Genomic DNA, 112752 nt, shown 5'->3' on the forward strand with positions numbered 1-112752 from the left:
CGTTGCGGAACCGCGGGTTCGCCCCGGCGTCCCCGTGGTCCTGCAGCCGGATCGCGCCGGGGCCGGCGCCTTCCGGGGCGCCGCCGCCGGTCGGGCCGGTGATGGCGACGTCGTTGTGCACGGTCACGCCGTTCCAGACGACGGTCACCCGGGCGTTGTCGGTCTTGGTGCCGGCGCTGTCGAATCGCGCCGCCCGGAACGTGATGTCGTAGGTCTGCCACGTCAGCGGCGCGGTCGCGGCGTTGACGTCCGGCGCCTTCTGCGAGTAGATCGAGCCGGCCTCGTCGTTGGCCAACGTGGTGTCCCCGAAGGAATCGAGCACCTGCAGCTCGTACCGGTCCTGCAGGTAGACGCCGCTGTTGCCGCGCGCCTGGCCGGTCACCTCCGGCGGGTACTGCGGCTCGTACCACTCGACGTGCAGCTTGAAGTCGCCGAACTTCTGCCGGGTCCGGATGTCCCCGCCGAGCGCCTCCATCGACCCGCCCGCGATCGGCCACGGTGCCGCGCCACCCGAGCGGAGCTCCCACGCGTCCAAATCGGACCCGTCGAACAGCGGGACGCGGGTGGCCGCGGTGACGGTGATGTTGTCGAGGTTGACGTTGCCGGCGTCGCCGCTGTCGAACCGGTAGGAGATCGAGTTGGCGCCCGCGGTGAGCGCCAGCGCTTCCGGCTGCAGGGCCCAGCCGTCCCACGTCGTCGTGCTGGCGAGCCGGGTCTGCCGGACCTTCGCGCCGTTGACGTAGACGCTCACGGATTTCGTTCCGGCGCTGGGATTCGGGCCGTTCGAGTACCGCAGGCCGACATTGTAGGTCCCGGCCGCGGGCACGTTCACCGCGAACGTCGTGGCGGCACCGGGGTTCCAGTACCCGTCGACGAACCCGGTGGCCTGGTAGCCCGGGTGGTCGGTGTTGACCGCCGCGCCGCCGCTCAGCGCGGCCCGCTCCGCTTCGTAGGTCACCGCGGCCGGCGGGCCGCCCACGACGGAGTTGAGGGTGTACCAGGCTTCCGTGCTCCACAACGGCGTGCCGGATTCGGCCGCGAACGGGCGGGGCGACCGGACGTGCACGACGCGCCCGGCCTGCAGGCCGCCGATCCGCAGCGTGACCTTCTTGCGGTCGGCGGACACCGTCGTCCCGGTCACGCCGAGCGTCTGCTCGTCGACCTTGGGGCCGCCGTACGCGGCTGTCGGCGCGTAACGCCATTGCGAGACCTGGTACTTCGTCCCCAGGTCCGCCACGGTCGCGGCGGACAACGACTGGGTGTACTCGAGTTCGAACCCGCCCGCGACCGCGCGCATGGCGAGGATGTCGAAGGCGGTGGTGCCGTTGGGGGTGAGCTTCTGCAGCCCGTAGGCGAGCTTGCCCGGCTGGCCCCAGTTGCCGCCGCCGTCGATCCCGCCGGTGTAGATCGCGCCGTCCGGGCCGAGGCTGATCCGGCTGACCCCGGACTCGAGCCCTTGCGTCATGCGGAAAACGGCGCCCTGGTACTCGCCGTTGACCTTCTCGAGGTAGACGCGCTGCAGGCCGCCGTAGGTCACGTCGCCGTAGACGAGCTGGCCGGCGAAGGTGCCCTGGGTCAGCTGGACCGGGTTGCTGGGCGAGTTGGCGATTTCGTTGTGCGGCAACCACACCACCGGCGCGGTCACCGGCTGCGCGTCGAACGGGCCCGCCGGATTGGTGTAGTGGTTGAAGAAGCGGTTCTGCTTGATCCGCACGAGCTTGTTCGCGGGCAGCCAGCCGCCCTGGTTGTCGGTGACGAAGACGTCGCCTTCCGGACCCCAGCCGATGCCGTGCGGGGTGCGCAGGCCCCCGGCGATGGTCGAGACGGCGCCGGTGTTCTTGTCGACCTTGAGGGTGACGCCGCGGCCGGGCGCGGGCTGCGGATCGGTGGTCGCGCCGCCGAGGTCGATCGCCACGGACAGGTTGAGGTAGAAGAAGCCGTCCTTGTACAGCAACCCGAACGCGAATTCGTGGAAGTTGCCGCCGAACGGCCAGGTCGCGACCGTGCGGTAGACGTCGGTCACGCCGTCGCCGTCGGTGTCGTTCAGTTCGACGAGCCGGTTCTTCTCGGACACGTACAGCTTGCCGTCGACGTACTTGACGCCCATGGGTTCCTTGAGGCCACTGGCGATCCGCTGGGTCCGCACCCGGGACGGGTCCGTGGTGCCGGTGGCGCCGCTGATCAGGTGGACCTCGCCCGCGGTGTTGTTCGAACCACCCCAGGTCGCGATGGCGAGCCGGCCGTCGGGCAGCCAGTCCATGCCGGTCACCTGCGGCTGGAAACCGTTGGGGCGCAAGTCCGTCAGCGTGAAACCGGGGTGGACGCCGGTCAGCGGCAGGCCGTCGCCGGGCGAGTCGGCGGTGCCTTCGCACTCCTTCTTCCCCGGCGACGTCACCCGCACGACCCCGGCGTCGGTGCTGAGCACGGAGGTGGGGACCACCGCGAAGGCCGACGAGCCGGGCGGCTGCCATTCGAGGGTGAGCTGCTGCTCGCCGGCGTTGTCGAAGTGCTCGATCCGCAGCGCGTGGTAGCCGGTGCTCAGCGAGACCGAGCCGGTCACCGCGGCCGACCCGTGCAGCCCGTCGTTGGTGATCACGACCTGTCCGTCGACGCGCAGGCGGGAGCCGTCGTCGCTGGTCAGCCGGAACTGGTGGGTGCCTGCCGTCGCGATGGAGATGTTGGCGGTGACCTCGGAGACGAAGAAGTCGCCGACGCCGAAGTCGCCGGTGCCGGTCCAGTTGATCGACGGCATCAGCTTGTCGACGTTGGGGGTCAACCCGGGCTTGATGGTGCAGAGCTTGGTCAGTTCGGTCTGCATGTCGAACACCCGCAGCGTCACCCCCGGCTCCTGCGGCGGCACGACGGCGTGCGCGGGTGCGGCGAGGACCGCGGACAGGGCGGTGACCAGGACGGTCAGTACCAAGAGGGCCCGGCGGCAGCGTTCACGGACGGCCAGAAGCATCGTTGCTCCTCGGGGAGAGAGCCAGGGTCTCTACCTGACGCCCCGCGAGGGTAAAGAGGACTTTTGCACGAAGTCAACGAAAGTATGTCGCATTTGTGCGAAATTACGCCGTCCAGACGCAAAAGTTCAGTCCCGCGTTCAGTTCCGGCCGAGCTGCAGGATCCGGACGCACGGCTCGTGGTCCTGCCACGGCTGGAGCCGGACGTAGCCCGTGACGGTGCGCTGGTGGGTCGTTCCGGCGACGTCGACCTCGATCACCGGATCGTGGAACCGCACCTCGCCCTGGACTTCCAGCTGGGTCGGAGCCTCGACGTTGAGCAGGATCGTGCCGCCGAGCTTTGAGGCGCCGCACGAACTCCTCCGCCACGGTCCGGGCCGCTTCGAGCTGACTGTCGCTGTCACGGGAGAACGACGACGTGGCCGGCGGCGCCGGGCTCGGCGGCGGTACGGCCGACCGGCCAAGGAAGAACCCCGGAGCGACGAACCCGGTCACCGCCACCGCCGCGGCGACCACGACCAGCCCGAGCACGGCGACCGCGACCCACAACCCGGTGCGCCGCGGTGGCGGCGGTACCGGGCCACCGAACCGCCCGGGCCACGACGACGGGCCGTGTTGCCGATAGGACATCTCGCGCGAACCTCCCCTGATCGCTTGACCGGAGCGGCGCTTCAGGCGGTGGGGTCCGGACCCAGCGCGAGATCCAGCAGCTCACCCAGCTGATCGAGCTGTTCGCCCGACAGGTCCTGGAACGACGACGCCGCGACGCCGTCGACGAGCGCTTGTCCTTCCGCGCGCAGCCTCGCGCCTTCTTCGGTCAACCGGTGCCGCACCGCCCGGCCCGGTCCCGGGACGCGCTCGATCAGGCCGCGCTCCGCCATACGGGCCGCCAGCGAGCCGAAGGACTGGTCGGTCTGGAAGGTCAGCACCGCGAGGTCGTGCAGCGAGGCGTCCGGCTTGCGGTGCAGGTGGCGCAGCGTGTCCCACTGCACGAGCGAGAGCCCGAGCGGCGCCAGCGCGCGGCTCAACGCGCGGTGGTGGCGGTACTGCAGGCGCTTGACGGCCAGGGAGACGTCGCCGGGGCGGTATTTCATGCGCTCACCTTAAGGCCCGCGAAGCCAGGTTGCTTATCTAAGGATCCTTATATAAGGTTCCTTAGGTACCCACCGAGGAGGACGCATGACGACGCACCCCGAGGCCGGCTCGCTCCGGCCCGCCCGCACCGGAACCCACGCGCTCGACCTGGGCGGCGTGACCGTCCGGGACCTCGACCGCACACGCCCGTACCTGCTGCTGCACGGCGGTGGCGGCGTCGCGACGATGACCGGCTTCGCCGACCTGCTCGCCGAACGCACCCACTCCCGGGTGCTGCTGCCCTCCCACCCGGGCTTCGGCGGCACCCCGAAGGCCGACGGCCTCACCGACGTGATCGCGCTGGCGCGGCTGTACGTCGAGCTGCTCGACCGGCTCGACCTCACCGACGTGACGGTGGTCGGCAACTCCTTCGGCGGCTGGCTGGCCGCCGAAATCGCCCTGCTGAAGAGCCCGCGGGTCAGCGGCGCCGTGATCGTCGACGGGATCGGCATCGAGGTCGACGGCCACCCGCCGACCGACATCACCGGCCTCTCCCCCGCCGAAATCCGGGCGCACTCCTGGCACGACCCGGCCAAGGCGCCCGTCCCGCCCGGCGGCGGCACCGGGCCCAGCCCGGACATCCTCGCCCTCGTCGGCTACACCGGCCCCGCGATGACGGACCCGACGCTCGCCGGGCGGCTCGGGGACCTCGACGTTCCCGTACACGTCGTCTGGGGCGAAAGCGACGGCATCGTCGATCCCGAGTACGGGAAGGCCTACGCCGCGGCGATCCCGCTGGCGGAGTTCACGCTGCTCCCCCGCACCGGCCACCTGCCGCAGGTCGAGTCCCCCGAAGAGCTGCTCGGCGCACTGCTCGACCTCGGCGCATGAGCACCCGCCTGCGCGTCACCCGGATCGGGCACGCCTGTCAGCTGATCGAGTTCGGCGCGCTCCGCGTGCTGACCGACCCGTGGTTCACCCAGACCGCGACCTACTACCAGGGCGAGCCGGTCGCCTCGACCGTCGCGGCGCTGGGCCGCGTCGACGCGGTCGTCATCAGCCACGAGCACTACGACCACTGCGACCTCGACGCGCTGGTCACCGGCGGCTTCGACCTCGCGACGCCGGTGATCGGGCCGGGCACCGTCGCGACCCTCGCGCGGGACAAGGGTTTTCGCGACGTCCGGGCCATCGAGGCGTGGGAAGCCACGACGGTCGGCGACCTCACCGTGACGGCGGCACCGGGCAAGCACGGCGTCCACGAAGTCACCTTCGTGCTCCAGTCGGGCGAGCGCACGGTCTTCTTCGGCGGCGACTCGCTGCGCGTCCCGGAACTCGACACGATCCCGGACCGGTTCGGCCCCGTCGACCTGGCGATCCTGCCGACGAACGGCCTGTGCGTCCGGCCGCTGAACCACCAGCAGGTGGTCATGGACACCGAGGAGGCGGCCGGCCTGACGGCGGTGCTGCGGCCGGCCATGGCCATCCCGCACCACTACGCGTTCCACAGCGGCCGGCTGGGCGACCGCATGCTCACCCGGGGCGACCAGGACCCGCGCCACTACGCCGATGCTGTCGCGCGGCTCGCGCCGGGGGTGGCCGTCCGCTTGGTGCTGCCCGGGGTCCCGGTCGAAGTTCCCTGAGCCAAGCCGGTCCGCGGTGTCTTGAATGACTCATTCAAGACCTCCGAAGACCTGAATGACTCATTCAAGACGTCAGCGAAGCCGCCGCGCCCACCTTGCCGAGCCGCCCCGGACACCGGTCGAAGTTCCCTGAGCGAACCGTGTCGAGAACGGCCGATCGGCTCCGACTGAGGGGTACGCGGCGGCCACCCCAGGCCGCCCCCACGAAAGGCGGACCCACGATGACCAAGGTGACGGCCCAGATGTCGGTATCCCTCGACGGCTGCTACACCGGCCCCCGCGACCCCCAGGCCCCGACCGACATGAGCCGCTGGATGCAGGGGCCCGAAGCGCCCGGGTTCTTCCGGGTCACCCGGTGGGCCGTCGACGCCATGGCCTGGCGGGAGCGGCAGGGCTTCGCCGGCGGCGAGCAGTCCGCCGACTCCGACATCGTCGCGGAGACGTTCGCGGCCGCCGGGGCCTACGTGATGGGGCGGCGGATGTTCGACGCCGGCGAGGTTCCCTGGGGTGACGAGCCGCCGTTCCACGCGCCGGTGTTCGTCGTCACCCACCGGCCCCGGGCGGTGCTCGAACGCCGGGGCACGTCCTTCACCTTCGTCACCGAGGGGCCCGGGCGGGCCGTCGAGCTGGCCCGCGCAGCCGCCGGGGACAAGGACGTCGCGGTCGCCGGTGGCGGGGAGCTGCTGCGCCAGGTGCTGACCGCCGGGCTGCTCGACCAGCTCGAACTGCACATCGCCCCGGTGCTGCTCGGCGACGGCCAGCGCCTGTTCGACGGCCTCGGCCTCGGCGCGGACGACGGCGTCGAGCTGGTCCCCGCCCGGGTCGTCGAATCGCCGGGGGTGACCCACGTCCGCTATACCGTCACGGGGCGGTCGAAGCTGGTGCTGGACGACCGCGGCGCCAGTGGCGAGCTGGTCGGGCGGTGAGCGAGGAGCGAGCGATGAAGTACATGCTGCTGATCTACGGCAACGAAGAAGCCTTCACCTCGGTGGGCGCGGAGACCCTCGCCGAGATCATCCGCGAGACCGACGCCCTCAACCAGGAGCTGTTCGAGTCGGGCGAGCTGGTCGGCGCCTACGGCGTCGCCGACGAGGTGAACACCAAGATGGTCCGGGTCACCGACGGGACGCCGGTGGTGACCGACGGGCCGTACGCCGAGGCCAAGGAGTTCCTCGGCAGCTTCATGATCGTCGACTGCGACAGCCTGGACCGGGCCCTGGAAATCGCGGCGCGCGCCCCGTCCGCGCGCTACTGGGGCGTCGAGGTCCGGCCGCTGATGCACGAGGCGAACGTCGAGCCGTGACCGGCTGGCAGGCCGTCCGGCGGCTGGTGCCCGAGGTGCTCGGCGTGCTGGTCCGCCGGTACGGCCGCTTCGACGCCTGCGAAGACGCCGTCCAGGAAGCGCTGGTGGCCGCCAGCGTCCAGTGGCCGGTGGAGGGCTGGCCGGAGAACCCGCGCGCGTGGCTGGTGACGGTCGCGTCGCGGCGCCTCGCCGACCAGGTGCGCGGCGACGCCGCCCGCCGCCGCCGGGAGGAGGCCGACGCCCGCCGGACCCCTCCCGCCGGCGGCGAGGTGTACCCCGACGACACCCTCACCCTGCTGTTCCTGTGCTGCCACCCGGTGCTGACGCCGGCGTCGCAGATCGCGCTGACGCTGCGCGCCGTCGGCGGCCTGTCGACCGCCGAGATCGCCCGGGCCTTCCTCGTGCCCGAAGCGACCATGGCGCAGCGCATCAGCCGCGCGAAGCAGCGCATCAAGGCCGCCGGAGCCGGCTTCGCCCTGCCACCGCCCGCCGAGCAAGCGGCCCGGCTCGGCGTCGTGCTCCACGTGATCTACCTCGTCTTCAACGAGGGTTACACGGCCACGTCCGGGACGCGGCTGGTGCGGGCGGACCTGACGGCCGAGGCGATCCGGCTCGCCCGCGACCTCCACCGGCTGGTCCCCGCCGACGGCGAGGTGGCCGGGCTCCTGGCGCTCCTGCTGCTGACCGACGCCCGCCGCGAGGCCCGCACCGCCCCGGACGGGTCGCTGGTCCCGCTCGGCGAGCAGGACCGGACGCTTTGGGACGCCGAAGCCATCGCCGAGGGCGTCGCGCTGGTGACCGGGGCGCTGGCGAGCGGCCCGGTCGGCCCGTACCAGCTGCAGGCCGCCATCGCCGCCGTCCACGACGAGGCCGCCACCGCCGACGTCACCGACTGGCGGCAGATCCTGGCCCTCTACACCGTTCTCGAGCGCGTGGCGCCCAACCCGGCGGTGACGCTCAACCGGGCGGTCGCGGTGGCCGAGGTCCACGGGCCCGCGCCCGCGCTGGCCCTGCTCGACACCCTTTCGGCCGACGAACGCATCGCCGCCTCGCACCACCTCGTGTCCGTGCGCGCCCACCTGCTGGAACTGGCCGGCGACCACGACGCGGCGCGCGCGGGCTACCAGGAGGCGGCCCGCCGCACCACCAGCGAACCCGAGCGGCGGCACCTCCTGGGCCGCGCCGCCCGCTTGGCCTGACCGGTCAGTGCCGCGGCAAAGCCTTGCGGGGCCGGGGAATCGCCTTCCGCCCGAGCTTCGGTTCGCCTTCGCCGAGGGTGAACCGCAGTGCGAGGTCGAAGGCGTGCTCCAGCCTCGCCACGTGCACCCGCACGACGTCGTCGTCGGCGGCCGACCTCGCGTCCGCCAGGCTGCGGCTGACGTTCGCGATCCGACGACGGGAGGCCGCTTGGAGCGCAGCCTGTTCTTCCATGGTGAAAATCCTTTGATCAGCAGCGAAAAGCGGGTTTCCTTCGGCGGGCGACTCTAGCACTGCGCGTGACCGGCCAACGTGGACAGTCGCACTCGTCGATCACCTCCCCCGCACGGGGGAACGTGCCTCGCGAGCGCGTAAGGACCGCCGGCGGGCGAAGTCGCACCCACGCAGAGGAAAGCAGCACCCCGAGCTGAGAACCGGGCCCGCGTAGGGGGCGGGCCCGGTTCTCGTCGTGCGTGCGGCAGCCGCCCTTGTCCGGGTGCGGCCAATGGCCGAATTCGCTCATGCGCCACCGCGGAATCCCTTCCTAAGCTCTGCCCCGTCGAGCCGCCTTCCCGGGGCCGCGGCCGGCGAAATCCATTCGACGAGGGGTTTTCCCATGTTCAGATCCAGAGTGCGCGCCGCGGTGCTGGCGTTCCTCGTGCTGCTCGGCGGCTTGACCACGACCGCGCTGACCGCCGCGCCCGCCTCGGCCGCCGCGTCGTGCGCCGGCGGGGTTTCGGTCTACGGCGTGCTGCCCGACGGCCGGCTGAGCTACACCACGATCGACCCGGACAACGGCAACATCACGCACGTCGTCGTTTCCTCGAAGACGCTCGGGTTCACCGCGAAAGCACTGGCCACGCTCAACTTCAACACGCTGCTCGTGACCTCGACGTCCGGTGTGCTCTACCGCGTCGACGTCGTCACCAACAGCGGCAGCCTCACCTTCAACGACCCGATCGACGTCCAGCACGGCTGGACCCACAACCTGCTGTCCTACGACGGCCACGGCCACCTCTACGGCACGACCTCCGGTGGTTCCCTGCTGCAGTACCTCGTCTCGGCGGCCAAGCCGGGGACGAACCAGATCGGGCAGCGCCGTGAGATCGGCAGCGGTGGGTTCACGCTCAAGACCCTCGCGGCGGCCGGGGACGACCGGCTCATCGCGACCGCGTCCGACGGCCAGCTGATCAGCTACGCCGTTTCGCAGACCGGCACCACCTACACCCGCGCGCAGCTCGACGACGCCGGCTGGCAGAGCTTCGAAAACCTCGTCTCCCCCGGCGGCGGCCTGTACTACGGCAAGAACCCCGACGGCGCCATGTACTGGTACGAGGACGACGACCCCGCCGACGGGTCCGGCACGGACATCGCCTACCACCTGAACGACCCGGTCGCTTCGCGCGGCTGGACGCAGTACCTGCTCTCGGCGGACCCGGCCGGCTGCACCAGCACCACCCCGGTCAAGCCGCTGCGCTCGAAGATCGCCACCCTCGCCACCGGCGAAGTCGGCACCACCGAAGCGAGCTGCGACAAGTACAACGACGGCTGCAACTACGGCGCCAACGACTGGTGCGCGATGTTCGCCACCTGGACCTGGGCGGCGGCCGGCGTCGCGGACGTGCCGCGCAGCACCTGGGTCGCCCGCGGCCTCGGCAAGTGGGGTGTCGACCACGGCCTGTTCAAGTACCGCTCCAGCAGCACCCACGGCAGCCCGAAGATCGGTGACTGGGTCATCTACGGCCCGCCGGACGGCACCACGGGCGGCCACGTCGACGTGATCACCGCGGTGCACCCCGACGGCACGCTCACCGTCGTCGGCGGCAACGTCAGCAACAAGGTGACGCGGCGGGTGATCGACCCCGACACGGCCCGCTCCGGCGCGGACAACGTGCTGATCTCCGGCTACGTCTCCCCGCCCGGCGCCTGACCTTCCCTTCCTCGCGGTGCCGCGGCCACCACCGCGGCACCGCCCCAACCCACCTGGAGCTTTCCCATGCGCATCACCACGAGATCGATCGCGGCGGGCCTCGCCGCGCTGGCCGTCCTGACCGCCGGCGCCACCGCCGCGAGCGCCACCACCGAGACCGACGCCATGGCCGCCCGCGTCCAGCAGCTGGCCGCCTACGCGACGGCACCCTGCGTCACGGGCGGCCCGACGGCGGCGGACAGCGCGGCGGCCACCCGCCTCAACAGCGTCCTCACCGGCGCGTTGAAGGGCTACATGACGCCGTACCGCGTGTCCTGCGCCCGGGCTGTCATCAACGCCGTGCAGGCCCGCGGGCTCGACGAGCGCGCCGCGGTCATCGCGATCACCACCACCATCGTCGAATCCACCATCGAAAACATCAGCGAGCAGGTCGACCACACCAGCCTCGGCCTGTTCCAGCAGCTCGACTCCTGGGGCACCGCGACGCAGCGGCTCAACCCGGCCTGGGCCACCAACGCGTTCCTGGACGTGATGGAGGACTTCTACCCGAACGGCAGCTGGCGCACCGCCACGATCGGCGACGTCTGCCAGCGCGTGCAGCGGTCCGCCTTCCCCGAGCGCTACCAGCCGCAGGCCGCGGACGCGCAGCGCATCGTCGACGAGCTGAGCAGCCCCGCCGCGACCACCGTGTCGGTCTACGGCGCGCTCTCCGACGGGCGGCTGACCTACAGCACCATCAACTCGCAGACCGGCGACCGCACCAAGACCCTCGTCTCGAGCGACAACCTCGGGTTCACGCCCAAGGCGCTGGCCACGCTGAACTTCAACACCGTGCTCGCGACCTCGCCGGCCGGCGTGCTCTACCGCGTCGACGTCATCACGAACAACAACTCGCTGCAGTTCGGCACGCCGGTCGCGCTCGGCAGCGGCTGGACCCACGACATGCTGACCTACGACGGCCACGGCCACCTCTACGGCATCGCGGGCAGCACGCTGATGTCCTACGTGGTCTCCCGGCCCAAGCCCGCGAGCACCCAGATCGGCCAGCGCGCCGTGATCGGCACCGGCTTCACCATGCGCACCATCGCCGCCACCGGCGACGACTGGCTCATCGGCATCAGCACCACCGGCGTCCTGCGCTCGTACCACATCGCGCCCGACTACACGTGGAGCGGAACGACGCTGGCGGACCGCTGGAGCAGCTTCGACCAGATCGTCTCCCCCGGCTACGGCCTGTACTACGGCCAGACCCGCGACGGCGCGCTGTACCGCTACCACGACCACAACCCGTTCGACTTCGACGGCTCGGACATCCAGGGCTTCGGCACCGACCCGGTCGACACCAGCGGCTGGACGCAGACCCTGCTCTCGGCCCAGCCGTTCGGCGCCTAGCCCGGCCGTGGCGGACGAACCGGCCGCCCCCTGGTGGGGCGAGACGGGCGGCCCCCGTCCCGACCCGCCGGGGTGGTGGCCCGAACCGGACAACCTGCACTGGGTGGGGAACCCGGAGCCGGAAGAGGAGCCCCCGGCCCGGCCCCCGTGACCGGATCCGGACAGTGGCCGGACTTGCTCTCCCGGCGTAAGACGTCGCGGCCTAACTTGTCACACAGCAGAGATGATCGCTTTTCGCGGGGAGGACGACATGATCAAGCGGATGGTGGCCGGGGTGCTGGCGGCGGTGCTCGCGTTCGGGGCCGTGGCGGCGCCGGAAGCGTCGGCGGCGGACAAGCCGCGGACGGGGTGCGTGTGGATCTGGACCGCGGGCGTGCCCACGTGCCAGCTGCAATGACGGAGGGGTGATGGAGGCCTCCGGTCGTGGAGTGGAGCTGTCGGGGGACCGCTTCACCGGCCGGAGGCCTTCGTCGTGCGCCGGGTCTTCGGGCCGCCGCTCGCTGGGGACGCTCCGAAGTGGACCCGGCCGCGGACCGGCGGCAAGGTCGAGCGGCCCGGCCGCGTTGAGCCCGGGACACTCCGAAGTCGACCCGGCCACGCGCCCGACGCCACCGCAGTGCCGATCAAGGCGGCAACCCAAGCCGACGGCCGCGGACCAGCGACAAGGCCGAGGACCCCAGCCGCGGTCAAGCCGACAGCATTCCGAAGTGGACCCCAGCCGCGTCGGCAACCCCAGCCAAACAAGCCGGGTCGTCGCGTAGAGCCCGCAGCCCGCCGAAGTCGACCCGGCCACGCGCCCGACGCCACCGCAGTGCCGATCAAGGCGGCGACCCAAGCCGACGGCCGCGGACCAGCGACAAGGCCGAGGAGCCCAGCCGCGGTCAAGCCGACAGCCCTCCGAAGTGGACCCGAGCCGCTTCGGCTACCCCAGCCAGCCGAGCCGGGTCGCCGCGTGGACCGCCGCCACCCGGTTGTCCGCCTGCAGGGCGTCGAGCAGGCCCTGGACGTGGCGGCGCACCGTCCGCTCGCTCACGTCGAGGTGGCGGGCGATGGCGCCGTCGGTCATGCCGGTGGCCAGCAGGTCGAGCACCTTGGCCTGGGTCGGCGTCAAGCCGTGGCGCTGCTGCCCGCCGTCGCCGATCGGGACGGCCTGGCTCCACACCAGCTCGAACAGCATCCGCAGGCCGGCGACGATGGTCGGGCTGCGGACGAAGACCGCGCCTTCCATCCCGCTCGGGTCGAGCGGCAGCAGCGCCGAGTGCTGGTCGGCGATCACCATCTTCATCGGCAGCTCGGGCGCCACCCGCATGATCCAGCCGGCGGCGATGCTGGCCTCGACGACGCCCTTCGCCCCCTCGAACTCCAGCGCCGCGCGCTCGTAGACGTTGCGCAGCCGCACCCCGCGCTCGGTCACCGCTTCGGGCAGGGCCATCGCCGTGTTCGCGTCGGGTTTGCGCTTGAAGTGCCGCGTGGTGAAGGTGAGGAACTCCTCCTTCGCCGACAGGCACAGCTCGAGCGACAGCGCGCCGATCCGCTGCGGGTCGGACAGCACCTCGACGGCCGCGTCGCTGCCGCCGCCGTAGGTCGCCCGGTAGACGGTCTGCAACATGTCCAGCTGCTGACGCGCCGAGACAATCTGGCGCTGCTGCTCGACCAGCCGCTGCTGCGCGCCGAGGATCGCGTGGTCGACGGCCCGGACCGGCTCCATCGGCGCCAGCACGGGGTCATCGCGGTAGTCGCGCCGGACGAAGCCGCGGTCGATCAGCTCCCGCATCTCCGGGCTCGCGGCGCGCGGGTCGTCCAGCGGCACCGGCCCGGACCGCACCATCGCGTCGTACAGCGCACCCGCGTCCGCCGACAGCAGCCCTTCCAGCATCCCCACACCCTCCGGCGCTCACCACGGCCCATGGTAAGCCATTTCGATCTTCCCAGCGGCGCACGGCGACCACGCCCGCGAGCGGCAACCGGTTGAGGGAGCGGCCCCAGTGTCACCCGGTCGGCCGAGTGGGATCAGAGGCGGTCGTACTCGTCGAGCAGCGCGCAGCCGGGCGGCACGGCGGAACGGCAGCGGGCTACCGCGGGCTGCCGTCGCCGTAGTCCAGCCACGTCCCCACTGGAGGCCGCTGGCCGACGCCCGGACGCCGGTAGTCGCACACCCCGCCGGGGAACGCCGCGCGCAGCCGCTGCTGGTCCGCCGCGGTGAAAGTAACCGGGTAGTCGCGGAAGTCCAGCGGCTTCAGGCGGCACTTCAGCACGTCGAGCGCCAGCCCCTCCCCCGCGACCATGCGCGTGTTGGCCGCCACCGGGTACAGCGCGCCGCACTGACCGCTCGCCGGGTACGTCAGCGCTTCGGTGACCCGCGACGACGCGGACAGGTAGCACCCGTCGCCGAGGTCGCCCGGCCGGTTCGCCAGCACCTTCTGCGGCCGGCTCCGGTGCGAACGGTCGGCGTCGATCGCGGTCAGCCAGCGGTCCATCGCGTCGAGCTCGTACGCGCTCGCGGCCGCCGCTTCCGCCGCCGTGGCGTGGTTTTCGATGATGACCTGGTTCGCCGCGGTGCCGTTGGCGCGCAGAAGCCGTTGCCGCAGCACGTAAGACCACTCGGTGGTGTGGATGTCGTTGCCGGGGCCGGCGAAGTCGAGGTCGGTCCGCTGGTCGATGATCGGCGTCTCCCGCAAGCCCTGCGACGCCGAGTTCACGATGCCGTCGGCGTACGCGGCGTCCAGCGCCCTCGGGTCGGCCGCGGTCCGCTCAGCCACCGGCGTCCCCGTGTAGTCAAGACCGCCGATGCTCGCGTTGAGGTCGGCGAACTGCGCCGCGGTGATCGTCCCGGACTTCAGCGCGGCCAAGCCGTACTGCACGCCCGTGGTGTCCAGCGTGCTGCGCACGAACCCGGTCCGCGGGTCGCGCCCGAGCTGGTTGACCAGCTGCTCGTTCGAGTTGCACTTGACCCCGCCCGGGTTGGTGACCGGATCCCAGCGCGCCGCGACCGGGATGGCCGCGTTGCAGCTGCCGGTCGCGGTCGCGCGGCTGGCGAAGGTCAGGTCCCAGGAGACGCAGGAGTCGTAGCTGGCGAAGCCCGCGACGGCCTGCTTCTGCGCCGCGGTGAACGACGCGCCCGGCCCGGCGAAGTACCGGTCCAGCAGGCGGCAGTCCGACACCGGGCCGCCGACGCTCAGCGGGTCCGGGAACGAGACGCCGGGGATGATGCCGTCGACGATGCCCGGGTAGTTCTCGGCGATGTCGTACTGCTGGATCGCCCCGCCCGAGCCGCCCCAGCCGATGGTGTGGGCGATCGGGCCGTAGGTCTCGGCGAAGTGCTCCTTGACCATCATCGCCGCCTCGGCCGAGATGATCGGGCTGCAGTTGGTGTCGAGCACGTTCAGGCTCGACGACGCGACCGCGAAGCCCCGCGCCAGGAACAGGTCGTTGACGACGCCGCCGGTCGAGGCGCCCTGGTGGTAGCCCCCGTTGCAGCCGCCGCCGAAGGTGTAGACCAGCTTCCCGTTCCAGCCGGGGTCCGGCGCGGTCGGCGACGGCGTACCGGCGTAGAGCGCCGCCATTTCGTAGACGGCGCGGTCGATCGTGCCGCGCTCGACGCGGACGACGTAGGGCACCGCGTGCCCGTCGACGGTGGCCGTCGCGAGGTCCGCGGGCCGGCTCGCCGGGTCCGCCAGCGGCGCGAACGCCCCGGCGGTCGTCCGGTACTGGTAGCTCACCTGCGTCGGTGCGCTGCACAACGGCTGCTGCGCGGCGGGGAGGCCGAACGCCTGGGTCTCGCAGTAGAACGGGCGCTGCTGCGCGCCGGAGAAGACCGGCCCGCTGATCGGGTGGTCGGTGACGCGCAGGCCGGCCCGCTGGTCCGGGCCGGGCCCGCCGGTCCGGGCGACCAGGTCGTTGGTTCCCACGCGCAGGCCGGTCACCAGGCCGAGCAGGCTGCCGTCCGGCTGGGCGCGGAAGCTCGCGGTGACGTCGCGGCCGTTCGCCCGGACGGTGACCCGCCCCCGCTCCGGCGGGACGACCTTGACCAGGACCTGTTCCCCGCTGACGAGCGCGGGCCGCGGATTCGACACCGTCTCGATCGTCAGCCGCCGCCCCGGTGGCGTGCCGGGAGCCGCCACCGCGGCCGCGGTCCCCGTCAAGAGGAGGGGCGCGACCAGCGCCGCCACTGCGAAAGCACGGTTCGCCACCGGACACTCCGCTCGCTCGTGGCGTCGCGTCCGCGCGACACCGGGCCGCTGCCGGTATAGCACCCGCGCCCCGGCCGGAACAACGTTCTTACGGGCTCCGGAATCAGCCCTGCGCCCGCGCGGACAGGTCCTGCCACTGGGCCCAGGTGTCGAGCCGGTCGGCGTAGACCTGCTTGAGCATCGGGTAGAAGCCCTGTCCGAAGAGCACGCGCAGCGGCGGGCGGTCGGTGTCGACGAGGGTGAGCAGGGCCTGCGCGGCGGCGGCCGGGTCGCCGGCGGGCTGGTCGCGCATGGCTCCGGCGAGCCGGGTGCGCAGACCCGCGTAGGCGGGGATCGGGTCGGCGAGGTGGCCGTTGGCGAGCGGATCCGGGTTCTTGCCGTCGCGGGTGGCGAAGCCGGCGGGCTCGACGATGGTGACCTTGACGCCGAACTCGGCGACCTCCTGGGCGAGGGTCTCGTTGAGGGCTTCGAGCGCCCACTTGGAGGCCTGGTAGACGCCGCCGAGCGGCATCGCGATCAGCCCGGCGGCCGACGACAGCTGGATGATGTGCCCGGCGCGCTGCTCCCGCAAATAGGGCAATACGGCCTGAATGACCCAAATCGCGCCGAAGAAGTTCGTTTCCAGCTGGTCGCGCAGCTGCTGTTCGGTCAGTTCTTCGATCGCGCCGATCTGGGCATAACCGGCATTGTTCACGACGACGTCCAGCCGGCCGAAGTGCTCGGCGGCCCGCTTGACGGCCTCGGTGACGGCGGCCTTGTCGGTGACGTCCACGGCCAGCGGGAGCAGGTCGTCACCGTGGGCCTCGGCGAGCGCGTCGAAGCTCGCGATCGACCGCGCGGTCGCGGCGACCCGGTCGCCACGCGAGAGCGCGGCTTCCACGAACTGGCGGCCCAAGCCGCGGGACGAACCGGTGACGAACCAGACCTTGCTCACGGTGTCTCTCCACTTCCTGCGCTGCCGGATGGCTTGCGATCGACCACCAGACACCGGCAGGCGGAACGCCGTGACAGCGGCGGGACGTAACCCCGCTCACACGGCCGCAGCCAGGGCCGAGCAAGCTTGCGGCGGCTTCGCCGACGTCTTGAATGACTCATTCAGGTCTTCGGAGGTCCTGAATGAGTCATTCAAGACACCGCCGGACCGGCCGCGTCGATCCGACTGCGCCGGCCCACTGCGGCCACGGCGAGCAGGCGTGTTTCCCGCGGCTTCAGCGGCCGGCGACGAGGTGCAGCAGGTCGTGCGCCGCGGACAGGCTCTCCGGGAGCGGGTACCAGCGGACCTCCGGCCGGGCCGCGGTGACCAGCTGCGGATCACCGCGCAGCCGATCGCCGATCTCGCGTCGCAGGATGCGGACGCGGTGCTCCATCCCGGTGTCGCGCTCGGCGAGGACGGCCGCCGTCGACCGGCCGAGCGCCGCGGCCGTCTCGCCGCTGTCGAACACCCGCCGCAGGACGTCGGCGAGCAGGACCATCGCCATCGGGCTCGACCAGCTGTCCACCCGCGACAGGTCGAGCCCGATCACCAGCAGCACCGGCTCGCCCCCGGTCCGCGCGACGCGCCGGTACACCTCCCCCAGCCGCACCCGCAGGTACCCCTCGGTCGCCAACCCGCTGAACGACTCGGCCGCCGCACCGCCGGGCGCCTCGCCCGCGAGGTCGGCCCACCCCACCGCGGCGGCGCGCAGCATGCCGAACGGCGCGGCGCCGGGGTCGGCGGCGATCAGCCCGTCGGAGTTGTGCTCCAGGACCGCGTGCAACGCGGCGACGTCGTACAACGTCTCGTCCAGCCCGGCGCCGGTCCAGGCCCGGGACCGGCCGAGGCCGCCCAGCGCGCCGTCGACGTCGCCGCCGGACAGGACGGCGCGGCACACCGCGTCCACTTCGGGGACCGCCCAGTCGCTCGGGAACCGCCAGCCGCTGCTGATGCTCGCGATCCGCCACCGGCTCCGGAGATCCCGCACGGCTTTGCCGGCGCACTCTCGATCGGTCACCGCTCACCCCTTCGCGTGACGACCTACCCGGTCCTTCCCGTTGGTCTCGGGAATTCGACGGGCCCGGTCGCCGACCGTGACGCTGGGGCGGCGAGAGATCCACCGGATGAGCTAACCCTCAGGGGTGTCCGTTCGCGGGGCGGCCTCGGTGTCGTCCGCGCAGAACCACCCGTTCGTGTGCTGTTCCCCGCTCGCCGTGGGCGAAGCGTCCACCCAGGACAGTCCGGCCTCGGCGAGCAGCGTGTCGAAGATGGGCGTCGCCGCGCCGTCGTGCGGTGTGTCCACTGTGTTCATCGGCGTTCCTGTCACGGGGCCGGGGTCGTCGGCGTGCGGTGGCCGGCGCGGCGGGCGGTGGCACCGATGAACACCTTGAGGGCGAACAGGCCTTCCCGGGCCGCGCCGGGCACGGCCTGCCGGCACGACGTGCATTCGGCGAGGTGCGCCGCGACCGTCGAGGCGCAGGCGTCGTACCGCCCGCCGCGCAACCAGATTTCCAGCTGGCGCAACGCATCCCGGCAGGCCTGCGTCCGGGGCGCGGGGAGCTGCTGGGCCTGCAGGTAGGCCAGCCGCAGGCCCGCGCGGGCGCGGCCGGCCAGCGCCGCGACGCCGTTCGCGGAGATGCCCATGACCGGCGCCAGGTCGGCCGGGGTGCGGCCTTCGGCGACGATGTTCCAGAGCACGGTCCGCCAGCGCACCGGCAGGGTGTGGAAAGCGGATCTGACCAGCTCGTCGGTCGAGCGTCTGAGCACCAGCTCCTCGGTGCCTTCGGCGACCGCGGCGCCCGGGACCACCGCGTGCGGCTCGACCCGCTCCCGGTAACGGTTCCAGCGGGCGGCGAGGTTCCGCATCGTCACGACCAGGTACGGGCGCAGGTCGTCCTTCGGCCCGCCACCGGCGCGGACCACCGCGAGGACGCAGGCGAACGCCTCCGCCACCAGGTCGTCGCGTTCCGCCGGCTGCCTGGCCCAGCGCGCCGCGACCCGGCGCAGGGGCCCGGCGTGACGACGGAACAGCCGATCCCCCGCGGCGGGGTTCCCCGCCCGCAATTCGGCGAGCAACCGCCGATCCGGCAGGTGGTCGTCGTCAGTGGATTCGTCCATCGCTACTCCGATTCGGCGCCGCTTGCACTCTCGGTGATTTGATCGCGCACAAAGTAACAGTTACAGAAGTGTAGCCCTAAATGGCTACCCGGTACGCTTCGCGAAGTGATGGCTTCCAGAGCGGGCACCGGGCCCGGCGACGGCCGCGCGGCGCGCTGGGCGGGGCAACGCGAGCGCCGGCGCCGCGAATTCGTCGACGCGGCGCTGCGCGCGATCGCCGAACACGGCCCGCGCGTGTCGGCCACCCACATCGCCGACGCCGCCGGCGTGGCCCGCCCCCAGCTGTACCGGCAATTCGACGACGCGGCGGACCTGACGCGCGCCATCGCCGACCGGGCCACCGAGCAGATCATCGTGGCGATGCGGCCGGTGTGGGAGCCCCAGGGCAGCGCCATGCAAATGATCTCCGCGGCCGTCGACGCCCACACCGGCTGGCTCGCCGAAAACGGCAACCTCTACCGCTACCTGACCCTGCACTCCCAGATCGGCCGCCGCGAGGGCGAGGACGCGATCGCCGACGTCAAAACGGTCATCGCGCGCCAATTGACCCAGGTGTTCGAGTACTACCTGACGCTGTTCCAGCTCGACACCCGCGTCGCCACCGTCCTGTCGTTCGGCGCCGTCGGGCTCGTCGACTCCTGCGCCGCGCAGTGGCTCGAAGCCCCGCTCGGGATCACGAAGGCGCAGCTCGCCGAAATGCTCACGCGCTGGATCTGGCACATCCTCGACGACGCTCTCCGCACCGCCGGCATCGAAATCGACCCGGATCTCCCGTTACCGCCACCGCCGCCGCGGCAGCCACCGACGTCCTGATCCGAACACGTTCCCGCGGCCGTGGCAACCACACCCCGGGTTCCCGCCCGCGCTTTTCCGGCTCGCCGAAACGGGGCCGCGACGCTTTCACCAGGAACGCCACCCGGCCGCGCCGCCTCCGGCCGGTGCCGCCGAAGCACCGCAGATCCACCCGCGTGAGGGATCGCCGCCGGGCGCGAACCCCTTGCAGGCGCCGGAAAGCGCGGCAGAGTAACGCCGGCGGGACCGAGAACCTAACGCGAGCGGTGCTCTTCACCCTGGCGCCCGGATGGAGTTGCGGGCCCGTGCCGAACAGCTTTCATTGAACCCATCGGGTCAGCTCACGTGGACGTAGGAGAAGCACCCATGGGGATCGACTTCGACAACCTGAAGAAAATCGCGAGCAGCGAAAACGTCGACGCGGCCGCGGAGTTCGCGAAGTCCCATTGCGGCGACCACGCCGACGAGATCGACGCGGCCGCCGAACGGGCAAAGGTTTTCCTCAGCGGGGAATCGTGCGGTGACGAGCCGGGCGACGGCCCCGCGGCGTGAAGCGCCCCTACCGGTCGCGCTCGCGCGGCACCTTGAGGAACGCCAGCATGATCGCCGAGAGCACCAGGCAGCCGATCGGGAAGTACAGCCCGACCGTGACGTCGGTGTCGGTCGCCGCGAGCCCGATCGCGTACGGGCCGAAGAAGCCGCCCAGCGCCGCGATCGAGTTGATCGCCGCCAGGCCGACGGCGGTGTGCTCCTTCGACAGCACCTTCGCGGCCATCGCCCAGTACGGCGCCAGGTACCCGAGCACGCCGATCGCGGCCAGCGACAGGCTGATCAGCGACAGCGCGGGCACGGACTTGAACTGGATGGCGCCGAAGAAGCCCAGCGCCGCCACGAGCACGAGCGCGATCACGTGTCCCTTGCGCTCGCCGGTCCGGTCGGAGTTGCGGGCGAGCAGCAGCATGCCGACCGCGCCCACGACGTACGGGATCGCGCCGAGCAGGCCGATGTTCGTCGAAGAGTACTTCGGGTCGAGCTGCTTGACGATCAGCGGCAGGAAGAACGTCAGCCCGTACAGCCCGCAGGCGATGAACAGGTTCGAGAACGCCAGGTGCAGCACCTTGCCGTTGCGGACCGCCTTCAGCTGCCCGAGGAAGGTTTCCTTCTCCTCCGGCACGTACTCCTTGTCGATCTCGGCCTGCAGCCAGCCGCTCTCCTCCTTCGTGAGGAACTTCGCGTCGGCCGGTTTGTCGGGCAGCCAAAGGAAAGTGATCACGCCGATCAGCACGGCCGGCGCGCCCTGCAGCACGAACACCCACTGCCAGCTGCTCATCCCGAGCCAGTGCGCGTGGTCGAGGATCCAGCCGCCGGTGAGGCTGCCGAGGATCAGCGCGATCGGCTGCGCCAGCGCGAGCGTGGCGATGGCGCGGCCGCGTTCCTTCCCGCGGAACCACAACGTCAAGTACAGCAGCAGGCCGGGGAACAGCCCCGCTTCGGCGATGCCGAGCACGATCCGCGCGATGAACAGGTGCGTCGTGCTCGCGACGAACCCGGTCACGACGGTGACGATGCCCCAGCTGACCGCGATCCGGCTCAGCCACAGCCGCGCGCCGACCCGCTTCATGATCATGTTGCTCGGGACCTCGAACACGACGTAGGCGAGGAAGAAGATCGCCGACGCCGCCCCGAAGGTCGCCGCGGTGATCGCGAGTTCCTTGCCCATGCCGAGCTGGGCGTAGCCGATGTTGGCCCGGTCCATGTAGTTGAAGATGTAGAGCAGGCCGACGATCGGCATGATCCGCACCGCGACCTTGCGGACGGTGCGTCTCCCGACCGCGGCGCTCGCGGCTCCGGTGTGGACGGTCATGGGGTGCTCCTCGGCGTTGAGTGAGTGGCGGTGCGGCCGGCGACCCGGCCCATGGTGATGGCGTTGGCGACGGCGTTCCCGCCGCCGACGTACCGCGGCCCGAGCACGCCGGCCCCGGCCTCCCCCGCGGCGAACAGGCCGGGCACGCGCTCCCCGCGCGCGTCGAGAACCGCGGCGGTGCCGTCGATCTCGAGCCCGGCGTGGGTGCAGACGAGTTCGGCGGGCAGCGTGCGCGCCGCGTAGAACGGCGGTGTCCCCAGCGGTTCCGGTGGTTCGGTGCGCCCCTTGGCTTTCAGGGTCTCGTGGCGCAGGAAGTCCGGGTCCTCGCCGGTGGGCAGGTGCGCGTTCCAGCGGTCGATGCTCGCCCGCAGCGCGTCGGCGGGGACACCGAGCTTCCCGGCCAGTTCCTCGACGGTGCCGGCGCGGATCGTGCGTCCCGCCTCGGCTTCGGCCAGCACGTGGGCGGCGTCCCAGTGCGCGTACCCGGCGGGCAGGCTCAGCCGGGCCCGCTCGTCGAAGACCGTCCACACGGGACCGTCCTGGGCGTCGATGATCCCGCCGGACACGGCGTAGGAGGCGTCCTCGTCCATGAACCGGCGGCCGTGGGCGTTGACCATGATCCGCGAGACCGGCGGGAAACCGGACTGCCAGTGGTGCAGCCGCTGGAAGTAGGCGGTGGGCAGCAACAACCCCCAGCCGTCGCCTGCGACAGCGGCGTCCACTTGCGACCCGAACGCCAGGTGGTCCCCCCGGGACCCGTCCGCCGCGACGACGAACAGGTCTTCTCCAGCGGCATCGGCGGCCGGGTAGTACCGCGAGACGAGCGCCGGGTCCTGGGCGAACCCGCCGGTCGTGACGATCACCGCCTTCGCGGGCACCTCGACGCCGTCGGCGACCACGCCGGTGACGCGCCCGCCGTCGACGAGCAGTCGTTCCACGCGGGTGTTCAGCACGGCTTCGACGCCGGCCCGGCGTCTGGCCCGGTCGAGGACCTGGACGAGGCCGTAACCCTGGTCCTTCGGGACGTGCGCGCGCCAGACGTCCTCGACACCGGCCCGGGTCAGGCCCGGCGAATGCGCGTTGTGCGACACCTTCGCCGGGATCTCGGCACCCAGCCCGATCAGCCACTCCAGCGCCGGGCCCGCCTCCGCGCAGAACGCGCGGACCAGCCCCGGCTTGAGCTGCCACTGGTTGAGGTCCATGTAGTGCTGAAAGAACTTCTCCGGCGTGTCCTCGATGCCGAGTCCCTTTTGGACACTGGTCCCGGCGGCGGTGAACATCCCCGCCGACAGCTGCGTCGAGCCGCCGAGTTCCTTCTCGGCCTCGAACAGCAGGACGGACGCGCCGTGCTCGGCGGCGGACACGGCGGCCGCGAGGCCCGCTCCCCCGCCGCCCACGACGACGACGTCGTACCCCTCGTCGCTCATCCGAGGTCACCTCCCGACTCCGCGACGATGCGGTGGTAGAGCCCGTTGGAGACGAGGCCGCCGTCGACGGTGACCTCGCTGCCGGTCATGTAGGTGGACTTGGCCGAGAGCAGGAACAGCACGGCGTCGGTGATCTCTTCGGGACGGCCCACGCGCCCGGCCGGGACACTGTCCACAGCGGACCGCACGAACCCGTCGGCCCCGGCCAGCAAGTCCGTGCCGACGAGTCCCGGGTGGACGGAGTTGACCCGGATCCCCCACTTCGCGAAGTTCCCGGCGGCCGATTTGGACAGTCCGGTGAGGCCCCACTTGCTGGCCGAGTACGCGGGCGAGAAGTAGCCGATCTGCCCGGAGATCGACGAGATGTTGACGATCGACCCGCCGCCGGAGTCGCGCATCAGCGGGGCGGCCGCGTGCATCCCGTGGAACGGCCCGCTCAGGTTGACCGCGAGCACCCGGTCCCACACCTCGGCGGTGGTGTCCAGGAACTCCAGCCGCCGCGAGATGCCCGCGTTGTTGACCAGCCCGCCGAGTTTTCCGTGCCGCGTCCGGATTTCGCCGATCACGGCGGCCCACTGCGTCGCGTCGGTGACGTCGAGGTGATGAGGCGAAGCGGAGCCGCCGCCGGCGACGATCTCACCGGCCACAGCGGACGGATCGGCGACGTCGGCGACGCAGACGTGGACGCCGAGGGCCCCGAGCGCGCGGGCGTGAACCGCGCCCATGCCCCCGGCCGCGCCGGTGACCAGGACGACGTCCGGGTACTCAGACATGGCGCGACCCGCCGTCGACGGCGATGCTGTGCCCGGTCACGTACCGCGCGCTGTCCGACAGCAGGAACAGCAGCACGCCGGCGACCTCTTCGGGCGACCCGATCCGGTGCAGCGGCACGGCGTCGAGGGCCTTGGCCAGCGCCGGGGCGTCGTCCTGGATCCACCGCGTCATCTCGGTGTCGATGTAGCCGGGCGCGATCGAGTTGACGCGGATGCCCTGGTCGCCCAGCTCGACGGCGAGCGACTCGGTCAGGTGCGCGACGGCGGCCTTGGAACTGCAGTAGGCGGCGCGCCCCTTGCGCACGCGCACGGCCGACACCGAGGACATGTTGACGATCGCGCCGCCGGGCTTGAGGTGCTTCGCGGCGGCCTGCGCGCCGAACAGCACGCCCTCGACGTTGACCGACAGCGTCGCGCGGATCTGCTCCGGCGTGATCTCGGGGACCTCGGCGAACGGGAAGATCCCGGCGTTGTTGACCCAGAAGTCGATCCGCCCGAACTCGTCGATCGCCTTCTGCGCGAGGGCGAGGTGGTCCTCGGCCTTCGTGACGTCGAGCGTGGCCGGCACGATCCGGCCGGGCTTCGCCTCGAGGGACTGCTCCCCGCTCAGTTCGGCGGCGGTGGCGGCCATCGCGTCACCGTCGATGTCGCCCCCGACGACGTCGACCCCGCGCGTGGCGAGCGCGGCGGTGAACCGGGCGCCCATCCCGCGGGCGGCGCCGGTGACCACGGCGACCTTGCCGGGGAACTCGGGGTAGATCGTGGTGACCGGCTGGTGCAGGACCCGCCCGGGACCGGTGGGCTCGTGGGTCGTCATGCTGTTCTCTCTTCTTTCGCGGTGGATCAGGAATCGCGGTGGACGGTGCGCCGCCGGACGCGCCAGCCATCGGACGTGCGGACGAGGTCGTCCTCGATGACGGTCAGCCGCACCAGGTGGGTGGGCGCGACGATCTGCAGGTAGGCATCGGCGCGCAGCGTGTCCGGGGTGTCGCCCGGGCGGACGTGGATCGTGCTGATCACGTGCCTGAGCGTCTCCCCGGAAGCGTGGAAGCGCTCGGCGAACGCGGTCAGCTCCCCGGTACCGGCGGCGGGCTCGGGGTAGGTCGGCGAGTGGAACTCGCCGTCGGCGGTGAAGGTGGCGGCCCACTCGGCGGCGCGGCCGGAGTCGATGGCGTGGCTCTGCCGGCCGTAGAGCTGGTGCACGGCCACGACGTCTTCGGTCGCCACCATTCCGGAACCTCCGTTGTCCCTGCCTGCCGAACGTGCTATATTCGCACGCAGTGTGCGAATATGTGTAGGACAGTAGGTCGCCACTTTCGTGTCGTCAAGGGAGCCGTGTGTGGATTCGACGCTGCCCGCGTCCGGGACTTCGAAGACCCTGCACCACGGGCTGCAGGTACTGGAGCTGCTGGTCCAGCACCCGAGCGGCCTGACGCTGACCGAGATAGCGGACGGCATCGGCGTGCACCGCACGGTCGCCCACCGCCTGGTGAAGACGCTGGAGGCGCACTACCTCTGCCGCCGCGACCGCTTCAAGCGCATCTCCCTGGGCACCGGCCTGGTCCGCCTGGCCGAACCGGTGGAGCAGGACCTGCGCACCCTGGCCCGCCCCGTCCTGGAGGAGCTGTCGGACTCGGCGCAGGCCTCAGCTCATCTGGTGGTGCGCGAGAACGCGGACCAGGTCCGGATGCTGATGATCGTCGAGCCACGACGAGCCCCGATGCACGTGGCTTTCCGCTCGGGCCAGCTCGACCCGATCGGCCGCGGCTCGGCGGGCCTCGCCCTGCTGGCAGCGGCCCCACCGGTACCAGGTGAGCGCGAAGAGGTAACCCGAGCCCGCGAACGCGGGTTCGCGGTGTCAAAAGGCGAAATAGCCCCAGGCATCACGGGAATCTCGGCGGTGGTCCACACCGGACGCGACCACCCGGAAACCAGCATCGGCCTGTCACTGTTCGAAGCCCCGAACCCGGACGAACTGGGCCGGCTGGTGGTAACGGCCGCAAAGCGGCTGAGCACCCAGCTCACGTAACCTCACCCCAGAGCCTCCGACAACGCATGAGCCTCCCGCAGCAACAAAGCCCCCAGCTGCGGAATGCGCTCAGCCCCGAACCGGTGCTCCACCCCGGTCAAAGTCAACGCCCACCGCGGCGACCCCGCCCGGTCGAAAACCGCGGCCGCCAACCCCCAGCTCCCCTCGACCACCAACCCGGGATTGACCGAATACCCCTGCTTCCGGGTCGCCGCGATATGCCGCCGTATCTCCCCGGCCCCGTGCTGCGGCCCGAAATCGGCAACCAAATCCACGCGGGAGAGATAATCGTCGATCTCCCGATCCGGCAGATGGGCCAGCACCACCATCCCGGCCGACACGACCCCCAACGGAAACCGCGCCCCCTCGAACAAGACGTGACTCCGGATCGGGAACGCCCCGTCCTCCCGGATCAGGCAGATCGTCTCCTCGCCCCGCCGAGCCGAAAAGAACGCGCTCTCCCCCGTGGCCACAGCCAGCCGCCGAACCACCGGCAACGCGACCTCAGTGACGTCATACCGCCGACCCGCGGCAACCCCGAGGAAGTACAACTCGGGCCCCAGCACCCAGTGATCGGACCCGGGCTCCCGCTCGACCAGCCCCACGCCCTGCAGCGAGATCAACAACCGATGCACGGTCGGCCGCGGCAGCCCGGCACCCCGGGCAACGGCCGTCGTCGTCCCCCCACCAGGCTCGTGCGCCGCCACCGCGCGCAGCACCCGGTGAGTCCGGCCGACCAGATCCGCAGGAGCGTCCACTCACTGGACACTACCCCACCGAATCCGACCACGAAGCGAACAATCCGCTGGTAGTCCGCGTCCACTGGTTGACCGCGTGCCACGGGACGTCGTCTGATGACCGGCATGGACAAAGTGTTCGCCTCCCCCGGGGAAGCCATCGCCGACATCCCCGACGGCGCCACCCTCTCCGTCGGCGGGTTCGGGATGTGCGGGGTCCCCGCCGTCCTGATCGGCGCGCTCTTCGAAGCCGGCGCCGGCGACCTCGAAGTCGTGTCCAACAACGCCGGCGTCGACGGCTGGGGCCTCGGGATCCTCCTGGGCGCGGGCCGGCTCCGCCGTGTGGTCGCGTCCTACGTCGGGGAGAACAAGGAGTTCGCGCGCCAGTACCTGTCCGGCGAGCTGGAGGTCGAGCTGACGCCGCAGGGCACGCTCGCCGAGCGGCTGCGCGCGGGCGGCTCCGGCATCCCCGCGTTCTTCACGGCCACCGGCGTCGGCACCCAGGTCGCGGACGGCGGCCTGCCGTGGAAGTACGCCGCCGACGGCACCGTGGCCAAGGCGAGCCCGGCGAAGCAGAAGCAGACGTTCGACGGCCGGGAGTACGTCCTCGAACGCGCGATCGTCGCCGACTTCGGCCTGGTCCGCGCCTGGCGCGGCGACCGGCACGGCAACCTCGTCTTCAAGGACGCGGCCCGCAACTTCAACCCGCTGGCCGCGATGGCCGGCCGGGTCACCGTCGCCGAGGTCGAGGAGCTGGTCGAGCCCGGCGAGCTGAACCCGAACGACGTCCACCTGCCCGGCGCGTTCGTCCACCGCGTCGTCGAGCTGACCCCCGAGCAGGCCGCGGACAAGCCGATCGAAAAGCGCACCGTGCGCATCGCCGAGGAGGGCGCCTGAGATGGCCTGGACCCGCAACCGGATGGCCGCCCGCGCCGCCGCGGAGCTGCGCGACGGCGACTACGTCAACCTCGGGATCGGCCTGCCGACCCTGGTGCCCAACTACGTCCCCGACGACGTCGAGCTCGTCCTGCAGTCGGAGAACGGCATCCTCGGCGTCGGCCCCTACCCGGCCGAGGACGAGGTGGACCCCGACCTGATCAACGCGGGCAAGGAGACGGTGACCGTCCGCAAGGGCGCGTCCTTCTTCGACTCGGCGACGTCGTTCGGCATGATCCGCGGCGGCAAGATCGACGCGGCCATCCTCGGTGCGATGCAGGTCTCCGCCGCCGGCGACCTCGCGAACTGGATGATCCCGGGCAAGATGGTCAAGGGCATGGGCGGCGCGATGGACCTGGTCCACGGCGCGAAGCAGGTCATCGTCCTGATGGAGCACGTCGCCCGCGACGGCGCGCCCAAGATCGTCGACGAGTGCACTCTTCCGTATACCGGCCGCGGCGTCGTCCAGCGGATCATCACCGACCTGTGCGTCCTCGACGTCACGGCGGAGGGTCTGAAGCTGGTCGAACTCGCTCCCGACGTCGACTTCGACGAGGTCCAGGCGAAGACGGAGCCGCGCATCGCCCGCTGAGCTACGCCGCCTCGACCAGGAAGACCTGGTGCGGCCCGCCATCGCACGGGCCCTGGATCAGCTGGACACCGGCCTCGGAACTGCCCTGGTAAACCCCGATGCACCACTTCGCACCGGCGGCCGACTTCAGCAGGTAACCCGGCGTGGGTGCGGTCACCGGCTCGAAGGTGAACCGCTGATCGGCGCGGCCGGGCTCGCAGTTGTCGCCGGCGAGCAGGACTTCGGCGTTCGTGCCGCCGTAGTCGACGGTCACGCAGCCTTCGCCGTTGTCCGGGGAGTGCAGGAGCAGCCGGTATCCGCCGTCGACGGCCTCGACCGACATCGGCGGTGCGGCGGTCGCGCAGTCCTGCTGGCCCAGGACGATCCGTTCGCCGGGGACGAACTTTTCGGTCCCCTCGCCGACGCAGAGCCCGGTGTGCGCGAGCCGCATCCTGGCCGGCCCGGTAGGCGGCCCCGCCTTCGCGGACGCTGGCGCGGCGGACGTCGCGGGGGTGGTCGGGCTTGGTGCGGCTTGGTCGCGCGAGGGGACGAGCACGAGCAGCCCGGCGGCGACGAGGACCACTGCGGCGGCCACGGCAAGCACCGGCCATCGTCGGCGGGTGACTGGCTTCGGCTGGGGAGTCGACTCGGGGGCCGGTGCGGTGCCGGCCGGTTCGACGGGTGCGGCCGATCCGGCGGGCGCGGCCGATCCACCGGGCGCAGCCGATCCAGCGGCGGCCGGCTCGGCGGCGGCCAGCTCGACGGGTCCGGCCGGTCCGGCGGCGGTAGCGGGCTCGGCGGGTGCCGCCGTTTCGGCAGAGGACGGCTCGGTGGACAGCGACTCGACCAGTGGGGCAGTTTCGGCGGCGGGACCGGCCGGTGAAGCCGGTTCGGTGGCGCGCTCGACGGGAGCGGCCAGCTCGGCGGCGCCCGGGTCGGCACGTCGGGCGGTTCCGGCGGCGGAGGCCGCGGCGGGCGGGGCCTGCTCGCTCGCGGCGAGGTCGGCCCGCGCGGTCAGCCAGCGTCCGACGGTGGCGTCGTCACCCCCGCAGGCCCGGATGAAGGTGGCCAGCAGGTCCGCTCTCGGCAGCGTGTCCCGCGAGAGCGCTCCACTGACCGTCGAACTCGGCAGCGATGTCCCCGCCTTCGCGGCGCGGCGTTCGATCACCCGGTAGCTCAGATCGGTGCGGGCACGCAGGGTACGCATCGCCGCGACGAACTGCGCGGCGTCGGCGGCCTCCCGCGGGTCCGGCCAGTCGTCGGCCACGGTCATTCCTCCCCAGGTAGCGGACCCGCCGATCCTAGGGGGTGTCCGGGAGCGTACGGAACTGTCCGAAAACCTTGCCCGAGCTGGGGACGGACGGCTTTCTTCGGCAACGTCCACGTCGACACCCCAGAGGACGATGCCGATGCCGAAACGCCAGTTCCGCCCCGTCCGCCGACGCCGCCGCACCCCGGGCCCGCTCGCCTGGGCGGGCTTCGCCGGCGGAATCACGATGGGCGCGCTCGCCGCGACGCTGATCACCGGGAGCAACGACCAGCCGCCCCCGCAGACGAGCCAGCTCGCGTCGGGCGAGCTGCCGGAAGCACTCCGGAACATGGTCGCCGAGTACCTCGCCGAAGAGGGTTACGTGCCCGCGGGCGACGAGCCGGTGGCCCCGCCCGAATCGCCGGTGCCGCCGCCCGCTCCCACACCGGCCCCGGTCCCGGTGGCCCCCGCCTCGACCCGCGGCGGCTCGAACCCCTGGCCGGTCGAGTTCGTCCCGGAGCCGCTCGCGCTGCCCCTGCCGCCTTCGCCGTTGACGGTCGCCACCCAGCCGCTCGACGCGGTGACGGATGCCGTCCCGGCCGTGGCGCAGGCCGCCGCCGACGCGGTCCCGGCCGTGGCGCAGCCCGTGGCCGACGCGGTGCCCGCCGCCCTGCGAGCGGTCACGGAGCCGGCGCTGGAGGCCCTGAGCGCCGAAGGTGAGCCGGCTGCGCTGCGCGTGGAACCATTCGCGGGTGCGGACGACGAACCGACCGCACTGCAAGCCGAACCGTCCGCGGGCCCGGCCAGCGAGCCGATCGCACTACAAGCCGCCCAGTCCGCGGGCGCCGACGACGTACCAACCACATTGCAAGCCGAGCAATCCGCGGGCGCGGAAGGCGAGCCGACCGTGCTGCGAGCCGAACCATCCGCGAGCCCGGCCAGCGAGCCGACCGCACTGCAGGCCGAGCCGACCGCGAGCGCGATCAACGAGCCAATCGTGCTGCGAGCCGAACCGACCGCATTGCAAGCCGAGCCGACCGCGAGCCCGGCGAACAAGCCAACCAGACTGCGAACCGAACCATCCGCGAGCCCGGCCAGCGAGCCGACCACGCCGACCAGGGCTACCGACGGTGAGCCGCGCACGCTCCGGCTGGCCGAAGCCGATCCCGCTCCCGCCACCAAACTCGCCGCCGCCGAGTCCAGCTCGGACACGGCGCTCGTCGATGCCCGATCCGTCCCGGCCACGCCCGAACCGGCGGTCGCGGAAGCTAACGCGGGCGAAGCCGCGCCGGAGTCGGGCAAGCCGGAGGTCGTCGAATGAACCCGTTGATCAGGCCCCAGCGGGCCATCGGGACCGGCACGCTCGCCGTCACCGGGCTGCTGGCCGCCACGGTGCTGGCGTCCGGGCTGTCGAACACCATCGAATCCGCCGCCGGGCCGGGCGTCCAGCGGGTCGCCTACACCGCGGCCCCGGGAGACGACCAGGGCAAACTGGCGAAAGCCAAGGCCAAGATCCTCGGGAAGATACTCGACCTGGCCGCCCCGCTGGACCCCGCCGACCCGGACTACAAGAAGAAGCTGCTGCAGCAGGTCGTGGCCAACCGGATCGTCGGCGACGTGGGTACCGGCGACGTGAGCATCTCCCAGAGCGACCTCCGGAGCCTCATCACCGACGCGTTCGAGATCCACCGGCGCTCCAAGCAGACGGTCCAGGGCCTGCAGAGCCGGATGTCCAAATTGGACGAACAGATCGCCGGCCTGCAGGAGAAGGTCCGCACGGCGAAGACCGACAAGAAGCGCCAGGCGGCCGACGCGAAGCTGGCGGCGGCGACGAAGAGCCGCAAGGAGCTGAACAAGCTCCTCAAGAAGGCCGAGCACCAGGTCCGGCCGTACAACCGGGACGCGCACATCAGGAACCTCGAACGCACGATCTGGGGGCTCGAGCAGCAGGTCAACGGCAAGCTCAAGAAGGAAACGAAGAAGAAGGTCACCGAGCGCCTCGAGCAGGCCCGCAAGGATCTGAAGACCGTGCTCGAGGACCGCAACCGCGAGCAACGCGGCGGCGACGACGAGGGCGGCGGCACACCGGCCAAGCGGACGGATCCCAAGCAGCCGCCGAAGAACCCCACGACCGTCGCCAAGAACCCGACGACGGCGAAGGTCCGCGTGCCGCAGTCGAACTTCGCGCTGGAGCGAGCGTACCGGGGCGCCAGCCAGCTGCGGGCGGGCATCGGGGCGCTGCAAGGGGTGGTGCCGCCGTACTCCTACAAGGAGCTCCACGACAACCCGTACCTGCCGACGGCCTACGGGTTCGCCAGGGCCCTGCAGGAGGCGCCGACGGAGAAGGACCGGCGGTGGGTCAAGGACAACATCCTGCGGTACGTCCTGCCCGACCCGCGCAAGCGCGCCACGTTCCTCCAGGCGCTGCGCGACACCTACCGGCCCCAGATCGTGCGCGACGACAAGGGCGACTACGTCGAGGCGGTCAACCCGATCCGCACGGAGTGGGAGGAGCACATCGCCCGGGCGTTCCCGGTGAAGGTGCCGACCCCGCGGCAACGCGCCATCGCCAAGCAGGAGCAGATCGACCGCGAGGACAACGCCCGCGGCGGGCCGATCAAGAAGCCCCTCACGCCGAGGGAGCTGGCGATCCGCAAACAGGAGCAGATCGACCGCGAGCAGGCCCGGCGCGGCTCGATCCGGAAGCCGGTTTACTCGCGCAAGGACGCCCTCCGCAAGCAGGAGCAGCTCGATCGGGCGGACGTTCGGCGCGGCGTGGTGAATCCGGCGGCCAAGAAGGCGAAGGTCCCGACATCACGCGAGCTGTCCATCCGCAAGCAAGAACAACTCGACCACACCGACACCCAACGCGGCGTCGTCAAACCAACCACCAAGAAGACAAAGGTCCCCACATCACGAGACCTATCCATCCGCAAGCAAGAACAACTCGACCACACCGACACCCAACGCGGCGTCGTGAATCCGGCGGCCAAGAAGACCCCGGTCACGAAGAAGCCGACCAGCAAGGGGGGTAAGTACATTCCGTCGGCTTCCTGAGAAGACGGCACGGGGAACAGAGAGCTGAACAACGCGTCTGCCGGTGCCGAAACCACGGCGCCGGCAGACGCGCGCTGGTCGACGCGGCGTTCGAGGCACAATACTTGTAGTGCATGAAACTACTGATGTAGTGTCCGGGCATGGCCAACCGCCGTCAGGAGCTTCTCGACGCCGCGATCGCCGTCCTCGGCGGATCGGGAATCCGCGCGCTCACCCACCGGGCCGTGGACGCCGCCGCCGACCTGCCGTCGGGGTCGGCCTCCAACCACTTCCGCAGCCGGGACGCGCTGCTGGAAGCCGTCACCGAACGGATCATCGAGCGGGAACGGGCCCTCTGGGAGGAAATCGCCACGACCGCGGCACCCACCACGCCGGCCAAGCTGGCCGAAACGCTGGTCGAGGCGGCCCGCCAAGTCGCAGGCCGGCACCGGGACCTGACCCTCGCGCGGTACGCGATCCTCCTCGAAGCGGCAAACCACCCGCCGCTGCGGCGGAAGCTGACCGACGGCGGCGCCCGCGTCCTCGCCTGGTTCCTGAACTGGATGCGCATCGCCGGTTCCACCGACCCGGAACGGGAGGCCCCGCTCATCATGAACCACTTCACCGGCCTGGTGCTGCACCAGCTCGCCAACCCCGACCCCGGGTTCGCGCCGACGGCGGAAATCACCGAGCTCGTCCCCCGCGTCATCCGGACGGAGGACCCGTCATGACCGGACTCGGCCACGAGCGGATCTGGCAGGTCATCGGCGACCAGCGGCGAAGCCTCGCCGACCTGCTCGACGGGCTGTCCGGCGAGCAGTGGCGGCACCCGTCGCTGTGCGCCGGCTGGACGGTGAAGGACGTGGCCGCGCACCTGACCCTGCAACAGCTCGGCCCGCGTGACCTGCTCGGGACGATGGTGCGCTGGCGCGGCACGATGGACCGCACCATCCAGCACGAGGCCCGCCGGCGCGCCGCCTCCTGGACCACCGGGCAGCTCACGGCGGAGCTCCGCACCATGGCCGGCTCACGCCGGAAGACCCTCGGTCTCACCGAGCTGGAGCCGCTCACCGACGTCCTGGTCCACAGCCAGGACATCGCCCTGCCGCTGGGCCTCCGGCTGGACATGCCCCCGGACGCCGCGGCCGCCTCGGCCGCCCGGACACTGGCCATGCGCTGGCCGCCGCCGTTGCCGACGGTCCGCGTCGTGCGCGGGTTCGGGCTGGCCGCCACCGACGTGGCCTGGTCGGCCGGTACCGGACCGGAGGTGACCGGACCGATCAGCGCCCTGCTGCTGATCTGCTGCGGCCGCACCGCCGCGCTACCGCAGCTGACCGGTCCCGGCGTCCCGCTCCTCGCCGCCGCCCTGACCTCACCCCAGCGCCGCTGGTGGCGCTCTCGCGGAACGACCGTCCACTGAGGCACTTTCCCCCGTTCTTCCGCCAGGACAACAGATGCGTCTACCGTCAGGGCGAGGAGATGGTCCGCGATGGTCGAGCCGCTGCGGTTCGTGGGGCGTGCCGCCGTGCTGGGCGAGGTCGGCACCGTGCTCGCCGACGCCCGAGCCGGGCGCGGCAGGCTCGTGCTCCTGACCGGCGTCGCGGGTGCAGGCAAAACCCGGATCGCCGCCGAAGTCCTCGCAGCCGCGGCTCCGGATTTCCGCACCGTGTGGGCGTGGTGCCCGCCCGGCGGTGCCGCCGACGCGCTCGCCCCGTGGGCGCAGGTCCTGCGGGAGCTCGTCGCGGCCGACGTCCAGGGCGGCCGGATCGCGCAGTCCTCCCCCGAACTTCGGGCGGTGGTCACCGGGCAAGCGGTACCCGAGGCGGCCGGCAACCCCGAGGAAGCACGGCGGCGCCTCGTCCGCGACGTCGCCGAGACGGTGCGGGCCGGCTCGGCCCGGCAGCCGCTGCTGCTCGTGCTGGACGACGTCCACGAGGCCGACGTGTCGTCGCTGCGGCTGCTGGCCGAGGTCGCGGAGACGATCCGGACCGCGCGGGTCGTCGTCCTGTGCACCGCCCGCGACGACGACCGCGCCTGGTCCGGCCACGTCCAGGCCCGGGCCCTGCTGCTCGGCCGGGCCGTGTGCCTGCCGGTCGGGCCGCTCGCCGGCCCCGAGGTCGCCGAGCTCATCGCGGCGGCGCGCGGCCGGCCGGCGACCGGGGACGAGGTCGACGCGGTCATGGCCCGCACCGGGGGCGAGGCCTTCTTCGTGACCGAGCTGGTCCGGCAAGGCGCGGACGGACCGGTTCCCGCGTCCGTGCGGGCGGCGGTCCAGGCCAGGACCGCGTCGCTGCCGGACGGCTGCGCGCGCGTCCTGACCACGGCGTCGGTACTGGGCGTGCGGTTCGCGCTCGACGTCGTCGCCGAGGTGACCGGGCAGCCGCTCGCCGAAGTGCGCGCGATCCTGGACGACGCGGCCGCCGGGCTGCTCGGCGAGCTGGCGGCCGGCACGGCGACGTTCCGCCACCAGCTCCTGCGGGACGCCGTGTACGACGCCGTCCCGCCGGCCGAGCGGGCGGCCCTGCACGCCGAAGCGGCCGCCGTCCTGATGCGGCACGCCGAACGCGGCCGGGACGTCGGCCCGGCGCAGGTCGCCCACCACCTGCTGCGCGCCGGCCCCGAGCACGCCGCGGCCGCCGCCCGTTACGCGCGGCGCGCCGCCGACCGCGCCGCCGAGCTGCTGGCCCACGACGAAGCCGTCGCCTGGTACGAACGGGCGCGCGAGGCCGGTGTCGGCGGCGACGAGGACCTCGCCGATCTGCTGGTCGCCGCCGGCACGGCCCGGCTCGGCGCGGGCGACCGGGCCGGCTCCCGCGCCGACTTCCGGCAGGCCGCCGCCCACGCCGGTACCCGGCCCGACCTGCTGGCGCGCGCCGCGCTGGGGTTCGGCTCCGGCGCGTCCGGCATCGAGGTCGACCTGCTCGACCGTGAGCAGATCGACCTTCTGGAGCGGGCGAGGACGGCCCTGCCGCCGGACGACTCGGCGCTGCGGGCGGCGGTCACCGCCCGGCTCTCGGTCGCCACGACCCTGCTCGAGTCCGACGAACGGCGGCTGGCGCTGGCCGAGGAAGCGGTCGGGATCGCCCGTCGCGTAGGCGATCCGGCGGCGCTGGCGCAAGCGCTGGCGGCGTTGTGCGACGCCCGCCCGGGCCCGGCGCACTGCGCGGACCGGCTCGGCTGGGCGGGCGACGTCGTGGACCTGGCCCGCCGGCTGCGCGACCCGGTGCTGGAGCTGCTGGGCAGGCGGCTGCGGCTGGTCGCGCTGCTGGAGACCGGGGCGATCACCGGCGCCGACGCCGAGGCCCTGGCCTTCGACCACGTCGCCACCGCGCTGGACCAGCCGTTCTACCGCTGGTACCCGCCGCTGTGGCGGGGCATGCGGGCGCTGCTGGAAGGCCGGTACGACGACGTCCGGGCCGCCCTCGCCCGGACCGAAGAGCTGGGCCGGGCCTCCGGCAGCGCCAACGCGCTGGTGCTCGCCGCGACCCAGCGCTGGTGCCTGCTCACCGACACCGGCGACCAGGCGGAGCTGGCCCGGTTCAGCGCCGAAGCCGGCCTCGAGGACATCCCGGGGATCTGGCCGCAGGTCACGCTCGCCCTGCTGGCCGCGCAGCTCGGCAGGCACGACGAAGCGCGTGCTCGCCTGTCCGCCGTCGCACCCCGGCTGGCGGCGGCGCCGCGGGACTCCGAGTGGCTGCCGATGCTCACCCAGGCCGCCGACGCGATCGCCTTGACCGGCCCGCACCCGGCGGCCCGCCCGATCTACGACTGGCTGACGCCCTACGCGGACCTGTTCGTGGTCGAAGGCCTCGGGGCCGCGGTCCGCGGACCGGTGCACCGGTACCTCGCCCTGCTGGCCGACGCGCTGGGCGAGCCCGCCGCGGCCGGGGAACACCGGGCCCGCGCGCTCGCCGCGGCCCGGTCGATCGGGGCGACCGCCCTGGCCCGCCGGATCGAAGCGGAGTCCGGGGCAGCGCCTCCCGGTGAAGACGCCTTCGCCCGCGACGGCGAGCTGTGGCTGCTCCGGTTCGCCGGGCGCGAGACCCGTTTGCCGGACGCGAAAGGCCTGCACGACCTCGCCCGGCTCCTCGCCCACCCCGGCGTCGCCGTCCCGGCCGTCGAGCTCGCCGGCCACGCCGCACCGGAAGGCGATCTCGGCGAGGTCGTCGACGCCACCGCCCGCACGGCCTACCGGAACCGCCTGCGCGAGCTGGAAAGCGAGGCCGACGCGGCGGACGCCGACGGCGACGAGACGCGGTCGGCACGCGTCGCCGCGGAACGGGAAGCACTGCTCGCGCAGCTGTCCGCCGCCTACGGCATCGGTGGCCGCGCGCGGCGCGCCGGCTCCCCCGCCGAACGGGCCCGCACCGCCGTCACCGCCCGCATCCGCGCCACCGTCGACCGGATCGACCGGGTGCACCCGGAGCTGGCCCGCCACCTGCGCGCCGCGGTCCGCACCGGCGCGCTGTGCGTCTACGAGCCGGAGGCACCGCACACCTGGCGGACCTGACCTCACACCGTGCGGCCGGAACTCACGCCTACCGGGTGAAGACCGTCCACCCACCGTGAGGAGTCCCGATGCCCCGCACCAGCAAGGCCGAAGCCCCGCTGTCCCTCGACGAGCCCGAGATCGAGGGCCGTTACGTCGAACTCGGCGAGTACACCGTCGGCTACGAGACCCACAAGGCCGACCTGGACCCGGCGCCGCTGTTCCGCGGCCTGCCCGGCGACCGCTGCCAGTGCCCGCACTGGGGCACCGTGGTCAGCGGGAAGGTCGTGTTCCGCTACGCCGACCACGACGAGGTCTACCAGGCCGGGGACACCTACTACGGCGCTCCCGGCCACTTGCCGCTCGTGTTCGCCGGCACCGAACTGGTCGAGTTCAGCCCGACGGCCGCGCTGGCCGCCACCATGGCCGTCGTCGGCCGCAACCTGGCCGCCGCGAAGGCGGGCTGAGCGCCGTGTACCTCGCCGCCTACCACTTCGAGGGCAACGCCACCGAGTTGCTGCCCGCCTACGACAAGCTCCTCGCGGCGTTCCCGCCGGAGCAGATCCTGCTGCACGCCTGCGTGACGCGCGCCGGCGGCATCACGGTCTTCGACGCCTGCCCCACCGAAGCCGATTTCACGGCCTTCAGCACCGATCCCGGCTTCGCCGCCGCGATCGCCGATGCCGGGCTGCCCCCGGCCCGGGTCGAACCGCTCGGCGAAGTCCACGCCGCGCACGGATCCCGGACGGTGCCGTCGTGACCGATCTGTCCACACTGGACGCCACCGCGCAGGCCGCGCTGGTCCGCGGCGGTGAGCTCACCGCCGCGGACCTGGTCGACGCCGCCATCGAGCGCGTCGAGCACCTGAACCCGCTCCTCAACGCCGTCATCACCCCGATGTTCGACGCGGCGCGGGCCGCCGCGCCCACCGCGGCCGGCCCGTTCGCCGGGGTTCCGTTCCTGCTCAAGGACCTCGTCACCGAGGTACCGGGCGTCCGGTTCACCGAAGGGTCGGTTTTCCTGCGGGACAACGTGTCCGGCTCCGAATCCGAGCTGGTGCGGCGCCTACGCGGCGCCGGCCTCGTGCTGCTCGGCAAGACCAACACGCCGGAGTTCGGCATGGTCCCGGCGTGCGAACCGGTGCTGCACGGCCCGACGCGCAACCCGTGGGCCCCGGACCGCTCGACGAGCGGCTCCAGCGGCGGCTCGGCGGCGGCGGTCGCCTCCGGAATGGTCCCGATGGCCCACGGCAACGACCTCGGCGGCTCGCTGCGGTTCCCCGCGTCGGCGTGCGGGCTGTTCGGTCTCAAGCCGACACGCGCCCGGGTCCCGCTCGGCCCGGAGTACGGCGACGTGCTGGGCGGCTGGGCCGCCGAACACGCGCTCACCCGCTCGGTCCGCGACAGCGCCGCCCTGCTCGACGCCATCGCCGGGCCCGCGCCGGGTGACCCGTACCCGGCGCCACCGCGGACCCGGCCGTTCGCCGCCGAAGTGACCACCGCCCCCGGCCGGCTGCGCATCGCGTTCAGCCCACGGCTTCCGGACGGTTCGCTCGGTCATCCCGACTGCCTGGCGGCCCTCGACGACGCCGTCGCGCTCTGCACGGCACTCGGCCACGAACTCGTCGAAGCGGATCTGCCCGGCCTGACCCCGGCGGTCGGCACCGCGATCGGAACGGCGTTCAACGCGGCGACCGCGTGGATCGTCGAGTACTGGATCCGCCGGCTGGGCCGCCGCCCGGCCCCCGGCGACCTGGAACCGCTGACCGAGGCCTACTGGGCAGCGGGCCAGCGCGTCAGCGCGGCCGACTACCTGCTGGCCACCGAAGACCTGCAGGCCTTCTCCCGGGTGGTCGCGGAATTCCTCGGCGGGTTCGACGCGTGGCTGACGCCCACGATGTCGGCCCCGCCGGCCCGCATCGGCGAGATCACCTCGACGCCGGAAGAACCCTTGCGAGCGCTGGAACGCGGCGCACCGACGGTCGCCTACCCGGCGGTGGTCGCGAACATCACCGGCAACCCGGCGATGTCGGTTCCGTTGTGGCGCACCACCGATGGCCTCCCGATCGGCGTCCACTTCCTCGGCCGGTTCGGCGGCGAAGCCACCCTGTTCCGCCTCGCCGGGCAGCTCGAGGAGGCCCGCCCGTGGGCGGCCGCTCTGGACGCGTGCGTGGGAGACGCCCTCGCCCGGAGCCGTCAGCGGGTGTCGTCGCCGAGCCTGCGGTGCAGGTCGGCGATCGTGTCGTGAGCCTGGGTGAGCTCGTCCTGCAGGCCGATGATGCGGGCCGCGGCGGCGAGGTTGTGCCCCTCGTCGAGCTGGTCGCGGATGCGGACGGCGAGGGCCAGCTGACGGCGGGAGTAACGGCGGTGCCCGCCGCCGGAACGCTCGGGGCGCACCAGCTCGGCGGCGTCGAGACTGCGCAGGAACGCCTCCTGGACCCCGAGCATCCTGGCCGCCTGCCCGGTGGTGTAGGCGGGGTAGTCCTCGTCGTCCAGCTTCGTCAGGTCGGCCACCCACGACTCCTCGTCCCTTGGTGGTGGCTTCAGGCTATCCGGCCCACCCACTTGACACAATCTCCAGTCAGCGCTATAGAAAATAGTGAGTGGTGAATGACCTGGTTGGGATGAACAACACCGTGCCGGGGGTGATTCACGATGCCGGACACCGCACGCGAAACGGCCGCTCGCGCCGGGTTCGCCGAGCTGATCTGCGCCGACCCGGACTGGGTCCGCGCGGAGTTCGACGCGATGGTGGCCGCGAACTTCCGGACACCCCCGCCTCGTCGCGAACCAGCACCGCGGCCGGATTCCTCCGGGCACCGGACGTCCTCGCGCGGCCACCGCGACGCAGGCCGCCGGACACCGCCGACGATCCCGGTCCCCCCGTGCCCGCGGCGGGAGCGCTCCCCTCCGCGGCCCGCCAGTGACACCGGCAAGGAAGCGCACTTGAAGGGCAGGTGATGCGCCGCCGCGGTGCCGGCCGCCGGGTAGCGACCAGATTCCTTTTCGGGCGAGATCCTCGACGGACCGCCATGCGTCTCGTGGCGCGATGCGCGCACGCTACCCGGGCAGCCGGCGAAACGCGGCTGTGACAGCGAAAGCACGTCGATCACGCACAGCCAACCGGCCGGCGGCAGCGCCGCCGGCCCGCTCCCTTCCGGCCCCGTCGCCCGCGTCCTCCGGGGCGACGGGGCCCTCTCGTACCGCGATGCCGCCGGCGCCCCTCGCCGGCGCGCGGTTCCCTTGTCGTTGTGCCGCGCGTGAGCACGCCGGACCCGCGCGCAACTCCTTCATGGCCGCCGCGAACCGGGCAGTCGGCCGCCGAGATACCGCCATTCGGCGGTAGTTAGCAGTCCGACATGTCTGCTTCGATGCACCCGGTAGCGTTTTACAACGTTGTAAAAATGAAGGGTCCCGCCGATGAGAAGAGCCGCTTCCGTCCTCGTCGCCGCCCTGGTGGCGCTGGGCGTGGCATCCGGCACGCCGCCCGCAGGCGCCGCCGAGCCCGTGCACGGCTTGAAGGCCGAGTACTTCACGCCCTCGGCGCCGGGCGCACACGACTTCGCCACCCTGGCCGGCACCGCGCTCGACTCGGAGGTCGACCACCCCGACCTGACCTCGGTCTTCGGGCTGGTCACCGGGCGCACGGAGAACACGACCGCGCGCTGGACCGGGCAGCTCGCCGTGCCGCAGACCGGCGACTACACGTTCTACGCCATCGGCGACAACGGGTTCCGGCTGTTCCTCGACGGCGCGCCGGTGATCGACCACTGGGTCGGCGACTGGGACAAGGAGCAGACCAGCGCGCCGGTCACGCTGACCGCGGGCAAGCAGTACGACTTCAAGCTGGAGATGTTCCAGGACACCGGCGGCGCCAACATGTTCCTGCGCTGGTCGAGCGCGGCGATCGCGAAGCAGATCGTGCCGCTCTCGGCGTTCACGCCGCCGGCCGGCTTCGCCGTCGTGCCGCGCACGGCGGACATCTCCCACGACGGCCGCACCCTCACGGCCGGCTTCGACGGCCGCGTCTCGGGAACGAACGACCTGAAGGACCACCTGCGCATCGAGGTCGACGCGACGCCGATGCCGGTCTCGTCCGTCACGGCGGGCCGCGACCGGGCCACGATCCAGCTGGCCGAAAAGGTGCTGAAGGGCCAGCGGGTCACGCTGTACTACGACGGCGCGGGCGCGCTCGCGGTGAACGGCACGAAGATCGGCAAGTCCGGGCGCATCGTCGCGAACGCCTCGGCCGAACGGCTCCGGACGCCGTGGGGCGAGCACGTCGACCCGCGCAACCCGCTGCCGGAGTACCCGCGGCCGCAGCTCGAGCGCGACCAGTGGCTCAACCTCAACGGCCCGTGGGAGTTCTCGGCCGCCAAGGAGGGCCAGCAGCCGACGTTCGGCAAGAAGCTGCCCGAGAAGGTGGTCGTGCCCTACCCGATCGAGTCGCAGCTCTCCGGGCTCGAACGGCACGAGGACCACATGTTCTACCGCCGCACGGTCACCGTCCCGCGCGACTGGAGGATCGGCGCCGGGCAGCGCCTCAAGCTCAACTTCGGCGCGGTCGACTACCAGGCCAAGGTCTGGGTCAACGGCAAGCTCGTCGCCGAGCACACCGGCGGTTACACGGCGTTCAGCGCGGACATCACCGACGCGCTCAAGCGCGGCGCCGAGCAGGAGATCGTCGTCGCCGTCACCGACACGACCGGCCCGCACCAGCCCAAGGGCAAGCAGTCCCCCAACCCCGGCGGCATCTTCTACACGCCGTCGTCGGGCATCTGGCAGACGGTGTGGCTGGAACCCGTGGCGGACCAGGGCATCGACGAAATCAAGACGACCCCCGACCTCACCACCAGCTCGCTCGCGCTGAACGTCAAGTCGGCGGGCAACGCCGTCGTCACGGCGGTCGCCAAGGACGCGCGCGGCCGGCAGGTCGGCACGATCACCGGACCGGCGAACGCGAACCTGAAGCTGCCGGTGCCGGACGCGCACCTGTGGACGCCGGACGACCCGTACCTGTACCAGCTGGAGATCAAGCTGGGCGGCGACAAGGTCAAGAGCTACTTCGGCATGCGGTCCACCGGCATCACCAACGTGAACGGCGTCCCCAAGCTGACGCTCAACGGCAAGCCGTTCTTCTCCCTGATGCAGCTGGACCAGGGTTTCTACCCGGACGGCCTCAACACCGCGCCGAGCGACGACGCCCTCGTCTTCGACCTGAAGGCGCAGAAGGACCTCGGCTTCAACGCCGTCCGCAAGCACATCAAGGTCGAGCCCGCCCGCTGGTACTACCACGCGGACCAGCTCGGATTGCTGGTGTGGCAGGACTTCGTGTCCCTCGACGACGGCAACGACCCCGGGGCGCAGCAGGCGTGGCTCAGCCAGGGCCTCGAAGAGATGCACCAGCTGCAGAACTACCCGTCGATCTACGCCTGGATCGTGTTCAACGAGGGCTGGGGCGAGTGGGACAAGGCCGCCACCGGCCGGATCACCGACCAGGTCAAGGCCGCGGACCCGAGCCGGATCGTCAACGCCCACAGCGGGGTGAACTGCTGTGCCTCCAAGGGCGACTCGGGCGCGGGCGACGTCATCGACCACCACGACTACAACAACACCGACCCGGCCCGATCCGACGGCAAGCGCGTCGCGATGGACGGCGAGCACGGCGGCTTCACGCTGCGCACGCCGGGCCACCAGTGGCCGGGTGCGCCGATCGCGATCTACAGCGGCGTGGCGGACAAGGCGGCGCTGACGGCGAAGTACGTCGACAACACCCGCACGTTCTACCTCGGGCAGGCGCGGGCCGAGCTTTCGGCGTCGGTCTACACGCAGGTCACCGACCTGGAAGGCGAGCTCAACGGGCTCTGGACGTACGACCGCAAGCGCATCAAGGTCGACCCGGGTCCGGTCCGCGAGATCAACCGGCGCGTGATCGAGGCCGGCGCCGACGCGGGCAAGCCGTACCCGTACGCGGGCAAGGGCACGTGGACCCTCGACGAGCAAGGGGGTACGACCGCGAAGGACTCGAGCGGCGGCAACAACCCGCTGACGCTCACCCCGACCGGGGCAGCCTTCAAGGACGGCGCGCTGCAGTTCACCGGCGGCTCGGCCGACACCTACGGCCCGGTCGTCGACACGACCGGTGACTACACGGTGTCCGCGAAGGTGCGGCTCGACGCGCTGCCCGGCAACTACGCGACGGCGGTGAGCCAGGACGGCCGCGAGCGGGAAAGCCCGTTCTACCTCCAGTACGGGCAGGGCGCGTTCGCGTTCAGCACCCCCGGCGGCAACCGGGCCCGGTACGAGGTGGTGCCGGAGATCGGCCGCTGGTACGAACTCACGGGTGTCCGAGCGGGCAACGAGATCCGGCTCTACGTGGACGGCGTGAAGGTCGCGACGGCCCCGGCCGGACCGGCGCTGGTCAGTACGGGTGCGTTCACGGTCGGGCGAGCCAAGTACGACGGCCGCAACGTCGACTTCTGGAGCGGCGCGGTCGACCAGGTCAGCGTGGTCGGCAAGGCGTTGACGGACGCGGAGGTGGCTCAGCTCTCCTGAAGCCATGCGGTGTGGGACCGCTGAGCGCGCGGTCCCACACCGCAGGTCGCCCTCAGCCGAGCGTCGCCCAGAACTCCGTCAGCACCGCGGCGGCGCGGGCCGGCTCGTGGGTCATCCACCAGTGACCGAGGCCGTCGAGCACGGCGACCCGGGCCCCGGCGCGGCCGGCCGCCCGGCGGCGTTGCGCTTCGGTTCCCGCGACGTGGTCGGCCGTGGCCACGATGGCGAGCCCCGGCCGGGCCGCCGCCCGTTCCAGCGGCAAGCCCAGGCCGGGCTCGCCGGCGGACCGGTACACGGCGAGCACCGCTCGCCCCATCGCCTCGCCCTGCCCCGCCGCGACGCGGCCGGCGACGCCCCGGCCCATCCCCCGCCGCACCAAAACCGCCGTCCGCGCTTCGGCCGTGCCACCGAACCGCGCCGCTACGTCGGCCTCGCCGTCGCCTGGCGTCCGCCAGCGGCGCGCGAGTTCGTGCCATTCGTAGCCGGGGTCGTACATCCCCAGCGAGTCGCTGACCCAGCTGCGGACGAGCTCCGGGCGGCTCAGCACGACGTTGACGACGTGCCCGCCACCGAGGTCGTGCCCCACCAAGTCCACCGGTTCGCCGAACGCTTCCAGTTCGCCGATCAGCCAGTCGCGGTAGTCCGCCCGGGTGGCCCCGAACCCGTCGGGCAGCGGCGCGCCGAACCCGGGCGGCGACAGGCAGACCAGGTCCGAACGCGACGAGGCAAGCTCGGCCAGCAGCAGGTCCCAGACCGCCGCCGTCTCCGGGTTTCCGTGGACGAACACCGCGGGCATCAGACCGCCGCCGGCGTCGTCGGCTGCAGCACCGCTTCCACCAGCGCCTCGGTGCGCAGGTGCGTGATCGCCTGGTACTCGGGATCGCGGACCATGGCCGCGAAGGCCCGCCGGTCCGGGTAGCGGACCAGCACCACCATGTCCCACGCCTGCCCGTCCTCGGCGACGAGCGCCGGCCCGCCGGTCCCGAGGTACTCGACCTCCAGGCCGTAGCGAGGGTTGAGTTCGCGGCGCAGGGCTTCGGCGTAGCGCTGGTAGCTTTCGCGGCCGCCGTCCGGGCGGAACCGCAGCAGGTTGAGCATCACGACCGGACCGCCCGGGTCGTCGGCGAGCAGGGCGTCGAGGGCGTGGTCTTCGACTTCGATCATCAGGACCTCCTGGTGTCGCACTGTACACATACTTGTTGATCGACACGCAAGTTAGTTTGCTAGGCTCCCCCCATGCCGCCCCGCCGCACCCAGCAGGAACGCCGCGACCAGGCCGAAGCAGCAATACTGCAGGCCGCCGCCGAACTCGTCGTCGAGCAGGGCGTCCGCTCCCTGACCCTCGCCCGCGTCGGCGAACGCGCGGGGTACAGCCGCGGCATCGTGACCCACCACTTCGGCGGCAAGCAGGCACTGGTCGACCGGCTGGCCCGCGCCACCCAGACCGGCTTCGTCCCGGGCTTGGCGGACCTGCCCCCCGGCCTGGACCGCCTGCTGCGCCTGATCGACGGCTACCTCGGCGAGCTAGGCCGGATCGGCGTGTTCAACCAGGCTTTCCTGCTGCTGTGGGCGGAAGCGGCCACCCAGCCGGACCTGGCCCCGACGTTCCGCGAACGGGACGCAGCCTTCCGCGCGGACCTGCGCGAAGACGTCGAGGCCGGCATCACGGCCGGCGACATCGCGGCGGACGTGGGAGCGGACGAGGTCGCGACCGCGGTTGTCGGGCAGCTGCGTGGGATCGCGTTGCAGCGGCTGCTCGATCCGGAGAGCGTCGACACGGAGGCGCTACGCCGAAGCGTCACCGGCCAGTGGCGCCGCGCCTTGACCACATAGCGCCCCAGCCGGACCAGGGTGAGTCGGCCGCCAAGGGCCCGGGTCGTAGAACCGCACCGCCACGTAACTCCCGGGACTGCCGGCGTCGAGGACAAATCGGTTTCGCTCGCGGTCGACACAGGTGATCGGCACGGCCCGGCCGCCGCCGGCCGCAAGCACCGTCCGACCTTGCTCAACCGACGAGGCGTCCGCGCGGAGTCGGCGCCCACCGGTTCACCGGTCAGAGCAGTTCCAGGTGGACGCCGGTTCCTGTCTCGTCACCCTCGAGGCCGTGATCGCGGATGATCCCGACGATCTCATCGAACAGCGTCGGGCCTTCGCCACGTTTCGCCCTGACAACGCCGGCTTGGATGGCCGGACGGTTTGACGGGTGGCAGGTGAGGAGAAGTTGCTGTCGCTGTCGGATCGTCGCGTCGTAGCCGAGTGCGGACCGGGACCGCTCGGAGTTGAGCCATCGCAGGACCCAGCCGTGGTCGGGCGTCCCGAAGCCTCCGCCGAGGATGTCGTCGAAAGCGTCAAGATTTCCTCGCCACGTGTAGTCACGGAGCAGCCGTGAGAACTCGCGGGTGAACCCGTCGAAGTCGGCGAAGCAGGCTCCGTCGATGATCAACACCGGAAGGTCGTCTCCGTGGTCGGCCACAGAGGCGTGAAAGTTCTTCACCTCGATTGCGGATCACCCAATCGGCACAAAACGAACCAATCGCGTACTGGACAGGTGCTCTGCAGCAATGAGGAACTTCCTGCAAGCGATGCAGGATCCGGTCGTTGCCCGCCGGATCCTGCGCACCGCGGCTCCCGGTCTCCAGATCGCCACCCGGCCTGCACACCAGCCTTGTACTGCGATTCCCGCGTTGCCGCAGCCGGCATTGCTGCTCCGAGCGCGCCCCAAGGTCTCCGGCACCCATGGGACCATGCCAGCATGAGCTACGACTTGGCAGTGTGGGAGGGCCCCACCCTTCAGCCGACCGATGGGCCGAGAGACTCTTTTCGAAACTGTATGAACAATACATCGTCACCGAAGCCGCAGTGCCACCGACCCCGACAATCATACGCTATGTAGAAACATTACTCGAAAAATGGCCAGACCTGAGCACCGAAAACCTAGATACATGCCCATGGACATGTTCATCGTTGATCAGCAATGCGAGCGGACCGATATTCTATTTCAGCATGATCCACGAGATGGCCGACAACGTATCAGCATACGCCACTAAAACAGCAAGAGGTCTTTCGCTGATATGCTACGACCCACAAATACGTAAACTGCGCTAAAAACGTTTACTGACGACTGAACCATTCGCCGATCGACTTCCACTCGAACTTGTCTCGCCACGAGGAGTCGCCCTTCGCCCAGCCAGCAAGGGCCGCGACCACGTCATCCTGAGAATCTGTCAATGTCTGAAAGTGTTCTGTCGCACTTCCCGCTCGATATTCAACCTGATAGCCACCCTCTGGCCGAAGCCTGGCTTGGACATAGTGCACATCAACTTTCCCGTGTTCACCATCGTGTTCCAGAACGAGGTGTTCACCAGACCGAAGGCCAACTACCGTTATTCGGATGTTCAGCTCACTCGCAGGCCGAACAATCGATCCATTGAATTCTCGAATGACAACGTCCGTATCCATGATATCTCCCGCGCGCGTTTCAACTCAATCCCATCAGAGCCGACCCACTCTTTACCTCGATGCCAACATACAGCCGGCAACGGTACCTGTCGTGATCTGCTGTGCCTCCGATCGCGCGCTCAGATCCGTCATGCCGATGACCGGCCGTTCACCAGAACGCCTCATGACAGACGAGCGCATCCGGCAGACTGGCCGTCATGAACCACACCGCTCGCCAGTTCGCACGGTTGCGAGGCATCATCGAGCGGTTGCTCCCCGACACCGCACCCTTCCTGCCCGGCGCGACCGACCACGACCTCGATCGGCTCGCCACCAAAACCGGCCTCACCCTCCCGGTCGATCTCTGCGCCCTGCTGCGCGCCTCGGCCGGCCAGGACGACCCCGACCAACTGTACGGCCCGCTCAACTTCCACCACTTCCTCACCATCGACGAAATGATCGGGATGCACCGCATGCTGACCGACGCAGTCAGCGATATGGCCACTCCCGTGGAACAGCCCGCCTACTACCGGTGGACCGTCTGGTCCGAAAAATGGCTGCCGTTCCTCGCCTTCGAGGGCGACTGCTACTTCGTGGACCTCGACCCCGGCGAACGCGGCACCTCAGGGCAGGTCGCCTTCCGCGCCAACGTGCCGGTCCTGGACAAGCCCAAAGCACCATCGCTCACCGCGTTCCTCACCCGCGTCGCCGACCTCATCGAAACCGGGCACGCCACCACCGAAGAGAGCACACTCGTCCTCCTCGACCTGTGCTGAAATCGGCTCCCGAGAGTGTCTTCCGGCTGCCTCGATGTCTACCGCGGGGTTGACCCCGACGCAGGGTCAACCCCGCAGCATGGTCGCCATGACGACGAAAGCCAGTCAGTTCGAAGTCCACCACAACGGCGTCACGATCTCAGTCTCCCGCGGCGGCCGAGGACGGCCGCTGGTCCTGTGCCCCGGACTCCTCACCACACAAGCCGACCTGCACGAGCTGACCGACCTGCTGCGCCGCGACTACGACGTGACGACCTTCGACCTCCGCGGCCACGGACTCTCCACGCCCGCCGACGAGTACACCTTCGAGGCGTTCCTCAGCGACCTCGACGCCGTCATGACGGCGCTGGAACATCGCTCACCCCTCCTCGTGGGACACTCACTCGGCGCGGACCTGGCCGTGCACTACGCCGCCGAGCACCCGGGCACTGTGGCCGGGCTCGTTCTCGTCGACGGCGCGAACCCGACGCCCGAACCGTTCCTCACCGACGCCGACCTGCCGGACTTCCAAGCGATGGCGGAAGGACTGCGGCACGAACTCGAGCCGGTCAAGGGCACTCCGCGTCAGGTACTCCTGAACCCGCACGACTTCCTCGACGTCAACCTCCAGGTCGAGGCGGTGCGCTCCGGCATCCTCGACCTCTACCAGACGATCGACCAGCCGATCCACCTGATCATGTCCACGTCGATGGCGGGCACCAGCGATGACGCGCGTACGCGGTGGCGCAACCAGAACTGGCGGGCCGGCATCGAGCGGCTCGTGCGCGAGCGGCCGCACGTCACCACGTCGTGGCTCGACGCCGACCACCGGCTCGTCCTCACCCACGCTCCGGAGATCGCCCGGCTGATCTGCGATACGCAGATGCCGAGGACACTGGACCGATGCTGACCATCGGCGAACTGGCGTCGTACGCGGGAGTCACGGTGCGCGCGGTGCGGCACTACCACGCCAAGGGGCTGCTGCCGGAACCCGGACGCGACCGCTCCGGGTACCGGAGGTACGACGCCGGCGCCGTGGTCGAGCTGATCAGGATCAGGACCCTCGCCGAGGCAGGAGTCCCGCTGTCACGGGTGCGGGAGCTGCTCCAGGCCGGCGAAGCGGAGTTCGGCGCGGCGGTCACCGACATCGACAACCGGCTGCGGGCGGAAATCCGGCAGCGGCAGCGGCATCGCCAGCAGATCCGCCGCATCGCCTCCGGAGACAGTCTGGCCCTGCCCACCGAGGTGGTCGAAATCCTCGACCGGCTGCGCGCGCTCGGCGTCGACGAGCGGATCATCCAGGTCGAGCGGGACGGCTGGATCCTGCTCGCCGCGCACTCACCCGACCGGGTCCCCGAGTGGGCGGCGCGCAAGCGGAAGCAGATCGCCGACCCACCCCTCATCGACTTCTACCTCACCTTGGGAGCGGCCCTAGACCGAGCCGACGGCGATCCGGAGCTGGTCGAACTGGCCGACAAGCTGGCCACCTACATCACGCACATGGCCGAGCACGCTGTCGGCGACCCCGACGTCGAGCCGCCGTTCGCCGAGCTGATGGACGCCCTGGCCTTCGACACCGCCCCGCCGGCTCGCCGCCTGATCGAGCTGCTGAGAACGCGCGGCTGGACCGGCTGGACGAAACTCGAACGCGTGGACGCGGCGCCGGAGGAAGACGTCACCCAGCACCGCTGACAGGAGCCGCGTTGCCGCTGGGCGCGGGCTCACCCACGGCGTCAGTCCCAGTAGTTGAAGAGCACTTCACCCAAATCGGCCGAAGCCCGGTACTTCAGGCCGGCCGCCTGGCACCCCGGCCACGTCCGCGCGTCGAACGGCCTCGGCAGATCGGCCGGGCCCATCGCCGCACCAGTTCGCGACTTATCGGCTCATTGATGTCGGGCGTGGATAGTTCAAAGAGAACTACTGGCGGTCGAACGCGGCCACGTACAGCGGGGCCGTCTTCGTGGCCAGTGCCTTCACCGCTTTCACGCTGTCACTCCACTTGCCCTCGAAAGTGATCGACGTGGCACGGTTGCCATGACTCAGGACCAAAACGCAACGCACCAGGTAGCCGGGGCGCAGGTTCGCGCAGAAGCCCGCCTGCGGGTCGGCCAGCTCGGGTACCGAGAAGTCGCCGACGATGGCGAACTGCTCGTCGTGGAACGTCGCCTTCCGGCACGCTGTCGCCTGCTTCACGCTCGCCACGACGTCGGCGCCGGTCACGCCCGCGTACTCCGCTACCAGCTGGTGGAAAGCACCCTTCCCGCCGCCGGGCACGTAGTTGATGCCCTGCGCCGCCCGCTGCACCGACTGGTCCGAGGGCAGGCCACCACACGCCTGGAGGAGGTGGAACGGCGTGTGCTCACCGATCACGTAGGCGATCGGCTTCGTTTCCACGGCCAGACCTGCCTTGTCCACGTCATCCTCTACCGGCAAGTAGACCGTGGCGTCCTTAACGACCGGCGTCGGCGTCGACGTCGCTGACGACGTCGGTGCCGGACTCGACGGCGCCGGAGACGTCGCGGCTTCGGTGCCCGCACAGCCGGCGAGGAGCACTGCCAGGCACGCGAGCGCGACGGTTTTGTACATGTCTCCCCCTTGGTCGGCAGCTTGATCGTCAGCTCTCACGCCGGCGTTACCGCACCGACAGCCCCACGCAGCAAGAACTCCACTGAGCGGTTGCTTACAATTACGGTGTCCCGGCCGGCCGTCGGGACCGCCGTGGAGCGGGGCTGTTTGGGAGGATCACCGGATGACGATGTCGCTGTCGGCCGAACTGTGGCCGGACGTGCAGCCGGAGACCGCTCGGCGGCTGATGCTCGCCGGGGTCGAGGCCTTCGCCAAGCGGGGGTACCACGCCACCACCACGCGGGACATCGCCGGGGCCGCCGGGATGTCGCCCGCCGCGCTGTACGTGCACTTCCCGTCGAAGGCCGCGCTGCTCTTCGCGATCAGCCGGTACGGGCACGAGCAGACCCTCGCGCTGGTCGAGAACGTCGTCGCGAAGGTGTCCGATCCCGTCGAGCGGATCCGGCTGATCGTCGAGGACTTCGTCGCCTGGCACGCGCGGCGGCACACCGTCGCCCGCGTGGTCCAGTACGAGCTGCAGGCGCTGCCCGAGCAGGAGTTCGAGGTGGTCGCCGAGCTGCGGCGGCGGATCGAGCGGATCGTGCGCAAGGTGATCGCGGACGGCGTCGAAGAGGGCGTGTTCACCGTGTCGGACCCGCACATCTCGGCCCGCGCGGTGCTCTCCCTCGGGGTCGACGTCGCCCGCTGGTACAGCGAGCGCGCCCGGCAGACGCCCGCCGCGCTCGGCAAGGAGTACGGCGGGCTGGTGCTGCGGATGCTCGGCGTGGCGCCGCAATAGCGGACGCAACCTGTCCGCTTCCCCTGTCAGAGTGGTCCTCGTGCAGAACGACACCGAACGCAACGACCTCATCGCCGAACTGGCCGCGGCCCGCGCCGCGCTGATCACGGCGGCGCGCGACCTCACCGACGAGCAGGCGGGCGCGCAGCCGACCGTCAGCGCGCTGTGCCTGGGCGGGCTGCTCAAGCACGTCGCCTCCATGGAGGAGAACTGGCTGCGCTTCGCCCTCGAAGGCCCCTCCGCGATGCGCTACGACCTCCCCGACGGCGTCACCTGGGCGGACATCGCGGCCGGCACCGCCCGCGAGTTCCCGCAGTGGGTGATCGACCACCAGAACGAGTTCCGGATGCTGCCCGGCGACACGCTGGCGGCCGTGCTCGCGCGCTACGAAGACGTCGCCAAGCGCAGCGAGGACATCATCGCGAGCCTGCCCGACCTGGCCGTGACGCACCCGCTGCCCGACGCGCCGTGGAACCGGCCCGGCACCGTGTGGAGCGCGCGGCGGGCGGTGCTGCACGTCATCACCGAGACCGCGCAGCACGCCGGGCACGCGGACATCATCCGCGAGGCGCTGGACGGCCGGAAGGCGACGTGACCGTCCTGGACACGCGGGCGCTCAACCGCGCCACGCTCGCCCGCCAGCTCCTGCTCGAGCGCGCCGGGCTGCCGGTGCACGACGCCGTCGCGCACCTCGGCGGCCTGCAGGCGCAGGAGCCGCAGGAGCCGTTCACCGGGTTGTGGTCGCGGCTGCGCGCGTTCGACCCGGCGGCGTTGTCGGAGCTGCTGACCGGGCGGCGCGTCGTGCGGACGCACCTGATGCGCCGCACCGTCCACCTGCTCGCCGCCGAGGACGTCCTGGCGTGGCGGACGCGGTTCGACGCGATGCTGCGCCAGCGCGTCCTGGGCACCTACCGCCGCGAGCTCGCCGGGGTCGACCTCGGTGAGCTCGCGGCGGCGGGCCGCGCGGTGCTGGCCGACGGCGAGCCGCGCTCGATGGGCGAGCTCGCCCGCGCGGTCGCCGATCGGTGGCCGGACGCGGGACCGCGGCCGCTCGGGGAAATGCTGGTCGCCGCGCTGATCCCGATGGCGCAGCTGCCGCCGCGCGGGCTGTGGCGCGTCAAGGCGGGCGTGCGGAACCTGCCGCTGCCGGCGTGGCTCGGCCGCGACGTCGACCCGCTCGCCGGGGACGACGAGGTCGGGCGGGCGCTGGTTCGGCGCTACCTGGCGGCGTTCGGGCCGGCGGCGACGGCCGACCTGCGCGCGTGGAGCGGCCTGGCCGGGCTGCCGGCGGCGGTGAAGGCCGTGCGCGAGGAGCTGGTGGTCTTCCGCGACGAACGCGGCCGCGAGCTGCTGGACCTGCCGGACGCCCCGCGCCCGGACGCGGGCACGCCGGCGCCGGCGCGGTTCCTGCCGGCGTTCGACAACGCGATCCTCGGCTACGACGACCGGAGCCGGATCATCGACGACGCCCACCGCGGGCTTTCGGTGGCCGGCGAGCGGGTGGTGCTGGTGGACGGCCGGGTGTCGGCGACCTGGACGGTCGACGAGGACACCGTCGTGGTGCGGCCGCTGCGGCGGTTCGCGAAAGCGGAACGCGCCGAGGTCACAGCGGAAGGCAGCGCGCTGGCCGCGTTCCTTTCCGACGGCGAAAGCGACCGCGTCCGGATCGATCCCGCCTAGCCGACCGCCCGCGCGAACCGCTCCGCCACTTCCCGCAGCCGTTCCACCAGACCCGGCGGGGCCTCCTCGACCACGAAGTCGAAGCCCCACTGGGCGAGGTAGTACGGGACCGTGTCGAGGGTGTTCGCCCCGGTCCGCACCCGGCAGCAGTGCTCGTCGATCGCCTCGACGGCGCCGGTGGTCGGCGGGACGCGCCGGGCGACCTCCTCGGCCGGGGCGGCCACGCGCAGCACGAGCTGGTGAACGTACGGCGCCGACGAGATCTGGCGCGAGACGTACGCCGCGAGGTCGTCGGCCGGGGGTTCGCGCGGGGTGAAGCGGAAGCTCGCGGCGGGCACGCCGGTGATCCGGTCGACGCGGAAGGTGCGCCAGCCGGCGCGGTCGAGGTCGTAGGCGACCAAGTACCAGCGCCGTCCGGTGCAGACCAGGCGCAGCGGCTCGACCGAGCGTTCGGTCTCCGCGCCGCTCCGGTCGCCGTAGCCGAAGCGCAGGCGCTCGTGGTCCCGGCAGGCCGCGGCGATCGCGGTCAGCACCGACGCGTCCACCGTCGGGCCGGCGCCGGGCAGCGAGACCGTCGCCGCGGCCACGGCGCCGACCCGCGGCCGCAGCCGGGCGGGCAGCACCTGCTCCAGCTTGGCCAGCGCGCGCACCGACGTCTCCTCGATGCCGCCGACCGTGCCGGTCGCCGCCGTGCGCAGGCCGACCGCGACCGCGACGGCTTCGTCGTCGTCCAGCAGCAGCGGCGGCAGCGCGGCACCCGCGCCGAGCCGGTAGCCGCCGGCCACCCCGGGCGTCGCGTGCACCGGGTAGCCGAGGGACCGCAGCCGCTCGACGTCGCGGCGGATCGTGCGGACGTCGACCTCGAGCCGCGACGCGAGGTCCGCACCCGGCCAGTCGCGCCGCGCCTGCAGCAGCGAGAGCAGCCGGAGCAGGCGTTCCGAAGTGCCGTACATGACACGCAGTGTGCCAGACATCGAGGACAGTTCCGGTCCTCGATCCGCCGGATGGTGCAGCCGTGCGGTCAAACACTTGCCAGGCACCGCCTCCGCCGGAAAGAGTGGCGCATGCCGATCGACCCGCACGCCCTGCTCGCCGTCGCCCGCGAGGAAGCCGAGCTGGGCAAGGCCGAAGGCGGCGTGCCGATCGGGGCCGCGCTGTTCGACACCGCGGGCACCCTGCTGGGCCGCGGGCACAACCGGCGCGTGCAGGACGGCGACCCGTCGATGCACGCCGAAACCGCGGCGTTCCGCAACGCCGGCCGCCGCCCGCACTACCGCGACACGATCATGGTCACGACGCTTTCGCCGTGCTGGTACTGCTCCGGGCTCGTCCGTCAGTTCGGGATCGGGCGCGTCGTCATCGGCGAGGCCACGACGTTCCACGGCGGGCACGACTGGCTCGCCGGGCTCGGCGTGGGGATCACCCTGCTCGACGATCCCGCCTGCACCGCGCTGATGACCGAGTTCATCGCCGCGCGCCCGGACCTGTGGTTCGAGGACATCGGGGTCGAGAAGTCCGAATAGGACAGTTGCGAGGAGCCGGTATGCCGTCAACCGTTCCGCTCGTGGACCTTTCGCCGTGGTTCGGCGGGACGTCCGAAGGCCGCGCCGACGTGGCCGGCCGGATCGACCGCGCGCTGCGGGAGTCCGGGTTCCTGCTGGTCACCGGGCACGGCGTGCCGGACGACCTGCGCCGCCGCACGCGCGAGCTGGCGCGGGAGTTCTTCGCGCTGCCCGAGGACGTCAAGCAGCGCTACGCGGTCACGGTCGGCGGCCGCGGCTGGCTGCCGCCCGGGGTCGAGGCCAACGGCTACGCCGAGGGCACCGAGACCCCGCCGGACCTCAAGGAGTCCTACTCCGCCGGCGCGGACGAAGGCGTGGGCGTCGCCGACGTCGACGGGTTCTGGTTCCAGCCCAACGTCTGGCCCGGCGAGGTGGCCGGCTTCGCCGAGACGGCGACGGAGTACATGCGCCGGATGCGCGCGCTGTCGGACCACCTGCTGGAGATCTTCGCCGCGGCGCTCGGCCTGGCCGAAAGCCACTTCACGCGGCACACGGCGCACCCGACGTACACGTTCAACATCAACTGGTACCCGCCGATGACGCACGTCGGCGCGCCGGCGCCGGACCAGTTCCGGATCGGCCCCCACACCGACTTCGGCACGGTCACGGTGCTGGACCGCCAGGCCGGCGTCGGCGGGCTGCAGGTCTGCACGGCCGACGGCGAGTGGGAGGACGCGCCGTTCCACCCGGACGCGTTCACGGTGAACATCGGCGACCTGATGGCCCGCTGGACCGGCGACCGCTGGCGCTCGACCCGCCACCGCGTCCTCCCGCCCGCGGCGACGGCCCCGGACGAGGACCTGGTCTCGCTGATCTTCTTCTACGAGACCGACCACGACGCCCGGATCACGTCGCTGGGGCCGCCGCTGGGCAAGCGGACCTACCCCGAGGTGATCGCGGCGGAGTACCTGCGGGAGAAGCTCGCCGCGATCACGGTCGGCTGAGCCGGCTCACGGCTCCGGCTCAGGCTCCGCGCACAACGCCCGATTCCGCCCCGCCGCCTTCGCACGCAACAACGCCGCCTCCGCCGCCAACAGCACGTCCGCCAACTCACCGTCGGCCGGGCAGGCCGCGACGCCGATCGACGCCGTCACGCCGACGAACTGGGGGCCGTCGCCCGAGGCCTTCAGCGCCACCAGGGTCGAGGCGATGCGCAGGCGGATGCGTTCGGCGATGGCCATCGCGTCGAAGCGGCCGGTGCCGGCCAGCAGGACGGCGAACTCCTCGCCGCCGGAGCGGCCGACGAGGTCGGCAGCGCGGACCTCGTCGCGCAGCGTGTCGGCGACCGCGCGCAGGACCGCGTCGCCGACGCGGGGGCCGTAGCGGTCGTTGAGCCGGCGGAAGTGGTCGAGGTCGAGCAGCAGCACGGCCGGGCCGGCGCCGTGGCCGCCGAGGCGGTCCAGCTGGGCTTCGGCGGCGCCGCGCCACGACGCGGCGGTCAGCACGCCGGTGCCGGGGTCGAGGGTGACGTGGTCGCGGCGGCCGCGGCCGAGGCCGCCGCGGTGCAGCACGACGGTGGCGCCGGCCAGCACTGGCACCAGGAGCGGGGCGGCGACGACGGCCCAGGCCAGCGGCAGGCCGAACGCGGTCATCGCGGCGTCGAAAGCGTGGCCCGGCGCGGCTTCGCGCGGGCGGCGGGGGCCGTCGGCGGCGGTCACGAGCGCGGCGTTCACCGCGAGGAACACCACGCCGGCGACGGCGAGCAGGAGCACGGTGCGGGAATCGAGGACCTCGCCGAGCGGCCGGACGCCGGTCGCGGTGAGGAACGCGCCCGCGACGAGACCGGCCAGTGCCGTCGCCGCGGCGCCGAACACCTGCCGGTACACGGGTCTTCTGCGGACCCGGAACCACTGGTGCAGCGCGGAGAGCGCGATCAGGGCGACCGCGAAGCCGGGCCGGAGCACCAGCACGCCGGCGAAGACCCACGGCGTGTCGACGCCGGGACCGAGGAGGGTGTCTTCGCGGTGGCGCTCGACCGGCCGCGCGAGCTCGGCGGACACCAGCATCCCGCCCAGCAGCAGCGCGAACGGCCCGAGCAGCCCCGGCAGCGGCGGGAACCGGACGGCGGCGAGCGCGACGGCGGCGACGGCGAGGACGTCGACAGTGACGAGGTAGAGGACCTGGCCGCGGCGCGGCAGCCGCCACAGCGCCCAGCGCCCCAGCACGACGGCGGGCAGCAGCCGGCCCGGGCGGCGCCCTCCGCCGGCGGCGACCGAATCCCCCACCATTTCGGCAAAGTAGCCGGAATGCCCGGCGCTGTCGATCCGCCTTCAGGGGAATCTCACACGCGCCGACGCTCGGGAGCCGTCCGCGCACCGTCCGTCATTTTCCGACCGAAGAAGGGTTGACACGCAACATTGGTCTAGTCCACTGTGTGGTGGCACACAGCACTCCTCCCGGGTTGATCCCGCCGCCTCAAACCGGAGGTGCTCCATCCAGCTAGTTTGGAGGACCCCCATGAACCCAGTGCGCCGTCTGGTCACCCTCGCGGTCGCGGCCGGAGCCGCGATGGCGACGGCGGTCGGCCTCGCCCCGCAGGCCATGGCCGCGGTGGACCCGGTGCTCGCCTCCCCGTACCTGTACCAGTGGGGCGGCCAGACCAGCCCGACCGCGGCGATGTCCGCGACCGGCGTGAAAGCGTTTACCCTCGCCTTCGTCCTGTCGGACGGCACCTGCAACCCGAAGTGGGACGGCAGCCGCTCGCTGACCGGCTCGGACAAGACGATGATCCAGAACATCCGCAACGCGGGCGGGGACGTGATCCCGTCCTTCGGCGGCTGGTCCGGCACGAAGCTGGGCTCGAAGTGCACGTCGGCCTCGGCGCTGGCGGGCGCGTACCAGAAGGTGATCGACGCCTACGGCCTCAAGGCGATCGACCTCGACATCGAGAACACCGACGAGTTCCAGAACAACACCGTGCAGGACCGCATCCTCAACGCGGTCAAGCTGACCAAGCAGAAGAACCCGAACCTGAAGGTCGTCATCACCATCGGCACCACCACGACCGGCCCCGACTCGTGGGGCAAGCGCCTGATCAACCAGGCCAAGGCGATCGGCGCGCCGGTCGACGTCTGGTCGGTCATGCCGTTCGACTTCTCCAGCGGCGGCGACATGGCCGCGATGACGAAGTCCGCGGTCGACGGGCTGAAGAACCAGCTCAAGACCACGTTCGGCTGGAGCGACGACACCGCCTACCGGCACAGCGGCCTCTCCTCGATGAACGGCAAGACCGACAACGCGGGCGAAACCGTCACGGTGTCGAACTTCAATTCCATCCGCAGCTACGCGACGAGCCACCACCTGGCCCGCTTCACGTTCTGGGCCACCAACCGCGACTGCAGCGGCGGCGGCGAGTGCAGCGGGATCACGCAGGACAAGTACGCGTTCACGAAGATCGTCGCCGGCTACACCGGCTGACCCCCGAACCCGTAGTGGGGCTGTCGGAGGCCCTCTCACCGGCATCGGGGCCGGTGAGGGGGTCTTCGCGGGTACCGGTCACCGGGAACTGCGAAACCGTCACACCGCCGCAACTTCCACCGCTTACCGTCCTCCCATGACGAGGACCGAGGACGCCGGCTACGGCGACAAGGTGGTGGCCGTCGAGCCCGGCGGGGTCGAGCCCGTCGCCGACGCCGACCGGCACGGGACGCCGCGGCAACTGGCCTGGACCTGGGCCTCCCCCAACCTCGAGTTCGCCACGGTCTTCGTCGGCGTCCTCGCGGTCACCGCCTTCGGGCTGACCTTCTGGCAGGCCGCGCTCGCGGCCGTCGTCGGGAACGGGCTGGGCGCGCTCGCGCACGGCGTCCTGTCCGCGCGCGGGCCGCGGTACGGCGTGCCGCAGATGGTGCTCGGGCGGGCCGCGTTCGGCTACCGCGGCAACCTGCTGCCCGCCGCGCTGATGTCGGTCATGGCGGGGATCGGGTGGTTCGCCGTCAACAGCGTCAGCGGCGCCTTCGCCCTCGCCGGCCTCACCGGGCTGCCGGTGCTCGCGTGCCTCGTGCTGGTCGTCGCGCTGCAGATCGCCATCGCCTTCTTCGGGCACAACCTCGTGCAGGCCTACGAAAAGTACGTCTTCGCCGTCCTCGCCGTCGTGTTCGCCGCGGCGAGCGTCGTCGTCTTCACGAAGTCGGGCCCCACCGCGAACACCGGGAGCGTCGGCGGGTTCCTGCTCACCGTCGGCACCGCGTTCGGCTACACCGCGGGCTGGAACCCCTACGCCGCCGACTACACGCGCTACCTGCCGAAAACCGCGTCGAAACGCGCGATCGGCCGCTACGCCGGGCTCGGGCTGTTCCTGTCCACCACCGTCCTGATGCTCGCCGGCGCCGCGTCGGCGACCATCGGCGGCCCGGACGACACCAACCCGGCGACGGCGTTCACCGGGCACCTGCCCGGGCTCCTCGCCGCGGCGACGCTGCTGGCCATCACGCTCGGCGCGGTCGCGGCGAACGTCCTGAACGTCTACTCGGGCGCGCTCGCCTTCCTCGCCCTCGGGGTCCGGCTGCCGCTGGCCTGGCGCCGCGCCGTCGTCGCGCTCGCCTTCGGCGCGGTCGGGTTCGTACTGGCCTGGCTGGGCCTCGCCGACGCCGGCCACGCCTACGAGAACTTCCTGCTGGTCATCGCCTACTGGATCGGCCCGTGGCTCGGCGTGCTGCTGGCCGACCACCACCTGCGCCGCGGCACCGACTTCGGCGCGCTGCTCGCCGACAGGGGCCACCGCAACACCGCCGGGTTCACCGCGTTCCTCGTCGGGCTGGTGGCGTCGGTCGGCCTGTTCGCGAACCAGGCGCTCTACACCGCGCCGATCCCGAAAGCCGTGCCCGGGACCGGTGACCTGACGTTCGCGGCCGGGTTCGCGCTCGCCGCCGGGACCTACCTGCTCCTGCGCCGTCAGCGCACCGGCGTGCCGTCGCGGCGGCAGCCGTAGGGGGAGCAGCGGCCCCAGTCGAACGTCGGCGCCGGGAGGGTGACCGTGGCCGTCGACGGCGGCGGCAGCTGCACCGTCACGGTCGGCGTCGGCGTGGGGTCCGGCGTCCGGCGCGCGTGCATCATCACCGGGGACGGCGTCGTCGTGGTCGTCGGCGCGGCGACCGCGCTCGACGACGGGACGCCGGTGGCCGGCTGCAGCTGCGGGAACTGCGTCGAGCCGGGCACGGGTTCCGGCCGCGTCGCCAGCGCGAGCACCAGCCCGCCCAGCACGACGACGACCGCCGCCGCCAGCACGAGCCGGCCGCCGGAACCGCGCGGCTCGGGCTCGGTGCCACGCCGGGCCGCCGCTTCGGCCGAGCGCGAACCGGGTTTGCGCGGCCGCGCCCCGGCGGCCCGCAGCAGTTCGTCGACCGTGACCCGATCCCGCCGCCTGCGCGCGCTGCGCGTCATGCACGACCTCCGCCCCATCGCTGATCCGGGTGATCGTAGGAAGCCGCGCCGGAATTGTAAACGCGCTGATCGCAGCGGTCTCGTAATCGTTTCGAGACATCCGATCGCGGTCGGTGGCCGTAGTCGTCAACGAGGCGAGAGGCGCCGCAGGAGACCGGCCACGCGCCGCGTCACGGGGGTGAATTCGGGGAGCTTCAGCAGCGCCAGCAACCCGAACGGGACGGCCATCCCGAGCAAGGTCTGGACCGGCAGTTTCACCCAGGCGCCCGCGATCGCGCCGAGCGAGCCGGGCACCGCGTAGCCGGCGAGCACCGCGGCCCCGACGCCGAGCGCGCTCGCCCCCAGCACGATCAGGCCGACCCGCAGCGACCGCTTGCTGCGCAGGTGCCCGAGCCGGACCCACAGCCAGACCTGGCCGAGCACGGCGCCGACCACGAACCCGGCGCCGTTGACGAGCATCACGCCGTAGACGATGTGCTCGCCGTCGAGCAGTCCCCGGCAGAGCAGCAGCAGCGGGATCTTCACCGCGGTCATCACGAGCATGATCAACGTCGGCGTCCGGGCGTCCTTCATCGCGTAGAACACCCGCAGCTGCAACATGACCAGCGCGAACGGCAGCAGCCCGACGGCCGAGACGGCGAGGGTCTGGCCGAGCCGCTCGGCGTCCGCCAGCGTGCCGCGGCCCCAGGTGAAGATCGCGATGCCGACCGGGGTGCCGACCACGGCCAGCACCGCCGAGATGGGCACGAACAGCACCGTGGACATCCGGGACGCGAGCGAAAGGTCGCCGACGAGCGAACCCGTGTCCCCGTCCGCGGCGGCGCGGCTCATCCGCGGCATCAGTGCGGTCAGCAGCGAAACGCCGAGGATCCCGTACGGCAGCTGGAAAAGCAGCGACGCGTAGCTGTAGGCCGTGACCCCGCCGCTGGTGCCGCCGGTCAGCACCCGGGTGGTGACGACGAACCCGACGTGGCTGACCACGACGTAGCCCAGGATCCACGCGGCGAGCCCGCCGAACTCCTTGATCCGCGGGTCGAAGCCCCAGCGCCAGCGGAACCGGAACCCGGTGCGCAGCAACGCCGGGATCAGCACGACGGCCTGGGCCACGATGCCGAGCGTGGTGCCGAGGCCGAGCACGAGCAGCTTCGGGTCGCTCATCCGGACCGGGTCGAGGGTCAGCTCCCCCGGCACGACGGCGAACACCACGAGCGTGCCGGTGACGACGACGTTGTTGAGCACCGGCGCCCAGGCCGGCGGGCCGAAGACGTTCTGGGCGTTGAGGATCGCCGACAGCAGCGCGAAGAGGCCGTAGAAGAGGATCTGCGGCAGCAGCAGGTACGCGAGCGCGGTGGTCAGCCCGGGATTGGCCTCCGCGGACGATTTGTCGACGTAGAGCGCGGTGAACAGCGGGGCGATCGCCACCGCGACCGCGGTGCCGACGGTGAGCAGCACCAGCGCCATCGTGATCAGCCGCTGGGTGTAGGCGCGGCCGCCGTCCGGGTCGTCGTGGGACCGCACGAGCAGCGGGACGACGACGCTGGCGAGCACGCCGCCGAAGAGCAGCTCGAAGACGATGTTGGGCAGCGTGTTCGCGACGGTGAAGGAGTCGTTGACCACGCCGGTCCCGACCACGGCGGCCAGCAGCAGCTTGGCGACGAACCCGGTGACCCGGCTGACCGCGGACGCGACCGCCATCCGCCCGCTCGAGCGGGCCAGCGACGAGCCGGCGCCCTCGCCGCGGCCGGCGCTGACCGGGGACGCGGGCGGGCGCGCGACGATCTGGGTCGCGAACTCGTCGTAGGGCCGCCGGGAGACGTCGAGGTCACGCGTCGGCCAGTGCGGGCCGCGCAGCTCGCGCGGGAGGAGGACCGTCGCGTCGTCGTCCACGGGTGGTGGGGGTTCCGCCATGGCCCAAGCCTGCCAGGTCGGACGGGTTTCGTCCCCGACTGGTATTCCTATACCGGATTCGTGCTACGGTTCCGGTATAACTATACCAACCGGGCACCGAGAGGTTCACGTGATCGAACTGAAGACGCCGGCGGAAGTCGACCGCATGCACGTCGCCGGGCGCTTCGTCGCCGAGGTGCTGACCGAGGTCGGCCGGCTCGCCGACGTGGGCGTCAACCTCATGGACCTGGAGCACCACGTGCGCGGCATGATCAAGCGGCGCGGGGCGGAGTCGTGCTACTGGGACTACGCGCCGTCCTTCGGCAAGGGCCCGTTCCGCAACGTCATCTGCCTGTCGGTCAACGACGCCGTGCTGCACGGCCTCCCCCACGACTACGTGCTGCGCGACGGCGACGTGCTCACCGCCGACCTCGCGGTGAGCGTCGACGGCTGGACGGCCGACTCGGCGCGCACGGTCATCGTCGGCACCCCCGCCGAGGAGGACCTGCGGATCATCCGCGCCACCGAGGAAGCGCTGGAAGCGGCGATCGAGGCGGCCCGCCCCGGCAACCGGCTGGGCGACATCTCCGCGGCGATCTGGGCGGTGGCCCGCGAGTACGGCTACCCGGTCAACACCGAGTTCGGCGGCCACGGCATCGGCCGCACCATGCACGAGGACCTGCACGTCCCCAACAAGGGCAAGGCCGGCCGCGGGATGCAGCTCAAGCCGGGCCTGACGCTGGCGCTCGAGCCGTGGTTCGCGCGCACCACCGACCGGATCGTGTTCGACCCCGACGGCTGGACCATCCGCTCGGCCGACGGCTCCCGCACGGCGCACTCCGAGCACACGGTCGCGGTCACCGAGGACGCGCCCCGCGTGCTGACCAGGCGCGAAGCGGAGCTCGGGAACAGCTGAGCGATCCGCGACGCTGCGTGACCCGCGTCAGGCGGCGACGGTGATCTCCAGCGCGGCCCGGCCGGCCTCGGTGAGCTCGGCCGGCACCCGCCCGGCGGCGGCTTCGACGGCGGGCCGCAGGTAGCCGCCGTGGGCGAGCGCGTGGGCGGTCATCTGATCGCAGCAGGCGAATCCGTCGATGAACAGGTCGGGCTCGCAGCTGCACGACATCTGCGCGCGTCCCGCCGCCACCGCCCTCAGCATCGCCATCGCGCGGTGGGTGAGCTCGACTCCTGAACCGGACACCGGATCGCCTTTCTCCTCGAAACCGCTACGCATAGTCATTCGCCCGTTGGGCCGATTGTGTTACTTACGGCACTATGACGTTTCGGGTGCGAGTGAGGTTCCGCCGGGTCTCGGACCGGTTCGGGAGCGGCCGGACGTCAGCCGTCGGCGAGCCGCAGCTCCAGGGTGCGCGCCCACTCGCGCACGATCTGCCTCCGCCGGCGCGTGTCGTCCGTCAGCAGGTTCGCCAGGCCGAGCCCGCGGCCGAGGTCCAGGGTGGCCTGGACCAGCTCGCGCACCCCCGGCCGGGACTCGTCGACGCCCAGCAGCTCCACCGTCACCCGGTGCGCCTCCCGGCCGACCCTCGCCTCCAGCGGGACCAGCACGTCGCGCAGGGCGTCGTCGGTCGCCGCGACCGCCCACAGCTGGAGGGCCGCGCGGAACAGCGGGCCGGTGTAGAGGTTCAGCACCATCTCGACGACGCGCTCGATCCGGGACGCGCCGGTCGGCAGGTCCGCGGCCTGGGCGCGCAGCTCGTCGATCTGGGACTGCCCCAGCAGGTCGACCGCCGCCACCACGAGGTCCTCGCGCGCCGGGAAGTGGTGCTGGGCGGCGCCGCGGGAAACGCCGGCGCGCTCGGCGATCCCGGCCACCGTGACGCCGTGCCAGCCGCGCTCGCCGAAGCTGTCGAGCGCGGCCTCGATCAGCCGCCGCCGCGTGGTGCGGCTGCGTTCCTGCTGGGGTTCGCGGACGCCGGTCAAGCCGGGTCCACCCAGAAGTCGAGCTGCAGGTCTTCCTCCGCGGTGTCCCCGACGCGGTACTTGGCGAAGTCCGTGACACCCTCCGCGCGCAGCACCTCGTCGTCGAGGAAGAAGTTCCCGGTGACCTCCCGGCTCGGCTTGGTCAGGATCGCGTACGCGGCGTCGGCCATGATCTCCGGTGTCCGGCTGCGCGACGCCAGTTCCGCGCCGACGACATTGCGGATCGCCGCGGTGTCGATCGTGGTGCGCGGCCACAGCGAGTTCGCCGCGATGCCGTCCTTCTTCAGTTCGGCCGCGAGCCCGACGGTCACCAGGCTCATCGAGTACTTCGCGATGCTGTACGCGAGGTGCCCGGCGGTGAACCACTTCTCGTCGAGGCTGATCGGCGGCGACAGCGTCAGGATGTGCCCGTTGGCTGCCTGCTTCAGGTGCGGGATGGCCAGTTTGGACAGCAGGAACGTGCCGCGCGCGTTGATGTCCTGCATGAGGTCGTAGCGCTTCATGCTGACCTGCTCGGTCGGCGTCAGGTCGATCGCGCTCGCGTTGTTCACGACGATGTCGATGCCGCCGAACTGCTCGACGGTCTTCGCCACCGCCGCGGCGACCCCGTCGTCGTCGCGGACGTCGCCGAGGATCGGCAGCGCGTGTCCGCCCGCCTTCTCGATCGCCTCCGCCGCCGTGTAGATCGTGCCCGGCAGCTTCGGGTGCGGCTCGGCCGTCTTCGCCAGCAGCGCGACGTTCGCGCCGTCGGCGGCCGCCCGCAGCGCGATCGCCTCGCCGATGCCGCGGCTGCCGCCGGACATGATGATCGTCTTGCCGTCCAATCCAGCCATGTAAAACCTCCGTGAGGAAGTGCCGCTTTCACGTGAAAGCGACGCTTCGGGGTCTGTAGTCAGTAGGACTTGGGGAGGCCGAGGCTGTGCTGACCGACGAAGTTCAGCACCATCTCCCGGCTGACCGGCGCGATCCGGCCCAGCCGGACCGCCGTGACGAGCGTGCCGAGACCGTACTCGGTGGCGAGGCCGTTGCCGCCGTGGGTCTGGACGGCCTGGTCGGTCGCGCGGATGGCCACCTCGGCGGCGGCGTACTTGGCCATGTTGGCCGACTCCCCCGCGCCGAAGTCGTCGCCGGAGTCGTAGAGCGACGCCGCCTTCTGCGTCATCAGCTTCGCCAGCTCCAGCTCGATCTTGATCTCGGCGAGCGGGTGCGCGAGGCCCTGGTGGGTGCCGATCGGGGCGCCCCAGACCTGCCGCTCGTTCGCGTAGCCGACGGCCTTCGCCAGCGCGTACCGGGCGATGCCGAGGGAGAATGACGCGCCCATGATGCGTTCCGGGTTGAGGCCCGCGAACAGCTGCGCGATCGCCGCGTCCTCCTCGCCGACCAGCGCTTCGGCCGGGAGCTTGACGTCGTCGAGGAACAGCGAGAACTGGTTCTCCGGCGCGATGATGTCCATCGGGATCTTCGTGTACTCGAAGCCCTCGGTCCCGGTCGGCAGGATGAACAGCGCGGGCTTGAGCCGGCCGGTCTTCGCGTCCTCGGTGCGGCCGACGACGAGCACGGCGTCGGCCTCGTCGACGCCGGAGATGTAGACCTTGCGTCCACTGAGGACCCAGCCGTCGCCGTCGCGCTTGGCGGTGGTGGTGATCTTGTGCGAGTTCGACCCGGCGTCCGGCTCGGTGATCGCGAAGACCATCCGCTTGCTGCCGTCGGCGATGCCCGGCAGCCACTGCTTCTTCTGCTCTTCGGTGCCGAAGCGGGAGATGACGGTGCCGCAGATGGCCGGCGAGACGACCATGAGCAGCAGCGGCGAACCCGCGGCGGCGAATTCTTCCAGCACCGCGGCGAGGTCGGCGATGCCCGCGCCCCCGCCGCCGTACTCCTCGGGGATGTTGACACCGAGGTAGCCGAGACGCCCGGCCTCGTCCCAGAGTTCGTGCGTCTTCTCGTCGGCGCGGGCCTTGCGGGCGTAGTACTCGTGCCCGTACTTGGCGCCCAGCTCGGCGACGGCCTTGCGAAGCGCGATCCGCTCCTCCGGCTCGATGAAGTTCATGGCGTTCATTCTGCTTCTCCCACCACCGCGAGGATCGTGCCGACTTCGACCTGTTGTCCGACCGTCACCGGCAGCTCCGCGACCACGCCGTCGGCGGGCGCGGCGATCCGGTGTTCCATCTTCATCGCTTCGAGCCACAGCAACGGGTCGCCCGCCTTGACGGGGTCACCGGCCTGGACGGCGAGCCGCACGACCGTGCCGGGCATCGGCGCGACCAGCGACCCGGCGGCCAAGGCCGCGTCCGGGTCGGCGAACCGCGGCTCGGCCTTCAGCGCCACCGAGCCGAGCGCGGAGTCCACGTAGGACACACCGTCGTGCCGGGCGACGTCGAACGCGCGCCGCACCCCGGCGACGTCCAGCACGACCCGCCCCGGCTCGGCGCTGACCAGCTCGGCCTCGAACCCTTCCGCGCGAAGGCCGTCCCGCGTGAGCGAGTAGACGACCTCGTACTCGCGGTCGGCCACCGTGAAGACCTTGCGCTGCCCGGCCGAACGGACATTGCGCCAGCCGCTCGGCAGCCTGCGCTGGGTGGTCGCCGACGCCCGGTTGCCCGCCGCGTCCGCCAAGGCCGCCGCGAGGGCGGACAGCCGTTCGGTGTCCACTGTGGCCAGCGGCGCGGCGAGGGTGCCGAGGCCGTGGCGGTCGAAGAACGCCGTGTCGGTCTCCCCCGCCAGGAACGCCTCGTGGCGCAGGATGTTCACGAGGAGGTCGCGGTTCGTGACGACGCCGTGGATCTTCGCCGCCGCCAAGGCCTTCGCGAGCCGCCGGGCGGCTTCGGCGCGGGTCGGCGCCCAGGTGATCACCTTGGCGAGCATCGGGTCGTAGTGGACGCCCACCACCGAACCGGTTTCGAAGCCGGAGTCGAGCCGCAGACCGGGCCCGTGCGTGAACGAACGGTCCACATCGGGCAGTTCGAACGTGTGCAGCGTGCCGCTCTGCGGCTGCCAGTTCGCCGCCGGGTCTTCGGCGTAGAGCCGGACCTCGATGGAATGCCCCACCGTGGGTGGCGGGTCGGCCGGGAGCCGCTCGCCCTCGGCGATCCGTAGCTGCAGCGCGACGAGGTCGAGGCCGGTGACGTTCTCGGTGACCGGGTGCTCGACCTGCAGCCGGGTGTTCATCTCGAGGAAGTAGAACCGCCCGTCCGGTCCGGCGAGGAACTCGACCGTGCCCGCGCCGACGTAGTCGATCGCCTTGGCGGCCTTGCGCGCGGCTTCGAACAGCTCCTCGCGCATGGCGGCGTCGACGAACGGCGACGGCGCCTCTTCGACGACCTTCTGGTGCCGGCGCTGGATCGAGCACTCCCGCTCCCCCACCGCCCACACCGTTCCGTGCTGGTCGGCCAGCACCTGGACCTCGATGTGGCGGCCGGTCTCCAGGTACCGCTCGCAGAAGACGGTCGGGTCGCCGAACGCCGACCCGGCCTCCGCGCTCGCGCCTTCGACCGCCTCGGCCAGCTCGTCGAGGGAGCGGACCACGCGCATGCCACGGCCACCACCGCCCGCGGACGCCTTGACCAGCAACGGCAGGTCGTCCTCGGTGACCGAAGCCGGGTCCAGTTCGGACAGCACCGGGACTCCGGCGGCGGCCATCAGCCGCTTGGACTCCACTTTGGAGCCTATGGTCTCGATGGCCTCCGGCGGCGGCCCGACCCAGGTCAGCCCCGCGTCGAGCACGGCGCGGGCGAACGTGGCGTTCTCGGACAGGAAGCCGTAGCCCGGGTGGACGGCGTCGGCGCCGGTCTCGGCCGCGGCCTTCACCAGCAGCTCGGCCCGGAGGTAGGTCTCGGACGGCGCGTTGCCGGGCAGCCGCACGGCCGCGTCGGCCTCGAGGACGTGCGGCGCGGCGGCATCGGCGTCGGAGAACACCGCCACCGTGCCGATCCCGGCGTCCCGGCAGCTTCGGAAGACGCGGCGGGCGATCTCGCCGCGGTTGGCGACCAGCAGGTTCTGGATCATCGCTCACTCACATCCGGAAGACGCCGAAGCCCTCGGCGCCCTTCACTGGTCCATTGTGGATCGCGGACAGGCTCAGGCCCAGCACGGTGCGGGTGTCGCGCGGGTCGATGATGCCGTCGTCGTAGAGCATGCCGGAAAGGAACATCGGCATCGACTCGGCTTCGATCTGGCCTTCCACCATGGCGCGCATGGCCTTGTCGTGCTCTTCGTTGTACTCCTGGCCACGACTCTCGGCCGCCGCGCGGGCCACGATGGACAGCACGCCAGCCAGCTGCGCCGGGCCCATCACCGCGGACTTCGCGCTCGGCCACGCGAACAGGAAGCGGGGATCGTAGGCCCGGCCGCACATGCCGTAGTGCCCGGCGCCGTAGGACGCTCCCATGAGGACGGACAGGTGCGGCACCTTCGAGTTCGACACGGCGTTGATCATCATGGCGCCGTGCTTGATGATGCCGCTCTGCTCGTACTCCTTGCCGACCATGTAGCCGGTCGTGTTGTGCAGGAACACCAGCGGCGTGTCGATCTGGTTGGCCAGCTGGATGAACTGCGCGGCCTTCTGCGACTCCTCGCCGAACAGCACGCCCTGCGCGTTGGCCAGCACGCCGACCGGGTAGCCGTGGATGCTCGCCCAGCCCGTCACCAGCGAAGAGCCGTAGAGCGGCTTGAACTCGTCGAAGTCGGAGCCGTCGACGACGCGGGCGATGACCTCGCGCGGGTCGAAGGGCACCTTGAGATCGGTCGGGACGATCCCGAGCAGGTCCTCGGCGTCGTAGAGCGGCTCTTCGTAGTCCGGCTTCGGCGTCGGACCCTGCTTGGTCCAGTTGAGCCGCTTGATGATGTTCCGGCCCAGGCGGATCGCGTCCTGCTCGTCGACGGCCAGGTAGTCGGCCAGGCCCGAGGTCCGCGCGTGCATCTCGGCGCCGCCGAGCGACTCGTCGTCGGACTCCTCGCCGGTCGCCATCTTGACCAGCGGCGGCCCGCCGAGGAACACCTTCGCGCGTTCCTTGACCATCACGACGTAGTCCGACATGCCCGGCAGGTACGCGCCACCGGCGGTGGAGTTGCCGAAGACCAGCGCGACCGTCGGGCAGCCCGCGGCCGAGGCCCGCGTGATGTCGCGGAAGATCCGGCCGCCGGGGATGAAGATCTCCTTCTGCGTCGGCAGGTCCGCGCCGCCCGACTCGACGAGGTTGATCGACGGCAGCCGGTTCTGCGCGGCGATGTCCGCCGCCCGGAAGGACTTCTTCGTCGTCCACGGGTTGCTCGCGCCACCCTTGACCGTCGGGTCGCTGGCCGAGATCAGGCACTCGACGCCTTCGACGACCCCGATGCCGGTCACCAGGCTCGCGCCGACGCGGTAGTCGGTGCCCCACGCGGCCAGCGGGGACAGCTCCAGGAACGGCGAGTCCTGGTCGAGCAGCAGCTCGATCCGCTCGCGGGCCAGGAGCTTGCCGCGCTTGCGGTGGCGCTCGACGTACTTCTCGCCGCCGCCGGCCACGGCCTTGGCCTGCTCGGCGTCGATCTCGGCGAGCTTCTCCAGCATCGCCTCGCGGTTCGCGCCGAACTCGGCGGCCCGCGTGTCCACTGTGGACCTCAAGGTAGTCACGAGGTGTATCCCAATCGCTTCGCGGCCAGGCCGGTGAGGATCTCGGTGGTGCCGCCGCCGATGCCGAGGATCCGGACGTCGCGGTAGTGCCGCTCCACTTCGGACTCGCGCATGTAGCCGAGCCCGCCGTGCAGCTGGACGGCCTCGTTGACCACCCATTCGGCAGCCTCGACGGCGGTGTTCTTCGCGAAACAGGCTTCGGCGATGACCTCTTCCCCGGACACGTGCCGGATCGCGGCCTGCCGGGTGTAGACGCGGGTGACGTCGATCTTCCGCGCCATCTCGGTGAGCTTGTGCTGCACGACCTGCCGCGAGATGAGCGGCCTGCCGAACGTCTCGCGCAGCCGGCACCAGTCCAGCGTCAGGTCGAGCGCCCGCTGGGCGTGCGCGTACGCCTGCACCGCCAGCGAAAGCCGTTCGGTGACGAACTGGGTGGCCACCTGCGCGAACCCGCTGTTCTCGGCGCCGATCAGGTTCTCCACCGGCACCCGGACGTCCACGTAGGACAGTTCGGCGGTGTCGGAGCAGAGCCAGCCCATCTTCTCCAGCTTGCGCGACACGGTGAACCCGGGCGTCCCGCGCTCGACGACGATCAGCGAAAGCCCGTGGGCGCCGTCGCCGCCGGTGCGCACGACCGTCGTGACGAAGTCCGCGCGGCAGCCGGAGGTGATGTAGGTCTTGGCGCCGTTGATGACGTATTCGTCGCCCTCGCGGACGGCGGTGGTCCGGATCCCGGCGACGTCGGACCCGCCGTCGGGTTCGGTCACGGCCAGTGAACCGATCTTGTCGCCGGCCAGCGTCGGGCGGACCCAGCGTTCGATCTGCACCGGGTCGTTCGCTTCGGCGATGTGCGGGACGGCGATGCCGCAGGTGAACAGCGACGCGAAGAGCCCGCCGGACCCGCCCGCGTAGTGCATCTCCTCGGCGACGACCAGCGCGTCGAGGTAGTTGCCGTCGCCGCCGCCGATCTCCTCGGGGAAGGCGACGCCGAGCAGGCCCAGCTCGCCGGCCTTGCGGTGCAGGTCGCGCGGCAGCTCGCCGGCACGCTCCCAGTCGTCGAGGTGCGGCAGGACTTCCTGCTCGACGAACTTGCGGACGGTCTTGCGCAGCTCGGCCCGTTCGGGCGTCCGGAAGGGATCGGTCACAGGAGCACCTCGGGGACGTCGATTTCACGGGAGCGCAGCCATTCGCCGAAGGCCTTGGCCTGCGGGTCGAACCGCGCCTGCGACGCGACCCCCTGGCCGAGGATGCCCTCGACGACGAAGTTCATCGCCCACAGGTTGGGCAGCAGGTAACGCGTCACCGGCAGGTCGGCGGTCTCGGGCAGCAGCAGCTTGAACTCGGCGACGGTCAGCCGGTGCACCAGCCAGCGCCACGCCGCTTCCGAGCGCACCCAGACGCCGAGGTTGGCGTTGCCGCCCTTGTCGCCGCTGCGAGCCCCGGCGATGGTGCCCAGCGGGACGCGGCGCACCGGCCCGTGGTCCAGGGGCTCGGGCTGCGCGGGCTCGTCCACATCGGACAGGTCCTGAGTGGACGTCGAAGGCGCTATGTCGACTCGCATCCCGTCCGGCAGCACGGCCACGTGCGGGACCTTTTCCGCGGCCACGTAAGCCGCGGTGTAGACGCCGTACGGCGAGGCGTCCGACGGCGGCGCGGTGACGTGGAACCCGGGGTAGCTCGCCAGCGCCAGTTCGACGGCGGCACCGGTGAACGCACGCCCGGCCACCTTCGGGTCGGCGTCCTTGACGGCGACGTGCAGCAGCGCGCTGGCCGTTTGCTCGGTGTCGGCGTCGGCGTGGTCGGTCCGGGCGAGGGTCCACCGGACGTCGGCGGGCGGCCGGTCCTTCATGGACGCTTCGAGCTGTTCCCGCACCAGTGCGGCTTTCGCTTCGATGTCGAGTCCGGTGAGGACGAACGTCGTCTCGTTGCGGAACCCGCCGAGGGTGTTCAGCGCGACCTTCAGCGTCGGCGGCGGCGCTTCCCCGCGGACGCCGGAGATGCGGACGCGGTCCGGCCCGTCTTCGGTGAGCGACAGCGTGTCGAACCGGGTCGTCACATCGGGCCCGGCGTACCGCGCGCCAGTGATCTCGTACAGCAGCTGGGCTTTGACCGTGCCGGTGTTCACCACTCCCCCGGTGCCCGGGTGCTTGGTGATCACGCTGGAGCCGTCGGCTTCGATCTCAGCGATGGGGAATCCCGGCACGCCCAGGGAATGCTCGGTGAAGAAGGCGTAGTTGCCGCCGGTGGCCTGGGCACCGCATTCGATGACGTGCCCGGCCGCGACCGCGCCGGCGAGGGCGTCGAAGTCGTCGCGAGCCCAGCCGTAGTGCGCGGCGGCCGGGCCGACGATGACCGAGGCGTCGGTGACGCGGCCGGTGACGACGACGTCGGCGCCCGCGTTGAGACACTCGACGATGCCCCACGCGCCGAGGTAGGCGTTGGCGGTCAACGGTTTCCCGAGGTCCAGCTCGTCCGCGCGGGCCACCAGGTCGTCGCCTTCGACGTGCGCGATCTTGACGTCGAGGCCGAGCTTGGCCGCCAGTTCGCGGAGCGCGTCGGCGAGCCCGGCCGGGTTGAGCCCACCCGCGTTGGCGACGATCTTGACGCCCTTTTCCCGCGCCAGACCGAGGTTCTCCTCCATCTGGCGCAGGAACGTCTTGGCGTAGCCCCGGTTCGCGTCCTTCATCCGGTCGCGGCCGAGGATGAGCATGGTCAGCTCGGCGAGGTAGTCGCCGGTCAGGACGTCGAGGGGGCCGCCAGTGAGCATCTCGCGGACCGCGGAGAACCGGTCGCCGTAGAAGCCGGACGCGTTGCCGATGCGGTAGGTCATGCGAACTGCCCCGGCTTCCGGCCTGCCCCGGGCGGCCCGGCGAAGGCCTGCGCGATGCCGAGCCACTCTTCGACGTCGGCGCCGTGCGCGACCAGGTCGGTGTCGGCCGGGTGCCGCCGCTGCGTGACGACGAGGCAGAAGTCGAGCGCGCTGCCGGTGAGCTTCTGCTCGGCGTCTTCGGGACCGAACGTCCAGGTGGCGCCGTCCGGCGCGGTGAGTTCGACGCGGAACTCCTCCGCGGGCGGGGCCAGGGAGTTGACCTTGTAGGCGAAGTCGCGGGTGCGGGTGCCGAAGCGGGCGATGTGCCAGATGCGGGCGGTCGGCTCGCGGGTGAGCCCGAGGGCGTCGAAGACGTCCTGGCCGTGCGCCCAGGTCTCCATCATCCGCGCGGTCGCCATCGAGGCGGCGCTCATCGGCGGGCCGTACCAGGGCAGCTTCTGCCCGTCCGGCACCGCGGCGAGCGCCTCGGCCAGCGCGGCCCGGCCGTCCCGCCAGTCCGCGAGGATCTCCGCGGGCGGCCGCCGCGCCCCGGCCTCGGCGCCGTCGTCGACGTAGGTCTCCCCCGCCTTGAGCAGCTCCTCGACCTCGGCCTGCCAGTCTTCCGGGTGCGCCGCCGCGATCAGGGCCTTGCGGTCGGTCCAGGCCAGGTGCGCGATCTGGTGCGCGACGGTCCAGCCCGCCGCCGGCGTCGCCCGCGCCCAGTCCGGCGCCGGCAGGTCCGCCACCACGTCGTCGATCGTCCGTGTCTCCGCGTCGAGATCCCCGAGGATCACGCCGAGATCCGCCATCCGCCGCCTCCTTGCGTCCTGGCGCCCAGCGTCGCACCGGCCGCCGGAAAAATCAAGCACGCCTGATTGTTTCGCCCCGGACGCTGCGGAGCCACTATTGACATCTTGCCAGTAGCGTCGGACTGCAATACTTTCCTGACCATGGCCGACTACGCCGAGATCACCTACGCCGTCGCGGACCGGATCGCCACGGTGACGCTGAACCGCCCCGAGGCGCGCAACGGCTACACGATCCGGATGGCCGACGAGCTCGGCGCGGCGATGGACCGCGCGGACCGCGACGAGGACGTCCGCGTGGTCGTGCTGACCGGCGCGGGCAAGGACTTCTGCGTGGGCGCCGACCTCTCGCAGGACGGCTTCGACTTCGACCCGTCGACCGGCCCGGACGCGGCGTGGCAGGAGCCCGCCGGCCGGTGCTCGAAGCGGATCTTCGCGATGAACAAGCCGGTGATCGCGGCCCTGCACGGCGCGGCGGTCGGCGGCGGCGTCACGATCACGCTGTCGTGCGACTACCGGCTCGCTTCGGAGGACTCGCGCTTCGGCTTCGTGTTCACCCGACGCGGCATCTACCCCGAAGGCGCGTCGGCGTGGTTCCTCCCCCGGCTCGTCGGCATGGGGACGGCGCTGGACTGGATGATCAGCGGCCGGGTGTTCCCCGCGGCCGAAGCGCTCGAAAAAGGCCTGGTGCACAAGGTTTTCCCGGCCGGGACGGTCCTCGACGAGGCCTACGCGCTGGCCCGCGAGATCGTCACGGCGACGGCGCCGGTGTCGGTCGCGGTGACCCGCCAGCTGCTCTACCGGATGGCGAGCGCGGCATCGCCGTTCCCGGTGCACGAACTGGATTCGCGGCTGATCGGCGGCCTGGGCGCGAGCCCGGACGCCGTCGAAGGCGTCATGTCGTTCCTGCAGAAGCGGCCGCCGGAGTTCGGCATGCGCGTCGACAAGGACCTGCCCCCGTACCTCCCTTGGTTGGACGCATGAGCCTCTACCCACCGCAGCCCTGGCACCTGACCGCCGACGCGCGGGTCTCGATCTGGCGCGTGCCGCCGTCCGCTCTTCCCGCGCTGCCCGCGGAGCCTTTGATGGTGGCCGGGATGGCGTCGGTGTTCACGGCGTGGATCGACTACACCCCGCCGGGGCAGCTGTCCTACCACGAGCTGCTGGCGGCGGTGTCGATCAAGGCGCGCCGGGCGTCGTGTTCGATCACGGAGATCTGGGTCGACAGCGAGGCGTCGATGGCCGGCGGCCGCGAGCTGTGGGCGATCCCGAAGGGCCTGGCCACCCTGGACTTCACGAGCGGCCCCGCCTTCACGGCGACCGCGGCGACGTCCGGCGACTGGATCGCGACGGCGGCGTTCAAGCGCCGCCCGGGCCTGCCGCTGCGGGTCCCGACGTCGTTCGAGGTGGTCCAGGAGCGCGACGGCCTGCTCCGGACCCCGGTGGGCGCGAAGATCCGGCCGCGCCCGGCGTCGGCGGACTGGAGCTTCAACCCGGACGGCCCGCTGGGCTACCTCGACGGCCGCCGCCCGGTGGCGAGCCTGGAGCTGCCTTCCTCGGAGTTGCGCTTCGGCGCCTGAGCCCGGCCCGCATGTCAGGGTCCCGGCGAAGTCGCCCGGCCGCATGGCCTGCGCGGCGTCACGGGATGTCGTGAAAGGGTCGTTCATGTCGTCTGGCGAGATGAACGACCCTTTCATGACATCGCGGAGGGGCGGATCGGCCGCGCTGCCCGACTTTGCCGGGGGCCCGCCACCCGCGCACCCGACCGGACCACCCGCCCACGCGGTCTGAACTGCGCCTCTCGGTGATCACGTAACCCGCCAGGGTGAGCACGCGACACGCCACCCGTTGGGGCACGTGCGGCCCCCAACCCCTACATGTAGTCTCTGGTGACCGGCAGCCCCCAGCGACGGGGAGACCGCTGCAGAGGGTCGCCGGGCAGCTTTGAAGAACCTGCAGCGCACGGCCTCGTGAGGCCGTGCGGCGATCCGACGCGCCCAAATTTGGAGACACGCATGTCAGTCGAAACCGGTCAGCGGCCCTCCGCGACCGACACACCCACCGCGATCCGGGTCATCCGGCGGGACGGCAGCGTGTCGCCGTTCGACGCCGGGAAGATCTCGGTCGCGCTGACGAAGGCGTTCCTCGCGGTCGAGGGCGGCGACGCCGCCGCGTCCTCCCGCGTGCACCACGTCGTCGCGGAGCTGACCCAGCAGGTCGAGACCACCCTGCTGCGCCACGCCGGCCCCGAAACCGCCCTGCACATCGAGCAGATCCAGGACATCGTCGAGCTCGCCCTGATGCGCGGCGAGCACCACAAGGTCGCCCGCGCCTACGTCCTCTACCGCGAGGAGCGCAGCAAGGCCCGCGAGGCCGCCAAGCCCGCCACCACCGAAGCGACCCTGAACGTCAAGGGCGCCGACGGCGTCCTGCGCCCGCTCGACTGGGCCCGCGTGTCTCACGTCGTGGGCGAGGCCGTCGCCGGGCTCGAGGACGTCGAAGCCGAGCCGGTGCTGGCCGAGGCCAAGCGCAACCTCTACGACGGCATCAGCGCCGACGAGCTGGCGCTGGCCCAGGTGCTGGCCGCCCGCGTGCTGGTCGAGCAGGAGCCGAACTACTCGTTCGTCTCCGCCCGCCTGCTGCTGGACAAGCTGCGCGGCGAGGCGCTGAGCTACCTGGCGGGCAAGCCGCGCCAGGCCAGCCAGGACGAGATGGCCGGTGAGTACCCCGCGTACTTCCGCGCCTACCTGCGCCGCGCGGTCGAGCTGGAGCTGGTCGACGGCGAGCTGCTGCGCTTCGACCTGGACAAGATCACCGCCGCGATCCGGCCCGAGCGCGACCTCGACTTCGGGTTCCTCGGCCTGCAGACGCTCTACGACCGGTACTTCCAGCACCACGAGGGCATCCGCTTCGAGCTGCCGCAGGCGTTCTTCATGCGCGTCGCGATGGGTCTCGCCATCCGCGAGAAGGACAAGGAAGCCCGCGCGATCGAGTTCTACGAGCTGCTCTCCAGCTTCCACTTCATGGCGTCCACCCCGACGCTGTTCAACTCGGGCACCACGCGCCCGCAGCTGTCGTCCTGCTTCCTGACCACGGTGGACGACGACCTGGACTCGATCTTCCAGGCGTACAAGAACAACGCGCTGCTGGCCAAGTACTCGGGCGGCCTCGGCAACGACTGGACCCCGGTCCGCGGCCTCGGCGCGCACATCAAGGGCACCAACGGCCAGTCCCAGGGCGTCGTGCCGTTCCTCAAGATCGCCAACGACACCGCCGTCGCGGTCAACCAGGGCGGCAAGCGCAAGGGCGCGGCCTGCGCGTACCTCGAGACGTGGCACGTGGACATCGAGGAGTTCCTCGACCTGCGCAAGAACACCGGTGACGACCGCCGCCGCACCCACGACATGAACACCGCGAACTGGGTGCCCGACGAGTTCCTCCGCCGCGTCGAGGCCAACGCCGAGTGGACGCTGTTCTCGCCGAACGAGACGCCGGACCTGCACGACCTGTACGGCAACGAGTTCGCGCAGCGCTACCGCGAGTACGAGGCGATGGCCGCCCGCGGCGAGATCAAGGTCTTCCGCAAGATCCGCGCGGTGGAGCTGTGGCGCCGCATGCTGACCATGCTGTTCGAGACCGGCCACCCGTGGATCACGTTCAAGGACCCGTGCAACCTGCGCTCGCCGCAGCAGCACGTCGGTGTCGTGCACTCGTCCAACCTGTGCACCGAGATCACGCTGAACACCAACAGCGAAGAGGTCGCGGTCTGCAACCTCGGCTCGGTCAACCTGCTCAAGCACGTCACCCCCGAGGGCCTGGACACGAAGCGCCTCGAGAAGACCGTGCGCACGGCCGTCCGCATGCTGGACAACGTGATCGACATCAACTTCTACACGATCCCGGAGGCGCGCCGCTCCAACCTGCGCCACCGCCCGGTCGGCCTGGGCATCATGGGCTTCCAGGACGCGCTGTTCGAGATCGGCGTCCCCTTCGCCTCCGAAGAGGCCGTGAAGTTCGCCGACGTCTCGATGGAGCACCTCTCCTACTACGCGATCTCGGCGTCGACCGACCTCGCCGAGGAGCGCGGCCAGTACCAGTCGTTCGAGGGATCGCTGTGGAGCAAGGGCATCCTGCCGATCGACTCGCTGCAGCTGCTCATCGACGCCCGCCAGGGTGACGCCCTCGACATCGACACCTCGTCCACCCTGGACTGGGCGCCGCTGCGCGAGCGCGTCAAGACCGTCGGCATGCGCAACTCCAACGTGATGGCGATCGCGCCCACCGCGACGATCTCCAACATCTCCGGCGTCGGCCAGTCGATCGAGCCGCTGTTCCAGAACCTGTTCGTCAAGTCGAACATGTCCGGCGACTTCACCGTGGTCAACCCGCACCTGGTCCGCTCGCTCAAGCAGCGCGGCCTGTGGGACGAGGTCATGGTGTCGGACCTGAAGTACTTCGACGGCAGCCTCGGCCAGATCGACCGCGTCCCGGACGACCTGAAGGCGTTGTACGCCACGGCGTTCGAGATCGAGTCGAAGTGGATCGTGGACGCCGGCTCGGTGCGCCAGAAGTGGATCGACCAGGCGCAGTCGCTGAACCTCTACATCGCGGCGCCGAGCGGCCGCAAGCTCGACCAGCTGTACCGCTACGCGTGGCACAAGGGCCTCAAGACCACGTACTACCTGCGCGCGCAGTCCGCGACGCACGTGGAGAAGAGCACCCTGCGCGGCACCGACGGCAAGCTGAACGCCGTCTCGGCCACCCCGGCCGTCGCGGCCCCCGCGGCCACCCCGGCCCCGGCGCCCGCGCCCGCTCCGACGCCCGCTCCCGCCCCCAAGCCGGAGCCCGACGTCGACTTCGTGGCCACCGAAGGCGCCGCCTGCCGCATCGACGACCCCGACTGCGAAGCCTGCCAGTAAAGGAATCCCTGCACAGATGACGAACGTGGAGACGACGGACGCGACCGGCCTCGGGGAGATCGAGGTCGGCGCCGCCCGGATCAACGTCGACGACAAGCGCATGATCAACGCGCGCGCCGACGTCAACCAGCTGCTGCCGATGAAGTACAAGTGGGCGTGGGAGAAGTACCTCGCCGGCTGCAACAACCACTGGATGCCGACCGAGGTCGCCATGCAGGCCGACATCGCGCTGTGGAAGTCGCCGGACGGCCTCACCGAGGACGAGCGGCAGATGCTCAAGCGCAACCTCGGCTTCTTCGCGACCGCGGAGTCCTTGGTGGCCAACAACATCGTGCTCGCGGTGTACCGGCAGATCACCAACCCCGAGTGCCGCCAGTACCTGCTGCGCCAGGCGTTCGAGGAGGCCGTGCACACGCACACCTTCCAGTACATCTGCGAGAGCCTCGGCCTGGTCGAGGGCGAGCTGTTCAACATGTACCGCGAGGTCCCGTCCATTTCGGACAAGGACGCGTGGGCGCTGAAGTACACGCAGAACCTGGAGAACCCGGACTTCGAGACCGGCACGCCGGAAGCCGACCAGGCGTTCCTGCGCGACCTCGTCGCGTTCTACGTGATCTTCGAGGGCATGTGGTTCTACACCGGCTTCGCGCAGATCCTGTCGCTGGGCCGCCGGAACAAGATGGTCGGCATCGCCGAGCAGTACCAGTACATCCTGCGCGACGAGTCGATCCACCTGAACTTCGGCATCGACTGCATCAACCAGATCAAGATCGAGAACCCGCACCTGTGGACCGAAGAGTTCCAGGCCGAGGTGCGCGGGATGCTGCAGGAGGCGTGCGAGCTGGAGGTCGCGTACGCGCGCGACACCATGCCGCGCGGCATGCTGGGGTTGTCGGCGCAGCTGTGCGAGCAGTACATGCACTTCATCACCGACCGCCGCGCGCAGCAGATCGGGCTGGCCCCGATCTTCGGTGAGACCGAGAACCCGTTCCCGTGGATGTCCGAGGCGATGGACCTGAAGAAGGAGAAGAACTTCTTCGAGACCCGCGTCATCGAGTACCAGTCGGGCGGCGCCCTCGACTGGGACTGAGCCCGGACGACGGCTCGGCCACGCCACCGGCGAACCGGGGCGTGGCCGAGCCGTCCGGCCGCTCAGCCGAACGTGCGGTCGAGTTCCTGCCCCGCCTTCTCCAGCGCCTCTTTCGCCGAAGCGTCCTTCCGCTCGAGGTAGTTCGCCGCGGCGATCAGGTACTCCCCCACCTCCACCACCTGGTTCGCGGTCGCGTCGACGGTGCCCGCCAGATCGTCGCGAACCTGGCTCCACTGCGGCCACGAGCCGGTCGGCCCGAGGCCGATCGCCCGGCCCCCGCTCAGCTCCGGGCGTTCCCACGTCGCGCTCGTCGAGTAGACGTCGCGCACTCCCCTGGCGACGGCGCGGAGCTCCTCGCCCAGTTCGTCCGCGAACGTCTTCCCCGCGTCGCGCAGGCGCTCGAACTCGACGCTGATGTCGACGTCGAGGGGCTTGTCCTGGTGGGAGTCGGACCGGACGTCGCTCAGGTCCATCGTGAAGTACGTCTTGTAGGTGTTCGCTTCCGCGTTGTACACCGTGTGGTCCCCGATGTGCGCGTGAGCGACGCCGAGCACGTCGGCACTGTCGCTTTCGTCGAGCTGGACCTGGGTCTCGAGGTCGAGGAGCTGACCGCTGTCCAGCGTGTCCGCCACCGCCTGGATGATCTCCTCCGCGGTGGCCCCGTCGATCGCCGCCGGGATGTCGAACACCTCCTTGGACTCGTCCTCGATCTTGCCGAGGATCTCGTCCGCTCCGGCCAGGATGAGTCCCGTAGCCGCCAGGCCGATGCCCACCGCATCGGCCACCGGGATCAGTCCCATGGCGCCGACGACCCAGCCGGCGCTCTTGATCATGGCCTGGGTGGTGCCGCCGTCGCCCGTGAAATCCATTCTGCGCGTGGCCTGCCTGCCGATTTCCATGACACCCTCCCGGGTGCTCTGCCACATGTTCCCGAGGCCCTCGAGCTGGGCGGCCAGCATTTCGCCGAGGATGTAGAGGTTCAGGAGGGTGCCCTGCAGCGGGATGACGAACCGGTCGATCGGGCCGTTGATCTGCGGCGCCCACATCCGCGCGGGCGGGGTGGTGCCCTGCGCTCCCGGATCGTGGGCGACGAGACCGAGCGTGCGGCACGCCAGGTAGTAGGACTCACCCGGAACGTTGACGACACCCAGCGGCTTGATCGCGTCGCGCAGCCGCGTGGCGGCCTCCCAGAAGTCCTTCTCGTACGGGATCCGGTCGGGCTCGCCCCAGCCGGTGAAGATCTTGTCCACCCGCTGCGCCCACTTCGCGTAGAGGCCTTGGACCCCGGACGCCTCGGCGTTCCCCGGGTCCGCCCACACGTCGAATTCGGCGACGCGGTTGCCCTGGTAGTCCTCCTGCCACGCCGTCCGGTGCTTCGTTTCGGTGCGGGTACGGGGAACCGGCGGGAAGTGGTGGTGGGTCATCCACCGCGGCGGTTCGTACCCGGGCTCGTTTTCCCGGTCGTGGAAGGTTTCGTCGTGGTCGAACGAGACGCGGTAGCCGCCGTCCGCGTTCCCGGTGTAGCAGCACATCGGATTCTTGCCGAGGGTCCGGTCCCAGATCTCGCGGTTGATCGCGGATCTGACCAGCCCCCACTTCATCGTCTCGATGCCTTCTCGCGTAAAGGATTCCCGACGTTCGTTGGCCATGGCTCCCCGTCCCCCAGACGACCACGGCGCCGAAGATCACTTCCCCGGCCGGCAGCCGCGGTGCGGGCACTATACCCCGAAACGTCCGTTTCGGGCGGGGATTCGCACCGGTGGTCAATACGCGTAGCGGCGCACCTTCTCCGGGTGGAGGACCAAGCGGAGCTGGTCCACAGCCAGGATTTCCTTCAGCCCGGCGGCGCGGCCGGGGTCGCCGAGGTCCCAGTAGCGGGCCGCCAGGCGCCCGGCCAGGTCGTGGGCGCCGTCCGGTTCCAGGGAAACGGTGCCCTCGGCCGAAACCCAGCGTTCGCGCTCGCCCACCGGGGCCGCCACGACGAGTGACGCGCGCGGGTTCCGGCGGAGGCGGCGGACCTTGGGTGCGTCCGGTTCCGAGAACAGCTGCAGCGTGCCGTCCGCCGTCGCCTCGAACCAGACCGGGCGTGGCTGGCCGCCCGCCACGGTCAGGAAGCCGTGCAGCGGGCGCCGGAGGAAGTCGAGGTCCGTGGGGGTCAAGGTGTCCATGCCCCGATTCAACCTGCCCCGCTCGGACGATCCCATGGGTGAAAAGCCGGATCTCCTGTGCGATCGTCTGAAGGGTGGACGTACTGGGTGACCTCTTCCGCGGTGTGCGAGCCCACGGCTCGCTCTTCGGCAGCTCCGCGCTCTCCCCGCCCTGGTCGCTGCGCTTCGTCGACGGCGCGCCGCTCACCCTCTGCACCGTGCTCGACGGCGCCGGCTGGGTCGTGCCCGAAGACGGCCCGGCCGAGCCGTTGCGGGCCTACGAGACCGTCGTCGTGCGCGGGCCCGGGACCTTCCGCTTCGTCGACGAGGTCGGCACGCGCGCCGAACCCGTCGACTGCGGGGAGTTCTGCGCCGTGCCCGAGCAGGGCGGGACGCGGCACCGGCGGGGCTGGTACGACCCCGGCGACGGCGGCACGACCCTGATCGTCGGTGCCTACCCGGTCGGCGGGGAGATCAGCCGCCCGCTGCTGGACGCGCTGCCCGTCGTGCTGCGCGTGGACGGCGGGCGCACCGGGGACGCCGTCCTCGACCACCTCGCCGCCGAGGTCGCCGCCGACACGCCGGGGCAGCAGGTCGTGCTCGACCGGCTGCTCGACTGGATGCTCGTCTGCACGCTGCGCGAGTGGTTCGACCGGCCCGGCGGCGAGCCCCCGGCGTGGTGGACCGCGCAACGCGACCCCGTCGTCGGCCACGCGCTGCGGCTGCTGCACGACGAGCCCGCGGCGCCGTGGACCGTCGGCGCGCTCGCGAGCCGGGCCGGCGTGTCGCGCTCGACGCTCGCCAAGCGCTTCGCCGAGCTGGTGGGCGAACCGCCGCTGACCTACCTCACCCGGCGTCGCATGACGCTGGCGGCCGATCTCCTCCGCGAGCGGGACGGCGTGAGCGTCGCGGCCGTCGCGCGCGAAGTCGGGTACGCGGACCCGTTCGCGTTCAGCGCGGCGTTCAAGCGGGTCCGCGGCGTCAACCCGAGCGCGGTGCGGAAGCGGCGACCACCCGAAAAGACGGCGACCCAGGTGTTGTCAGGTCGTCAACAAGGGTGCATCGTGGAGGGGTAGCCGATCTCGACGGGGAGATGGTCACTTTGCCGGGCACCGTGAGCCGAGCCACCGAAGCACTGCGTGAACGCGTGCCGCCGTTGACGGCACTTCCCCTCCCCCGCGGCGTCGACGAGCGCTGGCTGCGGTCGCGCTGGCCGGTCAAGGAACTCGCGACGCCGCCCGCGGGCAGCGGCCTCAAGCCGGTGCTCGGCGACGAAGGCCCGCCGGTGGTCGGGCACATGCTCGAGATGATGCGCTTCGGCCCGGCGTTCGGCCTCCGGCGCTACGAGCTCTACGGCCCGGTCTCCTGGACCGCCGGCTTCGGGCGCCGGATCGTCGCGCTGTCCGGGCCGGAAGCCACCCAGATCGCGCTCGTCAACAAGGACAAGGCGTTCTCGCAGGAGGGCTGGAAGTTCTTCATCGAGAAGTTCTTCGAGCGCGGCCTGATGCTGATGGACTTCGGCGAGCACCACCTGCACCGCCGGATCATGCAGGAGGCCTTCACCCGGCAGCGGCTGACCGGCTACGTCAACGAGATGGGCCCCGCGCTGCGCGAAGGCGTCGCGAGCTGGGGTTCGAGCGAGCGGCCGCGGCTGTACTGGGCGCTCAAGCAGCTGACCCTCGACGTCGCGACGCGCGTGTTCATGGGCATGCGCAGCGGCGCCGGCGCACACCGGATCAACCGCGCGTTCGTCAACTCCGTGCGCGCCGGCACGGCGTTCGTGCGCTTTCCCGTGCCGGGCGGGCGCTGGTCGGCCGGCCTGCACGGGCGGCGCGTCCTCGAGCGCTACTTCGGCGAGAACCTCCCCGCCAAGCGGGCTTCCGACGGCGACGACCTGTTCTCCGCGCTCTGCCACGCCACCACCGAGGACGGCGACCGCTTCACCGACACCGACATCGTCAACCACATGATCTTCCTGATGATGGCCGCGCACGACACGACCACCATCACCAGCAGCGCCATGGCCTACTACCTGGCCAAGTACCCCGAGTGGCAGGAACGCGCCCGCGCGGAGTCCCTCGCGCTGGGCGACGACGTCCTCGACATCGACGCCGTCGAGAAGCTCGAAACGCTCGACCTGGTGATGAAGGAGGCGCTGCGGCTGGTCGCGCCGGTGCCGTCGCTGACCCGCCAGACGGTCAAGGACACCGAGGTGCTCGGCCACTACATCCCGGCGAACACGCTGGTCGGCGTGTCGCCGACGGTCAACCACTTCACGCCGGAGTGCTGGACGAACCCCTTCGAGTTCGACCCGGAGCGGTTCGCCGAGCCGCGCCGCGAGGACAAGTCGCACCGGATGGCGTGGATGCCCTTCGGCGGCGGCGCGCACAAGTGCATCGGCCTCCACTTCGGCGGTCTCGAGGTGAAGTTGCTGATGCACGAAATGCTCCGCGCCCACCGCTGGTCGGTTCCGGAGAGTTACACCGCGAAGTGGGACTACGTCTCATTGCCGGTCCCGGCCGACGGTTTACCGGTGCGGTTGACCCCTCGCTGACGCAGGTCGCGTCTACCACGGCATACACGCCGTGACAAGATGTCACCTCATGTGGACACTCGTTCACTCGTTCAGCCGGTAGACACCCCGTGACCCGCATGATGGCGTGGCATCGGTCGCGGGCGAGGGGTACCCGGTGTGGCTGTGCACCCCCTGGCACCGCGGCTGAACTGGCCTGACCTGCGCGTGAAGAGGTGGAGTGTGCCTGAGCCCGGAGCCGCGCCAGGACTGCTGGACGTGGCCCGCCGGTGGGCGGCGACGTTGGCCGACACCAAAGGAGTAACACTTCCCCCGGAGGAGCTCGAACCGCTCCTGCTGGAAGTCGCGAACGAGGCGGCCGTCCACGCCGGCTCCCGGCACGACGGCGCGCTGCTGCGGTTCTCCGCGCTCTACGCCGCGTCGCCGATGGGGATCGCGCTGGCCGACCCGGACGGCGACATCGTCGAGGCCAACCTCGCGCTCGGCCAGCTGCTCGGCTGCTCGCCGGAAAAGCTGCGGGGCAGGCACCTGACGGACCTCGGCTCGACCGACCACGACGTCTCGCGGCTCAAGGCGGGGCTGGAGCAGGTGCGCACGGCGCGCGAGCGGTACCAGGAGCGGATGCTGCTCGACCACGCCGAGGACGGGCAGCTCTGGACCGACGTCACGCTCGCCCGGCTGCCCGGCGACAAGCCCGGGTCGGTCTACCCGGTGCTGATGGTGTCCGACGCGAACGAGCTGCACCTGCTGCAGGAACGGCTGCTGCACCAGAACGTGCACGACCCGCTGACCGGGCTGCCGAACGCGTCGTCGTTCACGACCAAGCTGGAAGCCGCGCTCGGCGCCGGCGCGCGCGACGACATCGCGCTGATCTACCTCGACGTCGACGGCTTCAAGGTGATCAACGACGGCCTCGGCGCCGGCGTCGGCGACCAGGTGCTGCGCGGGGTGGCGGGCAAGCTGTCGGCGGTCTTCACCGGGCACCACGACGGGTTCGTCGCGCGCCTGTCCGGCGACGGCTTCGCGGTGCTGCTGCGCGGCGAGCTGGCCGCCACCGAGGTCGTGACCCTGGTCGAGCGCGCGCTGGAGGACCTCAACGAGCCGATCTACCTGGGCGGGCACGGCATCGGCGTCAGCGCGAGCGCGGGCATCGTGGTGCGCGCGGCCGTCGAGGGCGGCGCGGCCGAGCTGCTGCGGGCGGCGGAGATCGCGCTGCACCGGGCCAAGGAGGCAGGCAAGGCGCAGTGGATGCTGTTCGACCCGGAGCTCGACGCCCGCGACCGCGGCCGCTACCAGCTCGGCGCGGTGATCGCCGGCGCGCTGGAGAACGGCGAGTTCTCGCTCGTCTACCAGCCGACCGTCCGGCTCGCCCGCACCGAAGAGCTCGCCGCGGTCAACGCGGGGCTGCGGTGGAACCACCCGGAGAAGGGCGAGCTGAGCTCCGACGAGTTCTACCCGCTGGCCCAGACGACGGGCATGACGGTGCCGCTCGGCCGCTGGCTCCTGGCCGAGTCCCTGGCGGCGACGGCCCGCTGGCACGCCCGCTTCGGCGACGCGGCCCCGGACGTCTGCGTCCGCCTGCCGACGCGGCTGGCCATCGACCCGGACCTGGTCCTGCTGGTGAAGGAGCAGCTGGACAAGCACGAGCTGCCGGCGAAGGCCCTGCGCCTGTGCACGGACCGCGACTCGGTCCTCGACCCGGGCGGCGAGGTCCTGGAGTCGTTCGCGGTGCTGTCCGACCTCGGCGCGCAGCTGGTCCTGACGATTTCGGGCTCGGCGGACCTGGAGCTGATCCCCCAGCACCGCCTCCCGATCCGCCACGTGATCCTGTCCGGCCCGGTGGTCGACGCGCTCGACGCGGACGAGCCCGCGGAGGCGGACATCCGGCACCTGACCCAGCTGATCACCCGCGCCCGCGAGCTGAAGCTGCGGGTGGGCGCGGAGGGCGTCCGCACCCACGAGCAGGCGGCCCGCCTGCGCCAGCTGGGCGTCCTCGCGGCCCGCGGCCCGTTCGTGGCGGACTCGGCGACGGGCGACGAGGTCGACGAGCTGATCGCGCGGCACCCGGGCTCCTGACCAAAGCGCCCCAATGTGGCCTTCGGTGCGTCACACGCACCCAAGGCGGCCTTCGGTGCGTCAGACGCAACCAAGGCCGCCTTGGGGCGCTCCTGACCAAGCCGGTCGCGGGGTGGCTCCGAAGGACCGGCAGGATGGGTTCTGCCGCCGACGAGAAGGGACGTCCATGGACGCCGGAGACCTCGCCCCCGACTTCACGCTGCCCGACGAGCGGGGAGCCGACCGCACGCTGTCGGACTTCCTGGCCACCGGGCCGGTCGTGCTGTTCTTCTACCCCGCCGCCATGACCAGCGGCTGCACCGCCGAAAGCTGCCACTTCCGCGACCTCGCCGCCGAGTTCGCCGAGGTCGGCGCGCACCGGATCGGGATCAGCCCGGACGGCGTCACCAAGCAGCGGCAGTTCTCCGAGGCCCACGGCTTCGACTACCCGCTGCTGTCCGATGTGGACGGCGAGGTCGCGAAGCGGTTCGGCGTCTGGCGGAAACTCCTGCCGCTGCACGCCAAGCGCGTCACCTTCGTGATCGGCGAGGACCGCAGGGTGCTCGAGAAGATCAAGAGCGAGCTGAACTTCACGGTCCACGCCGACCAGGCGCTCAAGGTGCTGCGGGAGCGGGACAAGGTGTCCTGAGCGGTCAGCGGCGCCAGCCGCGCGGCGGCCAGCCCGGCGGCCGGCGCACCCCGCCCGAGGGCCACCCCCGCGGCCGGTCGCGCCGGCGCCGCCCGTACTCGTGGACCTCGGCGCGGTTCCCGCGTCGCTCGGCCCGGCTCGCGACCTGGCGTCGCTCGCACAGCCACCGGTGCCCCGGATCGGTCACCCAGATCACGGCTTCTCCTTGCGCCAGACGTGGTTGGTGCCCGTGCACGACGGCGCCAGCGGCTTGTCCGCCGGCTCCTCGCGCACCTTCGTGAAGCCGAGGCGCGCGGGCACCGCTCCACTTCGGACGTTCAGCTCGTCGTGCTTGATCTCGACGTAGCCCGCCCCGAGCCGGAACGCCTCCGCGGTCAGGAAACCGGCGGCCCGGGTGATCAGGCCGCGCCCGGTGTACGGCTGCGCGAGCCAGTACCCGATCTCGACGCCGCCTTCGCGCGCCATGATCCCGATGGCACCGGCGAGCGCGCCGTCGACGCGCACGGCGAAGTCGTGCGTTTCGCCGCTCTCCCAGTTTTCCCTGGTGCGCTTCAGGAATTCGGCGGAGTCGTCGGCCGAGTAGCCCCCGGCGGCCCAGATCATCCACGCGCCGATGTGCCCGAGGGACCCGGCGACCGTCGACGTCAGCTCGGGCCCGTCGGCGAACTGCCAGCGGGCCAAGGTGAATTCGTCCACGCGATACGTCTCGGCCGGGGTCTCCATGGCTTCCATGGTGCCCCGGCCGAGGAACGAGCGCGCGTGAATTAATTGACGATGACGCTGTCCGGGATCTCGCTGTCGTTCTTCAGCGCGTCGAACAGCTGCTTCGACTTGTTCTTGTCCCAGTTCTCCGCCGACGCGCTGGTCACCGGCACCGTCGTCGTCACCACGCCGCCCGAGGAGATGCCGCGCATCGCGATCGCCAGGCCGGCCAGGTTGTGGACGTGGTCGCCCGAGTCCATCGTCAGCGCGTCCGGCGCCGAGGACAGCAGGGGGAAGAAGTCGAACGGGTTGAGCAGCGTGCCCGGGCTCGCGATCTGGCTCACCAGCGCGCCGATGAACTTGCGCTGGTTGGCGACGCGGTCGAGGTCCGAGCGCGGGGTCGCGTCGCTGTGGCGCATGCGGACGAAGCCCAGCGCGGAGCGGCCGTCGAGCGACTGGCAGCCGGCCTTGATGCTGATGCCGGTCATCGTGTCGTTCATGTCCTTGTCGATGCACATGTCGACGCCGCCGATCGCGTCGACGATCTTGGCGAAGCCGCCGAAGCCGATTTCCGCGTAGTGGTCGAGGTGCAGGCCGGTGGCGCCTTCGACGGTCTGCGCGAGCAGCTTCGGGCCGCCGAGGGAGAACGCCGCGTTGATCTTGTTCGTGCCGTGGCCCGGGATCTTCACCTGGGAGTCGCGCGGCAGAGACAGCAGCGTCGGCTTGGTGTCGTTGTCCGGGATGTGCGCGACCATGATCGTGTCGGTGCGCTGCCCGCCGCCTGCCGCGGCGACGTCGCCGGTGGCCAGCCGCTCCTCGTCCTCGGCCGTCAGGCCCTCACGGCTGTCCGAGCCGACGATCAGCCAGTTGGTGCCGGACGCGGCGACCGGGCGGCCGGAGTAGTCCGCGATCGCGTCGACGCGCTTGATCGAGAACTCCAGGTAGACCCAGATGCCGGCGAGGAAGACGACGAAGACCAGCACCAGGGCGCCGATCACCTTGCCGAAGCTCCACCGGCGACGGCGCGGCGGCCGGGACGGCGGGTAGTCGTCGGCCGGGCGCGGGGGCTCGCGGCGCGGCGGCGGGGGCGGGGCGTACTGGGGCTCGGGCTCCCCCATCGGGCGCGTGCGCTCGTCGTAGGGGCTGCGGCCCCGTCCGGGCAGCGGCATCATCTGCGCGCGCTGGTGCTCCCGGGAACGCCCGGCGGGCGGCCGGGGCGGCGGCATCCGGCGGCCGCCGTCGTCGCCTCGGTACGTCATCACCATCACCCAATCCCGATCCGGACAAACCTGTCGTCGTCAGTAGACCGCACGCCCTCACTTCGAGGACGTCCGGCACCGGGGTCGGGTTGCGAGACGAAGTTACTCGCTGGTCGCCTCGTAGCCGAACTGGTGGACCTTGAGGTACCCGGAGCGGAACCCGGCTTCCGAATAGGCCAGGTAGAACTCCCACATCCGGCGGAAGACGTCGTCGAACCCGAACCCGGCGATGTCGGCCCAGCGGTGCAGGAACCGTTCGCGCCACAACCGTAACGTGCGCGCGTAGTCTTGGCCGAACTCGCGCATCCCGGCCAGCTTGAGCCGGGTGTTCGCCTTGACGCCCTCCTCGATCGAGCGCACCGACGGGATGATGCCGCCCGGGAAGATGTACTTGTGGATCCAGGTGTAGGCGCGCGACGACGCCAGCATCCGGTCGTGGTCCATGGTGATGGCCTGCAGGCCGAACCGCCCGCCGGGGCGCAGCCGCTCGCCGATCGTCTCGTAGAACGCCGGCCAGTAGGACGCGCCGACGGCCTCGATCATCTCGACGCTGACCACGGCGTCGTACTGGCCGCTGGACTCGCGGTAGTCGCACAGCTTCACGTCGACGCGGTCGGAGAACCCCGCCGCGGCGATGCGCTCGGTGGCCAGCGCGCGCTGCTCCTCCGAAATGGTCAGCGACGTCACGCGCGCCCCGCGGGCGGCGGCGCGGATGGCGAGTTCACCCCATCCGGTACCGATTTCGAGGACTTCGCTGCCGTCGCGCACCCCCGCGTAGTCGAGCACGCTGTCGATCTTGCGGTGCTGGGCGGCGGTGAGGTCGTCACCGGGGCCGAACAGCGCCGAGGAGTACGTCATCGACCGGTCGAGGAAGGTCGCGAACAGGTCGTTGGACAGGTCGTAGTGCCGGTGGATGTTGGCCCGCGCGCCTTCGAGGGTGTTCTCCTCGGACGGCGGCTGCGTGCGTTCGGCGATCCGCCGGAACTTCTGCAGCACCGGCGGCACCAGGGTGGCCATGCGTTCGGCGAACGGCGTCAGCACCTCGGCCAGGTCGGACGCGGTCCAGTCACCGGCCATGTAGGACTCGCCGAAGCCGATCTTGGCGTCGGCGCCGAGGCGGTGGAAGAAGGCTTGCGGGCGCAGAATGCGCATTTCGGGCGATTCCGGCCCACCGGCGCCGAGCACGGTGCCGTCCGGGAACGTCACCCGGACGTCGAGCGGGCGGACCGCCCGGCGGAACAGCGCGGCGGCGATCCGCGCGCGCAGCGGTGAATGCGGCGGGCCGGCCAGGCCCGGCCAGCGATCCTCTTCCGGCACGTCCCCGGCGGACGCCCGGTCAACGCTCGAAGTGGTCACGATGCTCCCTCCGGCCGGCTACGCCGGTGATCGATCCTAGTCGCCGCACCCCGCGGCGCGCTTCACCGAATGCCCTGTTCGGGGCGTTCTCAGACGGGTATTCGGAGCCGCTCGGGGCCCGGCGCGGCCCAGGCACCGCGCAGCTCTTCACCCGTGCTCCCCGCCAGCACTTCCAGTGTGAAAGCAATCGTCAGCCGGGTCCACACGGACGAGCGGCGCAGCATCGCGTGGCCCTCGTTGGCGATCTCGAACCGGGCGACCCGGGCGGCGACGCCCTCGGCGCGTTCGGCGAAGGCGTGCGACTCCGCCGGGCTGGTCATCCGGTCGCGGGTGCCGTGCACGATGAGCACCGACCGCCCGGCCACGGCCGCGACCGGTTCACCCCGCGGGGTCCACGGCGCCAGCGCGCAGATCCCGCGCACGGCGGGGTCGTCGGCGACGCGCAGCGCCACCCGGCCGCCCATGGAGTGCCCGACCAGCACCACCGGCACGCCGGGGTGCTCGGCGCGGATCCGGCCGAGGGCCCAGCGGGCGTCGTCGACGGGGTCCATGGCGGGCGCGTTCCAGCCGTACCGCCGGTTGCGCAGCAGCCGCACCTCGACGCCGTGCGCGCGGCCGGCCCGGTGCAGGGCGCGCGCGATCGGGACCATCCGCAGGTAGGCGAGCTTCCAGGGCGGCACCGCGCCGAGGCCGCGTTCCGCGCCGCCGTGCAGCACGAGCACGACCGCCTCGGTCCGCCCGCGCGCCGGCCACACCGACACCGCCGGTTCCGCCTCGCTCACCCGTCCTCCTCCACGCCCGCATTCGGGTCAACCCGGATCGGCCACCCGGCTATTCCACCGCGCACCACCATCTTCGCGGTAGATTCGGCGCCCGATCCCCGACGGAAGGGTGGGTGTGGTGAGCGCCACGGACATCTCCGGCAGTGTCGCCAAGCAACTGGCGGACGTCGAACAGGCCAACGCCGAAGCAGTGCGCGAAGCGGCGGATCTGGTCCTGGGGGTGATCCGGGCCGACGCACTGGTCTATACCGCGGGCGCCGGGCACTCGCTGGCCGCGGTCGCCGAGACGTTCTACCGGGCCGGCGGGCTCGCCTGCGTCTACCCGCTCTACCACCCGGACCTGCTGCCGCTGCACGGCGCGGTGAGCAGCACGCAGACCGAGCGGCGCACCGGCCTGGCCGCCGAAGTGCTGGCCGAGCGGGCGCCGGGACCGGACGACGTGCTGGTGGTCTTCTCGACGTCCGGCTCGAACCCGTACCCGGTCGAGCTGTGCATCGAAGCCCGCAAGCGCGGGGCGGCGGTCATCGCGATCACGTCGCGGGCGTGCGTGGCGGCGGCGCCGAAGCGGTCGTCGAGCACCCTGGTGGAGCAGGGCACGGTGGTGCTGGACTCGCTGGTGATCCCCGGCGACGCGAGCTACCCGCCGGACGCGCCGCGCACCGCGCCGCTGTCCACTGTGGTCAACGCGTTCCTGTGGAACCTGGTGCTGGCCCAGGTCTACGACCGCGGCGTGGCTGAGGGCCTGGACGTCCCGCTGTGGCGCAGCTCCAATGTGGCGGGCGGCGACGAGGCGAACGCGGCGCTGCTGGCCAAGTACGGCGAGATCGTGCCGCGGCTGCGCTAGTCCTTCTCGTGAAGGCCGCGCTCCGGCGTGCGGTCGACGACAGCTCCGCCGACGTCCTGAATGAGTCATTCAGGTCTTCGGAGGTCCTGAATGACTCATTCAAGACCTCCGCGAGCGCATCCGGCGCGACTCTGCCGGGGAACCTGACCTCGCGATCCGTGAAAAAGCACCGGCCGGGCACGCCTTGACGGGCGTGCCCGGCCCCCTCTAGCGTCGCCATACCGACTGGTCGGTGTGGACCGGTCGTTCCCCCGAGGAGGTCCGATGGACAGCGCCACGGCGACCGTGCACGGCGAGTGCGCGCCTGGGTTCGAACCGGTGCGCGAGGCCTTCGAAGAGAACTTCCGCTCCCGCGGCGAGCTGGGCGCCGCGTTCACCGCCACCCGGCACGGCGAGGTCGTCGTGGACCTGTGGGGAGGCTGGACCGGCCCGGAGCGCGACGCGGCCTGGCAGCCGGACACCCTCGCCAACGTGTGGTCGACGACCAAGGGCATGACCGCGCTCTGCGCGCACCGGCTCGCCGACGCGGGCGAGCTGGACATCGACGCCCCGGTGGCGAAGTACTGGCCGGAGTTCGCCGCGGCGGGCAAGGCCGAGGTGCCGGTGCGGTGGCTGCTCTCGCACCGCTCCGGCGTGCCCGGGATCGGGATCGACCGGCCGGTCCGGACCGACGAGCTGTACGACTGGGACCTGATGACGTCGCTGCTGGCGGCGCAGGAACCGCTGTGCGAGCCGGGATCCGCGGGCGGCTACCACGCGCTGGCCTACGGGTGGCTCGTCGGCGAGGTCGTGCGGCGGGTGGCCGGGCAGGGCATCCGCGAGTTCTTCGCCGAGCAGGTCGCCGTCCCGCTCGGCGCCGACTTCTCGATCGGCCTTGCCGACGACGCCGACCTGGGCCGGTGCGCGACCCTGGTCGACCCGGTGATGACCGAGGAGGTGGCGAACGCGCTGGCCGCGGCGTTCGCGAGCGCGGGGCCGGTCGCGCAGGCCGCGCTGGCCAACCCGCGCCTGTCCGGCCACGACGCGAACGAGCCCGCCTTCCGCCGGGCCGTCATGCCCGCGCTGAACGGCCACGGCACGGCCCGCGCGATCGCCACCATCTACGGCGCGCTGGCCACCGGCGGGCTGCTGTCCGCGCCGGCGCTGGCCCGCGCGCGGGAGAGCCAGGGCAAGGAGATCGACGCGGTCCTCGGCCTGCCGAACGAGTGGGGCCTGGGCTTCTACCTCGGCAGCGACGCCCGCGGCTTCGGCCCCAACCCAGCGGCCTTCGGCCACGACGGCCTCGGCGGCTCCACCGGCGGCGCCGACCCGGAGAACGGCATCTCGTTCGGCTACACGCTCAACCAGCTCGGCCCGCTGATCCGCGACGATCCCCGCAAGATGGCCCTGGTCAACGCGGTCTACACCAGTTTGGCGGGGCAGGACGCCTGATCGACGCTCCGCAGGGCCGACGGGCCAGGCGCATGGCAGGCGGGCCGGGCCCGGCGCACGGCCGACGAGCCCGTGCACAATCGACAGGGCAGACGTGTAGCCGACGAGCCCGCCGCGTGGCCCACCGGGCCAGGCACATGCTCGGCAGCTCGGCGCGCGATGCCGTCCCGCACCACAGGCCCGAGCGGGCATCCCGGCACCGCTCGGCCGAGCAGGACGCCTGATCGACGAGGTGGCGCACGGAATCCCGCGCGCCACCGCCCATTCAAGCCACCGCCCATTCAAGCCACCGCCGGTTCCTCCTCCGCGAACTGCGTCGCGTGCAACGTCGCGTACCGCCCACCCCGGGCCAGCAGTTCCTCGTGCGTCCCGCGCTCGACGATCTCCCCGTGCTCCAGCACCAGGATCTGGTCCGCCGCCCGGACCGTCGACAGCCGGTGTGCGATGACCAGGGCCGTGCGGCCCGCCAGTGCGTGCGTCAGGGCCTCGCCCACCGCCGCCTCGGACTCCGAGTCCAGGTGGGCCGTCGCCTCGTCGAGGATGACCACCTTGGGCTGGGCCAGCAGCAGCCGCGCGATGGTGAGGCGCTGGCGCTCGCCGCCGGAGAGGCGGTAGCCGCGCTCGCCCACCGTGGTGTCGAGGCCGTCCGGGAGCGAGTGGACCAGTTCGCCCAGCCGGGCCCGGTCCAGGGCTTCCCAGATCTCGTCGTCGGTGACGCCGGGGCGCGCGTACGCCAGGTTCGCGCGGATCGTGTCGTGGAACAGGTGCCCGTCCTGGGTCACCACCCCCACCGTTTGCCGCAGCGAAGCGAAACTCAGGTCGCGGACGTCCACATCGGACAGCCGCACCGAGCCCGAATCCACGTCGTACAAGCGTGGCAGCAGCGAAGCGATCGTCGACTTGCCCGCGCCCGAAGACCCGACCAGCGCGACCATCTGCCCCGGCTCGGCGCGGAACGAGATGCCGTGCAGCACCTCTTCGCCGCCGCGGTGGTCGAGCGTGGCGACGTCTTCCAGCGACGCCAGCGAATACCGGTCCGCCGCCGGGTAGCCGAAGCGGACGTCCGAGAACTCCACCGAGACGCCGGAAGAAGCCGGCAGCGTCCGCGCGGACGGCTTCTCCTTGATCATCGGCTCCAGGTCCAGGACCTCGAAGACCCGCTCGAACGACACCAGCGCGGTCATCACGTCCACGCGGACGTTGGCCAGCGCGGTCAGGGGCGCGTAGAGCCGGGTCAGCAGCAGCGCCAGCGCGACCACGGTGCCCGGCGCGAGCTTGCCGGTCAGCGCGAGGTAGCCGCCGAGGCCGTAGACCAGCGCCTGCGCCAGCGCCGACACCAGGGTCAGGCTCGTCATGAACCAGCGCGTCAGCATCGCCGTGCGCACGCCGATGTCGCGCACGCGCCCGGCCCGCAGCGCGAAGTCGTCCGCCTCCTGCGCCGGACGGCCGAAGAGCTTCACCAGCGTGGCGCCCGGCGCGGAGAAGCGCTCGGTCATCTGCGTGGTCATGCCGGCGTTGAGGTTCGCGGCTTCCCGCTGCAGCCCGGCCATCCGGCGGCCGAGCCGGCGCGCGGGGATGACGAAGATCGGCAGCAGCACCAGCGCGAGCAGCGTGACCTGCCAGGACAGCGTGAGCATGACCGCCAGCGACAGCGCCAGCTGGATGACGTTCGTGACCAGCCCGGACAACGTCGCGGTGAACGTCCGCTGCGCGCCGATGACGTCGTTGTTGAGCCGCGAGACGAGCGCGCCGGTGCGCGTGCGGGTGAAGAACGCGACCGGCATCCGCTGCACGTGCTCGAACACCGCGCGGCGCAGGTCGAAGATGATGCCCTCGCCGATGCGCGCGGACTGCCAGCGCTCGATCAGGCCGAACCCGGCGTCCGCGATCGCCAGCGCGGCGATGACGACGGCGAGCCAGACGACGACCGGCAGGTCGTGCCCGCCGACGATCGCGTCGACCACCTTGCCCGCCAGCACCGGCGTGGTCACGGCCAGCACGGCCGAGACGACCGTCAGGATCAGGAAAGCCAGCAAGCGCCGCCAGTGCGGCCGGGCGAAGCGGGCGACGCGCTTGAGCGTGCCGCGGCTGAGCCCCTTCGGCACGTCGCCGGCGCGCATCGCCGAACTCCACAGCCCCCACATGTTGTCCATGGGAAAACCCCCAGTCTCTAAACCTCTAGCTTAGCTGAGGTTTTCTCCGGATATGACCTGGACAACGCCACCATCGCCCGTTTCCTTCCCGCCGCGGTTCACTCCGCGCGAACAACCCGGAGCAGTGCGGCGCGCAGCCCGTCGGCCCCCTCGGCGGACAACGGTGCCAGCAACAGTGCCTCAGCCCGCCGTGTGGCCGCTTCTCCCGCCTCGCGGACCCGCTCCCCTTCGGCGGTCAGCGTCACCAGCCGCTTGCGCCGATCGCCCGGCGCGACCTCCCGCCGGACCAGACCTTTCGCTTCAAGCTCGTCGACGAGCGCGACCATCGTCGTCCGGTCGACGCCGAGGCGCGCCGCGCCGTCCTGCTGCGACTGCCCCGGGCCATCGCCGAAGAGCGCGAGCAGCGCGAGCTGCCGCCCGGTGACCCCGAGCGGCTCGTACTCCGGCTCGGCCAATTCGGCGAGCCGCAGCTGGGCGTGCTTGAGCAGGTAACCGAGCCGCTGGGTGACGGCCGGGGGCGCTTCGAGGTCGCTGGACACAGGAAGACTCTACCCCTACGCTGATCGTCAGTCTTACTGATGATTTTTCAAAATGATAATCAGGAGTCACGCATGACCACGATCGGCTTGAAACCACCCCAGCAGCACGTCGGCATCGCCGCGCTCCGCGAGACGTGGCAGATCGCCGACGAGGCCGGGTTCGACGGCTGCTGGGTGTTCGACCACCTCGCCCCGATGGGCCCGGACCGCACCGGCGACGTCTTCGACGGCTGGAGCCTGCTGGCCGCGATGGCCGAGGCGACGAACCGGGTGCGCATCGGGTGCCTGGTGGCCGGGAACACCAACCGCCACCCGGGCACGTTCGCGAAGATCGCGGCCACCGTCGACCACCTCTCCGGCGGCCGGCTCGACGTCGGCCTCGGCGCGGGCGGCGACACCCACACCGACGCGATGATGGGCACCCCGACGCCGCCGGCCGTCGAACGCGTCGAAAGGCTCGCCGAGGCCTGCGAAATCCTCCGTCTGCTGTGGACCCGGCCGGTGATGGACTTCGCCGGCCGGCACTACACGCTGACCGGCGCGGTCGGCGATCCGAAGCCGCTGCAGGCGAAGCCGCCGCTGTGGCTGGGCAGCAGCGGCGAAAAGCTTGGCCTGCGGGTGGTCGCCGAGCACGCCGACGTCTGGCTCAACGCGGCCCTGCCGGGCACCCCGATCGCCGAGCTGCGCCGGCTTTCCCGGGTCCTCGACGAGCACTGCGCCGCCGCCGGCCGCGATCCCGCGGCGATCCGCCGCGCCGTGCAGTTCCGGCTGCCCGCCGACGCGGACACGGCGCTGCGGCTGACGCGGGACTACGTCGAAGCGGGCTTCACCGAGCTGGTCCTGATACCCACCGGGCCGGACGGCGTGGTCGCGGCCTGCGAAACGGCGGCGAAGCTCCTCCCCCGCCTGCGAGACGTCGGCTGAACCGGGCGGCGGGCGCCTCGGTAGCCTGGCCCGGTGGGAACGGAGGTGGGCCGGGCGCCCGCATGGCGGCGCGCGGCACGGCTCTTCACCGCACCGGCGCGCACCCCCGACGTCGCCGCGTTGCGCTGGGACCTGGGGTTCTACCTCGTCTGCCTGGCCTTCGCGCTGCCGACGGCGCTCAAGTCGGAGTTCTACGGCTACCGCGTCTGGGGCAACTTCGCGACGGTCGCGTACGGCTTCGGCGTGCTGCACAGCGGGTGGCTGCTGTGGTCCGCGCGCACGGGCCGTGCACCGCGCGGCGCGCTGGGCTCGCGCTGGTGCGGCATCGCCGCCGTCGGCTTGTTGGCAATGATCCTTCCGTTGGCGCTGCTGGTGATTCGCCGGCTGACCGGAGTGGACTGGCTGATCACGCCGTTCTCCTGGGCCGCGCAGCCCGAAGTCTGGGTGATCGAGCGGTCCGCGGATCTGCTGCTGCACCACGGAACCCCGTACGTCGACGTCACCGCGCTCGGCCGCGCCCCCGTGGTAAACGATTACACACCCTACGGTCCGGTGATGGCGCTCTTCGGCCTGCCGCGGGCGGTGTTCGGCGGCTCACCGGTGGCGGACGCGCTCACCGACGCCCGCTGGGTGTTCGCGCTGGCCGCCTGCGCGTGCGTGCTGGGCACGCTCAAGCTCCTGAAGTGGCCGAAGGTCCCGGTCGGCGCCGCGCAGCTCGCGCTCGCCTGCCCGCTCACCGCGCTCACCTGGGCCGTCGCCGGCCCGGACCTCGCGATCGTCGGCTTGCTGGTGCTGTCCTGCGCGCTCGCGGCCACCGGGCGGGTCGCCTGGTCGGGACTCGTGCTGGCGCTGGTGATCAGCGCGAAGCTCATCGTCGCGCCCGCGGCCGCGGTGCTGGCGGTGTTCGTGCTGGTGCGCCGCGGAAAGCCCGCGCTGACGCGGTTCCTGGCGGCGCTCGTGGCGACGACGGCCGCGCTGCACCTGCCCGTGTACCTCGTGGACCCGGCCGCGTTCGTCGAACACGTCTTCCGGTTCCCCCTCGGGATGGGCGCCGTGCGCTCGCCCGCGGCGAGCCCGCTGCCGGGCCACCTCATCGCCGGTCTCGGCGTGGCCGGCCAGGTGACGGCGTTCGTCCTCGTCGGCGCCGCCGCCGTGGCCATGCTGGTCTGGCTGGTGCGCCGGCCCCCCGCGAACGGCTCCGGCGCACTGCTGCGCATCGCCGTCGGACTCGGCGCGTTGATCCTGCTCACCCCGGCCACCCGCTACGGCTACCTGGTGTATCCCCTGGTCCTGCTCGGGGCCCACCTGGTGTTCCGCATGGCCGAAGCCTCGGCTGCGCGCCCCCCGCGCAGCACTCCGGGAACTACTTCTTCTTGACCCGCGTGGCCCCGCCGCGCCCCCGCAGCTGGACTCCGGACTCCGACAGCACCCGGTGCACGAACCCGTAGGACCGGCCCGTCGACTCCGCGAGGGCCCGGATGCTCGAGCCCTTCTCGTATTTCTTCTTCAGGTCAGCGGCCAGCTTGTCGCGCGTGTTGCCGGTGATCCGCGCGCCTTTCTTGAGATCAGCCACGTCGATCGCCTTCCCGCCGAGAGTGTTCTGGGCCACATATCGGCCCCTGCCGGGGCAATGATCGAACACTGAGCGCCGGATTGCCAGACGACAGCCGGAAAACGACCGAAATTGCGATCACATTGGGCCATTCCAGTGCCTCACCGGGAGTGATCTTGCACCCGAATGGACGCACGGCTCAGGCGAGCTGGACAAGTTCCAGGTAGTCCGCCGACCAGTGGTCCTCGGTCCCGTCGGGCAGCAGGATGACGCGCTCGGGCTCCAGGGCCTCGACCGCGCCCGGGTCGTGGGTCACCAGGACGACGGCGCCGGAGAAGCTGCGCAAAGCGTCCAGGACCTGCGCACGGCTGGCCGGGTCGAGGTTGTTCGTCGGCTCGTCGAGCAGCAGGACGTTGGCAGCGCTGGAGACCAGGCCGGCCAGCGCGAGCCGGGTCTTCTCGCCGCCGGAAAGCGTGCCGGCCGGCTGGTCGAGTTGTTCGCCGGTGAAGAGGAACGAACCCAGCAGGTTCCGCAACTCCTGCGCCCCGGTGTCCGGGGAGAGATGTCGGATGTTTTCCCACACCGACGCATCATGATCAAGAGTTTCGTGTTCCTGTGCGTAATAGCCCAAACGCATTCCGTGACCCGGCACGATCTCGCCGGTGTCCGGGGTTTCCATTCCGCCGAGGAGCCGGAGCAAAGTGGTCTTTCCCGCGCCGTTCAGGCCGAGTACGACCACCTTCGAGCCGCGGTCGATGGCGAGGTCGACGCCGGTGAAGATTTCCAGTGAGCCGTACGACTTCGACAGCCCCTCGGCGGTCAGCGGCGTGCGGCCGCAGGGCGCCGGGTCCGGGAACTTGATCCGCGCGACCTTGTCGGCCACCCGGGTCTCGTCCAGCGAGGAGAGCATCTGCTCGGCGCGGCGCGCCATGTTCTTCGCCGCCACGGCCTTCGTCGCCTTCGCGCCGAGCTTCGCGGCCTGCTGCTGCAGCGCCGACGCCTTCTTCTCGGCGTTGGCGCGCTCGCGGCGGCGGCGCTTCTCGTCGGTGGCGCGCGCGTCGAGGTAGCGCTGCCAGCCCATGTTGTACAGGTCGAGCTCGCCGCGGGTGGCGTCGAGGAACCAGACCTTGTTGACGACGTCGGCCAGCAGCTCGACGTCGTGGCTGATCACGACCAGGCCGCCGTCGTGCTGCTTGAGGAAGCCGCGCAGCCAGTTGATGGAGTCGGCGTCGAGGTGGTTGGTCGGCTCGTCGAGCAGCAGGATCGTCTCGGACTTGCCGCCGGCGCCCGCTTCGGCCGCGGCGAACAGGATGCGCGCCAGCTCGACGCGACGGCGCTGACCACCGGAAAGCGTCTGCAGCGTCTGCGCCAGGATGCGGTCGGCGAGGCCGAGGTTCGAGCAGATCCGCGCGGCTTCGCTCTCCGCCGCGTACCCGCCGAGCGAGGCGAAGCGCTCTTCGAGCCGGGCGTAGCGGTTGATGGCCTTGTCGCGCGCGGCGTCGTCGACGAGCTCGGCCATGGAGGCCTGCGCCTTCTCCATGTCGCGCATCAGCTTGTCGAGGCCGCGCGCGGAGAGCACGCGGTCCTTGGCGGTCACCGAAAGATCACCTTCGCGCGGGTCCTGCGGCAGGTAGCCGAGCTCACCGCTGCGGCGGACCTCGCCCGCGTGCGGCTCGCCCTCGCCGGCGAGGACCTTCAGCGAGGTGGTCTTGCCCGCGCCGTTGCGGCCGACGAGACCGATGCGGTCGCCGGGCTGGATGCGGAGGGTGACGCCGTTGAGCAGGATGCGCGAACCCGCGCGCAGCTCAAGGCCGGTGGCCGTGATCAAGGGAACTCCCGTGGACGGGGGTGAACGGAGGACAGCGACAGGCGGCCACTCGGGGCCGCGGCGTCACTCCAGCTGGATATCCACGGAAGCCAGTGTACGGGGCGGGGGCCACGGGTTTTTCCGGACGTGTGCGGTCTCACCCGTCGCGCAGCGTGACCTGCACCGACACCGCGCGCGTCGCCGCTTCTTCGAGAACGGCGAAACTCGGCTCGCCGATCTCCAGCATCCGGGGCTCCGCGCGGGCGAACAGCGGCGCCAGCCCGCGGTCCGCGCGCAGCCCGTCGAGGGCCCGCCGGTCGCCGCCGAGCACCACGGCGTCCACTTCGGACAGCCGAGGGACGAGCACTTCGAGGGCGTCCTTCGCCGCGTCCTGGAGCGCGTGCCGCGCCTGTCCCGCGCGACGCCGGGCGAAGCGCTGCTGCGACCAGCCACCGGCGGCGGACCGGCCGTGCACGAGGTGCCGGTCGGTGCGCGAGACCTCGACCCGGCCGTCGCGCGCGATCCCCACGCTGTGCCCGCCGAGCCGCACGAGCAGGAGCGCGATCCGCCGCGGCACCAGCGCGTGCGCGACGAGCGCGTCGAGGGACGGTTCTTCGAGCGGTCCGAAAGGGACGGTGGCGGTCGCGGTGGTGCCGTCGGCGGCGGTCACCCGGACTTCGTCCGGCGCGGCTTCGGTTCCGGTGATCCCGCCGTGCGACAACGAAAACCGCTCGATCCAGCCGCGCAGCCGTTCCGGCGGGACCGCGACGGCCCGCCCGCCGCCCGCGACCTGCCGTGCCTTCGCCATGAGCCCACGTTACGGGGCCAAAAGCCGTGAAGGCCTCCTTGCCGGGCATAAACGCCGGTAAGGAGGCCTTCACGGACTTGCGGAGGGATTACAGCGGGTGCACCGGGCCGTTGTTGGTCACGCCCCGCACGTTCGACGGCGCGCCGGCCGCCGGGGGCTGGACGAACCCGTTGATGTGCAGGGCGACCGAGCGGATCGACCCCGCGTCGCCGCCCGCGGCGTCGACCACGGAGAACGTCCACGTGCCGTCCGCGGCCGCGCCGGTCAGGCCGCCGGTCAGGGACTGCGTCGGCCGCCAGGTGCCGGTGAACGGCGCGTTCGCCGAGGTCACCGTGCTGAACGCCGCCGCCGCGGTGTCGGCGAAGACGACCTTGCACAGGTTCTTGCCCGAGCTGCCGTTGCGCTGGAACACCGTCGCCTTGGCGCCCGACGGCGCGGTCAGCGTGCCGACCAGGTCACCGACGTACGAGTGGTTCAGACCCACCGTCGTCGACGCCGGGTCGGTGCTGCACGTGGTGCCGTCGACGGAGAACGTCACCTTGGACGCGCGGCCGACCCCGGTGACCGGGATGGTCACCGACGCGCCGACCGGGCTGTTGTCCGGGATCGCCACCGGCGCGCCGGTGTAGGCGAAGTCCTGCGCGACCGGCGACGGGGTGCCGACCGGGAGCGAGAACGTCTGCGTCGTCGGCGAGTGCGCCCCCGCGAAGCTGACGCGGGCGTTCAGCACCACCGGCACGCCGAGCTGCTGGCTCGCCGGGACGGTGATGGTGAAGTCGTTGACGCCGGTCTGCCCCGGGCTGATGGTGCCGTAGGACTTGGCCCGCGGCGCGACCGTGACCCCCGGGGTCGGGCTGGTGAGCACGACGCTGGTGGACACGGCGGTGCCGTCGCCTTCGTTGGTCACCGGCAGGGTGACCTTGGCGGTGTCGCCCGGGTCGAGCGCGGAGCCGCCGTCGGCCGGGGTGACCGTCGGCTGCTTGGCCACCGCGAGCGGCTGCGGGCTGGCGCCGGTGTAGGCGAGCACCTTGTCCGCGAGGATGACGCCGGCGCCGGTGTAGTTGTCGCGGCCCGGGCTTTCGATGTCGATCGCGGTGTTGATCAGCGCCTCGCGCACCTCGGCCGGCGGCAGCCCGGGGTTGCCGGACAGCACGAGCGAGGCGATGGCGGCGGCGTGCGGCGCGGCCGCCGAGGTGCCGAAGAACGGGTTGAAGCCGGTCACGCTGGTGGTGACGCCGTCGGCCGCGGTGATCTCCGGCTTGTTCCGGACCTCGCCGCCGGTCGAGGAGACGTTGCCCGGGGTGATGGGCGTGCCGTCGGCCTCGTAGAACACCCGCCGCGGGCCGTCGGAGCTGAACCGCTCGGCCTTGGTGGCGCCGCTGAACGAGCCCGGGTACGGGCCGGCCGGGTTGGCCGGGTCACCCGGCTCGAGGAGCCGGCCGAACGCCTTGGCCGCCGGGGCCGCCGCGACGCTGAAGGCGTCCCGCGCGGCCGAGTGGCCGACCGTCACGCCCGGGGTGGTGAAGGCCTTGAGCCCGTCGGCCGAGTCGGAGAACCGGCCGCGCAGCGCGGACAGCGACAGGTAGCGGTTCTGGCCGGAGAACTTCACGATGGCCAGCCGCAGTCCGGTGCCGCCGAACGCCGGCGTCGTGACGCGCTCGTACGGGTCCTGGGTGCCGGTCTGGACGTCCTGACTGAAGCTGACGACCGCGCCCGCGGAGTTGAGCAGGTAGAGGTCGTAGTCGTTCGCCGAGGCGCCCAGCGGGTCGGACCAGTGCAGCGTCACCGGGACGCCGGCCGAGGAGGCGTTCGAGATGGGCTCGTAGATCTGGTTGCCCGCCGCGCCCGCGAAGTTGTGCGCGGTGCCGGCGAACTTCCCGACCGACTTGCCCGAGTCGACGAAGTCGCCTTCCCAGTGCCCGGCGGTGCCGCTGGCGACGTTGCCTTCGTTGCCCGCCGAGGAGAAGTACAGCGCGCCGTCGGCGGTCACGTCGTTCACGGCCTGGGCGATGATCCAGTCCTGGAACGGCGATTCCTTGAAGTAGATGACGTCGTCGACGATGACGTCGCAGTGCGACTCGAAGCGCAGCTTGCGGATGTTGTCGGCGAAGCTGGCGTCGGAGTTGAACGCGGAGGCGAAGCCCAGCTTCGCGTTGGGCGCGAGGTCGTGGATGATTTCGAGCATCGCGGTGCCCTCGTCGCCGTCGCCCTCCTGGCCGGCGATGACGTCGACGTCCGGCGGCAGCTCGCCCTTGGCCACCGAAGCGGCCAGCGAGTCGACGCCGTCGGACAGCGCGCACGCCTTGACGCCGACGCCGGTGACGCCGAACTGCTGGCGGGCGAGGTCGGCGTTGTGGGCGCGGTCGCCCTCGCTGGTGAGGGTCGCGGCCGCGGCGGCGCTGCGCTGCGCCTTGGCGTTGACGGCTTTCTGCAGCTCGCCGGCGATGCGGTCGGCCTTCTGCTGCTTGGTTTCGGTCTTGCCCGGGGTGGTCGCGGGCGTGGCCAGCTCGCGGGCGGTCATCGCCCCGTCGGCCTGCTCGACGCGCTTGACGTCGTCGCGGGCGGCGATCTCGCTGACCTTCGCGACGGGGACTTCGGCCCGGACGCTGGCGTAGCGGTCGGACACCGCGCGGATGCCCGCGCCGGCCTTGGTGAGCCCGGCGATCAGCTCCGGCGTGACCTTGCTCGCGCGGATGTCGACCAGGGTGGTCCCCGCGTCGGAGACGCCGGACTGGAGCGCGTTCAGCTGCTTGGTGACGCCCTTTTCGGCGGCGAGCAGCTTGCTGTCCACTTTGGACTCGGTGGCGGTGCGGCCCGCCTTGACCGCCTGCAGCGCGGCGATCTGCTGCTGCGCGGTTTCGGTGAAGGCGTCCGGGGCGGACGCGGTGGCGGCCCCCGCGACGGGCGGGGAAACCAGGCCGAGCGCGGCGAGCAACGCCGCGGCCCCGGCGGTCAGCAAGGTGGATCTCGATCTCGTGGAACGGGTACGACGCACGTGCGCCCTCCGAATCTCCAGGCGCGTGCCCCGACTCACGCTGACCGATCGCCGGTGATCACCGGCTGGATCAAGCTAAGTACGGTGGGTACGGCGTAAATACCCGCCGTTCGAGTGACAAAGGACGGGTAATTTCCGGAACCGGACGGATGTCGTAGGCCGTTCAGCGCAGCGGTGAATTTCCCACCGGACATGGGCGGGACAACGGGTTCGCCGCAAGGGCGCCCACCGGCTGGGAAGTCCGCTCGCGCGGGTGCGGCCTCAGAGGACGAACGAATCCGACCACGGCTGCGCGGCCCGGCCGGACAGCGCGTCCAAAAGGGTCACTGCCTGCTTGTCGGTCAGCGAAGCCACGAAGTCGACCACCGCGCGCCCGCGGGCCAGCCCGCGCACGGCGTCCGGTCCGGACACCCGCTCGCCGGTCGCGCCGACGAGCAGTTCCGGTGCGGTGCGCGCGAGCCCGGTGTACTCCGCGTGCGCCAGCTCGACCAGGTCGTGCAGCCGGCGCGGCAGCCGGGACACCTCGTCGCGGTCGAGCAGCCACGCGTCGAGCGCGTCGACCAGGCTCGTCACCAGCCCGGCCTGGCCGCGCTGGTGCAGTGCCAGGTCCGGGCGCAGCAGCACGAACCGGCGGTGCACGAACTTGAGCACCTGGACCTCGTGCCACTGGGCGGGCCGCAGCGAGACGTGCCCGGTCCGGGTGGACGGGGCGGCGAGCACGAACACGCCGTCGACCAGCCGGGCGGTCCAGTTCGCCGAGAACGCCGCCGTGGCCTGCTCGGCTTCGATCGAGCCGTCGAACTCCCCGGCGAGGAGCCCGTCGACCAGCTCCGCGCGCACCCGCGCGACGGCGGCGGCGAACGCGTCGTCGTCGACGATCCACGCGTCCTTGGCGTGCATGCGGCGGCGCAGGCGTTCCAGGGAACGGCCCGGGCGGCGCAGGTCCGCGTGCAGCGCCTCGTCGTCCAGCCCGGCCAGCTCGACGGCGTGCTCGAGCCACTCCCCCAGCTCCGCGGCGACCGGCGCGTGCTGCAGCACCCCGATGCGGTGGAAGTCCTGGAGGTCGTGGATGGCGTAGGCGATGTCGTCGGCGGTGTCCATCACGGACGCCTCGACGGTCTGCTGCCAGCTTTCGACGCGGCCCGCGAACGCCGCGCGCGCCTGCTCGAAGTCGTCGAGTTCGGTGGCGTAGGCGGAGAACTTGGCCGCGCCGGTGCCCGGCAGGTCACCGGGCTCGCCGGCCCCGCGCGGCGGCACGCCCATCGCCGACGGGTGCGGCGCGGGGTGGTGCAGCCGCAGCCACGGGTACTTCAGCACGGCGGCGCGCACCGCCGTGGTCAGGTCGAGCCCGACCGCCGACGGCCCGCGCACGTCGGTCGTGGTGATGATCCGGAACGACTGCGCGTTGCCCTCGAAGCCGTCGGCGAGGCCGAAGCGGTGCCGGGCGATCCGGTCGAGCGTCTGCTCGCCGAGGTGCCCGAACGGCGGGTGCCCGAGGTCGTGCGCGAGCGCGGCGGCCTCGGCGACGTCGGGGTCGCAGCCGCCCAGCTTGTCGGCGAGCCCGGCGTCGGGCCCGGTGGCGATGCGCTCGGCGACGGCGCGGGCGACCTGCGCGACCTTCAGGCTGTGCGTGAGCCGGTTGTGCAGCAGCCCGGCCCCGCCGGCGCTGACCACCTGCGTCACCCCGCCGAGGCGCGCGAAGAACGGCGACGCGGCGATCCGGTCGCGGTCGATCCGGAACGGGCTGGTCGCCAGGTCGGTGAACCCGCCGGCCCCGGCAACGGGGTCGCGCCGGGCTGCGCGCGGGTCGCTCTCCTGATCCATGCGCCCGACCCTATCCGGCGATTCACCCCGGCGCGGACAGGCCGCGGCCGCGATGTCATGAAAGGGTCGTTCACCTCGCCAGACGACAGAGCTCCGGCAAAGTCGCCGGGGCCGACCGGCCTTGGTCCGAACCCACCGGGGCCGACCGCGGCGAGTGGTGCCGGGCGGCCCTGCGGTGTCTTGAATGAGTCATTCAGGACCTCCGAAGACCTGAATGAGTCATTCAAGACGTCGGCGAAGCCGCCGCCGGGCAAACCGCGCGGCCAGGGCATCTCCGCGACGCCGGTGGTGCGGAACGCCCGCTCGCTAAGCCTCCGGCTGGGCCGTGTAGGCCGCCAAGCAGCGGTCCGCCTGCCCGCGCGCCACTGCCTCGTCCTCCCCGCCGGCCACGTGCGCCTCGAACCACGCCTCCCCCGCCTTCGTCACGAACCCGACCCCTTCCGGCGACGCCATCCAGGCCATCGCCTCGGCCGGGTCGACGACGTACTCCGGGCCGGCGGCCAGGTGGCGGACCAGTGCCGTCAGCGCCATGTCCCAGCCGATGCCGACCGCGCCCGGGCCGAACTGCTCCCAGTGGTCGTCGACGTGCGCGGTGTGCTCCAGCTCGAAGCGCGTGCCGTCGCCTTCGGGGGTCAGGCGGACCTCGATCCAGCTGACGCCGCCGTTGAACTCCCAGGTCGCGGCGAAGCTCTTCGGCGGGTCGCAGCGCTCGACCGTGCCGCCCGCGTTGCCCTCGAGCTGGTACTTCCCGCCGACCCGCAGCTCGCCGCTGACCGGCAGGAACCAGCGCGGGATGCGGTCGGCGTTCGTGACCGCGTCCCACATGTCGTCGACGTCGGTGTCGTAGACCTGGCTGATGGTCATGACCCGCGCCTCCCCCGCCTCGAGGACGCGCTTGCCGACCGTGCGGCGGACGGCGCTGATCTGGTGGTTGACGTCGATCACGAACTGTCTCCTTCGGTGAGGCGCCGGGCGCGCTTGCCGCGGGCGATTTCGGTGGCCAGTGCGTCCAGGGGCGGCGTCCAGTACCGGCGGAACCGGTCGAGCCAGACGTCGACGTCGCGCAGCGGGGCGTGGCCGACCGCGTAGAGCCGCCTCGTCCCCTCCTGCCGGACGACCGCGAAGCCGTTGTCCCGCAACACCTTCAGGTGCTGCGACACGGCGGGCTGCGAGATGCCGAACTCGGCCCGGATCGCCTCGGTGACCGACCCGGCGGCCCGCTCGCCGTCGGCCAGCAGCTCGAGGATCCGGCGGCGGACCGGGTCGCCGAGGACGTCGAACGCGTGCACCCCGTCAAGCTACAAGCTGTCACTTATATAAGTCAAGGCTGAACAAGTGGCAATCGTCACCCGCAGTTACTCCGATGTGGGTAACGCCGGTGAACATCAGACGACATCGGTTCCGTTCGGCCCACCGCACCCGGGAGTATCGGGTCGTGAAGTCGCCACGCGCGGTCCGCTTCGCCTTCCAGCCGCTGTACAGCCTCCAGACGGGGGGCGTCGTGGCTCACGAAGCGCTGGCCAGGCCCGGCCACGGAACGGTCCCCGAACTCCTCGCGCAGGCCCGCCGCGAAGGCCGGCTCGCCGAGGCCGACCTCGGCCTCGCCGTCGCCGCCGTCCGCCAGGACGCCGCCGAGCCGACGGCGCTGCCCCTGCACCTCAACCTCTCCGCGCGCACCCTCGCCGCGCCGCTCGCTATGTTCGACGACCTGCTCGAAGAGCTCGGCGACGCCGGCCGCCGCACCCGGGACGTCGTGCTCGAGATCGGCCCGCCGTTCGCGGCGGTGCCCGGCGAGCGCGCGCTGTCCGGGATGCGGGCGCTGACCGAGCTGGGCTTCCGGCTCGCGCTCGACGGGCTCGGCCGCGGCGACCTCCCGCTGGGCCTGCTGGTCGACGCGCCGGTCGACGTCGTCAAGCTCGACCGCACGGTGCTGCGCGGGCTGCCGGACGACGCGGCGGCGGTCGCCGTCGTCGAGGCGCTGCTGCACTTCACCAACCGCACCGGCACGCGGCTGGTCGCCACCGGCCTGGAGACCGACGCCCAGCTCGAAGCCGTCCGCGGGCTCGGCGTCCGGATCGCCCAGGGCAACCTGCTGGCCCCGCCGACCGCCGAAGGCCCCGCCCCGGCCCTGCTGACGCGGCCGCGCGCGGCCGCCGTCGCGCCGGGTCCGGCGAAGTGCGTCGGCGACTTCCTGCGCCCGGCGACGACGCTGCCGGAAACCGCCACGTGCGACGAGGTCCGCGAAGTGCTCGCGGCGGCCGACGCGCCGTCCGGCGTGGTCGGGGTGGACGAGCTGAACCGGCCGCGCTGGTCGGTCGACCGGACGCGGTTCCTGGTCGCGGTGACCGGCCCGTACGGGCACGCGCTGCACGCCAAGCGCCCGGCGGCGCGGCTGGCCGACACCCCGCACACGATCGAGGCCCGTGCCGGCGCGATGGAGTTCCTCGAGCTGGTGACCGACGCCGACTGGGGCCGCACCGGCGACGACGTCGTCGTGGTCGACGAGGTGGGCCGCTGCCTCGGCGTCGTGCTGGTGACCGAGGTGGTGCGCGGGGTGGCTGAGGCGAAGGTCGAGGCCGCGGCGGCGCTGAACCCGCTGACCCGGCTGCCGGGCAGCGACACGGTCGCCCGCGACGTCACCCGCCGCATCACCATCGGCGAGCCGTTCGTGGCGGCGTGGCTCGACATCGACAGCTTCAAGGCGGTCAACGACACCGCGGGGTTCGCCGCGGGCGACAACCTGATCCGCGAGCTGGGCGGGGCGCTGACCGAGCTGTCCGGCGGCCTGCGCCGGATGCGCGTCAGCCACGTCGGCGGCGACGACTTCCTGGTGGTCTGCGACGTCGACGAGATCGCCACGGTGGCGGGCGCCCTGCTGGACCGCCACTGGTCGGCCGACGGCCTGCCGGTGACGGTGTCGCTGGCCACGCTGGTCTGCGCGAGCGACGCGATCCGCTCCTACCAGGAGGTTTCGCGGCTGCTGGCGCCGTTGAAGAAGCGCGCGAAGGCGGTGCCCGGGTCGAGCTGGGTGCTCGGCCGCCCGGGCTCCGACCGCGTGGAGGTCCTGCGCGGCATCGGCAGCCGCGGCCTGCAGGCCGCCGCCGGTTAACGGCCGGTCGAGCCGTCGAGCAGCTCGCGCAGGATGTCCAGGTGCCCGGCGTGGCGCGCGGTCTCCTCGATCAGGTGGGTCAGCGTCCACCGCAGCTCGGCGACGTCGGCCTCGGCCACCCGCGCGTTCACCCGCGCCGCCGTCTCGCGGTAAGCGTCGATGATGTCCTCGGCGCTTTCGCCCGGCTTCGCGCGGAACGTCGCCGCCCACTTCGTCGTCCGCTCGCCGAGCACCCAATGGCGTTCGACGTGGGTCAGGTGCTTGACCAGCCCGAGCAGGTTCGTCCCCGACGGCACTCCCGGAGTCCGCACGGCCGGTTCCGCCACGCCCTCGACCTTGGCGATCACCGACGCGCGCAGGTAGTCGAGGAAACCCAGCAGCACCTCTCGCTCCCCCGGCCCGGTCCGGGGCGGCCCGGCGTCCCGGCGCGCCATCAGGCGGCCCGCCGGACGACCAGCACGTGGTCGGTCACGGTCGCGGTCTGCCCGCCCGGCCCGGTCGCCGTTCGCCGGGGCGCGTCCGCGCGCTCGGCCCGCCAGCCGGCGTCCAGCTCCAGTTCGGCGAAAACCTCGTCGGGCGTGGGAAAATCGCCGTCACGGTTCCACGACCAGGGTGCGACCGAACCGTGGTCGACGACGACCAGCCGCCCGCCGGGGCGCAGCGCGTGCGCCGCGGTGCGCAGGACCCGCGCCCGCGGCAGCTCGAACGGCGTGTGGAAGTACTGCGCGGACACCAGGTCGAACTCTCCCGCGGGGAACTCCGCGGCGAGGTCGGCGCGGACCGCGGTCACCGGCAGGCCGCGCGCGTTCTCGGCCAGCCGCGTCACGGCGTTGGCCGAGATGTCGACGGCGGTGACCCGCCAGCCGCGCGCGGCCAGCCAGAGCGTGTCGCCGCCGGCGCCGCAGCCCAGGTCCAGCGCGGTGCCCGCGGGCAGGTCCGCGGCGATCTCGGCGAGCACCGGGTTCACCCGGGCGGTGCGGGGCTCGCGGTAGTGGTCGTCCCAGAAGCGGACGGCGTCCATGGTTCTCCTTCGTGCCGGGGTACGGCGTTCACCGTGCCCCGCGGGCGCCGCCGGGCGCACGGAAACTTGCCGGACCGGCAAGACTCGCGACCGAGGTCCAGCGCGGCCGGTCCGACGGCCCGCGATGTCATGAAAGAGTCGTTCACCACGCCGCCCGGACTTGCCGGATCGGCAAGACTGGGGGTATGAGCGAGGAGATCGACACCGTCCTGGCCGCGGTCGGGCCGCGGTTGCGGGCCCTGCGGCGGCAGCGCGGCGCCACCCTGGCCGCCGTCTCGGCCGAAACCGGGATCTCGGAAAGCACCCTGTCCCGGCTGGAAAGCGGGCAGCGGCGGCCGAACCTGGAGCTGCTGCTGCCGCTGTCACGCGCCTACGACGTCCCGCTCGACGACCTCGTCGGCGCCCCGCGCACCGGCGACCCGCGCGTCCACCTGCACCCGGTGCACCGCTACGGCATGACGTTCGTGCCGCTCACCCGCCGCCCCGGCGGGATGCACGCGTACAAGATGCTCATCCCGGCCGGCGGCCCCGCCGAGCCCACGCCGCAGACGCACAGCGGCTACGAATGGCTCTACGTCCTCAACGGGACGCTGCGGCTGGTCGTCGGCGACCGCGACCTGACCCTGCCACCAGGCGAAGCCGCCGAGTTCGACACGACGGAGCCGCACTGGCTGGGGTCGGCCGACGGCCGCGCCGTGGAACTGGTCATCCTGTTCGGGCTGCAGGGCGAGCGCGTCCACGTCCGGTCGCGCGACGGCGATCAGCCGTAGACGGCCCGGTAGCCCGCGAACCGCTCGTCGACTTCTTCGGGCGTCAGGCCGAAGTCCGCCAAGCTGTACCGGTGCACGGGTTTCCGTTCCCCGGTGCGGCTCCGCTCGTGGACGGCGGTCATCGCCGCCCGCGCCTCGTCCGTCAGCTCCAGTCCGAAGTGGTCGTACACAGTGGACACCGTGCCGACCGGGTCGGCGACGAAGTCCTCGTAGGCCACGTCGCAGAACTGCGCCGGGTCGTACCGGCCGCGCGCGTGCAGGAACTCGTCGGCACCGCGGGCCCACAGGTCGAGCTGCCCGCGGCCGATCACCTCACCGCGGAACTTGGTGGACCAGCCGTCCGCCGCTTTCTCGGCGAGGCTGCACATCGAGCCCATGATCGTCCGCGGTGCCCGGTGCGTCTGGATCACCAGCGCGTCCGGGTAGTTCGCCATCAGCGCGTCGAGGGCGAAGAGGTGGCTCGGGTTCTTGAGCACCCACCGCTTGCCCGCGTCCGGCAGCCCGATCAGCTGCAGGTTGCGCCGGTGCCGGGCGTAGGCGTCGGTCCAATCCTGCTTCGCCAGCCAGCGCGAGTACCGCGGCACGTGCGCGAGGCATTCGAACGACACCGAGCGCATCGACTGGCGCAGCAGCTGCCAGCACTCCTCGACCTGGTCGGCGGACATGTGGTGCACGCCCATGAACTCCGGGTGCTCGACGTGGTGGCGTTCGTACCCGGCCTGAATCCCTTGGAAGATCGGGTTGTCCGCCCACGTCTCCCGTGGCGGCCGCGGCTGCGGGACCTCCGCGAGCCACACCTCGAGGCCCTGGTGCGCCGGGTCCTCGACGAGCAGCCGGTGCAGCGCGGTCGTCCCGGTGCGGGGCAGGCCGGTCACGAAGATCGGCCGTTCGACGCGGACGTCCGCGTGTGCCGGGTGCTGCTTCCACGACGCCTCGCTGAGCAGCCGCGCCACCAGCGCGCCGCGCAGCATCGCCCGGTGCACCTTGTTGCCGAACGGCGTGAGGTCCTCGTCGGCCTCGTACGCCTCCAGCAGCACGCTCAGGCCCTCGACGTGCTCGCCGCTGCCGAAGTCGTCGAGGCCGGTCAGCTTCGACGCCGAAGCGTGCAGGTCCTCGACGGTGCCGACGTCTTCGCGGCCGGGGAGCATCGAACCTCCTAGTGGTGGTACTCGCCGCCGTTGACGTCGAGGCACTGCCCGGTGATCGCGCGCGCCATCGGCGAGGCGAGGAACACCACCGCGTCGGCGATCTCGTCCGGCTCCGGCAGCTTGCGCAGGTCTATTGTGGACGCCGTTTCGGCGTACACCTCTTCGGGCGTGATACCGCGTTCCTTGGCCAGGTAACCGAAGTACCACTTGAGGTTCGGCGCCCAGATGTAGCCGGGGGCGACGGTGTTGACGCGGATCCCGTCCGGCCCGAGTTCGCTCGCGAGGCTCTGCGACAGCGACAGCAGCGCCGACTTCGCCATCTTGTACGCGCCGAACGTGCGCCGGGAATGCCGCAGCACGGCGGAGTTGATCATCACCAGCGAGCCCTTGCTCTCCTTGAGCGCGGGCAGGAACAACCGCGTCAGCCGCAGCACCGAGATGCCGGCCGTTTCGAACCCGGCCCGGACGGCGTCGAGGTCCACTGTGGCCAGATCGGTCAACGGTGGAACGGCGAAGGCGTTGTGCACCACGGCGTCCACGCGCCCGAACGCTTCCAGTGCTTCGTTCACCAGGTTCTCGGCGGAGTCCGCGTCGTCGATGTCGGTCCGGATCGCGACGGCGCGGCGCCCGAGGTCGGTGACCTCCTTGGCGACCTCGGTGAGCCGGGACTCGGTGCGCGCGGCGAGCACGACATCCGCGCCCGCCGCCGCGCTCCGCACGGCGATCGACCGGCCGAGCCCCGGCCCGATGCCGGAGACGACGACCACCTTGCCCTGCAGCAGATCCGGCATCCTCACCCCAGCATCCGGGCGGCGACGGCGTCCTGCCGGGCCGCGATCCGCGCCGCCCACTCGGCCGGCGTCACGCGTGCTTCCCGGTGGTAGGGCAGCCGGTCCGGCAGCTCGTCCACCTTGACGACCTCGACGACCGGGCCGTCCTCCGGGCCGAGGTCGCGCGCCAGCCGCTGCCAGCGGATCTGGACGTACCCCCGGTCGTGCCCGGTGCGCTCCAGCCAGTTCGCCAGGCCGGGGTCGCGTTCGCTGATCACGAACCGGATCTTGCCGTCCGGGTCGACGCGCGCCTGGTCCGCGGTGAGGCTCGTCTGGTGGTTGATGTAGTCGAGCGAGACGTACCAGAGGCTGCCGAGCTGGATGCCCTGGTAGGGCGCGTCCGCGCAGCGCGGCACGGTGACGATCATCGCCTCTTCCTCGCCAAGGTCGTAGTGCCCGGCCGAGGAGAACTGCGTGGTCAGCCCGCCCGGCGTCGACCGCGGCTCGGTCATCGTGTTGACCGGCAGGTTGTCGTAGAACCACTTCGGGAACGCGAGGAACGTCTTCAGGCGGCTCAGCAGGATCTTGCCGGTGACGCCGTAGCGCTTGGCCAGCGCGGAGCGGTCCGGCACCGGCGGCGCCTGGCCGGCCGTGTCGACGCACTGGATGCGGATCTCGCCGCGCTTCTCGGTCGCCCAGTCGCTGTGGACCTCGCGCACGACGAGCATCGACGAGCCCTCGCCGAGCACGAAGTAGTTCGGTCCCGGGTTCTCGCGAGCCGGCCCGAAGCGCAGCTCGAACCGGCCGTCTTCGCCGATTTCGATGGCCCGGTCGTCGAACGCCGCGAGGCTGTCGGGCACCACCACCGGCGAGTAGTCGCCGTTGAGGATCTGGAAGCTCAGGTCGGCGGTGGTCCCGCGGACGCCGGTGACGAGGTACTCGCGGTCGGGGCGGATGTTCGCGTTGAAGTACAGCGTGTCCGGGTTGTCGAGGCCCATCTTCGTGTACGGCCCGGTGGACGCGGTGAAGTACGGGAAGTCGCGCTGGTAGGCCCAGGCCATCTGCAGCGACGCGCGGATGCTGCCGGCGAGGTAGT

General features: G+C 71.6%; 106 protein-coding genes (2 of these 106 only partly in view). 49 read left to right on the plus strand and 57 right to left on the minus strand.

Annotated elements, in window-relative coordinates:
• The 3 genes from EIY87_RS20330 to EIY87_RS20340 all read right to left on the minus strand — a co-directional run.
• Positions 1–2962, minus strand: partial view of a family 16 glycoside hydrolase gene (locus tag EIY87_RS20330; RefSeq protein ID WP_125310493.1) — the 5' portion only. It extends 23 nt beyond the left edge of the window; 2962 of the gene's 2985 nt are visible here — the first part of the coding sequence; the start codon lies at positions 2960–2962; its stop codon lies beyond the left edge, outside the window.
• 138 nt (positions 2963–3100) lie between these two features.
• On the minus strand, positions 3101–3364 hold the full coding sequence (locus tag EIY87_RS47655; protein ID WP_158641318.1) for a hypothetical protein: 264 nt from the start codon (positions 3362–3364) through the stop codon (positions 3101–3103).
• Between the two features lie 267 nt (positions 3365–3631).
• Positions 3632–4054 (minus strand): MarR family winged helix-turn-helix transcriptional regulator, encoded by a 423-nt coding sequence (locus EIY87_RS20340; RefSeq protein WP_125310495.1) that lies wholly within the window; start codon positions 4052–4054, stop codon positions 3632–3634.
• 85 nt (positions 4055–4139) lie between these two features.
• Here EIY87_RS20340 and EIY87_RS20345 point away from each other — a divergent pair, with 85 nt between their 5' ends.
• The 5 genes from EIY87_RS20345 to EIY87_RS20365 all read left to right on the plus strand — a co-directional run bounded on the left by EIY87_RS20345 (position 4140) and on the right by EIY87_RS20365 (position 8179).
• Positions 4140–4925, plus strand: a complete 786-nt coding sequence (locus tag EIY87_RS20345; RefSeq protein ID WP_125310497.1) for an alpha/beta fold hydrolase — start codon at positions 4140–4142, stop codon at positions 4923–4925.
• Positions 4922–5677, plus strand: a complete 756-nt coding sequence (locus tag EIY87_RS20350; protein ID WP_125310499.1) for an MBL fold metallo-hydrolase — start codon at positions 4922–4924, stop codon at positions 5675–5677. The genes EIY87_RS20345 and EIY87_RS20350 overlap by 4 nt, the downstream gene beginning before the upstream one ends.
• Before the next feature lie 221 nt (positions 5678–5898).
• Positions 5899–6603, plus strand: a complete 705-nt coding sequence (locus EIY87_RS20355; RefSeq protein ID WP_125310501.1) for a dihydrofolate reductase family protein — start codon at positions 5899–5901, stop codon at positions 6601–6603.
• A gap of 14 nt (positions 6604–6617) precedes the next feature.
• A complete protein-coding gene (locus tag EIY87_RS20360; RefSeq protein WP_125310503.1) occupies positions 6618–6980 on the plus strand; it encodes a YciI family protein in 363 nt (120 codons plus the stop codon).
• Positions 6977–8179 carry an RNA polymerase sigma factor gene (locus EIY87_RS20365; protein WP_125310505.1) on the plus strand — a complete coding sequence of 401 codons (1203 nt, stop codon included), beginning with the start codon at positions 6977–6979 and terminating at the stop codon, positions 8177–8179. The genes EIY87_RS20360 and EIY87_RS20365 overlap by 4 nt, the downstream gene beginning before the upstream one ends.
• A 4-nt stretch (positions 8180–8183) precedes the next feature.
• Here EIY87_RS20365 and EIY87_RS47660 read toward each other — a convergent pair whose 3' ends face one another.
• A complete protein-coding gene (locus EIY87_RS47660; RefSeq protein WP_158641319.1) occupies positions 8184–8411 on the minus strand; it encodes a hypothetical protein in 228 nt (75 codons plus the stop codon).
• Positions 8412–8793: 382 nt separating this feature from the next.
• Here EIY87_RS47660 and EIY87_RS20370 point away from each other — a divergent pair, with 382 nt between their 5' ends.
• The 3 genes from EIY87_RS20370 (at position 8794) to EIY87_RS47665 (ending at position 11896) form a co-directional block, all read left to right on the plus strand.
• Complete coding sequence (locus EIY87_RS20370) at positions 8794–10107, plus strand: tachylectin-related carbohydrate-binding protein (protein ID WP_125310507.1); 1314 nt, start codon at positions 8794–8796, stop codon at positions 10105–10107.
• Between the two features lie 66 nt (positions 10108–10173).
• Positions 10174–11499: a tachylectin-related carbohydrate-binding protein gene (locus tag EIY87_RS20375; RefSeq protein WP_225439953.1), complete on the plus strand. Its 1326-nt coding sequence runs from the start codon at positions 10174–10176 to the stop codon at positions 11497–11499.
• Between the two features lie 223 nt (positions 11500–11722).
• Complete coding sequence (locus EIY87_RS47665) at positions 11723–11896, plus strand: hypothetical protein (RefSeq protein ID WP_158641320.1); 174 nt, start codon at positions 11723–11725, stop codon at positions 11894–11896.
• A 525-nt stretch (positions 11897–12421) separates the two neighbouring features.
• Here the strand turns inward: EIY87_RS47665 and EIY87_RS20380 are convergent.
• From EIY87_RS20380 to EIY87_RS20410, 6 genes are all read right to left on the minus strand, one after another.
• Positions 12422–13375, minus strand: a complete 954-nt coding sequence (locus tag EIY87_RS20380) for a LuxR C-terminal-related transcriptional regulator (RefSeq protein ID WP_158641321.1) — start codon at positions 13373–13375, stop codon at positions 12422–12424.
• A 196-nt stretch (positions 13376–13571) separates the two neighbouring features.
• Positions 13572–15689, minus strand: coding sequence for a DUF6351 family protein (locus EIY87_RS20390; RefSeq protein WP_125310515.1), 2118 nt, complete (start codon positions 15687–15689; stop codon positions 13572–13574).
• A gap of 103 nt (positions 15690–15792) precedes the next feature.
• The gene (locus EIY87_RS20395) at positions 15793–16623 is read right to left on the minus strand and encodes an SDR family NAD(P)-dependent oxidoreductase (RefSeq protein ID WP_125310517.1); all 831 of its coding nucleotides are present in this window, start codon (positions 16621–16623) and stop codon (positions 15793–15795) included.
• Between the two features lie 274 nt (positions 16624–16897).
• On the minus strand, positions 16898–17680 hold the full coding sequence (locus EIY87_RS20400) for a GGDEF domain-containing protein (protein ID WP_125310521.1): 783 nt from the start codon (positions 17678–17680) through the stop codon (positions 16898–16900).
• 111 nt (positions 17681–17791) lie between these two features.
• Positions 17792–17974 (minus strand): hypothetical protein, encoded by a 183-nt coding sequence (locus EIY87_RS20405; RefSeq protein WP_125310523.1) that lies wholly within the window; start codon positions 17972–17974, stop codon positions 17792–17794.
• 11 nt (positions 17975–17985) lie between these two features.
• Complete coding sequence (locus EIY87_RS20410; protein WP_125310525.1) at positions 17986–18780, minus strand: RNA polymerase sigma factor; 795 nt, start codon at positions 18778–18780, stop codon at positions 17986–17988.
• 108 nt (positions 18781–18888) lie between these two features.
• Between EIY87_RS20410 and EIY87_RS20415 the strand changes: the two genes are divergently transcribed.
• Positions 18889–19593, plus strand: coding sequence for a TetR/AcrR family transcriptional regulator (locus tag EIY87_RS20415; protein ID WP_125310906.1), 705 nt, complete (start codon positions 18889–18891; stop codon positions 19591–19593).
• A gap of 345 nt (positions 19594–19938) precedes the next feature.
• Positions 19939–20124 (plus strand): antitoxin, encoded by a 186-nt coding sequence (locus tag EIY87_RS20420; protein ID WP_125310527.1) that lies wholly within the window; start codon positions 19939–19941, stop codon positions 20122–20124.
• A gap of 7 nt (positions 20125–20131) precedes the next feature.
• Here the strand turns inward: EIY87_RS20420 and EIY87_RS20425 are convergent, their stop codons facing one another.
• Genes EIY87_RS20425 through EIY87_RS20445 form a run of 5 tightly spaced genes read right to left on the minus strand, consistent with a single transcriptional unit; the run spans position 20132 to position 24866 of the window.
• Entirely contained in the window at positions 20132–21436 is a 1305-nt protein-coding gene (locus tag EIY87_RS20425) for an MFS transporter (RefSeq protein WP_125310530.1), read from the minus strand.
• On the minus strand, positions 21433–22863 hold the full coding sequence (locus EIY87_RS20430) for an FAD-dependent oxidoreductase (RefSeq protein WP_125310532.1): 1431 nt from the start codon (positions 22861–22863) through the stop codon (positions 21433–21435). Before EIY87_RS20430 ends, EIY87_RS20425 begins: the two co-directional genes overlap by 4 nt.
• Positions 22860–23636, minus strand: a complete 777-nt coding sequence (locus EIY87_RS20435; protein WP_125310535.1) for an SDR family NAD(P)-dependent oxidoreductase — start codon at positions 23634–23636, stop codon at positions 22860–22862. Before EIY87_RS20435 ends, EIY87_RS20430 begins: the two co-directional genes overlap by 4 nt.
• The gene (locus EIY87_RS20440; protein ID WP_125310538.1) at positions 23629–24453 is read right to left on the minus strand and encodes an SDR family NAD(P)-dependent oxidoreductase; all 825 of its coding nucleotides are present in this window, start codon (positions 24451–24453) and stop codon (positions 23629–23631) included. Before EIY87_RS20440 ends, EIY87_RS20435 begins: the two co-directional genes overlap by 8 nt.
• Before the next feature lie 26 nt (positions 24454–24479).
• On the minus strand, positions 24480–24866 hold the full coding sequence (locus tag EIY87_RS20445; protein WP_125310540.1) for a nuclear transport factor 2 family protein: 387 nt from the start codon (positions 24864–24866) through the stop codon (positions 24480–24482).
• 109 nt (positions 24867–24975) lie between these two features.
• Here EIY87_RS20445 and EIY87_RS20450 point away from each other — a divergent pair, with 109 nt between their 5' ends.
• Positions 24976–25665 (plus strand): IclR family transcriptional regulator, encoded by a 690-nt coding sequence (locus EIY87_RS20450; protein ID WP_225439954.1) that lies wholly within the window; start codon positions 24976–24978, stop codon positions 25663–25665.
• Between the two features lie 2 nt (positions 25666–25667).
• Here EIY87_RS20450 and EIY87_RS20455 read toward each other — a convergent pair whose 3' ends face one another.
• Positions 25668–26423, minus strand: a complete 756-nt coding sequence (locus EIY87_RS20455; RefSeq protein WP_125310542.1) for an IclR family transcriptional regulator — start codon at positions 26421–26423, stop codon at positions 25668–25670.
• A 105-nt stretch (positions 26424–26528) separates the two neighbouring features.
• Between EIY87_RS20455 and EIY87_RS20460 the strand changes: the two genes are divergently transcribed.
• Together EIY87_RS20460 and EIY87_RS20465 are read left to right on the plus strand one after the other, a co-directional pair.
• Complete coding sequence (locus EIY87_RS20460; RefSeq protein ID WP_125310544.1) at positions 26529–27299, plus strand: CoA transferase subunit A; 771 nt, start codon at positions 26529–26531, stop codon at positions 27297–27299.
• A gap of 1 nt (position 27300) precedes the next feature.
• Entirely contained in the window at positions 27301–27930 is a 630-nt protein-coding gene (locus EIY87_RS20465) for a 3-oxoacid CoA-transferase subunit B (protein WP_125310547.1), read from the plus strand.
• A gap of 1 nt (position 27931) precedes the next feature.
• Here EIY87_RS20465 and EIY87_RS20470 read toward each other — a convergent pair whose 3' ends face one another.
• Positions 27932–29176: an RICIN domain-containing protein gene (locus EIY87_RS20470; protein WP_125310549.1), complete on the minus strand. Its 1245-nt coding sequence runs from the start codon at positions 29174–29176 to the stop codon at positions 27932–27934.
• Between the two features lie 142 nt (positions 29177–29318).
• On the opposite strand from EIY87_RS20470, the gene EIY87_RS20475 reads away from it, so the two are divergent.
• The 8 genes from EIY87_RS20475 (at position 29319) to EIY87_RS20520 (ending at position 38930) form a co-directional block, all read left to right on the plus strand.
• Positions 29319–30479 carry a hypothetical protein gene (locus tag EIY87_RS20475; protein ID WP_125310551.1) on the plus strand — a complete coding sequence of 387 codons (1161 nt, stop codon included), beginning with the start codon at positions 29319–29321 and terminating at the stop codon, positions 30477–30479.
• The gene (locus EIY87_RS20480; RefSeq protein ID WP_125310553.1) at positions 30476–32215 is read left to right on the plus strand and encodes a hypothetical protein; all 1740 of its coding nucleotides are present in this window, start codon (positions 30476–30478) and stop codon (positions 32213–32215) included. The genes EIY87_RS20475 and EIY87_RS20480 overlap by 4 nt, the downstream gene beginning before the upstream one ends.
• Positions 32216–32355: 140 nt before the next feature.
• Positions 32356–32925 carry a TetR/AcrR family transcriptional regulator gene (locus EIY87_RS20485; protein WP_125310556.1) on the plus strand — a complete coding sequence of 190 codons (570 nt, stop codon included), beginning with the start codon at positions 32356–32358 and terminating at the stop codon, positions 32923–32925.
• Positions 32922–33614: a maleylpyruvate isomerase family mycothiol-dependent enzyme gene (locus EIY87_RS20490; RefSeq protein WP_125310558.1), complete on the plus strand. Its 693-nt coding sequence runs from the start codon at positions 32922–32924 to the stop codon at positions 33612–33614. The genes EIY87_RS20485 and EIY87_RS20490 overlap by 4 nt, the downstream gene beginning before the upstream one ends.
• Positions 33615–33683: 69 nt before the next feature.
• The gene (locus EIY87_RS47670; protein WP_158641322.1) at positions 33684–36704 is read left to right on the plus strand and encodes an ATP-binding protein; all 3021 of its coding nucleotides are present in this window, start codon (positions 33684–33686) and stop codon (positions 36702–36704) included.
• A 68-nt stretch (positions 36705–36772) separates the two neighbouring features.
• A complete protein-coding gene (locus EIY87_RS20510; RefSeq protein WP_125310560.1) occupies positions 36773–37150 on the plus strand; it encodes a cupin domain-containing protein in 378 nt (125 codons plus the stop codon).
• A gap of 5 nt (positions 37151–37155) precedes the next feature.
• Complete coding sequence (locus EIY87_RS20515) at positions 37156–37443, plus strand: hypothetical protein (RefSeq protein ID WP_125310562.1); 288 nt, start codon at positions 37156–37158, stop codon at positions 37441–37443.
• Positions 37440–38930: an amidase gene (locus tag EIY87_RS20520; RefSeq protein ID WP_225439955.1), complete on the plus strand. Its 1491-nt coding sequence runs from the start codon at positions 37440–37442 to the stop codon at positions 38928–38930. The genes EIY87_RS20515 and EIY87_RS20520 overlap by 4 nt, the downstream gene beginning before the upstream one ends.
• Here the strand turns inward: EIY87_RS20520 and EIY87_RS20525 are convergent.
• Positions 38879–39196 carry a helix-turn-helix domain-containing protein gene (locus EIY87_RS20525; RefSeq protein WP_225439956.1) on the minus strand — a complete coding sequence of 106 codons (318 nt, stop codon included), beginning with the start codon at positions 39194–39196 and terminating at the stop codon, positions 38879–38881. The genes EIY87_RS20520 and EIY87_RS20525 overlap by 52 nt on opposite strands.
• Positions 39197–39337: 141 nt before the next feature.
• Between EIY87_RS20525 and EIY87_RS20530 the strand changes: the two genes are divergently transcribed.
• Together EIY87_RS20530 and EIY87_RS20535 are read left to right on the plus strand one after the other, a co-directional pair.
• On the plus strand, positions 39338–39643 hold the full coding sequence (locus EIY87_RS20530; protein ID WP_125310568.1) for a hypothetical protein: 306 nt from the start codon (positions 39338–39340) through the stop codon (positions 39641–39643).
• Positions 39644–40102: 459 nt separating this feature from the next.
• On the plus strand, positions 40103–43237 hold the full coding sequence (locus tag EIY87_RS20535; protein WP_125310571.1) for a PA14 domain-containing protein: 3135 nt from the start codon (positions 40103–40105) through the stop codon (positions 43235–43237).
• 52 nt (positions 43238–43289) lie between these two features.
• On the opposite strand, the gene EIY87_RS20540 is transcribed toward EIY87_RS20535, so the two are convergent.
• Positions 43290–44033 carry an alpha/beta fold hydrolase gene (locus EIY87_RS20540; RefSeq protein ID WP_125310573.1) on the minus strand — a complete coding sequence of 248 codons (744 nt, stop codon included), beginning with the start codon at positions 44031–44033 and terminating at the stop codon, positions 43290–43292.
• Positions 44033–44401, minus strand: coding sequence for a DUF1330 domain-containing protein (locus EIY87_RS20545; protein WP_125310575.1), 369 nt, complete (start codon positions 44399–44401; stop codon positions 44033–44035). Before EIY87_RS20545 ends, EIY87_RS20540 begins: the two co-directional genes overlap by 1 nt.
• 72 nt (positions 44402–44473) lie before the next feature.
• Between EIY87_RS20545 and EIY87_RS20550 the strand changes: the two genes are divergently transcribed.
• Positions 44474–45070: a TetR/AcrR family transcriptional regulator gene (locus EIY87_RS20550; protein ID WP_125310577.1), complete on the plus strand. Its 597-nt coding sequence runs from the start codon at positions 44474–44476 to the stop codon at positions 45068–45070.
• A 220-nt stretch (positions 45071–45290) separates the two neighbouring features.
• Here EIY87_RS20550 and EIY87_RS20555 read toward each other — a convergent pair whose 3' ends face one another.
• Positions 45291–45731 carry a barnase inhibitor gene (locus tag EIY87_RS20555; RefSeq protein WP_225439957.1) on the minus strand — a complete coding sequence of 147 codons (441 nt, stop codon included), beginning with the start codon at positions 45729–45731 and terminating at the stop codon, positions 45291–45293.
• Positions 45732–46893: 1162 nt separating this feature from the next.
• Between EIY87_RS20555 and EIY87_RS20560 the strand changes: the two genes are divergently transcribed.
• The 3 genes from EIY87_RS20560 (at position 46894) to EIY87_RS20570 (ending at position 49122) form a co-directional block, all read left to right on the plus strand.
• Complete coding sequence (locus tag EIY87_RS20560; protein ID WP_125310579.1) at positions 46894–47451, plus strand: SMI1/KNR4 family protein; 558 nt, start codon at positions 46894–46896, stop codon at positions 47449–47451.
• An 88-nt stretch (positions 47452–47539) separates the two neighbouring features.
• Entirely contained in the window at positions 47540–48340 is an 801-nt protein-coding gene (locus EIY87_RS20565) for an alpha/beta fold hydrolase (protein WP_125310581.1), read from the plus strand.
• Positions 48334–49122, plus strand: coding sequence for a MerR family transcriptional regulator (locus EIY87_RS20570; protein WP_125310583.1), 789 nt, complete (start codon positions 48334–48336; stop codon positions 49120–49122). Before EIY87_RS20565 ends, EIY87_RS20570 begins: the two co-directional genes overlap by 7 nt.
• Positions 49123–49163: 41 nt before the next feature.
• Here EIY87_RS20570 and EIY87_RS48930 read toward each other — a convergent pair whose 3' ends face one another.
• On the minus strand, positions 49164–49286 hold the full coding sequence (locus EIY87_RS48930; protein ID WP_263855615.1) for a hypothetical protein: 123 nt from the start codon (positions 49284–49286) through the stop codon (positions 49164–49166).
• A 61-nt stretch (positions 49287–49347) separates the two neighbouring features.
• Positions 49348–50055, minus strand: coding sequence for a hypothetical protein (locus tag EIY87_RS20575; RefSeq protein WP_125310585.1), 708 nt, complete (start codon positions 50053–50055; stop codon positions 49348–49350).
• A gap of 124 nt (positions 50056–50179) precedes the next feature.
• Here EIY87_RS20575 and EIY87_RS20580 point away from each other — a divergent pair, with 124 nt between their 5' ends.
• The 3 genes from EIY87_RS20580 to EIY87_RS20590 are packed head-to-tail and all read left to right on the plus strand — an operon-like array spanning position 50180 to position 52474.
• On the plus strand, positions 50180–50794 hold the full coding sequence (locus EIY87_RS20580; protein ID WP_125310587.1) for a TetR/AcrR family transcriptional regulator: 615 nt from the start codon (positions 50180–50182) through the stop codon (positions 50792–50794).
• Positions 50795–50825: 31 nt separating this feature from the next.
• Positions 50826–51389, plus strand: coding sequence for a DinB family protein (locus EIY87_RS20585; RefSeq protein WP_125310590.1), 564 nt, complete (start codon positions 50826–50828; stop codon positions 51387–51389).
• The gene (locus EIY87_RS20590) at positions 51386–52474 is read left to right on the plus strand and encodes a winged helix DNA-binding domain-containing protein (protein WP_125310592.1); all 1089 of its coding nucleotides are present in this window, start codon (positions 51386–51388) and stop codon (positions 52472–52474) included. Before EIY87_RS20585 ends, EIY87_RS20590 begins: the two co-directional genes overlap by 4 nt.
• On the opposite strand, the gene EIY87_RS20595 is transcribed toward EIY87_RS20590, so the two are convergent.
• Complete coding sequence (locus EIY87_RS20595) at positions 52471–53427, minus strand: helix-turn-helix transcriptional regulator (protein ID WP_191984195.1); 957 nt, start codon at positions 53425–53427, stop codon at positions 52471–52473. The genes EIY87_RS20590 and EIY87_RS20595 overlap by 4 nt on opposite strands.
• A 111-nt stretch (positions 53428–53538) precedes the next feature.
• Between EIY87_RS20595 and EIY87_RS20605 the strand changes: the two genes are divergently transcribed.
• Positions 53539–53997, plus strand: a complete 459-nt coding sequence (locus EIY87_RS20605; protein WP_125310597.1) for a nucleoside deaminase — start codon at positions 53539–53541, stop codon at positions 53995–53997.
• Positions 53998–54017: 20 nt separating this feature from the next.
• On the plus strand, positions 54018–54980 hold the full coding sequence (locus EIY87_RS20610) for an isopenicillin N synthase family dioxygenase (RefSeq protein WP_125310599.1): 963 nt from the start codon (positions 54018–54020) through the stop codon (positions 54978–54980).
• Between the two features lie 6 nt (positions 54981–54986).
• On the opposite strand, the gene EIY87_RS20615 is transcribed toward EIY87_RS20610, so the two are convergent.
• A complete protein-coding gene (locus EIY87_RS20615) occupies positions 54987–56264 on the minus strand; it encodes a GGDEF domain-containing protein (RefSeq protein ID WP_125310601.1) in 1278 nt (425 codons plus the stop codon).
• 229 nt (positions 56265–56493) lie between these two features.
• Here EIY87_RS20615 and EIY87_RS20620 point away from each other — a divergent pair, with 229 nt between their 5' ends.
• Positions 56494–57453: a chitinase gene (locus tag EIY87_RS20620; RefSeq protein ID WP_191984196.1), complete on the plus strand. Its 960-nt coding sequence runs from the start codon at positions 56494–56496 to the stop codon at positions 57451–57453.
• A 136-nt stretch (positions 57454–57589) separates the two neighbouring features.
• On the plus strand, positions 57590–58963 hold the full coding sequence (locus tag EIY87_RS20625) for a purine-cytosine permease family protein (RefSeq protein ID WP_125310603.1): 1374 nt from the start codon (positions 57590–57592) through the stop codon (positions 58961–58963).
• On the opposite strand, the gene EIY87_RS20630 is transcribed toward EIY87_RS20625, so the two are convergent.
• Both EIY87_RS20630 and murJ read right to left on the minus strand, forming a co-directional pair.
• Positions 58927–59415 carry a hypothetical protein gene (locus EIY87_RS20630; protein WP_125310605.1) on the minus strand — a complete coding sequence of 163 codons (489 nt, stop codon included), beginning with the start codon at positions 59413–59415 and terminating at the stop codon, positions 58927–58929. The genes EIY87_RS20625 and EIY87_RS20630 overlap by 37 nt on opposite strands.
• A 126-nt stretch (positions 59416–59541) precedes the next feature.
• Positions 59542–61323 (minus strand): murein biosynthesis integral membrane protein MurJ, encoded by a 1782-nt coding sequence (gene murJ, locus EIY87_RS20635; protein ID WP_225439958.1) that lies wholly within the window; start codon positions 61321–61323, stop codon positions 59542–59544.
• A 109-nt stretch (positions 61324–61432) separates the two neighbouring features.
• Between murJ and map the strand changes: the two genes are divergently transcribed.
• The gene (gene map, locus EIY87_RS20640; protein ID WP_125310607.1) at positions 61433–62218 is read left to right on the plus strand and encodes a type I methionyl aminopeptidase; all 786 of its coding nucleotides are present in this window, start codon (positions 61433–61435) and stop codon (positions 62216–62218) included.
• A 27-nt stretch (positions 62219–62245) separates the two neighbouring features.
• On the opposite strand, the gene EIY87_RS20645 is transcribed toward map, so the two are convergent.
• From EIY87_RS20645 to EIY87_RS20685, 9 genes are all read right to left on the minus strand, one after another.
• Entirely contained in the window at positions 62246–62503 is a 258-nt protein-coding gene (locus tag EIY87_RS20645; protein ID WP_125310609.1) for a hypothetical protein, read from the minus strand.
• Between the two features lie 137 nt (positions 62504–62640).
• Positions 62641–63243 carry a TetR/AcrR family transcriptional regulator gene (locus EIY87_RS20650; RefSeq protein WP_125310611.1) on the minus strand — a complete coding sequence of 201 codons (603 nt, stop codon included), beginning with the start codon at positions 63241–63243 and terminating at the stop codon, positions 62641–62643.
• Complete coding sequence (locus tag EIY87_RS20655) at positions 63240–64076, minus strand: SDR family oxidoreductase (protein WP_125310613.1); 837 nt, start codon at positions 64074–64076, stop codon at positions 63240–63242. The genes EIY87_RS20650 and EIY87_RS20655 overlap by 4 nt, the downstream gene beginning before the upstream one ends.
• A gap of 59 nt (positions 64077–64135) precedes the next feature.
• The gene (locus EIY87_RS20660; protein ID WP_125310616.1) at positions 64136–65302 is read right to left on the minus strand and encodes an acyl-CoA dehydrogenase family protein; all 1167 of its coding nucleotides are present in this window, start codon (positions 65300–65302) and stop codon (positions 64136–64138) included.
• Positions 65299–67248, minus strand: a complete 1950-nt coding sequence (locus tag EIY87_RS20665) for an acetyl/propionyl/methylcrotonyl-CoA carboxylase subunit alpha (protein WP_125310618.1) — start codon at positions 67246–67248, stop codon at positions 65299–65301. Before EIY87_RS20665 ends, EIY87_RS20660 begins: the two co-directional genes overlap by 4 nt.
• A gap of 7 nt (positions 67249–67255) precedes the next feature.
• Positions 67256–68854, minus strand: coding sequence for an acyl-CoA carboxylase subunit beta (locus EIY87_RS20670; RefSeq protein ID WP_191984197.1), 1599 nt, complete (start codon positions 68852–68854; stop codon positions 67256–67258).
• Positions 68851–69999: an acyl-CoA dehydrogenase family protein gene (locus tag EIY87_RS20675; protein ID WP_125310621.1), complete on the minus strand. Its 1149-nt coding sequence runs from the start codon at positions 69997–69999 to the stop codon at positions 68851–68853. Before EIY87_RS20675 ends, EIY87_RS20670 begins: the two co-directional genes overlap by 4 nt.
• On the minus strand, positions 69996–71684 hold the full coding sequence (locus tag EIY87_RS20680) for an acyclic terpene utilization AtuA family protein (RefSeq protein WP_125310623.1): 1689 nt from the start codon (positions 71682–71684) through the stop codon (positions 69996–69998). Before EIY87_RS20680 ends, EIY87_RS20675 begins: the two co-directional genes overlap by 4 nt.
• Complete coding sequence (locus EIY87_RS20685; RefSeq protein WP_125310625.1) at positions 71681–72472, minus strand: TIGR03084 family metal-binding protein; 792 nt, start codon at positions 72470–72472, stop codon at positions 71681–71683. The genes EIY87_RS20680 and EIY87_RS20685 overlap by 4 nt, the downstream gene beginning before the upstream one ends.
• Positions 72473–72613: 141 nt before the next feature.
• Between EIY87_RS20685 and EIY87_RS20690 the strand changes: the two genes are divergently transcribed.
• From EIY87_RS20690 to EIY87_RS20705, 4 genes are all read left to right on the plus strand, one after another.
• A complete protein-coding gene (locus EIY87_RS20690) occupies positions 72614–73453 on the plus strand; it encodes an enoyl-CoA hydratase-related protein (RefSeq protein ID WP_125310627.1) in 840 nt (279 codons plus the stop codon).
• Positions 73450–74049 (plus strand): acetoacetate decarboxylase family protein, encoded by a 600-nt coding sequence (locus EIY87_RS20695; protein WP_125310629.1) that lies wholly within the window; start codon positions 73450–73452, stop codon positions 74047–74049. Before EIY87_RS20690 ends, EIY87_RS20695 begins: the two co-directional genes overlap by 4 nt.
• Before the next feature lie 435 nt (positions 74050–74484).
• A complete protein-coding gene (locus tag EIY87_RS20700) occupies positions 74485–77388 on the plus strand; it encodes a ribonucleoside-diphosphate reductase subunit alpha (RefSeq protein ID WP_125310631.1) in 2904 nt (967 codons plus the stop codon).
• A gap of 16 nt (positions 77389–77404) precedes the next feature.
• The gene (locus tag EIY87_RS20705) at positions 77405–78478 is read left to right on the plus strand and encodes a ribonucleotide-diphosphate reductase subunit beta (RefSeq protein WP_125310633.1); all 1074 of its coding nucleotides are present in this window, start codon (positions 77405–77407) and stop codon (positions 78476–78478) included.
• Positions 78479–78540: 62 nt separating this feature from the next.
• Here EIY87_RS20705 and EIY87_RS20710 read toward each other — a convergent pair whose 3' ends face one another.
• Positions 78541–80127, minus strand: coding sequence for a hypothetical protein (locus tag EIY87_RS20710; protein ID WP_125310636.1), 1587 nt, complete (start codon positions 80125–80127; stop codon positions 78541–78543).
• 114 nt (positions 80128–80241) lie between these two features.
• Positions 80242–80646 (minus strand): pyridoxamine 5'-phosphate oxidase family protein, encoded by a 405-nt coding sequence (locus EIY87_RS20715; RefSeq protein ID WP_125310638.1) that lies wholly within the window; start codon positions 80644–80646, stop codon positions 80242–80244.
• Positions 80647–80720: 74 nt separating this feature from the next.
• Between EIY87_RS20715 and EIY87_RS20720 the strand changes: the two genes are divergently transcribed.
• From EIY87_RS20720 to EIY87_RS20735, 4 genes are all read left to right on the plus strand, one after another.
• Entirely contained in the window at positions 80721–81701 is a 981-nt protein-coding gene (locus tag EIY87_RS20720) for an AraC family transcriptional regulator (protein ID WP_125310640.1), read from the plus strand.
• 17 nt (positions 81702–81718) lie between these two features.
• A complete protein-coding gene (locus tag EIY87_RS20725; RefSeq protein ID WP_125310642.1) occupies positions 81719–83179 on the plus strand; it encodes a cytochrome P450 in 1461 nt (486 codons plus the stop codon).
• Between the two features lie 237 nt (positions 83180–83416).
• Entirely contained in the window at positions 83417–85234 is a 1818-nt protein-coding gene (locus EIY87_RS20730; RefSeq protein ID WP_125310921.1) for a putative bifunctional diguanylate cyclase/phosphodiesterase, read from the plus strand.
• A 166-nt stretch (positions 85235–85400) separates the two neighbouring features.
• Positions 85401–85862, plus strand: a complete 462-nt coding sequence (locus tag EIY87_RS20735) for a peroxiredoxin (protein ID WP_125310644.1) — start codon at positions 85401–85403, stop codon at positions 85860–85862.
• Positions 85863–85866: 4 nt separating this feature from the next.
• On the opposite strand, the gene EIY87_RS20740 is transcribed toward EIY87_RS20735, so the two are convergent.
• From EIY87_RS20740 to EIY87_RS20760, 5 genes are all read right to left on the minus strand, one after another.
• Positions 85867–86058: a hypothetical protein gene (locus EIY87_RS20740; RefSeq protein ID WP_125310646.1), complete on the minus strand. Its 192-nt coding sequence runs from the start codon at positions 86056–86058 to the stop codon at positions 85867–85869.
• On the minus strand, positions 86055–86585 hold the full coding sequence (locus EIY87_RS20745) for a GNAT family N-acetyltransferase (protein WP_125310648.1): 531 nt from the start codon (positions 86583–86585) through the stop codon (positions 86055–86057). The genes EIY87_RS20740 and EIY87_RS20745 overlap by 4 nt, the downstream gene beginning before the upstream one ends.
• A 41-nt stretch (positions 86586–86626) precedes the next feature.
• Positions 86627–87829 carry an LCP family protein gene (locus EIY87_RS20750; protein WP_125310650.1) on the minus strand — a complete coding sequence of 401 codons (1203 nt, stop codon included), beginning with the start codon at positions 87827–87829 and terminating at the stop codon, positions 86627–86629.
• A gap of 96 nt (positions 87830–87925) precedes the next feature.
• On the minus strand, positions 87926–89179 hold the full coding sequence (locus EIY87_RS20755) for an SAM-dependent methyltransferase (RefSeq protein WP_191984198.1): 1254 nt from the start codon (positions 89177–89179) through the stop codon (positions 87926–87928).
• Between the two features lie 89 nt (positions 89180–89268).
• Positions 89269–89961 carry an alpha/beta hydrolase gene (locus EIY87_RS20760; protein WP_125310655.1) on the minus strand — a complete coding sequence of 231 codons (693 nt, stop codon included), beginning with the start codon at positions 89959–89961 and terminating at the stop codon, positions 89269–89271.
• Between the two features lie 115 nt (positions 89962–90076).
• Here EIY87_RS20760 and EIY87_RS20765 point away from each other — a divergent pair, with 115 nt between their 5' ends.
• Positions 90077–90805, plus strand: coding sequence for an SIS domain-containing protein (locus EIY87_RS20765; protein ID WP_191984199.1), 729 nt, complete (start codon positions 90077–90079; stop codon positions 90803–90805).
• 264 nt (positions 90806–91069) lie between these two features.
• Positions 91070–92236: a serine hydrolase domain-containing protein gene (locus tag EIY87_RS20770; RefSeq protein ID WP_125310659.1), complete on the plus strand. Its 1167-nt coding sequence runs from the start codon at positions 91070–91072 to the stop codon at positions 92234–92236.
• Positions 92237–92517: 281 nt separating this feature from the next.
• Here EIY87_RS20770 and EIY87_RS20775 read toward each other — a convergent pair whose 3' ends face one another.
• Positions 92518–94389, minus strand: a complete 1872-nt coding sequence (locus EIY87_RS20775; RefSeq protein ID WP_125310661.1) for an ABC transporter ATP-binding protein — start codon at positions 94387–94389, stop codon at positions 92518–92520.
• A 98-nt stretch (positions 94390–94487) separates the two neighbouring features.
• Positions 94488–94928 carry a MarR family winged helix-turn-helix transcriptional regulator gene (locus EIY87_RS20780; RefSeq protein ID WP_125310663.1) on the minus strand — a complete coding sequence of 147 codons (441 nt, stop codon included), beginning with the start codon at positions 94926–94928 and terminating at the stop codon, positions 94488–94490.
• 72 nt (positions 94929–95000) lie between these two features.
• Here EIY87_RS20780 and EIY87_RS20785 point away from each other — a divergent pair, with 72 nt between their 5' ends.
• Positions 95001–95852 carry an LLM class flavin-dependent oxidoreductase gene (locus EIY87_RS20785; RefSeq protein ID WP_125310665.1) on the plus strand — a complete coding sequence of 284 codons (852 nt, stop codon included), beginning with the start codon at positions 95001–95003 and terminating at the stop codon, positions 95850–95852.
• 33 nt (positions 95853–95885) lie between these two features.
• A complete protein-coding gene (locus tag EIY87_RS20790; protein ID WP_125310668.1) occupies positions 95886–97229 on the plus strand; it encodes a glycosyltransferase 87 family protein in 1344 nt (447 codons plus the stop codon).
• Here EIY87_RS20790 and EIY87_RS20795 read toward each other — a convergent pair.
• The 7 genes from EIY87_RS20795 to EIY87_RS20825 all read right to left on the minus strand — a co-directional run bounded on the left by EIY87_RS20795 (position 97216) and on the right by EIY87_RS20825 (position 106127).
• Complete coding sequence (locus tag EIY87_RS20795) at positions 97216–97425, minus strand: helix-turn-helix domain-containing protein (protein WP_003071237.1); 210 nt, start codon at positions 97423–97425, stop codon at positions 97216–97218. The genes EIY87_RS20790 and EIY87_RS20795 overlap by 14 nt on opposite strands.
• Positions 97426–97603: 178 nt before the next feature.
• Positions 97604–99232, minus strand: a complete 1629-nt coding sequence (locus EIY87_RS20800) for an ABC-F family ATP-binding cassette domain-containing protein (RefSeq protein ID WP_125310671.1) — start codon at positions 99230–99232, stop codon at positions 97604–97606.
• A 136-nt stretch (positions 99233–99368) separates the two neighbouring features.
• Complete coding sequence (locus EIY87_RS20805; RefSeq protein WP_125310674.1) at positions 99369–100019, minus strand: acVLRF1 family peptidyl-tRNA hydrolase; 651 nt, start codon at positions 100017–100019, stop codon at positions 99369–99371.
• Between the two features lie 88 nt (positions 100020–100107).
• On the minus strand, positions 100108–102978 hold the full coding sequence (locus EIY87_RS20810; protein WP_125310676.1) for a S8 family serine peptidase: 2871 nt from the start codon (positions 102976–102978) through the stop codon (positions 100108–100110).
• Between the two features lie 297 nt (positions 102979–103275).
• Complete coding sequence (locus tag EIY87_RS20815) at positions 103276–104838, minus strand: deoxyguanosinetriphosphate triphosphohydrolase family protein (RefSeq protein WP_125310679.1); 1563 nt, start codon at positions 104836–104838, stop codon at positions 103276–103278.
• A 306-nt stretch (positions 104839–105144) separates the two neighbouring features.
• Positions 105145–105783, minus strand: a complete 639-nt coding sequence (locus EIY87_RS20820; protein WP_125310682.1) for an SRPBCC family protein — start codon at positions 105781–105783, stop codon at positions 105145–105147.
• The gene (locus tag EIY87_RS20825) at positions 105780–106127 is read right to left on the minus strand and encodes an ArsR/SmtB family transcription factor (protein WP_125310685.1); all 348 of its coding nucleotides are present in this window, start codon (positions 106125–106127) and stop codon (positions 105780–105782) included. The genes EIY87_RS20820 and EIY87_RS20825 overlap by 4 nt, the downstream gene beginning before the upstream one ends.
• Positions 106128–106273: 146 nt before the next feature.
• Here EIY87_RS20825 and EIY87_RS20830 point away from each other — a divergent pair, with 146 nt between their 5' ends.
• On the plus strand, positions 106274–107947 hold the full coding sequence (locus EIY87_RS20830; RefSeq protein ID WP_125310688.1) for a GGDEF domain-containing protein: 1674 nt from the start codon (positions 106274–106276) through the stop codon (positions 107945–107947).
• Here the strand turns inward: EIY87_RS20830 and EIY87_RS20835 are convergent.
• Both EIY87_RS20835 and EIY87_RS20840 read right to left on the minus strand, forming a co-directional pair.
• Complete coding sequence (locus tag EIY87_RS20835) at positions 107944–108381, minus strand: DinB family protein (protein WP_125310690.1); 438 nt, start codon at positions 108379–108381, stop codon at positions 107944–107946. The two genes, EIY87_RS20830 and EIY87_RS20835, sit on opposite strands and share 4 nt — an antisense overlap.
• Positions 108381–108968: a class I SAM-dependent methyltransferase gene (locus tag EIY87_RS20840; protein ID WP_125310692.1), complete on the minus strand. Its 588-nt coding sequence runs from the start codon at positions 108966–108968 to the stop codon at positions 108381–108383. The genes EIY87_RS20835 and EIY87_RS20840 overlap by 1 nt, the downstream gene beginning before the upstream one ends.
• A gap of 185 nt (positions 108969–109153) precedes the next feature.
• On the opposite strand from EIY87_RS20840, the gene EIY87_RS20845 reads away from it, so the two are divergent.
• Positions 109154–109738, plus strand: coding sequence for a helix-turn-helix domain-containing protein (locus EIY87_RS20845; RefSeq protein WP_125310695.1), 585 nt, complete (start codon positions 109154–109156; stop codon positions 109736–109738).
• Here EIY87_RS20845 and EIY87_RS20850 read toward each other — a convergent pair.
• The 3 genes in view from EIY87_RS20850 to EIY87_RS20860 are tightly spaced (at most 8 nt apart) and all read right to left on the minus strand, a layout consistent with a single transcriptional unit that may run on beyond the window.
• Positions 109729–110886 carry a sulfotransferase family protein gene (locus EIY87_RS20850; protein ID WP_125310698.1) on the minus strand — a complete coding sequence of 386 codons (1158 nt, stop codon included), beginning with the start codon at positions 110884–110886 and terminating at the stop codon, positions 109729–109731. The genes EIY87_RS20845 and EIY87_RS20850 overlap by 10 nt on opposite strands.
• Positions 110887–110894: 8 nt before the next feature.
• The gene (locus tag EIY87_RS20855) at positions 110895–111677 is read right to left on the minus strand and encodes an SDR family oxidoreductase (RefSeq protein ID WP_191984200.1); all 783 of its coding nucleotides are present in this window, start codon (positions 111675–111677) and stop codon (positions 110895–110897) included.
• A gap of 2 nt (positions 111678–111679) precedes the next feature.
• Positions 111680–112752, minus strand: partial view of a hypothetical protein gene (locus EIY87_RS20860; protein WP_125310702.1) — the 3' portion only. It continues 118 nt past the right edge of the window; only the last 1073 of its 1191 coding nucleotides appear in the window; its start codon lies off the right edge, out of view; its stop codon occupies positions 111680–111682.

Origin of the sequence: Amycolatopsis eburnea (assembly GCF_003937945.1) — a bacterium.
Lineage (GTDB): Bacteria > Actinomycetota > Actinomycetes > Mycobacteriales > Pseudonocardiaceae > Amycolatopsis > Amycolatopsis eburnea.

What these genes read in the sequence shown, in the direction of transcription:
- EIY87_RS20340 (WP_125310495.1), bottom strand. Translation starts at nt 4,054, where the DNA reads ATGAAATACCGCCCCGGCGACGTCTCCCTGGCCGTCAAGCGCCTGCAG.
- EIY87_RS20345 (WP_125310497.1), top strand. Translation starts at nt 4,140, where the DNA reads ATGACGACGCACCCCGAGGCCGGCTCGCTCCGGCCCGCCCGCACCGGA.
- EIY87_RS20350 (WP_125310499.1), top strand. Translation starts at nt 4,922, where the DNA reads ATGAGCACCCGCCTGCGCGTCACCCGGATCGGGCACGCCTGTCAGCTG.
- EIY87_RS20355 (WP_125310501.1), top strand. Translation starts at nt 5,899, where the DNA reads ATGACCAAGGTGACGGCCCAGATGTCGGTATCCCTCGACGGCTGCTAC.
- EIY87_RS20360 (WP_125310503.1), top strand. Translation starts at nt 6,618, where the DNA reads ATGAAGTACATGCTGCTGATCTACGGCAACGAAGAAGCCTTCACCTCG.
- EIY87_RS47660 (WP_158641319.1), bottom strand. Translation starts at nt 8,411, where the DNA reads ATGGAAGAACAGGCTGCGCTCCAAGCGGCCTCCCGTCGTCGGATCGCG.
- EIY87_RS20370 (WP_125310507.1), top strand. Translation starts at nt 8,794, where the DNA reads ATGTTCAGATCCAGAGTGCGCGCCGCGGTGCTGGCGTTCCTCGTGCTG.
- EIY87_RS20375 (WP_225439953.1), top strand. Translation starts at nt 10,174, where the DNA reads ATGCGCATCACCACGAGATCGATCGCGGCGGGCCTCGCCGCGCTGGCC.
- EIY87_RS47665 (WP_158641320.1), top strand. Translation starts at nt 11,723, where the DNA reads ATGATCGCTTTTCGCGGGGAGGACGACATGATCAAGCGGATGGTGGCC.
- EIY87_RS20380 (WP_158641321.1), bottom strand. Translation starts at nt 13,375, where the DNA reads ATGCTGGAAGGGCTGCTGTCGGCGGACGCGGGTGCGCTGTACGACGCG.
- EIY87_RS20405 (WP_125310523.1), bottom strand. Translation starts at nt 17,974, where the DNA reads ATGAACACAGTGGACACACCGCACGACGGCGCGGCGACGCCCATCTTC.
- EIY87_RS20410 (WP_125310525.1), bottom strand. Translation starts at nt 18,780, where the DNA reads ATGGACGAATCCACTGACGACGACCACCTGCCGGATCGGCGGTTGCTC.
- EIY87_RS20415 (WP_125310906.1), top strand. Translation starts at nt 18,889, where the DNA reads ATGGCTTCCAGAGCGGGCACCGGGCCCGGCGACGGCCGCGCGGCGCGC.
- EIY87_RS20420 (WP_125310527.1), top strand. Translation starts at nt 19,939, where the DNA reads ATGGGGATCGACTTCGACAACCTGAAGAAAATCGCGAGCAGCGAAAAC.
- EIY87_RS20425 (WP_125310530.1), bottom strand. Translation starts at nt 21,436, where the DNA reads ATGACCGTCCACACCGGAGCCGCGAGCGCCGCGGTCGGGAGACGCACC.
- EIY87_RS20430 (WP_125310532.1), bottom strand. Translation starts at nt 22,863, where the DNA reads ATGAGCGACGAGGGGTACGACGTCGTCGTCGTGGGCGGCGGGGGAGCG.
- EIY87_RS20435 (WP_125310535.1), bottom strand. Translation starts at nt 23,636, where the DNA reads ATGTCTGAGTACCCGGACGTCGTCCTGGTCACCGGCGCGGCCGGGGGC.
- EIY87_RS20440 (WP_125310538.1), bottom strand. Translation starts at nt 24,453, where the DNA reads ATGACGACCCACGAGCCCACCGGTCCCGGGCGGGTCCTGCACCAGCCG.
- EIY87_RS20445 (WP_125310540.1), bottom strand. Translation starts at nt 24,866, where the DNA reads ATGGTGGCGACCGAAGACGTCGTGGCCGTGCACCAGCTCTACGGCCGG.
- EIY87_RS20460 (WP_125310544.1), top strand. Translation starts at nt 26,529, where the DNA reads ATGGACAAAGTGTTCGCCTCCCCCGGGGAAGCCATCGCCGACATCCCC.
- EIY87_RS20465 (WP_125310547.1), top strand. Translation starts at nt 27,301, where the DNA reads ATGGCCTGGACCCGCAACCGGATGGCCGCCCGCGCCGCCGCGGAGCTG.
- EIY87_RS20475 (WP_125310551.1), top strand. Translation starts at nt 29,319, where the DNA reads ATGCCGAAACGCCAGTTCCGCCCCGTCCGCCGACGCCGCCGCACCCCG.
- EIY87_RS20480 (WP_125310553.1), top strand. Translation starts at nt 30,476, where the DNA reads ATGAACCCGTTGATCAGGCCCCAGCGGGCCATCGGGACCGGCACGCTC.
- EIY87_RS20485 (WP_125310556.1), top strand. Translation starts at nt 32,356, where the DNA reads ATGGCCAACCGCCGTCAGGAGCTTCTCGACGCCGCGATCGCCGTCCTC.
- EIY87_RS20490 (WP_125310558.1), top strand. Translation starts at nt 32,922, where the DNA reads ATGACCGGACTCGGCCACGAGCGGATCTGGCAGGTCATCGGCGACCAG.
- EIY87_RS47670 (WP_158641322.1), top strand. Translation starts at nt 33,684, where the DNA reads ATGGTCGAGCCGCTGCGGTTCGTGGGGCGTGCCGCCGTGCTGGGCGAG.
- EIY87_RS20510 (WP_125310560.1), top strand. Translation starts at nt 36,773, where the DNA reads ATGCCCCGCACCAGCAAGGCCGAAGCCCCGCTGTCCCTCGACGAGCCC.
- EIY87_RS20530 (WP_125310568.1), top strand. Translation starts at nt 39,338, where the DNA reads ATGCCGGACACCGCACGCGAAACGGCCGCTCGCGCCGGGTTCGCCGAG.
- EIY87_RS20535 (WP_125310571.1), top strand. Translation starts at nt 40,103, where the DNA reads ATGAGAAGAGCCGCTTCCGTCCTCGTCGCCGCCCTGGTGGCGCTGGGC.
- EIY87_RS20540 (WP_125310573.1), bottom strand. Translation starts at nt 44,033, where the DNA reads ATGCCCGCGGTGTTCGTCCACGGAAACCCGGAGACGGCGGCGGTCTGG.
- EIY87_RS20545 (WP_125310575.1), bottom strand. Translation starts at nt 44,401, where the DNA reads ATGATCGAAGTCGAAGACCACGCCCTCGACGCCCTGCTCGCCGACGAC.
- EIY87_RS20550 (WP_125310577.1), top strand. Translation starts at nt 44,474, where the DNA reads ATGCCGCCCCGCCGCACCCAGCAGGAACGCCGCGACCAGGCCGAAGCA.
- EIY87_RS20560 (WP_125310579.1), top strand. Translation starts at nt 46,894, where the DNA reads ATGAACCACACCGCTCGCCAGTTCGCACGGTTGCGAGGCATCATCGAG.
- EIY87_RS20565 (WP_125310581.1), top strand. Translation starts at nt 47,540, where the DNA reads ATGACGACGAAAGCCAGTCAGTTCGAAGTCCACCACAACGGCGTCACG.
- EIY87_RS20570 (WP_125310583.1), top strand. Translation starts at nt 48,334, where the DNA reads ATGCTGACCATCGGCGAACTGGCGTCGTACGCGGGAGTCACGGTGCGC.
- EIY87_RS48930 (WP_263855615.1), bottom strand. Translation starts at nt 49,286, where the DNA reads ATGGGCCCGGCCGATCTGCCGAGGCCGTTCGACGCGCGGACGTGGCCG.
- EIY87_RS20580 (WP_125310587.1), top strand. Translation starts at nt 50,180, where the DNA reads ATGACGATGTCGCTGTCGGCCGAACTGTGGCCGGACGTGCAGCCGGAG.
- EIY87_RS20595 (WP_191984195.1), bottom strand. Translation starts at nt 53,427, where the DNA reads ATGTACGGCACTTCGGAACGCCTGCTCCGGCTGCTCTCGCTGCTGCAG.
- EIY87_RS20605 (WP_125310597.1), top strand. Translation starts at nt 53,539, where the DNA reads ATGCCGATCGACCCGCACGCCCTGCTCGCCGTCGCCCGCGAGGAAGCC.
- EIY87_RS20610 (WP_125310599.1), top strand. Translation starts at nt 54,018, where the DNA reads ATGCCGTCAACCGTTCCGCTCGTGGACCTTTCGCCGTGGTTCGGCGGG.
- EIY87_RS20615 (WP_125310601.1), bottom strand. Translation starts at nt 56,264, where the DNA reads ATGGTGGGGGATTCGGTCGCCGCCGGCGGAGGGCGCCGCCCGGGCCGG.
- EIY87_RS20620 (WP_191984196.1), top strand. Translation starts at nt 56,494, where the DNA reads ATGAACCCAGTGCGCCGTCTGGTCACCCTCGCGGTCGCGGCCGGAGCC.
- EIY87_RS20625 (WP_125310603.1), top strand. Translation starts at nt 57,590, where the DNA reads ATGACGAGGACCGAGGACGCCGGCTACGGCGACAAGGTGGTGGCCGTC.
- EIY87_RS20630 (WP_125310605.1), bottom strand. Translation starts at nt 59,415, where the DNA reads ATGACGCGCAGCGCGCGCAGGCGGCGGGATCGGGTCACGGTCGACGAA.
- murJ (WP_225439958.1), bottom strand. Translation starts at nt 61,323, where the DNA reads ATGGCGGAACCCCCACCACCCGTGGACGACGACGCGACGGTCCTCCTC.
- EIY87_RS20655 (WP_125310613.1), bottom strand. Translation starts at nt 64,076, where the DNA reads ATGGCTGGATTGGACGGCAAGACGATCATCATGTCCGGCGGCAGCCGC.
- EIY87_RS20660 (WP_125310616.1), bottom strand. Translation starts at nt 65,302, where the DNA reads ATGAACGCCATGAACTTCATCGAGCCGGAGGAGCGGATCGCGCTTCGC.
- EIY87_RS20665 (WP_125310618.1), bottom strand. Translation starts at nt 67,248, where the DNA reads ATGATCCAGAACCTGCTGGTCGCCAACCGCGGCGAGATCGCCCGCCGC.
- EIY87_RS20680 (WP_125310623.1), bottom strand. Translation starts at nt 71,684, where the DNA reads ATGACCTACCGCATCGGCAACGCGTCCGGCTTCTACGGCGACCGGTTC.
- EIY87_RS20685 (WP_125310625.1), bottom strand. Translation starts at nt 72,472, where the DNA reads ATGGCGGATCTCGGCGTGATCCTCGGGGATCTCGACGCGGAGACACGG.
- EIY87_RS20690 (WP_125310627.1), top strand. Translation starts at nt 72,614, where the DNA reads ATGGCCGACTACGCCGAGATCACCTACGCCGTCGCGGACCGGATCGCC.
- EIY87_RS20695 (WP_125310629.1), top strand. Translation starts at nt 73,450, where the DNA reads ATGAGCCTCTACCCACCGCAGCCCTGGCACCTGACCGCCGACGCGCGG.
- EIY87_RS20700 (WP_125310631.1), top strand. Translation starts at nt 74,485, where the DNA reads ATGTCAGTCGAAACCGGTCAGCGGCCCTCCGCGACCGACACACCCACC.
- EIY87_RS20705 (WP_125310633.1), top strand. Translation starts at nt 77,405, where the DNA reads ATGACGAACGTGGAGACGACGGACGCGACCGGCCTCGGGGAGATCGAG.
- EIY87_RS20710 (WP_125310636.1), bottom strand. Translation starts at nt 80,127, where the DNA reads ATGGCCAACGAACGTCGGGAATCCTTTACGCGAGAAGGCATCGAGACG.
- EIY87_RS20715 (WP_125310638.1), bottom strand. Translation starts at nt 80,646, where the DNA reads ATGGACACCTTGACCCCCACGGACCTCGACTTCCTCCGGCGCCCGCTG.
- EIY87_RS20725 (WP_125310642.1), top strand. Translation starts at nt 81,719, where the DNA reads ATGGTCACTTTGCCGGGCACCGTGAGCCGAGCCACCGAAGCACTGCGT.
- EIY87_RS20735 (WP_125310644.1), top strand. Translation starts at nt 85,401, where the DNA reads ATGGACGCCGGAGACCTCGCCCCCGACTTCACGCTGCCCGACGAGCGG.
- EIY87_RS20745 (WP_125310648.1), bottom strand. Translation starts at nt 86,585, where the DNA reads ATGGAGACCCCGGCCGAGACGTATCGCGTGGACGAATTCACCTTGGCC.
- EIY87_RS20750 (WP_125310650.1), bottom strand. Translation starts at nt 87,829, where the DNA reads ATGGTGATGACGTACCGAGGCGACGACGGCGGCCGCCGGATGCCGCCG.
- EIY87_RS20770 (WP_125310659.1), top strand. Translation starts at nt 91,070, where the DNA reads ATGGACAGCGCCACGGCGACCGTGCACGGCGAGTGCGCGCCTGGGTTC.
- EIY87_RS20775 (WP_125310661.1), bottom strand. Translation starts at nt 94,389, where the DNA reads ATGGACAACATGTGGGGGCTGTGGAGTTCGGCGATGCGCGCCGGCGAC.
- EIY87_RS20785 (WP_125310665.1), top strand. Translation starts at nt 95,001, where the DNA reads ATGACCACGATCGGCTTGAAACCACCCCAGCAGCACGTCGGCATCGCC.
- EIY87_RS20805 (WP_125310674.1), bottom strand. Translation starts at nt 100,019, where the DNA reads ATGGCGAAGGCACGGCAGGTCGCGGGCGGCGGGCGGGCCGTCGCGGTC.
- EIY87_RS20815 (WP_125310679.1), bottom strand. Translation starts at nt 104,838, where the DNA reads ATGGATCAGGAGAGCGACCCGCGCGCAGCCCGGCGCGACCCCGTTGCC.
- EIY87_RS20835 (WP_125310690.1), bottom strand. Translation starts at nt 108,381, where the DNA reads ATGGCGCGCCGGGACGCCGGGCCGCCCCGGACCGGGCCGGGGGAGCGA.
- EIY87_RS20840 (WP_125310692.1), bottom strand. Translation starts at nt 108,968, where the DNA reads ATGGACGCCGTCCGCTTCTGGGACGACCACTACCGCGAGCCCCGCACC.
- EIY87_RS20845 (WP_125310695.1), top strand. Translation starts at nt 109,154, where the DNA reads ATGAGCGAGGAGATCGACACCGTCCTGGCCGCGGTCGGGCCGCGGTTG.
- EIY87_RS20850 (WP_125310698.1), bottom strand. Translation starts at nt 110,886, where the DNA reads ATGCTCCCCGGCCGCGAAGACGTCGGCACCGTCGAGGACCTGCACGCT.
- EIY87_RS20855 (WP_191984200.1), bottom strand. Translation starts at nt 111,677, where the DNA reads ATGCCGGATCTGCTGCAGGGCAAGGTGGTCGTCGTCTCCGGCATCGGG.